The sequence below is a fragment of the Lederbergia wuyishanensis genome (genome assembly GCF_022900255.1).
GTDB classification, from domain to species: domain Bacteria; phylum Bacillota; class Bacilli; order Bacillales; family Bacillaceae_C; genus Lederbergia; species Lederbergia wuyishanensis.
Map to the genome: position 1 here is coordinate 1 of NZ_JALIRM010000006.1, position 115,343 is coordinate 115,343.

Here is a 115,343-nt window from a genome sequence, read left to right on the forward strand (position 1 = left end):
TTTGCTAGTCGATAGGCGCTGCAGCTAGACAAAGAAAAGCGGAAGCGCCTGTCCATCGAGGTCCACTGTCCGTCGAGGTACAAACTTCGGGGCCTCTGACTGAGATAAAGGAAACACGGAAAGGAACGAGCCGATGTTGACTTATCGTAGGGAAGAGGACAAGAAGTTCGCTTATCGATAGGAACTGCAACTAGACATGAAAGGTGATTTGAACATATGAAAATCTTTATTATTATCGGAGCAATCAATGCATTTTTAGCAGTTGGACTAGGAGCTTTTGGTGCTCACGGATTGGAAGGGAAGCTTGAACCGAAATATTTAGAAGTTTGGAAGACAGGGGTTACGTATCAAATGTTCCATGCGTTAGGCTTAATTGCTGTTGGAATTATCGGAAGAAATATTCCTGTTTCCTCACTTTTATCTTGGTCTGGCTGGACTATGCTGATAGGAATTATCCTTTTTTCCGGAAGTTTGTACATATTGAGTACGTCTGGAATCAAGGTTCTAGGTGCTATTACTCCGTTTGGCGGTATTGCATTCCTTATTTCGTGGGTTCTTCTAATTGTTTTTGCTGTAAAGCATCTTTGATATCTGGAAAATTAGGCACCTTGCATTTGTAAAAAATAGGCAAGGTGTTTTTTGTGTATTCAGCTACTAAAAAGTTTAAGACCATCGAGATTTTTATAAACATTTATTCGAAGGAAATTATGTGCTCTATATAGAAGTGTATTTAGAAGGTGGTTAAGTAAAAATACATTATTGAATTATTCAAGATTGCTAGAAAGGAAGGTGGATCGATTATGAAACTAGGGATGTACTCTGTTGAAATGAAGCGTCCCACAACAGGGGAATTATTTAAAGCGATCCGCGATACGGGATTCTCTCAAGTTCAATTTGATTTTTCTTCTGTGTGTGAAGAACATATGCAATTGAGGTTTGAAGCAAATCTATTACACGAGATACAAACACAATCTGAGGGAAATAATGTTGAAATCGTTGCAGTCAATGGAACATTCAACATGATACACCCTTCTAAACAGGAGAGGGAAGATGGACACAAATGGTTTGCCGCTATTGCAGAAGCGAGTCGGGAGTTAGATTGTGAATTCATAACACTATGCACTGGTAGCAGAAATACTAAAAGTATGTGGGCTTGGCATGAGAGTAACCAAGAACCTAAAGCATTGGAAGATCTTTTAGCTTCCATAGACAAAGTATTAGAGCAAGCAGAACGATACAATTTAATTTTAGGTATTGAATGTGAACCCAATAACTGCATCAATACTCCTGAGATGGCGAGAAAACTACTGGACACTTTTAAAACTCCTCGTTTAAAAATTATTATGGATGTTGCGAACCTTTTCCAAAAAGGACAAGCTCGAAAAGAAAACGTAAGACCAATTATCGACAATGCTTTTAATCTATTAGGTAATGATATTTATCTTGCACATGGTAAAGATATTAAAGAAGGCGACAATCTAATTCCCACTTACGCTGGGGACGGAATTGTAGATTTCGAATATTTCTTGGAAAAGTTAGACCATCACGATTATACAGGAGGGATGCTTCTGCATGGGATATATGATGAAGGCTTTTTTTCAGATAGTGTGGCATTTATAAATGATGTAATTGATAAGCATGAAAGAACAAAAGCACCTTGATGTATGGATCAATCAAGGCGCTTTTACTTTGTTAATTATCTTGGCGGGGCAGATGCTAGAGGGCCAGCGCCAAATGGATACTCATACTCTATTGGTTCGTCAAATGTTACATAGTCAACATACACCATAGGGATTAAGTATCTTTTTCCAGTCTGAGGATCACTTAAAATAAGGTGATCTCTACCGGCTGCTTCGATTATTCCATTAAAAATCTTTGCGTTCCATTCACGGTTGTGCTCAAAAGTACTATGAACATGGACAAGCTTACCTTTGTTTAGGCGGAGAATATTCTCGATGTAGGATTCCTCTATAGGAAGCATGCCCGGGACATTGACTCCGCCTTTAGAAGGTATGCCAGTTGGAACCTGCATAGGTTGTTGATAAAATCCAGCTGGAAATTGGGGTTGTGGTGGAAACGGCATTTGTTGTCTTTGAGCTTGAGGATAATATCCGGCCATATTTTGATATGGATATGAATTTGACAAATTACTCCCTCCTTAAAGATTCGGGTGCCTTTTCCTAATTTGTAACCTACAGAATGAATGTATGGGTAGGGAGGATGATAAAAGCACCAATTTTATTCGCTCTTTCATAACTATGCAAATAGGAGAGCTTGTATGCAGTACATCATTCTGGAAATTTGCGGAAGTAAAGAGAAGGTTCTTAAAGAGCCATGCCATGATGATGTGTTGTTGTTTGTGCAAAGTGTCGGTCTCTTGTAGAGTAATGGTTCAGTAGAGAATCGGAAATCCACTTTAACTATACTAATATAAAAAAAACAGCCTTCACTCCGATATTTTGAGGAAAGAAGACTGTTTATGTATTATTGAATATATAAAAATTTCTCAAGATCGTTATCTTCAAGGATGTTACCTACGAAGAACGATCCAAATTCACCATAGCGTGCACTTACTTCATCAAATCTCATTTCATATACAATCTTTTTGAATTGAAGAGCTTCATCAGAGAATAATGTAACTCCCCATTCAAAGTCATCAAAACCGACAGATCCACAAATTAGCTGTTTAATGACTCCAGCATATTTTCGACCAATCATTCCATGACTATACATCAATTCTTTTCTTTCTTCCATGGATAGCATATACCAGTTATCATTGCCTTGGCGACGCTTGTCCATTGGGTAAAAACAAACATGTTTCGTTTTCGGTAAGATTGGATATAAACGTCCGCGAACATACGGATTTTGATAAGGATCTTCTTTTGATTCCTTTGCCATATAATTACTCAATTCCACAACTGAAACATAGGAGTATGTAGGAATTGTATATTCAGCAATCGTTAATTTATTGAATTCATTTTCAAGTTCATTTAATTCTTCTAATGTGGGACGCAAAATCATTAGCATGAAATCTGCTTTTTGACCAACAATGGTATAGAGGGCATGGCTGCCTTCTTTTTGATCTTGCACAGCATTAAGCTTATCTAGATATTGAGAAAACTCATGAATTGCCGCTTGGCGCTCATCACTTGAAAGTCGTTTCCATGAAGCCCAATCCATCGTTCTAAAATCTTGCAGTGTATACCAACCATCTAGTGTTTGTGCTGGTTCACTCATTTGGATCAACTCCTATTTCTATTCGTTTGTGATTCATTCTAGCCTTTAGGCTACTAGAATAAACTATATCATAATTTATCCAAGCGTTCTCTTATTAACCACCTATGTAAAAATATTGTCAGAAATTCATACCATTTTATTATCAATAAAATAAAAATGGGTATATGCTTAAGGAGAGGATTATGATAGAAGGTCGTTAAGGTAATACTACTTAAGACAGGAGGAAAAATGTCATGGCTGACTTGAATAATGACTTATTCGAAATTTTAAAAGAGAAGGCAAGAGGATGGGATCGAAAAATTGTTTTTCCAGAAGCTTTGGACCCAAGGGTACTTGCAGCTGCTGGGAGACTAGCGGCGGAGGAAGTGTTAACTCCGGTTTTAATTGGCAATATGGAAATGATTCAAGAAAAAGCAGATGAAATGAATGTTTCCTTGGAGCGAATTGAATTGTACGACCCTGCTAAATATGTTGCAATCGATGAAATGGTAGCAGCCTTCGTAGAAAGGCGAAAAGGAAAGGTAACTGAATCGGAAGCTCAAAATTTGTTGCTTAACGAAAATTATTTTGGAACGATGCTTGTTTATATGAACAAGGCACACGGTTTAGTAAGCGGGGCAGTTCATTCAACCGCTGATACAGTACGACCAGCTTTACAAATCATAAAAATGAAGCCTGGACTTAGTAAAACTTCAGGTGTTTTTATAATGGTTAAAGATGAAGAACAGTATGTCTTTGCGGATTGTGCCATCAATATTGCACCGGAAGCACAAGATCTGGCAGAAATCGCGGTTGAAAGTGCAAAAACAGCTACAATGTTTGATATTGAACCACGTATTGCGATGCTTAGTTTTTCGACTAAAGGGTCAGCAGTCTCTGACGAAACGAAAAAAGTGGAAGCAGCTCTTCAATTGGCTCGTGAAATGAATCCAGAATTAATGATTGATGGAGAGTTTCAATTTGATGCAGCAATTGTACCTTCTGTCGCAAAGAAAAAGGCACCGAATTCTCCAATTCAAGGAGATGCTAATGTGTTCATTTTCCCTAGTCTTGAAGCAGGGAATATTGGGTATAAAATTGCTCAACGCCTTGGAGGATTTGAAGCAATAGGACCAATCTTACAAGGGTTAAATTCACCAGTAAATGATCTTTCCAGGGGATGCAGTGAAGATGATGTGTACAATCTAGCACTTGTCACAGCGGTTCAATCTCTCGAAAGAAATTAATCGTACGGTTTGAAGGAGTTTTACGTACATGTCAGGAAGTAATCTACTTTTGCAGCAAAAAGAATGGAGAATCATCGATCAAACAAGTGTGAATCCACAATTTAACGCGATGCAATCATTTGCCATTGATGATACTCTTTGTATGTCGGTTGGTAGCGGATATTCTCCACCTACAGCGAGAGCGTGGGTTCACACTAATACTCTAGTATTAGGAATACAAGATACGAAGCTTCCGGCATTGCAAGATGGGCTTGATTTTCTGGCTTCGAACAATTATGTAGGGATTGTTCGTAATTCTGGGGGGCTTGCCGTCGTTCTTGATGAGGGAGTCCTCAACCTTACTCTTATTTTTCCGGATACCGAAAAAGGTATTGACATCAATCGTGGCTATGACTCTATGTATGATCTCATTTGCCTTATGTTCAAGGACTTTCCTCAAGTAATTGAAGCCTACGAGATTGTTGGATCATATTGTCCGGGAAGCTATGATTTAAGCATCGATGGAAAAAAATTTGCAGGTATCTCTCAGCGGCGGATCCGAAAAGGAGTTGCCGTTCAAATCTATCTTTGTGTAATAGGAAGTGGACAGGAACGTGCAGAACTAGTACGGGATTTTTATACATATTCAAAATTCAATGAATCGTCCAAGTTCTTTTTTCCAGACGTTCGACCTGAAGTAATGGCATCTTTATCGGAGTTGTTGAAAGTGGATTTATCCATTCAAGATGTGATGCTCCGATTTCTTCAGTCGATGCAAGGATTGGCAGGAAAATTATATTCTAGTTCATTGCAAGGACAGGAACTTGAATGGTTTCAATCCTATTACGAGAGAATGATTGAACGGAATAGCAAAATAAAGCCGTGACTCACTGTTCACGGCTTTACCCTTATTGCTTGTTTTTGGCACTACTTTTAATGGGCATAACGCTTACGTTTATTCAGCTAATTTTTCTAAGTTCCCATTTCTATCCATTTTAAATGTAGTCGCTGGACTTTCTTCATCAAATAATACGAGCTTACGAGCGCGGTTTAATATTTTCATCAATGTTTCGTAGTCTTCTTGCATTGTTTCAGAGTTATCCTCTAGCTTGGAAACTTGCTTTTTCAATGAATCATTATCTTTTCGTAAATCGGAAATTTCCCTCTTTAATCTCTGATTCTCGCTTCTTAAAATATCTAAATGAATCTCAGAACTTTGGAACGTCTGTAGATATGAAATTACTTTTTCCATGCTCATTTCACCAGATTGTACAGTAGAAGGTACTGGCAATAAGTTCCCTGTTAAAGGTGCCAATTCGGAAATAGTATTTTCCTCTCCCATTTCATCACTATACAATTCAAATGAATTTGTTTGTACAACTGAGCTTTCTAACGGGCTCTCATTAAGAAGAGTGATTGGCGGTTGGTAAAGTAGTTTCTTCTTGCCGCTTTGCTCTTTACCAAGCATTCTTTGACGTTGCTTTCGCTGCTTTTTAGCTAAATCTAACGCTTTTTCGTACTGATGGCGCACAACTGCATTCCATCTGAAACCACAAGCTGCAGAAGTTCGATTCAATTTATCACCGACTTCTTCAAATGCGTTTAGCTGTGTGCTTCCCTCGCGAACATGTCTAAGCACTGTTTCAGCCAACAGTAAATCATTTTCCTCCGTCCAAGCATCTTGACGTGTTTTCATCATTTTCAACTCCCATTTATTTTCTTTTTATTCCGGTAATTATAGGATGGACAACAAAACCAATTTATATACCAAATTGGCAATAAATTAATAGAAACTTATGCACTTTATTAAAAAATTCAAAACCGATATAATGTAAACATGATAGATAGGAAGAGGGTTTGTAGATGCAGAATTCCAATGTTAAATTAAGCGAGGAAAAAGTTTTCAAAGACCCTGTTCATCGTTATGCTCATGTTCAAGATAAAATTATTTGGGATTTGATCGGAACGAAAGAATTCCAGCGTCTTCGTAGAATCAAACAGCTTGGAACTACATATTTAACTTTTCACGGTGCAGAGCATAGCCGTTTCAATCATTCGCTAGGTGTTTATGAAATCGTCCGGCGAATTGTGGATGACGTTTTTAAGGGGAGACCTGAATGGAATGAAAATGAAAGACTTCTCTCTCTTTGTGCTGCCCTTTTACACGATCTTGGACACGGTCCTTTTTCACATTCATTTGAAAAAGTATACCATACAGACCACGAGTCTTTTACAAGACAAATCATTCTTGGGAATACTGAAGTAAATGCTGTTCTTAGGCGAGTTGGTCCCGACTTTCCACAAAAGGTGGCTGATGTCGTAGGAAAGACATACGAAGATAAACTCGTTGTCAGCTTAATTTCCAGCCAAATTGATGCGGATCGCATGGATTACTTGCAGCGTGATGCGTATTTTACTGGTGTCAGCTATGGACATTTTGATATGGAGCGAATCATGCGGGTCATGAGGCCACGTGAGGATCAAGTCGTTTTCAAGTCAACGGGGATGCATGCAGTTGAAGATTATATTATGAGTCGCTATCAAATGTATTGGCAAGTATATTTTCATCCTGTAACAAGAAGTGCAGAAGTAATTCTGACAAAGATCCTTCAACGTGCCAAAGCATTATATAAAAACTCGTATACTTTCAAGTATGAACCAACTCATTTTATTTCCCTTTTTGAGGAAAGTGTGACATTAGAAGATTATTTAAAATTGGATGAAGCTGTTATTTTATACTATTTTCAAATGTGGGAGGACGAAGAGGATTTTATTCTGAGTGACTTGTGCAATCGATTTATGAATCGTAATCTACTGAAATATGTGGAATTTGATCCTGCGCGAGAATATAAATTATTGGGTAATTTGGATGAACTGTTTCGGAAAGCAGAGATTGACCCTGACTATTATTTGGCAGTTGATTCGTCTTCGGATCTGCCTTATGATTTTTACCGGCCAGGTGAAGAGGAAGAGCGTCTCCCTATTCACTTATTAATGCCTAACGGTGAATTGCGTGAATTATCTAGGGAGTCGGCCATCGTACAAGCAATTTCTGGAAAAAGACGAACAGACCATAAATTGTATTACCCAGAGGATTTCCTCTTAGACCAATCAAAACATGGAAAAATCAAACAGCAAATATTATCCATCTTGAGGAAACATGGATGAATCATCACTGAAAAATGAAGCAGGAGTTGAATATTTGTCATGCTGAATGACCATCTACGATTAATGAATATATTTGCTGAGTCAGGAGAAATCATTGGACGTAAAAAACTGCAAAAGATGGTTTATATTGCAAAAAAAATGAATTTCCCTTTTCAAGAGAAGTTTGAATTTCATTTTTACGGACCATATTCTGAGGAATTAACATTACGAGTCGAAGAATTATGTAATTTTGGCTTTATCGATGAGGTTAAAGAAGAGAAGAACGGATATGTTCATTATAAATATAGGGTGACAGATTCGGGGCAGGAATTTTTGGAATCTTATCAAATGGATCTTCCAAACTTAAAGGAATGCCTTGTAAAAATGAATGTGAAAAATGCGCGTTTTCTTGAACTCGTATCAACGATTTTATACTTTGATACATTATTAAGGTCTGAAGTGGAAGAAAAAATTCAAGTGTTAAAGAGTGAACAATCGTATACCAAGGAAGAAATTGAAGAAGCGTATACATATATTGAGGAATTAAAAAGAATGGTTTTTGTAGATTAAGTGATTTGGGTGGGCAACGATAAACCGTTGCCCAAGCAGTTTCTATTCGTCACTTAATCTTTTTCCACCAACCGCATAGTGGTTTTTGCTCATTTCCTCAATGAAAACAACAACTTTTTCAGTCGAAGCTCCAGTTGTTTCAACAACGGCAGCCGTTACTTTTTCTACTAATGCTTTTTTCTGTTCTTCCGAACGTCCTTCTAGCATTTTTACAGTTACGAAAGGCATTTTAACAATCCTCCTACTAAATATGTATTCAAGGAAAAGTGTATGCTTTTTTAATAATCGAATCAATAAGAATATATTGCTATAATGTTTCTAAAGAAGATAATCATTAAAGGAGTTGGATATGTGGATCGTTTTTTTAACTTCCCGCCTTTGGAACAAATTCCGCTAATAGCAGCAGTAATAATAATTGCTTTTACAGTGCATGAATTTGCACATGCCTATACTGCATATAAATTTGGAGATCCAACAGCGAAAAATCAAGGAAGATTGACATTAAATCCGATACAACATCTTGACCCGATTGGAACGATATTAATTTTTATCGCGGGCTTCGGTTGGGCACGTCCAGTCCCAGTAAATAGATATCATTTTAAAAATCCGCGTCTTGGTGGCATACTCGTATCATTAATGGGACCAGTCAGTAACTTTTTACTTGCATTAATTGGAACTGGTGTTTTAGTTTTACTAATTGTCTCGGGTATTGCTGCTTCGTTACCGCCGTTAGTTATGCAGTTTTTCAATTTGTTTGTGTATTTTAACGTACTTTTATTTGTGTTTAATTTACTGCCACTTCCCCCATTGGACGGATACAGAATATTAGAAGATTTGCTTCCACCTTCAGTAAGGGCGAAAATGACACAGTATGAACAATATGGTTCGTTAATATTTTTGATTCTGGTTATTACACCACTCGGAAGATATACGATTTATCCGATTATCTATACAGCAGTACCATTTTTTATCAAAAGCCTTCAGAATGTGTTTATGATGTTTTTATGAGTGTGTGTTCAAAAAGGAGGATGTCGGCTAAAAGCGCTGACGTCCTGTTAGCAACGCCGACACTAGCACGTCCTGTGCGTCGGCGGGCTCAGGCTGCGACGTCCTGTCGCATCGCCCGCACTAGTACATCCTGTACGTCGGAATTTCAAGGCGGCGCAGTTTCGAGCAGCGGACTTGCTCGTGTGTGCTGACTTCTGCGTTGCCCACAGGACGTGGGCGACTTTAGCAGAAGATCCTTCTCCTGATACATGAGCAGCGGAGAAACAAGGCAACGAAGAAATTCGAAGTGTCATTTTTACCGGACTTTTTGAACATCCTATATAAGGAAATGCTTAAGTGAGGAGGTATTTTCATGGAACAAGGGAAGAAAAAACTAGAGTTTAATATTATCAAAAATGATCCAACAGATGGACATAAAGGGTTCGGAATAGGCTCACTCAGTTTGGAAAATATTACGCCGGTTATGGTAGATGTAGAAGAAGGCGAAGTGTGGATTGAACTCCAGGCGATGCATGCTAGAAGTAAAACTGAACGTGGGGTTCGATATGTAAAATCCCTTGAAGAGCTTTTAACGGACTATCCGGAGGAAAATACAAAGAAATATTGGATCATTTGGGTTGCTGTCGATCGCAAACCTGAAGGAACATATTACGCAGGGGCCACTGCTTGCGAATTATATATTAACCGTCCTGCACGAAGAGGCTATAAATCTATGCCGGAACATGTAAATCATATGGATAAGGCAATGAAAGGAAAAATCATTGTTCATAATATGGATGAGGAATCAAGAAAAAGACTAGGCATCTTTTTAGAACAGCATGACCCGGAAATGTGGGAAAGATCAAGTGAAGAGTTGAAGAAAGAACTTAGTTGAGTGATAACAATTTTGAACAATCTGTGACATTTACTAAATATAATAGTGCTTACTTGCCGATTGTTAGGAAAGAAAGTAAACTTACATATAGTTTGTACAATAATACAAACTAGGACAATGAAAAGCGGAAGGTGCCTGTTTAGCCCTTACAAGCAAATGTTCTGATGCAAAAAAAAGTCCGATGTTTGACTTTTATTGACTCAGGTTATTTGACCACGAGGGGGCAGGCGCCTGCAGCTGGACAACAATTCAGCTAGGAGATAACCCCCAAGCTGACATTAAAAAAGCCTGAGGCCGCACACCTCAGGCTTTTTTATCGATTTAATTTCCTAGGTGGTGAAATTATGGTTTCAATACTCATAGCGGATGATGAAAAGGAAATTGCTGATTTAGTAGGGTTTCATTTGGAGAAGGAGAGTTATCAAGTCATCAAGGTTCACGATGGATTGGAAGCGCTTCAAGTAATTCAAACTCGAATAATAGATTTGGCGATTTTAGATATTATGATGCCTAAGATGGATGGTTATGAAGTGATTCGCCAAGTTCGAGAGCAATACTCATTACCAGTCATTTTTTTAAGCGCTAAAACATCGGATTTAGATAAAATCACAGGACTTGTCATGGGGGCCGATGATTATATGTCAAAGCCATTTAATCCGATGGAATTGGTGGCTAGAGTCAATGCTCAGTTGCGTCGTTCTAAGCTTTTATATCAAACGGCTGAGAAAGCCCGTGAATTGGAAATTGCTGGATTGGTTATAAATCCAGAAGAACGTACTGTTGAGCTTTATGGCGAGCTAATAGAATTAACACCTAAAGAGTTTGATATTTTATATTTATTAGCAAGTTACCCGAAAAAGGTTTACAGTGTTGAAAACATCTTCCAACATGTGTGGGGAGAAGAGTATTATGAAGGCAGTAATACGGTTATGGTACATATTCGGGGGTTGAGAAAAAAATTAAAAGAAGATCAGCATAAGAATAAATTCATTAAAACCGTTTGGGGAGTAGGGTATACATTCAATGGCTAAGATGATTCGCAGCTTTCGAACACAGATGATTATTCGTTTATGTATCAGCATGGGAATTGCTGGTGGAATAACATTCGGACTTTATAAAATACTTCAACTCTATTATAAAGAATCTAATGTGCAAATGGGTGAACCCTTAGCAAATATAAGGTATACGATAGCTAAAATAGGCGATATTAATGTTTTCCTAATTATTTTTATCCCACTTGCGATTCTCTTTTTCTTCTTACTTACAAAATCCTACGCAACGTATTTTAAAAAAATTTCATCCGGTATACATCAGCTTGCAAATGGTGACTTTAATAACCGCGTGCATATTTCAACAAATGACGAGTTTCGGTTAATTGCAGAAGATATAAATAAAGCTGCACAGGAATTAAAGGAATCCTTACATAGGGAAAGTCTTGCTGTGAGCAGTAAGGAACAACTAATTGTCAACTTGGCCCATGATTTGCGTACTCCACTAACGTCTGTTTTAGGATATTTAGAATTGCTTATGAAGGACCAACATATATCCGAAGATCAAATGAAGCACTTTTTAACGATTGCTCATACGAAATCATTAAGGTTAGAAAAACTTATTGATGAACTTTTTGAGATTTCTCGCCTTAATTATGGGATGCTAAAAATGGGTAAGGATCCTATTAATATTGGAGAACTAATTTTACAATTAAACGAAGAATTTTATCCGAGCTTAGAAAAATCCGGTTTAGTTACTAGGCTTGACATGGATCAAAACCTGCAAATTTTAGGCGACGGGGAAATGCTCGCGAGAGTTTTTGAAAATTTACTGTCAAATGCCATTCGTTATGGTGCGGAAGGGAAATATATTGATATAAAAGGGTATATAGATGAAAATGTGGTAGTAGTTGAAGTTGTAAATTATGGAAGTTATATTCCAGAAGAGGAACTTGCTCATATCTTCGATGTGTTTTACACAGGTGATCGTTCGAGAACTATAAATCATAATAGCACCGGATTAGGTTTATTCATCGCAAAAAATATTATCGAACAACATCATGGAACGATTACGGCCTTTAGTGATCCGATTCAAACGTATTTTAAAGTTCGCATACCTCAAAAATCTTAATAAAAACTTTATCTTTTCTTCCTTTTTTCTTTATTAATGTTTCCTATTATGAAGATGGAGGGAAGATACGATGAAAAAGATAAAATGGTTGTTGTTATTAGGGATACTAGTATTATTATTCGGTTATAAGTTTAATGATCTTAATCCGAAGATTAACATTTCAAATGAAAAAAGTAAGGATGCAGGTTATATCACTATTGAAAAAGATCATATTTATTACGGTAATCTATTATTGGTCAATCATGATAACCCAGTGCAAGAAATAGGTGTAAAACGAGATATTATTAATTTAATTGAACATCAAAATCATATGCAGGGGTATCAATTGCTAGATCCTGATATTAGGATATCAGAACAAGTGGCAGAGCGTTTTTCTACAATGGTCAATGCGGCTAAAAAAGACCACGTCGATCATTTTATGATTAATAGTGGATTTCGTAGTTTGGAAGAGCAAAGTCAATTATACGAAGAGATGGGACCGGCATATGCCTTGCCAGCTGGATTCAGCGAACATAATTTGGGGATTTCTCTTGATATTGGCTCCACGCTAAAAAGAATGGAAGATGCGGAAGAGGGGAAATGGCTAGAGAAAAACTCGTGGAAATATGGATTTATTTTGCGTTATCCAAAAGATAAATCAGCAATTACAGGTATCCAGTATGAACCCTGGCATTTTCGTTATGTAGGTTTGCCACATAGTGCAATAATGTATGAAAAAAATTTGACTCTTGAGCAGTACCAGGACTATTTAAAAAAGAAAACATCAATTTCTGTTCACTATGAAGATAAAAAATATTATATTTCCTATTATGATTTTAAAGGTGAATCTTCCAAAAAAGTAGCGGTTACCAGAAACTATGAAATATCAGGGGATAATCGAAGTGGTATCATTGTAACCGGGACGAATTGAAAATTATGAAATATTAAAATGAAGGCTTTTTCGGATTGTCTTGTAAACGCTTGGCATACAAGACGTGCAGCATAACGAAGACGCTAGCCTTCATCCATGGACGAGAAAGGTAAGCAACAAAGTATGCGAGCGTTTGTGAACGGTCTAAACGGGTCCATTAATTTGGACCCGTTAGCAGGTGCTCTGTACAAGCTTCAGCAGGTTCCGTTCCTTTTTCAAAATAGGTAAGCCTGAAGACAGGACACATATTGGTTGCAAGCTTTCCATTTGATGGATCGATGGGAACTGCTGTCACGCCAGCCGGAGGTCTGAATGTATGAAGCTTATCTGGCTGTCCCTTAATTGACCGTTCCATAAAACGTATCCACATATTTTTTGCATAAAGTTTATCAGTGGTTAAAGTGATTTCTTTTCCTTGGTCATAGCCTGTCCACACGACGGCCGCTAATCCTGGGGTAAAGCCAGCCATCCAGCTATCTGATTTAGTCGAGCCAGATTTTCCTGCATACACTCTACTCATTTGGTTTGCGATTGAAGCTCCGGTAACTGACGCATATCCGTTCAATTTTGAATCGAACATACCTGTCATCATTTGACTCATAATAAAGGCGTGTTCAGGCTTTAAAATTTGCTCTTCTTTTTGCTCAACCTCATATATAACTTTTCCTCGATAATCTACTACTTTCTGAATAAAGATAGGCTCTACCTTTTTTCCACCATTTGCAAGCATGCTATAAGCATTCAGTATTTCCACGACCTTTACCCCGGATGTTCCTAGCGCTAGAGATGGAACAGCAGACATCTTGGAATTGATTCCAAACTTTTTAACAGTATCTACTAGAACTCTTTCTCCGAGAAATAGATGGGTTTTAACGGCGTATACATTGTCGGAAACGGCCAAAGCCTGAGCCATTGTAACCTCTCTATTAGCATAATGGTTATTAAAATTATGCGGGGTATACTCGGAATTTCCCTCCAATTTAAATGTTGTTGGTTCACTTCTGATTAATGTCGAAGGTGTAAAACCACGCTCCAGAGCAGCATAATAAAGGAGCGGTTTTATGGTAGACCCGGGTTGTCTCACTGCTTGTGTTGCTCGGTTAAATGGACTTTCATCATAATCCCTACCTCCGATAAGAGCCGTAACAAATCCAGTCTTTGGATCCATTGCCGCAAAGCCGACTTGAATATCTGAGTCTGTCGAAAATGTTTCATGCATCACTTTTTCTGCAATTTCTTGTTGCCTTGGATCAAGAGTTGTAAAAACTTTTAAACCACCGAGTGCTATAACTCTTTCATCTAAACCTACAGTATTCAATAATTCTTTTTTTACTACATCATAAAAGTATGGAGCAGAATCAGCGCGATGATGTGGATGCACCCCAGTAAAAACTAACTTTTCTTCAGCAGCTTCTTTTGCTATCTGAGTAGTAATAGCCTTCGTTTCCTGCATAGATTTTAAAATAAGCAGCTGCCTGTTTTTCGCTTTTTCATAATTAATCATTGGCGAGTATATGCCTGGTCCTTTCGGAATTCCCATTAACATAGCACCTTCGGCAATTGTTAGGTCCTTGGCATTCTTACCGAAATAAAATTGACTGGCAGCCTCAATACCGTATGCTCCGTGTCCAAAATTAATAGTGTTCAAATAACCTTCCAATATTTCATCTTTAGAATAATTTCCTTCAAGACGAATCGTGTAGAACGCTTCGGAAATTTTTCGTTTCCATGTTTTATCCATCGTCAAAAATAGATTTCGAGCATACTGTTGAGTAATCGTACTGGCACCTTGTACTTTATTCATTGATTTTATGTTGGCCACGACAGCTCCAACGATTCTTTTAAAGTCAAAGCCAGAATGATTATAAAAAGTGCGATCTTCAATCGCAATGGCTGCGTTAATGGCCGATGGAGAAATATCATCGAGCGTGACCCAATAACGTTTTTCACCACTATTGCTTTCACCTATAACAGACCCATCGTTCGCATAATATAAAGTTGATTGAGGAATCGCAAGCGGAGGTGGACCTAGTATTTTAATATAAATAAAAAATGAAAAAATAAGAGCTCCCAATGCTCCAATCGCTAAAATACTAGTAAATATCAGCAATCGAATCGTTCTCCACTTTCTTCTATGGGATCTCGTTTCTGTCTCCATACTTTCCATCACCTCAATCTAGTAATCTTTTATCATCAGTATGAAAGAAAAAGCCTTGTTTTATTCATCACTTTCACAGAAATTTTCATCTTTACATCATTCTTTGTTTTTTCTACAATTTTTTGTGTTTGTAAATGTACGATAGTGGAAAACTAGAAAGAAAAGCGGAAGACGCCTGAAAAGCTGAAGGAAGGCTAAGAACGCAACGTCCTGTTGCAACGCCTTACTGACCCGCGTCCTGCGGGGCTCCGACTAGCAAATGTTCTGAGTCAAAAAAGTCTTTAGTTTGATTTTTTTTTTGACTGAGGTTATTTGACCTCGAAGGGCTGGGGTCTGCAGCTGGACAAAAAAAAGCGTAAGCGCCTTGCCCATCGACGTATGGATTCCGTATTCCCTGACGAGATAAAGGAAACACGATGAGTCCGATAGGACGAAACGATGTTGACTTATCGTAGGAGGGGAAGTAGTAATCCACTAGTCGATAGGCGATGTAGCTGGACAAAGAAAAGCGTAAGCGCCTGTAGCTAAACAAAAAATAATGTGCTCCTGCACACGGAAGGATGGCTGAATAATGGGAGGTTTATGGTTTACTGAAAAGCAGACTGATCATTACGGCATCACAATGAAGGTAAAGCGTACTTTACATACTGAACAGACAGATTTTCAATTACTAGAAATGGTGGAAACAGAAGAATGGGGTAATATGCTTCTTCTAGATGGAATGGTAATGACATCGGAAAAAGATGAATTTGTTTATCATGAAATGGTAGCCCACGTACCGTTATTTACACACCCAAATCCTGAGAGAGTCTTAGTGGTAGGGGGCGGTGATGGTGGGGTCATTCGCGAAATTATGAAGCACCCTAGCGTGAAAAAAGCTGTACTTGTTGATATAGATGGGAAAGTGATAGAATACTCTAAGAAATATTTACCTTCTATTGCATATGAATTGGATAATGAGCGTGTCGAAGTAAAAGTTGGCGATGGGTTTATGGAAATAGCTGAAAGCGAAAATGAGTATGATGTCATCTTGGTCGATTCAACAGAGCCAGTAGGTCCTGCTGTAAATTTGTTTACAAAAGGATTTTACGCTGGCATTTCGAAGGCTTTAAAAGAAGATGGGATATTTGTCGCCCAAACCGATAATCCTTGGTTTAAAGCAGACCTTATTCGCGAAGTGCAGCGCGATGTGAAAGAAATTTTCCCAATCACTAAGCTCTACATCGCAAACATCCCAACATATCCTAGTGGAATGTGGACCTTCACATTAGGCTCCAAGCGCTACAATCCGCTTGAAATAGAGGAGAATCGTTTCCATCCAATTGAAACAAAATACTACACAAAAGACCTGCATAAAGCAGCCTTCGTCCTCCCAAAATTCGTCTCTGATCTTATTGGGGACGGGTCCAAAGGGGACAGGTCCAAAGGGGACTGACCCAAAAGGGACAGGTTAGATGAGGAGAATGATTGATGCGTTTTGATGAAGCTTATTCGGGTAATGTGTTCATTGGCAGTAACCCGAATTTTGAAGAAAGCCAAGCTGTGATTTATGGAATGCCTATGGATTGGACTGTAAGTTATCGTCCTGGGTCCCGTTTTGGTCCGGGGCAAATTCGCAAAGTATCCATTGGACTTGAGGAATACAGTCCGTATCTTGACAGAGAAATGTCTGAAGTTAAATATTTTGATGCTGGTGACATTCCACTTCCATTTGGTAATGCACAAAAAAGTCTAGATATGATAGAAGAATATATTGATACGCTTTTGGAAGCGGGGAAATTCCCGATTGGAATGGGTGGGGAGCATCTTGTTTCTTGGCCAGTCATAAAAGCAATGTATAAAAAATATCCAGATTTAGCCGTTATTCATATGGATGCTCATACGGATTTACGCACGGAATATGAAGGAGAGCCACTTTCTCATTCAACCCCAATTCGAAAAGCAGCAGATTTGATTGGTCCGAAAAACATGTACTCATTTGGAATCCGGTCCGGAATGAAAGAAGAATTCGAATGGGCAAAAGAAAACGGAATGCATATCGCCAAATTTGAAGTGCTTGAACCGTTGAAGAAAGTGTTACCATCCCTTTCTGGCCGTCCATTGTATGTGACGATTGATATTGATGTTCTTGATCCGGCGCATGCGCCCGGGACGGGAACAGTAGATGCGGGTGGAATTACGTCAAAAGAACTGTTGGCCTCGATTCATGAAATTGCTCATTCAGGCGTTCAAGTCGTCGGTTGCGATCTCGTTGAAGTAGCTCCTATATACGACCACTCAGAGCAAACAGCTAATACGGCAAGTAAACTAATTAGAGAAATGATGCTTGGATGGTGTAAATAACACACTAATGAAAAAGACTACCTTACAACAAATTTTAAACTGATTGTAAGGTAGTCTTTACTATTTCATCAATATGCACAACTTTGTTCCGACCTGTATTTTTAGCATGATATAAAGCAATATCAGACTGATTATAAAGCTTTTGCATTTCATTTCCATTATCGGGAAAAGTGCTTAATCCGACGGAAATCGTAATATTGAGTTCTGCTCCATTGGATGTTTGAAACAGTACGCTCTCCACCGCTTTACGTATCATTTCAGCTACTTCGATTCCAATATCCTTTTCAGTAGCTTGAAGTATTACTGAAAATTCTTCTCCACCATTTCTTGAAACAATTCCCTCATATTTATGTGTTACTCTTCTCAATCTTGAAGCAAGCTCACGAAGCACCTCATCGCCAATCGGATGCCCATATGTATCATTTACTTTTTTAAAATGATCTATGTCTAATAGAAGAAGAGAGAAAGGTGTATTCGCATTTAGGGTAATTGACTCTGTTACTTTTTGAAACATTCTATTATTATTGAGCCCTGTTAAAAAGTCAGTTTCCGATAATTTTTCAGCTAAACCTACCTTTGTAAAATGGATACTTAACTCTCTTAAAATAAATAGAACAGTAAAAAATGAAAGAAATGAAAAAATAATAAAATATACAATTTGCGTGGCAGCAGTCCAAGAAAATTCCATCAGATAAGCGAGTACGAAGACTGTTTGGATTGTAAAATAATAAAAATAAAATTGTGCATTTCGAAATGTCATCCGTTTTTTCATAGAGAAAAGAGAAATAACTAATCCGCCAATGACTGTCCCTACACCAGCAATGACTGAAGAGGATGTTACTCCTGTTAAAAATATTCGTGCAACTCCAATAATCAATCCGCTGATTAGAGGTGCGATTGGTCCACCAAATATTCCCGAAATAACAATAACAGCAGAACGTCCATCTACAATCACTTTATCGGCAATTGTAACCCCTGTCCCCATTAAAACTAGACCTGTAATACCACTTATAAGTCCGATTAAAAATGGGTGAATGGAAGGAAAAGGAAAGTGGAAACGAACACGATTTTGAAAAGGCCAGTAAGAGAGCACACTAAACGTAAACAATATACAAAAATTTATTGCCATTTCTAAAAACATAAAAATCTCCTATTATCACATTTTGTCGATTATATTATAGCCATTTGTTTATCCTTAATAAAGGTAATAATGTATTTTTTTCGGAGATAGCTGCAAGTGAAATAGACTTCCGCATAAAAGTTTCCTATAATATAAAGGTTAACTATATGTAAAGGTGGTTTTTTGACCGTGGATACACAAACCCCAGTCAAAATCCAACTCACAACAAATGTGAGGATTGATGATGAGATTGAGACTTATGAATTGACCGTTTTCGGTACTCGTTACGAGAAGGGAAATACAATTTATTTAACATATGATGAAGTACAAGAAGAAGGAACAATCAATACTGTTGTAAAAATTTTAAAAGATGAAGCAGTTATTTTAAGAAATGGTTTAATAAAAATGCGATTAGCTTTCAGTTTATCAGAACTAAAGCAAGGCACTCATGAAAGTACATTGGGCACCATATTTTTAACGACAGATACTAAAATACTGAGTCATGAAGAAGGAAAATTAAGTCTAGCTTATGACTTATCAATGCAAGGAACACTTGCTGGATATTATGAAATGGACCTTGAATATAAGGAGGACAAGTTATGAATATTGTTGAGCAAATTCAAGAAAACTTGAAAAAAGAAATTAAGACAGCCGTTTTAAAAGCCGAGCTTGCAAAGGAAGAACAAATTCCGGAAGTTATCCTCGAAACACCGAAGGACAAAGCACATGGAGACTATTCTACAAATATGGCGATGCAACTAGCTCGTATTGCGAAAAAGGCTCCTCGTGCAATTGCAGAGCAAATTGAAGTTAATATTGATCGCTCGAAGGCTTCGATTGAAAAAATTGAAATCGCGGGACCAGGTTTTATTAATTTTTATATGGACAATAGCTATTTAACGGATATTATTCGTACGATTCTCGAGCAGGGTGAGGAGTATGGCCGTTCAAATGCTGGAAAAGGTGAAAAAGTTCAAGTGGAGTTCGTTTCTGCGAATCCTACTGGAGACCTTCATCTTGGACATGCCCGTGGTGCAGCAGTTGGGGATTCACTTTGCAATATTTTAGATAAAGCAGGATACGATGTATCACGTGAATATTACATTAATGATGCCGGGAACCAGATCCATAACTTGGCCTTATCTGTTGAAGCTCGCTATTTTCAAGCACTAGGACTTGAAAAAGAAATGCCGGAAGATGGGTATCATGGTCAAGATATTATTGGCATTGGGGAAAAACTTGCCGAAGAATTTGGGGATAAATACGTCAATGTGGATGAAAAAACACGCTTTGATTTTTTCCGTAAATATGGATTGGCATACGAAATGGAAAAATTAAAGAAGGATTTGGAAAATTTCAGAGTCCATTTTGATGTCTGGTATTCGGAAACTTCTTTATATGAAAATAACAAAATCCAGCCGGCTTTAGATCAACTTCGTGAAAGAGGTCATATTTACGAGTTGGACGGAGCTACTTGGTTTAGATCAACAGAGTTTGGCGATGACAAAGACCGTGTGCTCATTAAAAATGATGGAACGTACACATACTTAACGCCGGATATCGCGTACCATTTGGATAAACTTGATCGCGGTTTTGATAAGCTCATCAACATATGGGGAGCAGATCATCATGGTTATATTCCCCGTATGAAAGCGGCAATTGAGGCTTTGGGCTACGAACGCAATCGTCTTGAAGTTGAAATCATCCAGCTCGTTCATCTTTATAAAGATGGAGAGAAGATGAAGATGAGTAAGCGAACCGGTAAAGCAGTCACGATGCGCGAATTGATTGAAGAGGTTGGACTGGATGCCGTGCGCTATTTCTTCGCAATGAGAAGTTCTGATACCCATATGGATTTTGACTTGGATTTAGCTGTTTCCGAATCGAATGAGAACCCGGTGTATTACGCACAATACGCCCATGCACGAATTTGGAGTATCCTACGTTCGGCAGAAGATAAAGGATTTTCGATTGATAGTAATGCAAATCTTTCTGTATTGATGAGTGAAAAATCCATGGACTTATTGAAAAAACTTGGTGAGTTCCCACAAATCATCGCAGATGCAGCTGAAAAACGAATTCCGCATCGAATTACTCATTATATTTTTGAATTGGCTTCACTCTTCCATAGCTTTTACAATGCAGAAAAAGTGTTGAATGAAGAAAATCCAGAAGAAACAAAAGCTCGTTTGGCTTTAATAAAATCTGTGCAAATCACATTAAAAAATGCTCTAGCATTAGTTGGTGTTTCTGCACCGGAAAAAATGTAAGATACTGTTAAAAAATAATTTTCCTTGCAGTCTAAGGAAGTTTAGAAAATCGTTGTTTATTATTAGGGATGTAATTGAAAAACAAAATCATTTCCACTTTAAAGGTGTCTCTTTTAAGGAGACACGACCTTTTTATAAAGTAAAAAACGGTTTATTTGAACAAAGGCTTTTGCTGTTTAAGACTCTACTACATTGAGGATAGAAGCCGGTAATCGTCCCGGGAATTTTTGATTGTAATAGGGTAAGCGGAAGCCTTGCTCTTTTTTCTTATTATTCTTTACAGCAAACCTTCAATCGCCCTTCCAAGCCATTCCTTTATACGTACACCTATACTAACGTTGTTTAACTTTTCCAAAGACATTGGGTGCGAATGACTAATATCCTCAGCTAAGGCTTTTTCAACATCTGCAATAAAAGTTTTATCGTAAATATAGCAATTAATTTCATGGTTCAATAAGATACTTCTCTGGTCAAAGTTGGCAGTACCAATATCACAAATTTCTCCATCTACAATCGTCACTTTAGCGTGGAAAAAACCTTTTCCAAACTGGTAGACTTGTCCACCAGCTGCAAGGACTCTTCGTAAATAACGAAAGGAAGCTTCCTTTACGATTGCGTGATCTGCCGTATCAGGTACCAAAACAGTAAGAGAAACACCTCTATTTAATGCGGCTTCAATAGATTTGATAATCGCTTCGGTAGGTATAAAATAGGGAGTCCCAATTATAATGGATGTCTTCGCACCATCAATAAGTTTGAGAAGATGATATTCTGCACCGACTCCTTCTGAAGGATAAAATCGATGCAGCATTTGCAAATCTTCTTTATCAATAGTGTTATCCTCAAACTCGGGTTTATTCTTTTTCGTAGCTCTTACCCAATCAGCCATAAATTCATTTTGCAAATCAGAAATTCCTTCACCTTTTAGTCGAATATGATAATCACGCCAAGGGGACAATTTCGGTTCCAAATCAATATACTCCTTGCCAATATTGTACCCGCCTAAATAGCCAATATAATTATCGATAATCGTGATTTTTCGGTGGTTTCTCTGCTGAAGGGTAAAAATTAGAAATGGTAAACGCGGTACATGACAAAAAGCTACATCGATCCCATTACTTCGTGCGTTTTTAATCCAATTTTTCCGAACGTGCCGACTGCCTAACCAATCCAAAAGCAAGCGAACTTTTACACCTTGCCTTGCCTTATCCATTAAGACATCCCAAAAAACCTGACTAAAACGATCATTTTTTACAATATAAAATAAAATATGAATGCTAGACTTAGCTTCTCTTAAATCTTTAAAATAGGTTTCAAATAAATCCGGTCCGTTTGTGATTAACTCAAGATGACCTTTTCTCATCGAGTATGAACGTTTTTTCCATCGCTTTTTATGCAGATAGAGACCGAGGTGAAAATCGGCGTAGCACCAAACTATGAGCAGGGCTATAAAGAGTAAGATGCCTATGAACCAACCCATTTTCCAACCTCCAGATTTAATGAAATATTGATTCTCATACTTCATTATTATGACCATAACCAAATAAAAAAGATGTAGGTTTAGAAAAAAAGATGTATAATCAATGAGGAATCTTATAAATACATAGCTTGGATATCGGTGCTTCCTTTTATAGGGAAGCTGAAAAGGGAAGTTGGTTAAAATCCAACGCGGTCCCGCCACTGTATTTGGGAGTTTGCTGCATAAACCACTGTGCTTTTAGCATGGGAAGGGGCAGTAAGCGATGATCATAAGCCAGGAGACCTGCCGATACCATTGCACCAATAAACCTACGAGGATAGGGAGGTGGAGAAAAGGCAGTTTTTTATTGCAAACGCACATCTCCATGTTTTGGGGATGTTTTTTATTTTTGTGTTATTAATTGGCATAGCTTGGACTTTGGTCTTGCGTAGAAGAGCTATGCGTTTAAAATTTTTTAAACAGCTTTAGTAAAAACTTTCAGGGGGAACATATTAAATGAAAAAGTTATTTGGTTTACTTGCTGCAATCTTGCTTGTTTTTGGAGTTTTAGCAGCATGCGGAAAAGATGGAAACACACAAAATGAAGATAATAACAAACAACCTGTTTCAGAACAGGGAGATGAAAATACAAGTAAAGCGGAAGAAGCCTTCCCAGTTACAATAAAAGACGCAAGTGATACAGATGTTGTTATTGAGAAAAAACCTGAAAAAATAGTTTCACTTATTCCAAGTAATACGGAAATCGTCTATGCTTTAGGCGAAGGGGATGCAGTGGTAGGAGTATCAGAACTGGATAATTATCCAGAAGAGGCAGCTACAAAAGAGAAAGTAGCAGGCATGGAATTAAATGTAGAAAAGATACTTTCGTTAAATCCGGATCTTGTTCTTGCACATGGATCAGTCGCCACTTTGTGGGAAGCGGGTCTTAAACAGCTTAAAGACAGTGGAGTTACAGTGCTTGTCGTAAATGATGCTCAAAGCTTTGATGCTGTATATAAATCGATTGAAATGATTGGTGAAGCAACAGGGAAAACAGCTGAATCAGAACAACTGATTCAAGATATGAAAGCAAAATTGGATGACATTCAGAAACAAGCAGCTTCCATTTCAGAAGAAGATCAAAAGACAGTATTTGTTGAAGTTTCTCCTGCACCTGAGATTTACACAACAGGAAAAAATACGTTTATGAACGAAATGCTTGAAGTCATCAATGCCAAAAATACAGTCAGTGACAAGGAAGGCTGGATTCCTATTAATGAAGAAGCGGTAGTCAAAATGAATCCAGATGCGATTATTACAACAGTTGGCTATGTTGAAAATGCTGCTGAGCAGATTAAGGAACGTGCAGCTTGGAAAGATATTACGGCAGTAAAAGAAAATCAAGTTTATTTAGTAAATGAGGACCTTGTAAGTCGTTCAGGTCCGCGGATTGTTGAAGGAGTAGAGGAGCTTGCAAAAGCCATTTACCCGGACGTTTTCGGGAAATAAAAAATTAGTCTCATACGTGGGTGCATGCGCATTTTTACTAATGGCGATTTTTCTAGGAATCGCAATTGGTGCTGTGCATGTGCCGTTTAAAGACATTGTATCTATTTTTTTTCAAATACATCAAAATAGTGAGGCGGATCGCATGGCAAATATCGTCATGAACATTCGCCTTCCTCGTGTTGTATTGGCTGGTCTGGTGGGAGCTTCTCTGGCTGTTGCAGGAGCGGCTTTCCAAGGATTGCTACGAAATCCACTCGCTGACCCTTATACATTAGGTGTCTCATCTGGAGCTTCTGTTGGTGCTGTCGTAGTTATATTTTTTCAAATTTCCCTGCCATTTATAGGGTTATTTACATTACCTCTTATAAGCATAGTGGCTTCCTTCATCACTATTTTCCTCGTTTTATTTTTTGCAAGAGCGATAGAGCCTTCTATGAAAGTAGAGACGATTATTTTAACGGGAATCATATTTAGTTCATTTCTTGGTGCTGCATTGTCTTTAATGATTGCACTTTCTGGAGAAGAATTAAGACAAATTATTGGCTGGCTCTTAGGCAGCGTATCAATGCGCGGCTGGAGTTATGTACGAATCATCCTTCCTTTCTTTATCATTGGTGGGTTAATCCTCATGATGAACGTAAGGGAATTAAATGCTATGTCATTTGGTGAAGAGCGTGCAAAGCATCTTGGTGTCAATGTGGAAAAACGTAAGCTTGCAATATTATTAGCAGGATCTTTGCTTACTGGTGCGGCAGTTGCTGTGTCGGGAACGATTGGTTTTGTCGGACTCGTTATTCCCCATTTTGTCAGACTGCTTTCCGGTCCAGATCATAAGCATTTGCTGCCATTATCGATGTTAGTTGGTGCAGGATTTCTTATACTTGCTGATTTAGTTGCGAGGACGATAATTCAACCAGCGGAACTCCCCATTGGTGTTATCACTGCCTTAATTGGAGCACCCGCTTTTGCAGCCATTTTAGTGAAAAGACGAATGGAAAGAAGGGGATAGAACATGCTTCAAGTAAAAGGTTTATATGGAGGCTATCCCGGTTTTAGAGTTTTGGAAAATGTGACTTTTTCAGCTGCGCCTGGCGAATTGTTTGGTATTTTAGGGCCGAATGGAAGCGGGAAAACGACATTATTGAAAATGATCAGTGGATTGTTAACACCTAATAAAGGTGAAATTTTAATAAATGGGAAACCACTACAAAACTACTCAACTAAAGAATTGGCGAAAATTACAGCAGTATTACCTCAAGTAGCATCGGAAGTTTTTGCCTACACGGTACGGGAAACCGTTTCGTTAGGACGCTATGCCCATCAACGAGGCTTGTTCGGGCGTACTGATTCTCAAGATGATCTAATAATTGATGAAGCAATGGCTTTAACGGGAGTGAAGATTTTTCAAGACAAATTGTTAAATGAGCTTTCGGGTGGAGAACGTCAACGAGTTTTTCTTGCACAAGCCCTTGCTCAGGAGCCAAAAGTCCTGTTACTCGATGAGCCGACAAATCATTTAGATTTATCGTTTCAAAAAGATTTATTAGATTTATTAAAAAAATGGACTCTGGAACATGAATTGACAGTCGTTTCAATTTTTCATGATTTAAATTTAGCTAGCCTTTATTGTGATCGATTGCTGCTCCTAAAAGATGGCCAAATTAGTGCAATAGGAAAAACAGATGATGTTTTAGAAGAAGAGCGGATTAGGGAAGTGTATAAAACAACTCTCGAAGTTCAACCACATCCGAAAGTTCCGAAACCGCAAATGATTTTGCTTCCTGAAGAAGAAGAGGTTAGCACAATAAAAATAGACGAGTCATTTTTGGAAATTACTGATGATTTTGCCGAGTTAATTTCTCCATTCCCGTTAAAAGTGATGGCTGCATCTGCTAATGGCGCAGGAATAGGTTGGCACTCCAGATTTATTATGTACTTTTCCGACGAGTTTAATGAAAAGGAAAGCGCGGTAGCAATGCCTGCAACGAATCCCGAACTAGTTCACTTCCAGACCTACGAGCAAACTTTTATTCTAGCATCCGTTGGACGAACGCAAGATGTTGTAAATTTATGCATCTTTGTTAACGGAAATCTTTCTGACGAAGCATACCTTCAAGGAATAATAGCCGCCAGTGAAGCGCGGGCACTTGCTACTGGAAAAAGTGGATCGGGCGGAATCGTCATCGCCTCTACTCAGCAAGGGAATCCTGTTGAAGGAGAAATGCTAGGTAATTTTATTCGGGAAGGTGTTAGGGAGATAGTGGGAAAGTTAAAAAGCAACAATGATTTGGTGTAAAGTCCGATGTTTATGGAAAAATCGCTTTACTTCTCCAATTGAAGTGTTCAAAGTGCCAGTGCACCTGGAAAAACTGCCGTATCTGTCCAATTGGAGCGTTCAAAGTGCCGGTGCACCTGGAAAAACTGCCGTATCTGTCCAATTGGAGCGTTCAAAGTGCCAGTGCACCTGGAAAAACTGCCGTATCTGTCCAATTGGAGCGTTCAAAGTGCCCGTACACCTAGAAAAACTGCCGTATCTGTCCAATTGGAGCGTTCAAAGTGCCGGTGCACCTGGAAAAACTGCCGTAACTGTCCGATTGGAGCGTTCAAAGTGCCGATAGCCATGGAAAATTCGCGGTAACTATCCGATTGAAGCGTTTAAAGCGCTTGTAGCCTATAAAAACAGTTGTAGCTATCCATGAAAGCTACTGTACCGTACAACTATTTCCAAAAAAGTATCGCAGCCACTGTAATTCCATACTACTACTGCGATTTTGTAGGTAGAAATAGATCATGATTTTTAGCTATTAATTATTTCCTTTTTCTTCTGATGGAAATGTGTAATACGAATACCTTCCATGATATTTCCGAGTTAAGTTTTTTACTAGTATTCTTCTAATGGTCTTCATGGAAACATCCACTTTACACCATTCGTGTATTATCTTTGTTGTAATTTTTATATCAGGGAATAGCATACTAAATTCCTTAACGTTTCGAAGTATGGCATATTCAAGCGCTTCCGCGCGTCCACAGTTCTTGCAAATTAATTCCTTAATATTGAAAGGAACCATAAAGGAGTAGCATAACTTACAAGTTACTCCTTTTTTGAGTTGTTCATATTCATAATCCGGCACTTGGCTAAAAGGGTTAACCTTGATATGGTCTGACGTGATTTGTTCCGCAAGCTTATAGTGATTATCGCCAAGCTGTGATGTTGTCGACTCCAACATTTTTAAAAATCGATTTAATTGGGTAGGGAGAACTATTGGTTGGTTACGAGGAGCTTCGTAAAGGGTAAACTCGGGGTTAATAAAAATTAGGATTTCTTTAACCAAAAAGTTGTTAATTCCTAAATCCTGTAGATAACGCCTAAATAAAGATGAACATCTAGATAATTGAGTCAAAGGATTTTGAATTTCCTTACCAGTCGCAATAGAATACCATCTATCCTCTTTGATATAAAAATCGCCTTCGTAATTTTTTACATCGAATAGATAAATGGTATTTTGAGATATGAGCTGGGTGTCTATTTGGAATAAAGAGTTGTTTTTGTTGAGGAGGACATCATTTATTATGAGGAAATCACCGGTTAAATCCTTTAATAAAGAATTAAATTCTTTTTCACCTTCGTAGCCTTTTAGTAGCTGTAAAAATTGCGATTTGTTTTTAGAGTTAAGTTTCATACGACTATTTAAAAGTTTATAAACTATTAATTCCCTCGATTCCCGTAGAGTCTTAATAAACAATTTACCACATCCTTCTTTTATTTTTTGACATAGATTAACTTAAAACTATGATAGGAAAAAATACCTTTATATGCAAGGTCTTTAAAAGTAATCCACTTAAATTGCTTTTGTAGAATAATGTTGAATATTGGAGAATTTTGTTTTATACTCCAAATATAATGGTTAATATTTCCTAGATAAAGGCAAACTCTCCGAAAGGGCAGGACGCAAAGCAAAGGGTCTAAGGTTTATAGAGACAACTATGATCGCCTGGCTACCAAAAAAGTTAACTATTTCACATAGGAAATAGTTATATTTGGCTATTCTTTATTAGAATGGCTTTTTTTAACGCATAAAAAGCATAAGAGCTTCATTTAGCTTTAAGTACTTATTGGTATATCGCAAATCTGTTTATAACTTCCTCAACTTTACATAGCGATGAAAGCCTACAAGTTTTCTCAAAAGAACATCATTTTTTCTTTGCAAAAGAAATCTAGGGTGAAAAGTATTTTTAATAGATAGAGAGAGAAAAGGGGTTGTGACTTAGATGTCAGCAATGCGCGAATGCTCAAGATATGAGTTATTACTTTCACAATTTGAATTGGATGAGGAACAGAATATTACTAACGTTAAATCGTTTGAAAGAATTTTCAACTTCTTGTATGAGCATACAAATATTTATTATCTTGGATTTATAAAAGAAGAAATCTTAATTCAGTACTTGGAATATCATCGCACAAATCAGTTTAAAGACATACCTTTTTTGCAGGCTGTTAAGGATGTCAAACAGTTTCAAAAATATTTAAGAAATCATAAACAAATAAACCATCATGTTAGCATTGATTTATCACTGAAAAATTATGAGCGATGGATTAACTTATAATTAGCAAACTTTATTCCTTAAGACTTTGAAACCACATTATAAAATTTACATCGAGAAGGTGCCACGTTGAAATTATTAAGTTCCATAAAGTCAAAATTAATTACAATATCGTTTTTAATATTAACGATTCCACTAATTATTACGGGTACGTTGGCTTATTATAAAAGCGCTTCAAGCTTAGATGATCTTGGTTCAACAAATTTAAAAAACAGCGTTGAGATGACTATATCTATGGTTGAAGCATTGAATAAAGAAGTAGAAAAGGGAAATATATCCCTAGAAGAGGCACAAGAGGAAGTAAAAGTTGCTATTTTGGGAGAAAAGAATACTGATGGAACAAGAGCGATAAACCCGAATCTTGATTTAGGTGAAAATGGCTATATGTTCGTGTTAGATCCTGAAGGGAACCAGGTTGCCCATCCAAAGTTAGAAGGTCAGAACAGTTGGGATTCTGTAGATTCAAGTGGTGTAAAATCTACTCAGGAAATAATTAAAAAAGGCAGCAATGGAGGTGGCTTCACTTATTTTGATTGGCCACTTCCAAATAATCAAAATAAAATTGCATCCAAAGTAACTTATTCAAAAATCGAGCCTAATTGGGGTTGGATAATCGTAGCGGGTACATACATGTATGATTTCAACAAACCGGCACAACAAATTCTTAATGTTGTTTTGCTTGTGATAGGAGTCACAATTCTAGTAGGATTACTGATCATTTGGGTCTTCTCATCTCGCATTTCCAAGCCTATTAATATGGTATCTGAACATATGGAACATCTTTCGAATGGATATTTAAGTCAAGCACATATTCAAATAAAATCAAAAGATGAGGTTGGCCGTCTTGCAAACGCAATGAATCATCTGCAAAGTCGTCTACAGGATATGATTCAAAATGTTGCAAATGCGTCTGAAACGATTACAAGTCAAAGTGAAGAATTCACCCAATCTGCTAATGAAGTAAGGGAAGGCGGAGAGCAAATTGCTTCCACAATGCAAGAGTTGTCATCTGGTGCGGAATCCCAAGCTCATAGCGCTACGGAACTTACAGAAATGATGGAGAATTTTAATATTAAAATTGTTGAAGCGAATAAGCATGGAGAAGATATAGTAAAAACTTCCTATGAAGTATTGGCGATGACAGAAGAGGGCAGAGTCCTAATGGATCAATCTGTTAAGCAAATGGAAAATATCCATCAAAAAGTAACGACTGCGGTTGAAAATGTACAAGGATTAAATACACAGACGAAAGAAATATCCAAGCTCGTTCATGTTATTCAAGAAATTGCCGCACAGACAAATCTTTTATCTTTAAACGCGGCTATTGAAGCAGCGAGAGCAGGCGAACAAGGGAAAGGCTTTGCTGTAGTCGCTTCAGAAGTACGTAAGCTAGCGGAGCAAGTATCGGATTCAGTTAGTGAGATTACAAATATTGTAGAGAGAATTATTCAGGGATCTAATGATGCCGTTAGTTCCTTACAATCTAGCTATGAAGAAGTGGAAAATGGAACAAATCAAATCAAAGTAACGGGGCAAACCTTTGGAAACATCAATGAGTCTGTTACGGATATGGTAAACAAGGCGCAAGATATTTCTATAAATCTAAGAGAGCTAACGGAAAACAGCAGTGAAATGAATAAATCGATAGAAGAAGTGGCTGCTGTAGCAGAAGAGTCGGCGGCAGGGGTAGAACAGGCAGCCGCATCAGCTCAGCAATCAAGTAGTTCAATGGATGAAATCGCAAGAGGAGCAGAAGATCTTGCAGCTTTAGCGGAACAACTCAATCGCCATGTTAGTCAATTTAAATTGTAATTTTTAAAAGAGTTCTAACTGGAGAGCTAAATCTTAGTCTAATATATATAAATACTTATGATTTCTTTAAATTCATGAAAGTTCTGGGGAAATACCCGGAACTTTTTTCATATACTTAATAAGAGTATTTTCAGTCTTGACTGAATGCTCATTCATTATATAATGGAGGTAATAAAAGTTCGGATAACGCCGGAAGGGAGTGCCGATAATGAAAGAATTATTTTGGATAAATTGGTTTGCTTTCCTAGTTGTAACCGCTTACGCAATTTCCTTGTTCGTATACGTGGTCAGAACGCGAATTACGTATATTAAACTCGGAAAAAAAACTGAGTTTGATAATAATGTAAAGAAGCGTTTGAATAACATTTGGATTAACGTATTTGGGCAAAAGAAATTGCTGAAAGATAAAAAAAGCGGTTTAATTCATGTTATGTTTTTTTACGGATTTATCCTTGTACAGTTTGGTGCGATTGATTTCATTTGGAAAGGTCTTGCGCCAAGTTCTCACCTTCCTCTCGGTCCTCTTTACCCTGGTTTCAAATCTTTCCAAGAAATTGTCACTCTCATCATTTTAGTTGCGGTTATATGGGCATTTTACAGACGTTATATTGAAAAATTAGCCAGATTAAAGCGTGGATTTTACCCTAGTCTTGTTTTAATTTTTATCGGTGGTCTTATGCTTTCTGTTTTACTTGGAAATAGCATGTCTATAATATGGCATGAACACTCCCTAACATGGACAGAGCCCGTTGCTTCAAGTATAGCTGCTCTTTTCAGTTGGATGAGCCCAGTAGCTGCAGCTGTAGTATTTTATTTTTCTTGGTGGGTTCATTTACTTCTTTTACTCGCATTCCTTGTATATGTGCCACAATCAAAGCATGCGCATTTAATAGCAGGGCCAGCTAATGTTTATCTTGAGCCACTTGATGGTGGGAAGAAGCTCGCGCCGATTGATTTTGAAGATGAAACACAGGAGAGTTTCGGTGTCGGGAAAATTAGTGAATTCACTAATCTGCAGCTTGTCGATTTATATGCTTGTGTAGAATGCGGACGCTGTACGAATATGTGTCCTGCTTCAGGAACTGGAAAAATGCTCTCCCCAATGGACATTATGACGAAACTTCGTGATCACCTAACGAACTATGGGGCAGCTGTCACGCAAAAACAGCCATGGGTTCCAGCCTTTGCATTTGCAGGCACAGTCGGGAACCAACTTGCAAAAGCGGCTAGGGGGCAGGGAGCAGAAGAGGCAGCGGCTGCTCTAAACTATGAACCTAGTATGATTGGTGAAATCATTACGGAAGAAGAATTATGGGCTTGTACAACTTGCCGCAATTGTGAAGACCAATGCCCTGTTATGAATAAGCATGTAAGTCATATTATCGACATGCGCCGTTATCTTGTGTTGACAGAAGGAAAAATGAATCCAGATGCACAACGAGCGATGCAAAACATTGAGCGTCAAGGAAATCCTTGGGGGTTAAACCGCAAGGAAAAAGAAAACTGGCGTGATTCTCGTGAAGATATATTTGTTCCAACGATTAAAGAAATGAAAAAAGCGGGAGAAGACTTTGAATATTTATTCTGGGTTGGATCGATGGGTGCTTTCGATAATCGTAGTCAAAAAATTGCCCTCTCCTTTGCAAAACTGTTAAATGAAGCTGGCGTAACATTTGCCATACTTGGAAATAAGGAAAAAAACTCAGGTGATACGCCGCGCCGTCTTGGAAATGAATTTTTATTCCAAGAACTTGCAACGGCTAACATTGCCGAGTTCGAAAAAAATGACGTGAAGAAAATCGTAACGATCGATCCGCACGCATATAATATTTTTAAAAATGAATACCCTGATTTCGGCTTCAAAGCTGAAGTCTATCATCATACCGAGCTCCTTGACCAATTAGTAAAAGAAGGACGTCTGCAACCACGTTATGCAGTTAATGAAAAAATAACATTCCATGATTCTTGCTATCTAGGACGATATAACGAAGTGTATGATCCACCGAGAGAAATCCTAAAATCCATTCCTGGTGTGACGCTAGTTGAAATTAAGCGTCATCGAGAAAATGCGATGTGCTGTGGGGCTGGGGGAGGACTAATGTGGATGGAGGAGGATGCAGGTCAGAGGGTGAATGTAGCTAGAACTGAACAGGCCCTTGAGGTAAATCCTTCTATCATAAGTTCGGGTTGTCCTTATTGTTTGACGATGCTTTCAGATGGTACGAAAGCGAAGGAAGTAGAAGACACTGTAAAAACATATGATGTGGCAGAACTATTGGAAAAAGCGGTTTTTGGTGAAGAAGCAGAACTAGTTTCATAGAGTTCCAATTATATAAAAGGTCAGCGCTTCAATATGAGTTGAAGCGCTACTCTTAAATCTGGAATTGAGCGAGCGTTCAGTCGAAGTTGTTGTAAGCGTTTACTAATTTCTTTTGGAAAGGAGAAAGGTTTATGGCGAAAACAGTCATTCTTGCTGGTGCACGTACCCCTTTTGGGAAATTTGGAGGAGCTCTTAGTTCATTGTCAGCTTCAAAACTAGGCAGTATAGCAATAAGAGAAGCGTTGGAGCGAGCGGAAGTAAAGCCGGATGAAATACAGGAAGTCATATTAGGAACTGTTTTACAAGGTGGGCAAGGACAATTACCTTCAAGACAGGCAGCACGCGAAGCGGGAATCCCTTGGAATGTTAAAACAGAAACAATAAATAAAGTATGTGCCTCAGGAATGAGAGCCGTAACACTTGCTGATCAAATCATTCGATTAGGAGACGAAGAAGTGATTGTGGCTGGTGGAATGGAATCCATGTCAAATGCTCCCTATATGTTGCCTCACGCAAGATGGGGATACAAAATGGGCGATGCTACATTAATCGACCTACTCACTCACGATGGTCTTACATGTTCGTTTACAGGTGTTCATATGGGGACTTATGGAAATCAGACAGCGAGAGATTTCGAGATTACGAGGGAAGATCAAGATGAATGGGCATTTAGAAGCCAGGAAAGAGCGGTAAAAGCAATGGAGTCAGGGAAATTAGCGGAGGAGATTGTTGAAGTACAAATTCCACAAAGAAAAGGGGACGCTTTAGTCATAAAGGATGACGAGGCACCACGTAAGGATACGACACTTGAAAAACTGGCAAAGCTAAGACCCGTTTTTGACCAAGACGGAACGATTACTGCGGGAAACGCACCTGGGGTTAATGATGGTGCTGCGGCTCTCGTGTTAATGAGTGAAGAACGTGCCAATAAGGAAGGAAAGCAACCACTTGCCTACATTATCGGGACTGCTGAAGTAGCAGTGGAAGCGAAGGATTTTCCACAAACTCCTGGGCTTGTCATTAATGAACTTTTAAAAAAATGCGGGAAAACGATAGAGGAAATTGATCTTTTTGAAATCAATGAAGCTTTTGCTGCGGTAGCAATGGCTAGTAATAAAATTGCTGGTCTCCCTGCCGAAAAGGTGAATGTGAATGGTGGTGCCATCGCGCTTGGCCACCCAATCGGAGCTAGTGGTGCGAGAATTATATTAACTTTAGCTTATGAACTAAGGCGACGCGGAGGCGGACTCGGTATAGCGTCCATTTGTTCCGGCGGTGGGCAAGGTGATGCAGTCTTAATCGAAGTGCCAAAGGTGGTGGAAGCTTAAGTGGTAATTAAAACAGTGATGGTCGTGGGTGCGGGCCAAATGGGGTCAGGAATTGCTCAAGTATGTGCAACAGCAGGATACAAAGTCTTCTTGAATGACTTGAAAGATGAACTAGTGGCAAAAGGATGCAATATTATTGAGAAAAATTTGAACCGCCAGGTAGAAAAAGGAAGAATGACAGAAATAGAGAAAGCGAATGCGATAGAAAATCTAATCCGTTCCACTGATTTAAACGATGCAGAAAACGTAGATATCGTCATTGAAGCAGCTACGGAAAACATGGACGTGAAAAAGGCGATATTTGCGAAATTGGATGGTATTGCGCCAGAACATACAATTCTCGCTTCCAATACATCTTCACTTCCGATTACGGAAATTGCTGCAGCAACATCAAGACCTGAAAAAGTAATAGGCATGCATTTTATGAACCCCGTTCCAGTTATGAAACTCGTTGAAATTATTCGCGGGCTGGCAACGGGTGATGAAGTATACGAAACAATTGAAAGGATGGCTAAAGTTCTAGGAAAAGTTCCGGTTGAAGTAAATGATTTTCCAGGATTCGTCTCGAATCGTGTACTCATGCCTATGATCAATGAAGCCATCTACACTCTATATGAAGGTGTTGCAACGAAGGAAGCAATTGATGAAGTGCTGAAGCTCGGGATGAACCATCCGATGGGACCGCTAACCCTAGCTGATTTCATTGGATTAGATACATGTCTTTACATTATGGAGACATTGCATGAAGGCTTTGGCGATGATAAATATCGTCCTTGTCCACTTTTAAGAAAATACGTGAAGGCAGGTTGGCTCGGTAAAAAAACGGGACGTGGTTTTTACACATACGACTAATTCCTTGAATCCAGGAGGTCTGCTATGAGATTTCAATTTACTGAAGAACAGTTGATGATGAGGAATATGGTTCGTGATTTTGCTGAGAAGGAAATTGCTCCTTATGTTGAAAAAATGGAAGCTGGAGAATTTCCACGTGAGGTTTTAAAAAAGATGGGACCTCTCGGGTTAATGGGCATTACTGTTCCAGAAAAATATGGAGGTTCAGAAATGGATTTTACCTCCTATATTATTGCCATTCATGAAATATCAAAAGTAAGCGCGACATTGGGCGTTATATTATCCGTCCATACTTCTGTCGGTACAAATCCGATTGTTTACTTTGGAACGGAGGAACAAAAACGAAAATATGTTTCAAAACTTGCAAGCGGGGCATATCTAGGAGCTTTTTCGCTTACAGAACCAAATGCAGGATCTGATGCTGCCAATATAAAAACTAGAGCGACACGAGTTGATGACCATTACAGACTAAATGGAACAAAGGCCTTCGTTTCGAATGGCGGTGAAGCCGACCTGTATATTGTGTTTGCCGTTACAGATCCGAGTGCGGGAAGTAGAGGAGTAACCTCATTTATAGTAGAAAAAGATACACCAGGTTTAATCATAGGAAAAGACGAGAATAAAATGGGACTCCACGGATCAAGAACGGTTCAATTAACATTTGAAGATGCTTCAGTGCCAGTCGATAACAGACTTGGTGAAGAAGGCGAAGGATTTAAAATTGCACTTTCCAATTTAAATATCGGCAGGATTGGTATAGCTGCACAGGCACTCGGAATTGCTGAAGCGGCTTTTGAAGCAGCTGTGAAATATTCTGGCGAACGAAAACAATTCGGAAAGCCAATTGCAGAGCAACAGGGTATTGCCTTTAAACTTTCTGATATGGCTACAGCTGTTGAAAGTTCGCGTCTTCTAGTGTACCAAGCTGCCGATTTGTGGGGAAAAGGAATCCAGTGCGCCAAAGAAGCTTCAATGGCAAAAATGTTCGCATCGAAAACAGCGGTTGAAGTGGCAACAGAAGCACTTCAAGTGTTTGGCGGCTACGGCTATACGAAGGACTACCCAGTCGAACGTTACTTCCGAGACGCTAAAATCACTGAAATATATGAAGGCACAAGCGAAATCCAACGCATCGTCATAGCAAAACATCTACTTAAATAATGAACCTGTCCCCTTTGGAGCTGTCCCTTTGGGGACAGTCCCCAAAGGGACAGGTTAGGAGGAACAAAAGATGAATTTTCGACTAAGTGAAGAGCATGAAATGATTAGGAAGATGGTCCGAGATTTTGCTGAGAATGAAGTGGCACCAACTGCGGCGGAGAGAGATGAAGAAGAACGGTTTGATATGGATATATTTGTGAAAATGGCTGAACTCGGATTAACTGGGATTCCGTGGCCGGAGGAATATGGTGGGATTGGAAGCGACTATTTAGCGTACTGTATCGCGGTTGAGGAACTTTCTCGAGTATGTGCATCAACCGGTGTCACTCTTTCAGCCCATACATCACTCGCTTGCTGGCCCTTATTTAAGTTTGGAACGGAAGAACAGAAGCAAAAGTACTTACGCTCAATGGCTGAAGGATCAAAAATAGGTGCTTATGGCCTTACAGAACCTGGATCTGGCTCAGATGCAGGTGGAATGAGAACTACGGCCCGTCTTGACGGAGCCCATTATATTTTGAACGGGTCAAAAATTTTCATTACAAATGGTGGCATCGCAGACTTTTATATTGTTTTTGCCTTAACGAATCCGAATGACAAACGTAGTACGACCGCCTTTATAATAGAAAAAGATTTTGAAGGCTTCACCGTTGGAAAAAAAGAGAAAAAACTAGGGATACGTTCTTCACCAACTACTGAAATCATTTTTGAAGACTGTAAAGTTCCTGCTGAAAATGTCCTCGGTGAAATTGGGCAAGGTTTTAAAATTGCCATGATGACACTTGACGGTGGTCGTAACGGGATTGCTGCACAAGCAGTTGGGATTGCCCAAGGAGCGTTAGATGCCGCCATAGCCTATGCAAAGGAAAGAAAACAATTCGGAAAGCCAATCGTCGAAAACCAAGGAATTTCTTTCAAACTTGCGGATATGGCGACTTCTATTGAAGCATCGCGCCTTCTCACTTATCAAGCGGCATGGTTAGAATCAATGGGACTGCCATATGGAAAAGAATCCGCAATGTCTAAATTGATGGCAGGCGATACAGCAATGAAAGTGACGACTGAAGCCGTACAGATTTTTGGTGGCTACGGCTATACAAAGGATTACCCTGTAGAGCGTTATATGAGGGATGCGAAAATAACTCAAATATACGAAGGTACTCAGGAAATTCAACGTCTCGTTATTTCCCGAATGTTAACGAAATAAATAGTCATAAAAATATTAGCCGCTAACACTTACGCATTTTTAATAGAAGGAAGGTGAAGAAGGAAGTGGAGCAGAAAAGGGAGGTTCAAGCTTCCGTAAAAGATGAAAGCCTCATTAAGAAACGTCGCGCCCAGATGATTCACGGAGCAGTATCACTTTTTAAAGAAAAGGGTTTCCATCGAACAACGACAAGAGAAATTGCCAAAGCATCCGGTTTTAGTATTGGGACGTTGTATGAATATATCAGAACGAAAGAAGATGTCCTCTATCTTGTTTGCGATAGTATTTATGATGAAGTGAGCGAACGTTTAAGCAGCATCGACCTCGGTCAAGGAACTCTCGAAAGCCTTAAGCTTGGGATAAGACATTATTTTAAATTAATCGACGATATGCAAGATGAAGTACTTGTCATGTACCAAGAGGCAAAAGCACTTTCTCAAGAAGCAATTCCATACGTCTTAAAAAAGGAATTGGAAATGGTCTCGATGTTCGAAAGATTGATTAACCGCTGTGTGGAGAATGGAGAATTGAATATAGGAAAAGAGCATCAACATTTACTCGCACATAACATCTTTGTTCAAGGCCAAATGTGGGGTTTCCGTCGTTGGGCTTTTAAAAAATTATATTCTATTGAGGACTATATAACACTCCAAATTGAATTGCTTTTTTCAGGAATTCAAGGCTACGAAACGAAATAGGAGGGGTTAACGTGACTGCTGAACTTTACAAACCAAAGAATCATGTCCGATTCATAACTGCATCCAGCTTATTTGATGGACATGATGCCTCCATAAATATAATGAGGAGAATATTACAGGCAAGTGGTGCTGAAGTCATTCATCTTGGTCATAATCGATCTGTTGAAGAAGTGGTCAATGCAGCTATTCAAGAGGATGTCCAAGGTATTGCTATATCTTCTTATCAAGGTGGTCATGTCGAGTATTTTAAATATATGTACGATTTACTCGTTGAAAAAGGTGCCTCGCATATCCGGATTTATGGTGGAGGCGGCGGTGTCATCATTCCACGTGAAATAAAAGAACTTCATGAATATGGAATCGCAAGGATTTTTTCTCCCGAAGATGGACGGATCCACGGTCTACAAGGCATGATCAATATTATGCTTAAAGAATGTGATTTAGAGGCTCCTATTCAGTCCCTCGAAAATGAAGTTAAACATCTGCTTGATGGAAATATGCAGTCAGCCGCCAAATTAATTACTTTAGCTGAAAATAATAGAGAGTCTTTTGCTAGCATTTTTGAAAAAGTAAAAGACAATGCGGGAAATGCTCCTGTACTTGGGATAACGGGGACAGGGGGAGCGGGTAAAAGCTCACTTACAGACGAATTAATCCGCAGATTTATCAATGAATTTCCCGATAAAAGAGTAGCCATTCTATCAATAGATCCGACAAAACAAAAAACAGGTGGAGCACTTTTAGGCGACAGGATTAGAATGAATGCTATCTTCTCGCCAAATGTATATATGAGAAGCTTAGCGACGCGAGGTTCGAAAAGTGAAGTATCCAATGCGATCCAAGATGCAATTCACATCGTGAAAGCCGCTGGTGTGGATCTCGTAGTTGTTGAAACGAGTGGCATTGGCCAGGGTGATGCGGAAATAAGCCAAATTAGTGATATTTCGATGTACGTAATGACGAGCGAATTTGGAGCCCCTTCTCAGCTTGAAAAAATTGACATGATTGACTATGCAGACCTCATTGTCATTAATAAATTTGAGCGAAAAGGATCAGAGGATGCTAGAAATCAAGTAAGGAAGCAATACCAGCGCAGCCATCTGCTATTCGAACATGATCTCGAATCGATGCCTGTGTATGGTACAATCGCCAGCCAATTTAATGATCCAGGAACAAACGCAGTGTTTGCTGCACTAGTTGGAAAAATAAATGAAAAAACCGGTACAAAATGGAACTTTTCTGAAAAACAAATAGAAGTTAGTGAAAAAAGAGACATTATCATTCCTGTTAATCGCCAGCATTACTTACGTGAAATTGTCGATACTGTGCGCAATTATCACAAACAAATAGAAGTGCAAGTGAAACTAGCACGTAAGCTTTTTCAACTTGATGGGGCGATTGCAACTGCAAAAGAAAGTGATGTGACACCAAACGTCATAGAAGAACTAGAGAAATTAAAGGAAACAACAAAAGTTCAACTTTCCCCAGCTTCAATTAACATTCTTGGACAATGGGATGCTTTAAAAGAAAAATACGCAGCTGACCAGTTCACGACAAAAATACGCAATCGTGAAATTACTACTGAATTAAAAGTTCGAACCTTATCTGGTCTATCTATTCCAAAAGTAGCTCTTCCGAAATACAAAGATTACGGGGAAATTTTAAAATGGGTGTATAAAGAAAATGTTCCAGGCTCCTTTCCCTACACAGCTGGTGTTTTTCCATTTAAACGGCAAGGTGAAGATCCTAAACGACAATTTGCGGGAGAAGGTACTCCTGAACGGACGAATCGTCGTTTTCACTATTTATCAAAGGATGATGATGCAAAACGATTGAGTACAGCTTTCGATTCAGTTACTTTGTACGGTGAAGATCCGGATTACAGGCCTGATATTTATGGAAAAGTGGGGGAGAGCGGAGTGAGTATTTGCACTCTCGATGATATGAAGAAACTGTATGATGGATTCGACCTTTGCTCTCCTACGACATCCGTATCAATGACGATTAATGGACCAGCACCGATTATTTTAGCGATGTTTTTAAATACAGCTATTGCGCAACAAACGGAAATCAAAACAAATGATTTAGGCAGGGAACTAACAAGCGTAGAATATGCCGAAGTTAAGGCTCAAACTTTAGAAACAGTAAGAGGAACGGTTCAGGCTGATATTTTAAAGGAAGAGCAAGGACAGAATACGTGCATTTTCTCTACTGAATTTGCTCTGCGAATGATGGGTGACATCCAGCAGTATTTTATTGATCACCAAATCCGGAATTACTACTCCGTTTCGATTTCTGGTTATCATATTGCAGAGGCAGGGGCAAATCCTATTTCGCAGCTGGCTTTTACTCTCGCGAACGGATTCACATATGTAGAATATTATTTAAGTCGTGGAATGGATATTAATGATTTTGCTCCAAATCTTTCGTTCTTTTTCTCGAACGGTCTGGATTCTGAGTATACAGTTATTGGCAGAGTGGCTAGAAGAATATGGGCAATAGTCATGCGTGATAAATATGGAGCGGATGAGCGTAGTCAAAAATTGAAATATCATATTCAAACATCAGGGCGCTCTCTTCATGCTCAGGAAATAGATTTTAATGATATCCGTACGACGTTGCAAGCATTAATGGCTCTCCAAGATAATTGTAATTCCCTTCACACAAACGCGTATGATGAAGCAATTACGACCCCAACTGAAGAATCGGTTCGCCGTGCTATGGCAATACAAATGATCATAACGAAAGAACATGGTTTATCGAAAAATGAAAACCCACTACAAGGTTCGTTTATCATTGAAGAACTGACGGATTTGGTTGAAGAGGCCGTATTACAAGAATTTGAGCGGCTTAATGATCGTGGCGGGGTGTTAGGTGCAATGGAAACTCAATATCAGCGCGGTAAAATTCAAGAGGAATCCATGTATTATGAAATGTTAAAGCATTCGGGGAGACTCCCAATTATTGGGGTCAATACGTACTTAAATCCGAATCCACCTTCAGAGGAAGAAATGAACAACATCCAACTCGCCCGTGCTTCAAGGGAAGAAAAAGAAACGCAAATTAAAAACTTACAATCCTTCCAACAGAAAAATAAAGACAAAGTAGAACAAGCCCTTACTAATTTAAAAGAAACAGCCATTAATGGAGGAAATATATTTGCCGAACTGATGGAAACAACGAAAGTGGCGAGTCTCGGACAAATCACATATGCTCTTTACAAAGTAGGTGGAAAGTACCGCCGAAACATGTAAACATAAAAAAACAGCTTTATTAGAATAAAACATTTAATATTTGGCGAAAACAGTGGCATAAATGAAAACAATTTGTTTATAATGGTGAGTATGGATTTTTAGTTTATGAACTTATTATTTTTAATCTAGACTTTTAGAGTCTAGCAACAACATTTAACAAGCAACATAATGGTGCTTGGTTTTAGTAAACAGAGTGAAGGGATGTGCGGTTTTTGAGTTTATTGCAATTGTCCAAAGAAGAATTGAAAGAAATGTCTTTTATTGAAATTGCTGAACATATCTTTGAAGAGAAAAGAGAAGCAATTTTTTTCAAAGATCTCGTTGAAGAAATTGCAAATTATCTTGAACTGTCAGAAGAAGAGAAAACTCAGCGAATGCTACAATTTTATACAGATTTGAATGTAGATGGACGCTTTTTAACGTTAGGAGAAAATCGTTGGGGGCTACGTGAGTGGTATCCTATCGATCAGATTGATGAAGAAGTTATTACGCCTGTAAAACCGAAGAAGAAGAAAAAGGCTAAATTAGACTTGGATGATGAAGATTTAGATCTTGAAGATGAAGATCTTGACTATGACCTTGATGAAGAAGAAGAGTTTGACGATATCGACGAACTTGATGAAGAAGAAGATGAAAGTCTTGAAGCTCTTCGCGAGGAAGAAGACGAATTTGAAGAAGATGAATTAATAGAAGATGATTATGAAATAGAAGATGATGAAGAAGAACTTGAGATAGAAGATGAGGTTGAAGACCTCGAATTAGATGATGAAGAAGAGGATGTAGAGGAAGAGGAAGAAGAAGAATAATCCTCTTGACTTACTATCCATGAGTATGTAGAATTTTATTTGGGCTCCTTGAAAAAGGACTGAAGAAAATTATTTCACGCTCCCTTACGTTTGTGTGGGGGCGTTTTTTATTTTTGTTAGGAATCTACAAATTGAGGAATCATATGTGATGTCAAAATAACCCGTATATAATTATTCGGGGGTGCGAATATGGTTTTTTGTTAATTTTATTTTGATTGTGGTTCTCAGTATTGCTTCTTCGTTTTCTTTTATCAATAAAACAACATTTATGGGAAGTATAAAAATTTCACAAGAGATAAAAGAGAATTTTTTTACGGAACTAAAAAAACGATGCCATAACATTGAGGTACAAGTATAAAATGTTGAGATGCCTTTTTACAAAGGGCATTTTTTATGGACTTCTTAACACAATCAAAAATAAGCCATGATTATACAACTATGTTTATGTGATCAAAAGGGGGATAAATAGTCGTGTATCTTTGCTTTACCAATGCTGGCTTGTTAATAGGCTGAGATGAATCCCGAGTATTGCCATCATTGGCTGGGTCATTGTTTTTTACATCTCATTACAACTGTCTTTCAAGAACTTTTGAAAAAGTATATTAAAAATGCAATCAAAGTGATCTGACTATCTGAGGTGAAAATGTGGCTTAGATAGCCAATATAGCTGTAATGTTAGCAAAGAGGAAAATGAGTTTCCGATAAAGATACCAAAGATGGAACTATAGTCTATCATACAAAAGATGGGGAATTTGTTATTCACATTCGAAAGCGAGCGGAAGAAAGATGAAAAAAGTTGGATTTGATTCAGAGAAATACTTGGAAGAACAATCTTCCTATATCCTTGAACGGGTACAACACTATGATAAGCTTTACTTGGAGTTCGGCGGCAAATTGATCGGCGACAAACATGCCAAGCGTGTTTTGCCGGGATTTGACGAAGATGCAAAGATGAAGTTGCTGGCTACACTGAAAGAGAAAGCGGAGATCATTATCTGCGTGTATGCAAGTGACATAGAGCGGAAAAAGATACGCGAAGATTACGGGATCACTTATGACCAAGATGTCTTGCGATTGATCGATGAATATCGCGGATACGGCATATCTGTTAACAGTGTCTTGATTACACGTTACCAAGAGCAGCCGAATGCCAAAGTGTTCATGGCGAAGCTGGAACGGAGCGGTATCAACGTTTACACTCATCGCGCTATTGAAGGTTACCCGACAAATGTGGAAGCGATCATCGGCGAGGAAGGATTTGCAAAGAACCCTTATATTAAAACGACTAAGCCGATCATAGTTGTAACTGGGCCTGGACCGGCAAGCGGAAAGCTTGCGACTTGTTTAAACCAAATGTACCACGAACATGAATTAGGAAACAATATAGGCTATGCCAAGTTTGAAACGTTTCCCGTTTGGAACTTGCCATTGAAGCATCCTGTGAATATTGCTTATGAAGCCGCTACTGTGGATTTGAAAGACGTGAATATGATCGACAACTACCACTATGAAGCTTACGGAGAAGTGGCGGTCAATTACAATCGCGATATCGAAACGTTCCCGGTCATCAAACGGATTATTGAAAAAATCACGGGTAAAGAATCCGTTTATCAATCGCCAACCGATATGGGTGTCAATCGCCTTAAGTCGGGTATCATAGATGATCAAGTCGTACGGGAAGCAGCAAAGCAAGAAATCATCCGGCGTAGTTTCGCTGTAGAAAACGAATATAAAAAAGGATCAGCGGATGAAGATACTCTTCGGCGTATGCAAGTGATTTTAGAAGAAAGCGACTTAAAAAAAGAAGATCGGGTACCAGTGTTGGCAGCACGCAACTATGCAATAACAGTGCAGGATAGGATTGGCAGCACGAATCTGCAGGCAGTGATTGCGATCGAACTGCCAAATGGCGAGATCATTACTGGACGAACTACAAAACTAATGGATGCTTCGGCAGCGGCAATTCTGAATGGATTGAAGTTACTCGCTAATATAGCAGATGAAATTGATCTTTTGACACCGATGATCTTGCAAACCATCCAGCGTTTAAAAACGGATGATCTAAACAGTAGAGTACCGACATTAAGTGCAAACGAATTGTTGATTGCATTGGCAATCAGTGCAGTCACCAATCCTACTGCTCAGCTCGCTTATCAGCAACTGCCGAATTTAAAAGCCGCACAAGCTCATTCTACGGTCATTTTGAACAGAGAAAACGAACAGACCCTGAAAAAACTTGGCATCGATATCACCAATGACCCGGTATACCCAACAGACAATCTGTATTATAATTAATTAATAATTGCAACCTTGTTTTTAAAGAAAAAAGGAGAACGGATCTCTATTATTTATAGTATCTGTTCTCCTTTTCAATATTGCATTACCCTCATTCATACTCTTCTAGAATATCTTCTATTGAAAACTTCAATGAAAAATAAATATAAAGTGCTGCCATTAAGGAAGGGAAGCCGACACGATTTCCATCTTCAGTTGGAAGCAGTGGTTTGACTAAGGATGTTTGAATAAAAACATCTGCTAAATCGGCTAGGCTTTTACCTTCTGACTTATTTTCACCGGCTATGGCAACAAAAGAGATGTTTTTTTCAACTAGTTTTTCACCTAATGAGATTGCGTCTTCATCATTAGCAAAACGAGTGATCAATAAAACTCTATCAGCATGGGTTAAAGAGTCAGTTGATTCCAAGCGTGTTGCACCTTTTAAAGGTTCTACACCTTCAATCGCTTCTGACAAAACTCCTTCCATTTCCTTAAAACCTTTTATAAAAATAGCACCTTCTCCTGCAAGAGCCTGTGCCAAAACCCGAGCGCCATCTTCTATATTATATTCTTCTTTTTCAAAAATTCGTTTGAACAAGCCCGCCAATTGGGTCGTAAACATTTTTTGCATGTAATTCACTCCTCTTTGCTATTATACTTTTACGTTTAAAAGTTTTTCAACTTATGTCAAATTAGGTCTTTTAATAATAGGAGGATAATAAGGTATAAGTGGAGAATATATAAGTGTCTATTTTTGATAATCTCACAAAAACAATTATCTAAATCCATCTAAATGCCCTATTAATTTTTGAAAATGTTCGTTATAATGAAATCAAAGAGGGGGATATAATGAAGGAGAAAATTTTGATTGTCGATGACCAATTTGGAATTCGTATTTTATTGAATGAAATTTTACAAAAAGAAGGCTATCAAGTTTTCCAAGCAGCAAATGGTTTACAAGCTCTTGCTATTACAAAAAAACATGCCCTTGATCTTGTTTTACTAGATATGAAAATACCAGGGATGGATGGATTAGAAATATTGCAGCAGATGAAAAAAATAAAACCGGATATTCGAGTCATTATTATGACTGCATATGGGGAATTAGAAAAGATGGAAGCTGCAAAGAAATTAGGGGCATTAGCCCATTTTACAAAGCCATTCGACATTGTTGAACTTCGCCAAACGATTAGATCATACATACCATTAAAAATGGATACATAGCTTAAAAATTTTTATAATTCGATTTCCTCTGACAAAAAAATCATTTTCATAGTTGGTAATCATTTGTTGAATTTGATATGATGAAAATGAAAAATGTCCCTGTCCTTAATTGGGGACAGGATGAAACATGCACATTTGTGCCAGTTTATGTCAGAGGAGGAAAAACAATGCCTTTAGTTTCCATGACCGAAATGCTTAATAAAGCAAAGGAAGGAAAATACGCGGTAGGTCAATTTAACTTAAATAACCTTGAGTTTACACAAGCAATCCTACAAGCGGCAGAAGAAGAAAAATCTCCTGTTATACTAGGTGTATCAGAAGGTGCTGCACGCTATATGGGTGGTTTCAAGTTTGTAGTTAAAATGGTCGAAACTCTAATGGAGGAATATGGTACAACCGTTCCAGTAGCCATCCATTTAGATCATGGTTCAAGCTTTGAAGCTTGTGCAAAAGCAATTTATGCTGGCTTTACATCAGTAATGATTGATGGATCTCATTATCCACTTGAAGAGAACATTGAACTAACAAAGAAAGTAGTCGAGCTTGCACATATGTTCGGCGTTTCTGTAGAAGCTGAACTTGGTAGAATTGGTGGCCAGGAAGATGATTTGTCAGTTGATGATGCTGACGCAGCTTACGCTATTCCTGAAGAATGTGATCGACTCGTTCGTGAAACAAAAGTAGATTGCTTTGCTCCTGCTTTAGGTTCAGTTCACGGTCCATATAAAGGTGAACCTAATCTAGGCTTTGATCGTATGGAAGAAGTCATGAACTTAACTGGAGTACCACTTGTTCTTCATGGAGGAACAGGCATTCCAACAAAAGACATCCAACGTGCGATTTCACTTGGAACAGCTAAAATTAATGTAAACACTGAAAATCAAATTGCGTCTGCAGCACGTGTACGCGAAGTATTGGCAGCAGATGAAAATATGTACGACCCACGCAAATATTTGGGACCAGCACGCGATGCCATTAAAGAAACAGTTAAAGGCAAAATGCGTGAATTTGGTTCATCTGAAAAAGCATAATTTAGAAAAGCGCAAGCGCCTTGTCTAGTGACGTACTGGCCCACAGGATGTGGGTCCGTCGACGTCGCCACAGGACGTGGCTGTTTTAGTCGACGTTCCTCTTTCGGCCATCGACTGAGATAAAGGAAACACGATGAGTCCGATAGGACGAATTGATGTTGACTTATCGTAGGGAGATGGGCAAGAAGTTTGCTAGTCGATAGGTACTGGGGCTGGACTACAAAAGTCTAAGTTCAAATATTATGACGTGTAAAAGACAATTCTCTTTTTGCAATCATGACGAAACCGTCCATGTTTTATGGACGGTTTCATTACAATTATAAAGTTTCATTCATTATCATATCCCCTACATAAATTCCCGCACATATTGCCAAAATCCATATTAATTCGATATTATTGCTAATAATTTACTTTATTTCTACATGTTTATGTTGTTTTCGTATATAATAATGTAAAATATCGGTTTTTATTAATATCAGACTTGGAATATTTACCCAAAAGAGTTGGAAAGGAAGACTAAAATGGAAAAGCTTAAAATAGCAGGTGGATATCCGTTAAAAGGGACAATTAAAGTGAGTGGAGCAAAAAATAGCGCCGTTGCACTAATTCCTGCTACGATATTAGCTGATTCACCTGTGACGATAGAAGGCCTTCCGGATATTTCAGATGTTCATACATTACAAGGACTCCTAGAGGAAATAGGAGGAAATGTCACTTTGCTAGATGGCGAAATGACTGTTGATCCGAGTAAAATGATCTCCATGCCACTTCCAAACGGCAAAGTTAAGAAACTAAGAGCTTCGTATTATTTAATGGGGGCGATGCTTGGACGTTTTAAAAAAGCTGTGATTGGTCTTCCAGGTGGATGTCATTTAGGCCCACGTCCCATAGATCAGCACATAAAAGGGTTCGAAGCTTTAGGAGCAACCGTGACTAATGAACAAGGTGCCATCTATCTTCGGGCAGAAGAGCTTCGAGGATCAAGAATTTATTTAGATGTTGTAAGTGTGGGTGCCACTATTAATATAATGCTTGCAGCGGTTAGGGCAAAAGGCCGTACAATCATTGAAAATGCTGCGAAAGAGCCTGAAATTATAGATGTTGCGACACTTTTAACGAATATGGGAGCAAAAATTAAAGGTGCTGGAACGGATGTAATCCGTATCGATGGAGTTGACCATTTGAATGGCTGCCGTCATACTATCATTCCAGATCGAATAGAAGCAGGTACGTTTATGATCCTTGGAGCAACTGTCGGAGAAGGAATTTTAATCGATAATGTCATTCCGCATCACCTTGAATCATTAACCGCTAAACTACGTGAAATGGGAGTGCCGGTAGAAACTGGGGACGACCAAATTTTTATCGGGAAAACAGATGAATATAAACCAATAGATATAAAAACACTTGTCTACCCTGGATTTCCAACTGACTTGCAACAGCCTTTTACTGTGCTATTGACGAAGGCAGAAGGTTCATCCATTGTAACAGATACAATCTATTCAGCACGTTTTAAACATATTGATGAATTACGAAGAATGAATGCAAACATAAAAGTGGAAGGCAGCTCAGCTATTGTGAATGGTCCATCGAATTTACAAGGTGCCAAAGTAAAAGCTTCCGATTTACGAGCAGGAGCAGCTCTTGTCATTGCAGGATTGCTCGCGGAAGGGATAACAGAAGTAGCTGGTCTTGAGCATATTGATCGAGGATACAGTGATTTAGTAGAGAAGTTAAATGGACTTGGAGCAACCATCTGGCGTGAAAAAATGACTGAGGAAGAAATGGAACAACTAAAAAGTTCATAATGTTTAATGGAGAGTCTAAAATTGTTAGACTCTCCTTTGCAAGTACTACCATTTCCATGTAAAATAGGCATATGGAAGAGGCAGCATTATCCCTCAACCTCTTCATACTCTTCGAGGTTTAACTGTAAGTTAATTTTTCCTCCTAATTAATGCTTTTTCAACGAGAGTTTTTTCTACCTAAGGCAATTATAAATTCCTTTTTCCGGAGAATAACGATCTGAATTTTATTTATTATTTTAACTTTTTTTGTTCTAGTCCAGACATTTAAATTGGACTAAGATGGCTGCAGGGTTTTATTTAAATTTTAAAAAGAGTGGTGTCGAAATGGCTGAATTAACAATTTCATTATTGGAAGATATGAAACTAAAAGAATTATATGAACTTGCTCGTGAATATAAGGTTTCATATTACAGCAAATTAACGAAGAAGGAATTGATATTTGCAATTCTTAAAGTTCGTGCAGAACGTGAAGGTTTTTTCTTTATGGAGGGCGTTCTGGAGATTATTCAATCGGAGGGGTTTGGTTTTTTAAGACCGATTAACTATTCGGCAAGTTCAGAGGATATCTATATTTCCGCTTCGCAGATCCGACGTTTTGATTTGCGAAACGGGGATAAAGTATCAGGAAAAGTAAGACCGCCAAAAGAAAACGAACGTTATTTCGGTTTGTTGCATGTAGAAGCGGTTAATGGTGATGATCCAGAAAGTGCAAAGGAACGTGTACATTTCCCGGCCTTAACACCTCTCTATCCCGATCGCCAAATTAAACTTGAAACAACTCCAACGAATCTATCAACTAGAATTATGGATTTAATATCTCCGGTTGGTTTTGGACAACGTGGTTTAATTGTTGCACCTCCAAAAGCAGGGAAAACAATGCTTTTAAAATCAATTGCCAATGCAATTACGACAAATAATCCTGAAGCAGAATTGATTGTTTTATTAATTGATGAGCGTCCTGAAGAAGTAACGGACATTGAACGCTCCGTCAATGCAGAAGTTGTCAGCTCTACGTTTGACGAAGTGCCAGAAAATCATATAAAAGTAGCCGAGCTTGTTTTAGAACGGGCGATGCGTTTAGTAGAGCATAAGCGTGACGTCGTTATATTGATGGATAGTATTACGAGACTAGCACGCGCCTATAACCTAGTAATTCCTCCTAGCGGAAGAACATTATCAGGTGGTATCGACCCTGCAGCATTTCACCGTCCGAAGCGATTTTTCGGAGCTGCAAGAAATATAGAAGAAGGCGGCAGTTTAACGATTTTAGCTACAGCCCTTGTCGACACAGGTTCTCGTATGGATGATGTGATTTATGAGGAGTTTAAAGGAACCGGAAACCTCGAGCTTCACCTCGACCGTTCTCTTGCAGAAAGAAGAATTTTCCCAGCAATCGACATCAGGCGTTCTGGAACAAGAAAAGAAGAATTGCTTATTCCAAAAGAGCAGCTTGATAAACTTTGGAAGCTTCGTAAAGTTATGTCAGACTCTCCCGACTTCGCAGAGAAATTTTTACGAAAGCTACGTCAGGCTAAGACGAATGAAGAATTCTTCAACATGTTGGCGGCTGCGGAAGCGAAAGGAAATACGAACGGAAAAACAATTCTTTAATGCGTATTTTTTCATATTGAAATATTGCAATTTGAATATGCACTTGTTATAATGAAAAATGTGTTTTTGATATAAATATGCAAAAAGCATCACGATAGATAACTCTGTTTCAGCAAATGATTCAGGGCATAAGGAGATGAAAGTAATGAAAGCAGGAATTCATCCAGAATATAAAAAAGTAATGGTTAAATGTGCTTGTGGAAATGAATTTGAGAGCGGATCTGTAAAAGATAAGGTAAGCGTGGAAATTTGTTCAGAATGCCACCCATTCTACACAGGACGTCAAAAATTCGCATCTGCAGACGGACGCGTTGACCGCTTCAATAAAAAATACGGTCTTAAGTAAGAAAACATTCGAAAAAACGGGCAAGAATTGCTTGCCTGTTTTTTTATTGCCTGAAATAGGGGAAAACTATAAGAAAAGCGTAATTTTGTGTAATGACATGTGTGCCGCATTTATTGCTAGATACAACTGTCAATTGTCTAGTGAAATTGCGTTTGAATATAATTCTAATTACATTAGTATTAAACTGGATTAAGAATACATATTCCTGTTTAAGTGGTTTTACTCTCGTATAAGGAGTACATACTTCTCGATGATATAATTTTGGGTATAGTAGTCAATATAACAGTGTAACTGTTTTTACCTTCGCAAGTGCATCATCTTCCATTTAAATAGCATTTACTCTCATATAAAATGTTTAATCACTTACTAATTTTCTCATAAGCATATTAATATAATATAACTGGAAGGAGCAGTCATCCCATGGATATAATTAAGCATACAGGATGGATAGAAGTTATTTGCGGGAGCATGTTCTCTGGAAAGTCGGAGGAATTGATTCGACGTGTAAGAAGAACGCAATTCGCAAAGCAAAGCATTATGGTTTTCAAGCCTCAACTGGATGACCGCTATAGTATACATGAGGTGGTTTCACATAATGGAACGGCTGTGAACGCACTACCAGTGCAAAATTCGGCGGACATATTGAAGGCTGTTCATGCTGATATTGATGTTGTCGCAATTGATGAAGCTCAATTTTTTGATGATGGGATTATCTTAGTTGCACAGCAGCTTGCAGATAGTGGGCATCGGGTGATCATTGCAGGCTTGGATCAAGATTTTCGTGGTGAACCGTTTGGTCCTATGCCACATTTAATGGCAGTTGCTGAACAAGTGACAAAACTGCACGCGGTTTGTGCGGTATGTGGCTCGCCTGCTAGCAGAACCCAGCGTCTCATAAATGGAGAACCAGCGTGCTACGACGACCCAATTATCTTAGTTGGTGCTTCCGAAGCATACGAAGCAAGATGTAGGCATCATCACGAAGTGCCTGCTGGAACAAATGCCACTTTACGCCAACCAATTGAAAATGGAAAATAAAGTACATAAAGTTAGTCCTTGATTCTCTTCAAGGACTATTTTTATTTTTATCTTAAAACTTTTCTGAAATTACTCTGTCTAATATATAGAAAGGGGGATTTTGGTGATTGATGAAAAGCTTATCAAAAAGGCGATAAAAGGGAATGACGAAGCCTTTTTAATTATCATGGATGAATACAAAGTGGATTTATATAGAACAGCTCTCGCTTTTTTGAAAAACGAAGGAGAGGCATTAGAAGCTATTCAGGAAGTAACATTTCGCGCTTATAAAAATATTAGGAACTTGCGTAATGCTAGTTTTATCAAAACATGGCTTTTTCGCATAATGATCAATTATTGCAATGATCAACTAAAAAATAAAAAACGGCATGTAGTTAATGATGAAATAATCCAGACCTTAGCAGTATCAGAACAATTCCATGAACTTGAAATGAAGGATGCCATGTTAAAACTTGATGAGCGGTCAAGGGAATTATTAACGCTAAAATACTTCAACGATATGAAAATAAAAGAAATTGCTGAAGTGATGCAATGCCCGGAAGGCACGATCAAAACCTGGTTGCATAAAGCATTGAAGCAGCTGCGAGACATATTAGAAGAGAAAGGAGCGGGTTCGAGTGTTTGAAAAAGAAGAGAAAAAACTGGTCGATTTCAAAAACAAATATGATGATGCCGCAATTCCAGTAGAAGCATTAGATGCAGCTATTATGGCGGGATTCAAAAAAGCAAAACAAAAGAAAAAGACAAATGTTAAAAAGTGGATGATCACTTGTGCAGCGGCTGTTATTTTTCTTAGCGGATTTTTTGCTTCTATTCGAATCTCACCAGCCTTTGCTTCATATATCGCAGCTATTCCTGGTATGGACAGAATTGTTGAAATGATTGTTCATGATAAAGGAATGCTAGCAGCGGTAGAGAATGAATATTATCAGGAAATCGGAATTTCGGAAGAGAAAAATGGAGTAAAGCTAACAATTGATGGGGCGATTGCGGATGAAAATGGGATTGTTTTGTTTTATTCTTTGAAGTCCGAAAAAAAGTATGAATCGATGTGGATTGATAAAGTGGATTTAAAAAGATTGGATGGAAAAGAATTAAAACAATCGTCTTGGTCTTTCGGAGCGCCACATACATCTGAAAAGAACTCTACTTATCAAGGAATGATTGAATATTTCTTTAAAGAGCCTTATGAAGCAAGGGAATTCCAGATTGATATAGCGGTAGGAGCAAGTGGGTATTCCGAGAATTTTAAAATACCTTTTACGTTGAAAAACATTAAGTCTGTAAAGCATCTAGCAATAAACAAAGAAGCGATGGTTGAAGGGCAAAAAATAAACTTCGTCGATGCGAAAATTTCTCCATTAAGGGTGGGCATCCGTGTAAAAATAGATCCTAATAATACAAAGAAATTATTGAATTTTGATGATTTACGGCTTTTGGATGAAAAGGGTGAAACATGGGGGAAAATCCAAAATGGGATTTCAGGCTCGCGTATTTCTGAAAATGAAGAAATTGTCTACTTGCAAAGCAATTATTTTAACCAACCTAAGGAACTTTATTTAGCATTTAACAAAATTCAAGCAATAGATAAAGATGAAGCATATTTAGTGGTTGATATTGAAAAAGAAAAAATCATCAAACAGCCAAAAGGAAGCCAGTTCAATCCTCTAGTAACAGTTTCTGGAGATGACATAATTTTTAAGATGCATACAAAAGAGGAATTTACTTATTTTATGTTTGGTACTCCAAAAGATCGTGATGGGAAAGAATTAATTTCGGAATCTGGCTTTTCGAATTTTGCTGATAACGAAGATTACCAAGTATATGAACATGCAATTAATATCAAAAATTTACATTCCGCTAAAGGCCCAATCTCTCTTGAACTTTCATCCTATCCATCATGGATTACAGGTTCTGAAAAAATAAAAATTAAATAAAAACCTTTTTTCACAAGAAATATTTGCTTTGAATTAAGTGAACGTTATACTATAATAGTGCACTTATGCAAACAGTATGAGGTGAAAAAGATGTTTGATAAATTACAATCTGTAGAGGAGCGCTACGAAAGATTGAATGAGCTTTTGAGCGACCCAGATGTAGTAAGCGATTCTACAAAGTTAAGGGATTATTCGAAGGAACAATCGGCGATAGCTGAGACCGTTGAAGTTTATCGTGAATATAAAGCTGCTCAAAATCAATATAAAGAAGCTAAAGAGATGCTTGAAGAAAAGCTTGACGCTGATATGCGCGAAATGGTAAAAGAAGAAATTGGTGAGCTTGAGGATCAGCTTAAGGAACTTGAGGCCCGACTCAAAATTTTACTTGTACCGAAAGATCCAAATGATGATAAAAACGTCATTATGGAAATTCGCGGTGCTGCCGGTGGAGATGAAGCGGCTCTATTTGCGGGTGATTTATATCGTATGTACAGCCGATATGCAGAAGCGCAAAACTGGAAAATTGATGTTATTGAAGCCCATTCTACTGGACTTGGCGGATACAAGGAAATTATTTTCATGATTAATGGAAATGGTGCTTTTTCCAAGTTGAAATATGAAAATGGTGCCCATCGCGTACAGCGTGTCCCTGAGACAGAGTCTGGCGGTAGGATTCATACATCGACGTCCACGGTTGCGGTACTTCCAGAAGCGGAAGAAGTCGAAGTGGATATTCATGACAAAGATATCCGTGTAGATACTTTTGCATCCAGCGGTCCAGGAGGGCAAAGTGTAAATACGACGATGTCAGCAGTTCGTTTAACGCATATCCCAACTGGTGTTGTTGTATCCTGTCAGGACGAAAAATCGCAGATTAAAAATAAAGAAAAAGCTATGAAAGTATTACGGGCTCGTGTATACGATATGTTTCAACAGGAAGCACAGGCAGAATACGATGCAAATCGTAAATCTGCTGTTGGAACGGGTGATCGTTCGGAACGTATTCGCACATACAATTTCCCGCAAAACCGTGTAACTGATCATCGTATCGGGTTAACAATTCAAAAGCTTGATCAAATTTTAGAAGGTAAGCTCGACGAAGTGATTGATGCTCTAATCATTGAAGATCAATCCAAAAAACTTGAGAGCGTGGAAGAATAATGATGCACAAAAAAGTGTATGAAGCCCTCAATTGGGCTTCTTCTTTTTTAAACGAACATGGCCGCGATGAAAATGCAGGCGAGCTGTTATTAATGTGGATATTGGGTTGGAGCAGGGCTCGTCTATTATCGGAATTACGAACGGAAATACCTGAGTGTGACTATCGTCGCTTTTTTGAAGCTGTAAAAGAGCATGTTGCAGGAAGACCAATTCAACACATCATCGGGTATGAAGAGTTTTACGGGAGAAAATTTAGTGTTAGTGAGCAGGTACTAATTCCTAGACCTGAAACTGAAGAATTAATTGTTGCTGTTCTTGAAAGGGTTGATTCTTATTTCGACTCAACTGCTAAGTTAAAGTGCGCCGATATTGGAACAGGCAGTGGCGCGATTGCTGTAACGATAAAACTGGAACGACCACAACTTGAAGTTTCAGCATCAGATATTTCTGAAGCTGCATTAAAAACAGCTCAAAAAAATGCGGTTGTCCTTGGAGCCGAAATAAATTTTCGTCATGGTGATTTACTAGATCCTTTTTTAAACGAAAAATGGGATATCATTCTTTCAAACCCACCTTATATTCCAAATGACGATAAAAATATATTATCTGAAATCGTTCGCGAACATGAGCCACATAGTGCGTTATTTGGTGGGAGTGATGGTTTGGATTTTTACCGAAGATTCGCGACTGACTTGCCGAAAATCACTAATGAAAAAGCAATTATTGCATTTGAAATTGGAGCTGGTCAAGGAGAGGCAGTTGCAACTATGATGAATAAAGCTTTTCCACATGGCAAAACTGAAATCATATATGATATAAATGGAAAAGATCGAATTGTCCTTACCCAAACTTTAATAATGAATGTTTAGAATTCTAGTATCTTGTCCATAATGCCTTCTAGAAGGGGGCAGATGGATATGCGTGATTATATGAAACATAGATTCTATCAAAAAAATATAGCTTGGTTATATTTAATTATACTTGTTTTCGCTACAGTAACGAGTTTGATTATTCCTCAACAGGAAATGGCTAAGGCCTCGGATCCTCTAGTTATTCCGGGAGAGGCGATTCGTCTTAGAATATTGGCAAACAGTGATGGAGAAACAGACCAGGAAGTAAAAAGAGCGATTCGTGATGCGGTCAATGCGGAAATCACGAATTGGGTACAAGATCTAACATCTATTGATACTGCCAGAACTACAATCACATCGAGACTTGATCATGTAGAAGAAATAGCAAAAAAAGAATTAGCAGCACGTAACCTAGATTATTCGGTAAAAGTGGAATTTGGCAATGTTCAATTCCCTACCAAATTATATGGTCAATATCTTTATCCAGCAGGCACTTATGAAGCTATTTTAGTCACACTTGGCAAGGGAAAGGGTGCCAATTGGTGGTGTGTCCTTTTCCCACCTCTTTGCTTTCTGGATTTTTCTAATAGTTTAGCTGTAAGTCCTGGGTTTGAAGAAGAAGCAAATGTGGATGAGGAAATTAATGATAATGAAGATGCCCAAGAGAATACAGATATCAACATAATTAAGGATATACAAATGGATAAAGATATACAAAAGAAAGAAGATAATCAAGAGAATGAAGATACCCACATAAATGGGGATAACTCTACGGGTAGTGTGGATAAAACTGTGGATAACAAGGCTGAGCATAATGATAAACAAGCACCAACGTTTGTAAAAGAAGATGAAAATAAAGTGAAAGTTAAATTTTTTCTAGTAGAATTGTTTAATAAATTATTTTAATCTCTCTTAAGAGTTCCTATAAAAACAAGTTATACACATAATTAACATGAGTTATCCACTAGATAACCCAGTTTATCCACATTATGTGTGTAACTTGTTCATTATTTTACTGATACTCATATAAAAAGTTCAATAATATCAACAAACAGGAATGAGGATAAAAAATGAAAACTGAAAGATGGTCTGTGGATAAGAATGTGGACAGTAAAATAAGTTATCCACAGATTAATGAAGCGGCTTCCATGTTGATAAACAATGAAGTTGTGGCTTTCCCGACAGAAACAGTCTATGGGCTTGGAGCAAACGCCAAATCTGATGACGCAGTAGCTAAAATCTTTGCTGCGAAGGGAAGACCAGCGGATAACCCATTAATAGTCCACATATCATCCACAAATGAGCTTCAAGCCCTCGTTGCTGAGATTCCTGAAAAGTCTATGAAACTGATGAATGCGTTTTGGCCAGGTCCATTAACGTTAATTTTTCAAAAGAAACAAGGAGCTGTTTCGGAGTATGTTACGGCCGGGCTTGATACAGTCGCTATACGCATGCCAGATCATCCTGTTGCACTTGCGCTTATTTCTGCATCTGGGCTTCCGATAGCTGCTCCAAGTGCAAATCAATCAGGAAAACCAAGTCCAACTACAGCTGACCATGTAGCAAAAGATTTGGGAGGAAAAATAGCGGGTATCGTTGATGGTGGCGCAACAGGTGTAGGTGTTGAGTCAACAGTCATTGATTGTACTGGAACTACTCCTGTTATTTTGAGACCTGGCGGTGTTTCAAAGGAAGAAATTGAATCTATCATAAATCACGTTGAAATAGACTCTAGTTTAAAAAACAAGGAAGAAAAACCGAAATCTCCTGGAATGAAGTATAAACATTATGCACCTGTAGCACCATTGTTTCTAGTAGACGGTGAACCAAGTTGGATACAAACATTGATAAATGAAAAACGAAATCAAGGTTTAAAGGTTGGGGTGTTGGCATCGACTGAGAATGCTACTTCTTACGATGCTGATATCATTCGTCAATGCGGAAGCAGGAACAACTTAACTGAAGTTGCTCACTCACTATATGATTCTTTACGTTCTTTTGATGAAGCCCAACTTGATATCATTTTTTCAGAGGTATACCCAGAAACAGGAGTCGGTGCAGCAATCATGAATCGGCTAGAAAAAGCGGCAGGTCATAATTGGATTCATCAAAAAAAATAAGTCTAATCCCTTTTTTAGTTGCATATGTTCCCTATAGGGCACGTCCAATGTGGAAAGGGGAAGATAGATATTGCTCCCAGAAATCATTACATTATTAATTATGGCTATTGCAGTCGGGATGGACGCTTTTTCTGTCTCCCTCGGCATGGGAATATATAAGCTTCGATTAAAACAAATTTTTATTATTGGAATAACTGTCGGAATTTTTCATGTAATTATGCCGTTAATTGGTGTTTTGGCAGGTCATTTATTATCAGAGACATTTGGGAAAATAACCGGATATGTCGGTGGAATTCTTCTTATCATTCTAGGATTGCAAATGATTGTATTTAGTCTTAAGAACAGTCAGCAGTCCCTTATTTTGCCCGTAGGCTGGGGAATCCTTATTTTTGCACTCCTATTAAGTGTAGATAGTTTTTCGGCGGGACTTAGTTTAGGGATGTTTGGAGTTAGGGCAGCTATTGCCGCTTTATGCTTTGGTATTGTTGCAGTTTTTTTAACATGGAGTGGATTATTAATTGGTCGGAAAGTTCAAAATCTACTCGGCGTTTATGGTGAGTTACTAGGTGGAATCATCCTTATCGCTTTTGGTCTGAAACTTCTTTATCAATTTATGTAATGGACAAACTCCTAAGTGAAAACATTTTTGTTCTTTTAAAATCTTCAAGAAAGGCGGCTTTTCTTATATAGAGGGCTGTCTTTTTTTGTTGGATTATGCCATAATTTTCTTTATATTCTAGTCGTCCTTTAGACCTAAATGTTGATTGTGAGCTCAAGAGTCACTTAAGCGTTTGATTATTCTAGGATTTTATTAAAACCCTTAACCGCAGAAGTTTAGCTCTCCTACACCTATCAACATAATAGCAATATTAATAAGTAATTGATTATGAAAGCGAACGATTATTTTTATCAACGCAAAAGGTGGTAGTAACGTGAACGTTCTATTTGTTTGTACAGGAAATACTTGTAGAAGCCCGATGGCAGAAGCGATATTTAATGTGGTCTGGAACGGTAAGGGAGAAGCGAAGTCCGTTGGTATGTTTGCTGCGGAAGGAGAAAATGCTGCAACAAATGCGATTGATGTGTTAAAAGAACATGGGATTGAAATTAATCACCGATCTAAGCAAATGACGAAAGAAGATTTAGATTGGGCTTATCTTGTTCTCACAATGACTACATCACATAAAAATATGTTACTTAACATTTATCCCGGAGCTGCCGATAAAATATATACATTGAAAGAATATGTAAATGGTCTTGGGAATGATTCTGATGTTCTCGATCCGTACGGAGGGGATATTAATGTCTACCGCTCAACATTTACAGAATTGAAGGAATTAATTAATCGAATTTATGAAAAATAGGAGAATGGTGTCGTGAAAAAACGCAAATACAAATTTGGCCTGCAGAAAAAGTTAGTAGTTTTTATTACTTCAGTGTCTATTATCACCTATTCAACAAGTGCTTTTTTTCTTTATTTTATTTATCCGTTTGTAGATGAATATATGAGTGAAATGACATTTACACTTGGTACTTTATTACTCGGAATCATTTGGTCAGGAATATTGACCTATTTTGCTGCATTTTTTATTACAAGACCACTTCAAAGACTCGAACAGGCAGCTGTTAAAGTTGGAGAAGGGGATATAAGTACTGATGTGAAAATTTATGGAAAAGACGATGAAATCAATTCACTCGGTAAAGCATTTAATGGGATGCTTCATAACTTTAGAGAGATGGTTTATCAAATTGAAGAGACTTTTGATAAAACAAATGAAAATGTAATTGCTATTTCACAAAAATCAGTGAAGGCAGCTGAAGAAGCAGAAAGTGCAGCTCATACGATATCAGAAATATCCGCTGGAGCCGAAAGTTCAGCGGCGGCCATTCAAGCAACAGCAGAATCTGTGGAAGATATAACACAAATTGCCCATAAAGTTCAAACGATGGCGCGCGAATCAGAAAATATTTCGAAAACAATGCTGGAAGAATTGCAAATAAGCCAACAAGTCGTTCAATCTCTTGTTAATGGAATTGAGAATTTAGCGATTGGCAATAATAAATCATTGGAAGCTGTTCATAGGCTTGAAGATAATGCAACTAAGGTTGAGCAAATTATTCAACTTGTCGGTGATATTGCAAATCAAACGAACTTACTAGCTTTGAATGCATCAATCGAAGCTGCACGTGCAGGGGAACATGGAAAAGGTTTTGCTGTTGTTGCTGAAGAAGTAAGGAAGCTTGCTGATGAAAGTGCAAAAGCTGTTCAAGGAATATCAGAGCTAATTCAAAACATCCAAACAGAAGTTTCAAGTGTCGTAAAGCAAATTACTGCGCAAGTTACCTCTGTAAATGAAGAAGTGAAAAAGGGAACGCAGACCAATTCAGCAATTACGGCAATGACAAAAGCGATACATGAATCTGCATCCAGTGTTACAAATATATCCGATCTTGTAGATAAACAAATGGAAAGCGTCAGCGTTACATCTGCGCAAGCTCAAGAAGTGGCGGCAATTGCTGAAGAGACATCTGCCGGTGCGGAAGAAGTAGCAAAACAATCGAAAAAACAAGCAGAAGACATGGAAGAAATAGACCAACTTGCAGACCAACTTCGCGATCAAGCTAGCAAATTAAAAGACACTATCTCCCGTTTTACATTATAATGGGGACAGGTCTAAAAGGGACAGGTTCAATGGGGACTGTCCCCGATTGTTTAATAGGGAGGTTTAATTGATGAAGGTAGCATTAGCTTCGGATCATGGGGGCATTCATATCCGTGAAGAGATTAGGAATTTGTTAGAAGAGTTAAACATAGAGTATGAAGATTTTGGCTGTGATTGCGCGGATTCCGTGGATTATCCGGATTATGCAGTCCCTGTTGCAGAAAAAGTGGCAAATGGTGAATTTGATCGTGGAATTTTGATCTGTGGAACAGGGATTGGAATGAGTATTTCAGCGAATAAAGTAAAAGGAATACGCTGTGCACTCGTCCACGATGTTTTTAGTGCACGAATGACACGCCTTCATAATAATAGCAATGTATTGGCAATGGGTGAGCGTGTTATCGGTGCAGGGCTTGCTCGTGAAATTACCCAAACATGGCTACAAACCGATTTTGAGGGTGGACGTCATCAAACACGAATCGGTAAAATTGCTGAATACGAGGAAAATATATAAAATGTAATAGAAAAGTGCTAGTCGCTTACCTATCAGTGAAAAGCAAATTCAAAGAATATGTTTTTTGAGCAAATCGCGACTGGACTAGATATATAAACACTAGAAAGCATGCCTTTAACTTTATATGCTGTCTAATCATGTTAAAAAATCCGGAACGTGTGAAACGCGCTCCGGATTTTCTCAAATTATTGAAGGGGATGAAAGCTTTGTCTTTGGAACAGTGGCGTAAGGAATTAAAAACCATTATTCATGAAAGCAGCGATTCATTACAGCTTCAAGCCGGCAAAATATTGGTGATCGGTTGTTCGACATCAGAAGTGGCAGGGAAACATATTGGGACGTCCGGAACGATGGAAGTGGCAGAAGTAATTTTTACTGAGTTGAAAAACTATGCCGATGAGCGAGACTTCTATCTCGCATTTCAATGTTGTGAACATTTGAATCGTGCAATAGTCGTAGAAAAACGAATAGCCCTTGAAAAAGGACTAGAGGAAGTTTCGGTTATTCCTGCTCCAAATGCTGGTGGTTCAATGGCTTCATATGCTTACCGACAATTTGAGGAACCAGTTGTAGTAGAATTCATTAAAGCGGATGCCGGAATTGACATTGGAGATACTTTTATCGGCATGCATTTAAAACATGTGGCAGTCCCGATTCGAATTAATCAGAGGAAATTGGGGGACGCACACGTTACGCTTGCTACGACTCGCCCTAAATTAATTGGAGGGGCCAGATCTATTTATGAAGTTGGAAAACTGAACATTCAATGCTAATATGTAGTTTAATGTTCAGATTTTGCTAATAGAAATTGAAAAATCGTTTGGCATGAACATTTTTCCATGGTAAAATGGAAAAGAATTTTAAAACGGTATATTTTTTTACGAATGATAAGGGGGAGCGAAATGAGCACAATTGCTAAACAAGATCCACAAGTATATGAAGCCATTCAAAATGAATTAAAACGCCAACGCACAAAAATTGAATTGATTGCGTCTGAGAACTTTGTAAGCCAAGCAGTAATGGAAGCTCAAGGTTCAGTTTTAACGAATAAATATGCTGAAGGTTATCCAGGTCGTCGTTATTATGGTGGCTGCGAATATGTCGATGTTGCTGAGGATCTTGCGCGTAATCGAGCGAAAGAAATTTTCGGAGCAGAGCATGCCAACGTACAGCCTCATTCCGGAGCTCAAGCTAATATGGCAGTTTACTTCACAGTTCTCGAGCAAGGCGATACTGTACTTGGAATGAATTTATCTCATGGTGGTCACTTAACACATGGAAGCCCTGTAAACTTTAGTGGAGTTCAATACAATTTCGTAGAATATGGGGTAGATGAAAAAGATCATCGCATTAATTACGAGGATGTACGTCAAAAAGCGCTTGAACATAAACCAAAGCTGATCGTAGCTGGTGCTAGTGCATATCCGCGAGTAATTGACTTTAAAAAGTTCCGCGAAATCGCTGATGAAGTTGGAGCTTATTTAATGGTTGATATGGCTCATATCGCTGGCCTTGTAGCAGTAGGTCTTCATCCAAATCCAGTTCCATATGCTCATTTTGTTACGACAACTACTCATAAAACATTGCGCGGTCCTCGTGGAGGAATGGTGCTATGTACAGAGGAATTTGCAAAGAAAATCGATAAAGCCGTTTTCCCTGGTCTCCAAGGTGGTCCACTGATGCACGTAATCGCTGCAAAAGCAGTTTCATTCGGTGAAGCTCTAACGGAAGATTACAAAACATATATCCAAAACGTTATCGATAATGCAAAACGTCTTGGTGAGTCTTTGAAAAAAGAAGGACTTAATCTTGTTTCAGGTGGAACAGATAATCATTTATTGCTTCTTGACCTACGTTCTATTAGACTAACGGGAAAAGTGGCAGAAAAAGTTTTAGATGATGTAGGTATTACTGTTAATAAAAATACAATTCCGTACGATCCTGAAGGTCCATTCACTACAAGTGGAATTCGCATCGGTACACCGGCAGTAACTTCAAGAGGGTTTGGCTTAGAAGAAATGGATGAAATTGCGTCCTTAATCGCATTCGTATTAAATAACCACGATAACGAAGCTAAGCTTGATGAAGCGCGTAATCGTGTTGAAGCGTTGACTGCAAAATTCCCTTTATATGAATAAAAAAAGATAACAGCTGCTTCATTTTGAGGCAGCTTTTTTTTTATTGATAATATTTATTTTAAAAAGTTAACTTTTGCTCCAGTGGCTGGCTTTAAGTGGGATGCACTCGACGCCTTGGAGCTTTTAGCAACTGTCACTGCTTATTCGCCAGTGACTTTCTTTATGCTTAGTCTCACTTGCTCCGAATTCAACAAAAGTTTTGCGACCTTACGTATCAAGTAACACTGAACTTTTTCAAAGTCAAGAATTTTAATTGTGAAAATACTAGAATGATGATCTAACATATTTGCAAAATAAAGATGCAATTAAGGAAAAGAGGCAAGAATTTGTCATTTCCTCATTTCTCTTGCTCAAGCAAATTCAATTCTGTAAAATAATGAAGGACATGTAAAAGAAAGATAAACAAAAATCCGATGATTTCAGACATGGAATCTCACAAAAAAGGAGCAAAATGATGGCCAAAGTATATGTATTCGATCATCCCCTCATTCAACACAAAATTACATATATCCGCGACAAAAATACAGGTACAAAGGAATTCCGTGAACTTGTAGATGAGGTCGCAACATTAATGATGTTTGAAATAACTAGAGACATGCAACTTCAAGAAGTAGAAGTCGAAACTCCAGTTGCTAGAGCGAAATCAAAAATTTTAGCTGGGAAAAAGCTTGGTATCGTTCCGATTCTACGTGCCGGCATTGGAATGGTAGATGGGATTTTAAATCTTCTTCCAGCAGCAAAAGTGGGACACATCGGATTATACCGTGATCCTGAAACACTAAAGCCGGTTGAGTATTATGTAAAACTCCCTAGCGATGTTGAAGAACGCGATTTTATTTTAGTTGATCCAATGCTTGCAACTGGTGGTTCTGCGGCAGCAGCGATTGATTCACTAAAAAAACGTGGTGCTAAAAATATTAAATTCATGTGCCTTATTGCTGCACCTGAAGGAGTAGAAGTGTTGCAAAAAGCCCACCCAGATGTTGATATATATATTGCAGGACTTGACGAAAAATTAAATGATCATGGCTACATTGTTCCAGGACTTGGGGATGCAGGTGACCGTTTGTTCGGAACTAAATAAGAGGCGTGAAATGAGAGTAAAGCATACGCAGTCTTATGTGAAAGAGACGGTACTTAAACTTCCGTCTTTTTCATTCCTGATACATATGAAATTTCCTCATTATAAAAATTGCATTGCTTAGTCGATTGTTGTGTGTGAATTAACGGAAATTTTAACTAAGCAATATATTAAATTAGTTGTCAAATTGAGTCGCAATTGGAAGAAATTTTTAAAGTGATTATTTTGTGAACAGTCTTGACATGGATTATGCGAAATTAATTGAAAACTCGTTGACTAATGTTTAGTGCTATTGTATGCTAACAAAGGGTATGGGTAAAACCGTTATTCCCGCGTATTATCACGATTCCAAGCATGAGTGCACACATGCTTATGGATTAAGTTATTATTAGTTTAGATCATCGAACTTCCACGATGCTAAGCCTCGAAATTTGGCGGATCCTCAAAGTTCGACATTTCTTTTCAGGAGATTAAAAAGACATGCCGGAACTCCAACAATTATTTAATAGACACTGCAAATACATAATTTACCTGATTGCAATCTATGTATTGGGGTGGGGATTTACAAACTATAAAACAATTTTTATGGGATTGATCCTCGGTACATCAGTTAGTCTTTTTAATCATTGGAACTTAGTAAGGAAAACAAATTTATTTGGTGAAGTTGTTTCATCAGGTAAAAAAATGCGTTCCTTTGGTACGATGATTAGAATGTGTAGTGCCATTCTAGCAGTTTTTATTGCTGGGAAGTATCCAAATCTATTTGACCTAATTAGTGTCATTATAGGAATAATGACAGCACATGCAGTCATTATTATAGATTTCGTTTTACAACAGATTTTCAAATCCCACATAAAACGAGAAGAGAGGTGAGTATAATTGGGTCATGAAGCACCATTAGTGGAGATATTTGGTCTATGGTTTAACCTCGCTAACGTTTTAATGATTACCATTGCTTCAGTAATAGTTTTCCTGATTGCATTTATCAGCACAAGGAAATTAGCATTAAAACCAACTGGTATGCAAAACTTCCTTGAATGGGTATTCGATTTTGTCAAAGGTATCATTAAAAGTAATATGGATTGGAGATCAGGAGGCCATTTTCATATTTTAGGTGTTACGCTAATCATGTATATTTTTGTTTCCAACATGTTGGGTCTACCTTTTTCAATCCAAATCAATCATGAGTTATGGTGGAAATCACCAACAGCCGATCCAGTCATTACGCTAACTTTAGCGACTATGGTAGTGGGATTATCTCATTATTATGGTATTAAACAAAATGGCATTGGCGGATATCTCAAAGGGTTTGTAAAGCCAATGTGGTTTTTACTCCCACTTAAAATCATCGAAGAATTTGCAAATACATTAACATTGGGTCTTCGTCTATTCGGTAATATTTATGCTGGTGAAATCCTTCTTGGATTACTTGCCGGTTCAATGGCAGCACCAAATGGATTCTGGGGCTGGATAGCAGCAGCACTTCCAACTCTTGCTTGGATGGGATTCTCAGTCTTTATCGGAGCAATACAGGCATTTATTTTCACTATGTTAACGATGGTCTATCTGGCACATAAAGTCAGCACAGATCATTAATATATAACTGTTCATTTTATGGACAAACCATTTTAAGGTAAAAATACTTTTTTATACAATAAGGAGGAAATTAATAATGGGTATGTTAGCAGCAGCAATCGCAATTGGTTTAGCCGCTCTTGGAGCAGGTATCGGTAACGGTTTAATCGTTTCTCGTACAGTAGAAGGTATGGCTCGTCAACCAGAAGCAAGAGGTATGCTTCAAACTACAATGTTCATCGGGGTTGCATTAGTTGAGGCGATTCCTATCATCGCGGTTGTTATCGCGTTTATGGTTCAAGGAAGAATGTAATTTAAGTAAACAATACGGATAAAATGGCGAAGATTACTATCCAGAACCTTCGCCTTTTATTTAGGATAAGCGGTACTATTTCAGGTTGTTTTTGAAAGGAGTGGAGCGAGCGTGTCTACATTCGTGCTAGGTGCTGAAATCGCAGGCGTTCATTTTAACGGCGGCGATATCTTATTCCAACTAGTCATTATGATTATACTTATAGCGTTGCTGAAAAAGTTTGCTTGGGGTCCGTTAATGGGCGTCATGAAGCAACGTGAAGATTATATTACAAGTGAAATTGAAGCGGCTGAAAAAAGTCGTACTGAAGCGAGTAACTTGTTAGAAGAACAAAAAGAGTTATTAAAAGAAGCTCGTTTGGAAGCTCAAAACATGATTGAGAATTCCAAAAAACATGGCGAAAATCAACGTCAAGAAATTATTAATATCGCTCGAGAAGAAGCAGAACGTCTTAAAGAATTGGCTCGCATTGAAATCGAACAACAAAAAGAGCAAGCTGTTACTGCTTTACGGGAACAAGTTGCAACTTTATCTGTTCTAATTGCGTCTAAAGTTATTGAGAAAGAACTTAAAGAAGAAGATCAACAAAAATTGATCAATGATTATATTCAAAGGGCAGGAGAATAGCGATGAGTCAAAATGTTGTCGCAGAACGCTATGCTTTAGCTCTGTTCCAATTAGCCAAAGAACATAATCTTGTTCAACAAATAGAAGAGGAACTGCGTGTTGTGAGAAAGTCTGTCAGTGAAAACTCGAGCTTTATCACATTGCTCACCTCTCCAAATTTATCTCTTCATGAGAAAAAGAATGTATTGCAAACTGTTTTTGCGAATGTTTCCCCATTCGTGTCTCATACACTACAGCTGCTTATTGATCGTCATCGTCAAAGTGACATTTTAGATGTAACTGAGGCTTTTATCGAATTAGCCAATAAAGAAAACGGCGTGGCAGAAGCAACTGTGTACTCAACACGACCACTAACTGCAATAGAAGTAGAAAGTATTTCAGCTTCATTTGCACCTAAAGTTGGTAGGCGTTCATTAAACATCGAGAATGTCGTGGACACAAATCTTCTCGGTGGTTTAAAAATCCGAATTGAAAATCGCATTTACGACGGCAGTCTTCGTGGAAAACTTGACCGTCTTGAGCGTACATTAATTAGTTAACTTTAGGAAATAAAAAGTTAACATCCATCAGATTTTATATTCTGCTGAAAAATGAGGGGTGAATTTCATGAGCATCAAAGCTGAAGAAATCAGTGCGCTGATAAAAAAGCAAATTGAAAATTATCAGTCTGATATGGAAGTAAATGATGTTGGTACAGTTATCCAAGTTGGGGACGGAATCGCCCGCGCTTACGGACTGGACAATGTCATGTCAGGAGAACTTGTTGAATTCTCCAACGGTGTTATGGGTATGGCACAAAACCTAGAAGAAAGCAACGTAGGTATAATTATTCTTGGCCCATACACAGATATTCGTGAAGGTGACCAAGTTCGCCGTACAGGACGTATTATGGAAGTTCCTGTTGGGGAAGAACTTATCGGTCGTGTTGTAAATCCACTTGGGCAACCAATTGATGGACTTGGTCCAATCAATACAACTAAAACTCGTCCAATTGAAAGTCCTGCACCAGGAGTTATGGATCGTAAATCGGTACATGAACCATTACAGACAGGAATTAAAGCGATTGACGCACTTGTTCCAATCGGTCGTGGTCAACGTGAGTTAATCATCGGTGACCGTCAAACTGGTAAAACAACAGTTGCAATCGATACAATCTTGAACCAAGCAGACCAAAACATGATTTGTGTATACGTAGCGATTGGTCAAAAAGAATCAACAGTTCGCGGAGCAGTTGAAACGCTTCGTAGACATGGCGCTCTTGACTACACAATCGTTGTAAGTGCATCTGCATCACAACCTGCACCATTATTATTCCTTGCAGCATATACAGGAGTAACAATGGGTGAAGAATTTATGTACAACGGTAAACATGTCCTCGTTGTATATGATGATTTAACGAAACAAGCTTCGGCATACCGTGAGCTTTCCTTGCTACTTCGCCGCCCTCCAGGCCGTGAAGCATATCCAGGGGATGTATTCTACTTGCACTCCCGTCTGTTAGAGCGTGCTGCAAAGCTAAGTGACGCTAAAGGTGGCGGTTCCTTAACAGCACTTCCATTCGTTGAAACACAAGCAGGAGATATCTCTGCTTACATTCCAACGAACGTTATCTCTATCACAGATGGACAAATCTTCTTACAGTCTGATTTGTTCTTCTCAGGTGTACGCCCAGCAATTAATGCAGGTTTATCTGTATCCCGTGTTGGTGGATCTGCACAAATTAAAGCAATGAGAAAAGTTGCCGGTACATTGCGTCTTGACCTTGCATCATTCCGTGAACTTGAATCATTTGCTCAATTTGGTTCAGATCTTGATAAAGCAACACAAGCGAAACTTGCACGTGGTGCTCGTACAGTTGAAGTATTAAAACAAGACTTGAATAAGCCAATTAAAGTAGAAAAACAAGTTATGATTTTATATGCATTAACACAAGGCTTACTTGACGATATTGAAGTACACGATATCCTTCGCTTTGAAGAAGAACTTTCTTCTTGGCTTGACCACAATCGTGCTGAATTACTTGAGAAAATCCGTACTACAGGTGCACTACCTGCAGATGAAGAAATGACGGAAGCAATCAATACGTTTAAAAGAACTTTTGCAAAAAGTGAATAAATAGCTGTGAATAAATAGCAGAACGGTGCGAACCGTTTCTGCTCTACTTTGAAAAAAGGGTGGTGAGAATCAGTGGCATCCTTAAGGGAAATCCAATCTCGCATCAACTCGACGAAGAAAACAAGACAAATTACAAAAGCCATGCAAATGGTGTCGGCTGCGAAATTAAACCGTGCAGAAATGAATGCAAGAGCATTCGTTCCTTACATGGATAAAATTCAGGAAGTTGCAGCAAGTATTGCTATGGGGAGCAGGGATGCAACTCATCCAATGCTTGCCACTCGACCAGTTAAGCGTACAGGGTATATTGTCATCACAGCGGACCGTGGATTAAAAGGGGCTTATAATAGTAACGTTTTACGTGCAGTCCATAACAAAATTCAGGAACGTCATACATCTAGTGATGATTATGCAATTATTGCAATTGGACGTATGGGTCGCGACTTTTTCCTAAAAAGAAATATGAATGTGGTATTGGAAATCAACGGACTTCCAGATCAGCCTTCATTCGTGGATATTATGGAAATCACGAGCAAAGCAGTTGGAATGTTCTCAGATGAGACGTACGATGAACTATACATGTACTATAACCATTATATTAGTGCCATCAGTCAGGAAGTGACGGAGAAGAAAGTATTGCCGCTTACTGACATCGCGCCATCAACTAAGCTTATGTCTTATGAGTATGAACCATCAGCAGAATCAGTATTAGAAGTGTTGCTGCCGCAATATGCGGAAAGTTTGATTTATGGTGCACTTCTAGATGCCAAAGCGGCAGAGCACGCTGCAGGTATGACTGCGATGAAGAGTGCAACTGATAATGCAGGTGAGCTTATTGACAGCTTGACATTGCAATTTAACCGTGCACGTCAGGCAGCCATCACTCAAGAAATTACCGAAATTGTCGGTGGAGTAGCAGCTCTAGAATAATTTTTTCATATAATTGAGTGTTCAAAAAGAAGGATAAAAACTTTTTGAACACCCTCTATAACCCAGGTAGGAGGGGAAATGATGAACAAAGGACAGGTTCTACAAGTAATGGGACCGGTTGTTGACGTTAAATTCGCTAATGGCCAGCTCCCTGAAATCTATAACGCACTTAAAGTTACTTATGTAGCTCAAAACGAATCAGAAGTTAATATCGACTTGACATTGGAAGTTGCTCTTCACCTAGGTGATGATACTGTCCGTACAATCGCAATGGCTTCGACTGACGGAGTCCAACGTGGAATGGATGTACTTGACACTGCAGCACCAATTTCCGTTCCTGTCGGAGATGTTACATTAGGACGTGTGTTTAACGTATTAGGTGAAAATATTGACCTTGATGAAAAGCTTCCTAATGACGTGCGACGTGATTCTATTCACCGTGAAGCACCTAAATTTGAACAGCTTTCCACAGAGGTTGAGATTTTAGAAACAGGTATTAAAGTTGTTGACTTGCTTGCTCCTTATATCAAAGGTGGTAAGATTGGTCTCTTCGGTGGTGCCGGTGTTGGTAAAACGGTATTAATTCAGGAATTGATCAATAACATCGCTCAAGAACACGGTGGTATTTCCGTATTCGCTGGTGTTGGAGAGCGTACACGTGAAGGAAACGACCTTTACTACGAAATGAAAGATTCCGGAGTTATCAATAAAACAGCGATGGTATTCGGACAAATGAACGAACCACCAGGTGCACGTATGCGTGTTGCTTTGACTGGTCTAACAATGGCTGAGTACTTCCGTGATGAACAAGGACAGGACGTTCTTTTCTTCATCGACAACATTTTCCGCTTTACACAAGCAGGTTCTGAGGTTTCTGCCCTTCTTGGACGTATGCCTTCAGCGGTTGGTTACCAACCAACACTTGCTACGGAAATGGGTCAGCTTCAAGAACGTATTACATCAACAAACGTTGGTTCTGTTACATCTATCCAAGCGATTTACGTTCCTGCGGATGACTATACGGACCCTGCGCCAGCGACAACGTTCGCTCACCTTGACGCAACGACAAACCTTGAGCGTAAGCTTTCAGAAATGGGTATTTACCCTGCGGTGGACCCACTTGCTTCTACATCAAGAGCACTTTCTCCAGAAATCGTAGGAGAAGAGCATTATGAAATTGCACGTTCCGTACAGCAAACATTGCAACGTTATCGTGAATTGCAAGATATCATTGCGATCCTTGGTATGGATGAGCTTTCCGATGAAGATAAATTGGTCGTATCACGTGCTCGACGTGTCCAATTCTTCCTATCGCAAAACTTCCACGTTGCTGAACAATTTACTGGTCAACCAGGATCTTATGTTCCAGTTGCTGAGACTGTTAAAGGATTCAAAGAAATTCTTGAAGGAAAATACGATCATCTTCCAGAAGATGCTTTCCGTCTTGTAGGTCCTATTGAAGATGTTGTTAAAAAAGCTCAAGACATGGGCGTAGAAGTATAATTAGAGACCAGGAGGGTATGAAATGAAGACATTGCAAGTAAGTATTGTCACTCCCGACGGTCCCGTCTATGACTCCGAGGTTGAAATGGTAAGTACAAAAGCTGAATCGGGAGAACTCGGTATCCTTCCAGGGCATATCCCATTGGTTGCACCACTGCAAATTGGGGCTGTCCGTTTAAATAACGGAACAGAAACAGAATATGTTGCAGTTAGTGGAGGATTTTTAGAAGTACGTCCTGAAAAAGTAACCATACTTGCCCAAACCGCTGAAAGAGCTGAAAATATTGATATTGCTCGTGCGGAGGAAGCAAAAAAACGTGCTGAAAGTCGTCTTCAAGGAAATCAAGATGATACTGATTTCAGACGCGCTGAACTGGCACTAAAAAGAGCCATGAACCGTATAGATGTTTATAAACATCACTAAGATTTAAAATAACTGAACACCTTCTGATTATATAGTCAGAAGGTGTTCATATGTGTGATATAGCCATGGGAGAGAGGTGATTAAAGTTGCTAGAAAATCTAGGTCAGCAGGCCTTAATCAATATAATCTCCCATTTATTTTTTATTGGAATTACCTTTTACGCACTCCAAGCTTTAAACTTTGAAAAGCTACTTAGAAAAAATCGGGTATTCCAAGCACGTCTGCTTTATATTTTATTAACCATTATGATTGGTTCGGCCGTAAGTAACTTTTTTTTAGACTATTTATACTGGTCGCGACAACTTCAAATGCTATTTTAATACATAATATAAAGCATTTTATAAAAAGGAATTCCCTCATAGTAAAATTGTAACTTCAAATAGAATCCCAAATGTAGAAGTTTTAATTTAAATAAGACAAATGTAACGAGTATTTAATATAGAATGGGACCTTTTTCCTGTTTCCATTATGTCGACTTTTGTATATGATTTGTAGTGGAACCTTCGAAAATTGTCGATTAAATAAGTCTAGAAACGTCCGTTATTGGCGATATTCTTCAAGTATTACTTTCCCCATAGTGGTAACAATGTAACTAAGGGGGGAAGGAGAATGAAAAACAGTAAATTTTCCATTTTATATCAAATTGCGATAGTAGTTGGTTTCATATTAATATTTATTGGGAATAACACCATAGCAGCGCCACAATCGACTGATCTTGATGAATTGGTGCAAATAATAGGAAAACATCACGGTAACATCATTGAATGGTCTCTATATGCAAGAGAAAGGGTCTATCTTCTTTCCGAGGAAGATTGGTTGGAAAAAAAGGAGAAATTAGCTGATCAGTTTCCAAACATGAAGTGGCAGTTGTCCAACACGAATGGTACATACTCCATTGATGGTTTTGTTGATTATGGAAAGTTTAGCGAAACGATACAAATTTTATCCACCGACAATAATAGACAAACAACTTCGTATCTTGTATACGAAGCAAAAGGCAAAGACTGGTCTCCATTCTCTGCGGAGATAACCAGGAAAACAGTTTTAAAGCTTTTTGAAGGAAATCCTAAATTATTCTCTTGTATAAAAGGCGAATTCAGTGAGGAACTAAATGAATTTGTTGATCTTTCTTTGGATGGATTATTACACTCACTACATGCAAATGAAGTTGAATCCGTTAAAGAACAGGAATTTTACTCCATATCAGCATATTCCTCTCTTTTTGCCCAAACCTTATTTTTTACAAACAAACAAATGAATATGCAAATTGGTCTTAGGAAAAATGAAATGGGTCAAGGAACGACCATTGTGGTCGGCACACCCATCTTAACGATTGAATATTAATATAAAGAATATGGACGCGGAGGGGAATACTCTTGGAAAAAATCATCGTCCGCGGCGGAAAAAGGCTAAGCGGCACTGTAAAAGTTGAAGGAGCAAAAAATGCCGTATTGCCTGTGATCGCTGCATCATTATTAGCGAGTGAAGGAAAAAGCATAATACGAGATGTTCCGATTCTCTCCGATGTATATACAATAGGTGAAGTGCTACGCCATTTGAATGCCGGCGTTGAATTTGTAGATAAAACCATTATTGTGGATGCATCAGAGGATCTTAACGTAGAGGCACCTTTTGAGTACGTAAGAAAGATGAGGGCTTCTGTACTCGTAATGGGTTCTTTACTAGCTAGACAGGGCAGAGCACGTGTTGCTTTACCAGGTGGCTGCGCCATTGGTTCTCGTCCCATCGATCTTCATTTAAAAGGTTTTGAAGCAATGGGAGCAAAAGTAAAAGTAGAGAATGGCTTCGTTGAGGCATCAGCCGATAAATTGAGAGGAGCTAAAATTTATTTAGACTTCCCAAGTGTCGGTGCAACCCAAAATATTATGATGGCGGCGGTCCTCGCTGAAGGATCGACAGTTATTGAAAACTGTGCAAAAGAGCCCGAAATTGTAGACCTAGCCAATTACTTAAATAGTATGGGTGCTTATGTAAGAGGAGCCGGAACAGGTACTATTCGTATTGAGGGAGTAGAGAAAATGTATGGTGCCGACCATACGATTATTCCAGATAGAATTGAAGCAGGTACATTCATGGTAGCAGCCGCTATTACAGGAGGCAACGTACTTATTCAGGGAGCTGTTCCTGAACACCTATCCTCTGTAATTGCAAAGCTTGAAGAAATGGACGTTACTATTATCGAAGAAGAAACTGGAATCCGTGTAATCGGTCCAGACAAATTAAAGGCAGTTGACATTAAGACAATGCCTCACCCTGGCTTTCCAACAGACATGCAATCACAAATGATGGCACTTCTTGTATGTGCTGAAGGAACAAGCATCATCACAGAAACTGTTTTTGAAAATCGCTATATGCATGCAGAGGAATTTCGCAGAATGAACTCTGATATTAAAATTGAAGGCCGCTCTGTCATCATTAACGGACCGAGCCAGCTTCAAGGTGCTGAAGTAGCTGCTACTGACCTTCGTGCTGCAGCTGCCCTCATTATTGCTGGACTCAAAGCAGACGGCTACACCCGCGTAACTGAATTAAAACACCTTGACCGCGGATATTTAGACTTCCACCTCAAACTCCGTTCCCTAGGAGCAGACATCGAACGTGTGAAAGATCTAACCGTGGAAACAGAAATTGTAGAAACAAATTCATAATTATATCGATAAAAAATCCGCCTCGTGTTAGTCATAGTGTTGGCGGATTTTTTGTGTGTTTAAAATTGTCCTGATATTCGAAACATGCTTTCAGTTTTAACGGAAAGTTGGCAAACTTAATGTCATTGCATATTCTTGAGTATGAATTCAACAAAACAAGTCTTTTATGATAACACTCTTTCTTTTTTGTTGGTCCAATTGGAAAAGGAAGACAGCTTTTTTCACCAGGTTTATCACTTTTAATGTTCCAAACCTATTTTTGGCAGTTTGAATGCTCCAAAAACAAGGGAACTTACATTTTACCTTAGTGAGTAATTTAATAAATTCTTTAATAATATTGATATAGTTGACAATCCGTGACCACTATTCGAAAATATGTCCAATGAAGGTTAACATGACCAAGCCAATTGATTTGCAACTTATCATTTAACACAAAACTTCAAATACATCCTTTAGATACTTAGGCAAGGTTCTCTAAAGAAATGTCATAAAAGCTTGTCCAATTCCATATATTTGAACTAAGGTGATGAGGTTCATCGCCTTTAATTTTGTATTGGGGGAATAGGCATGAAACCATTAAAACCAGCATTCATCTTTGCATCTATTTTGCTAGCATTATCATTCACCATTCCAGCTATCCTCGTTCTGCCTTTTACAAATGGAAAGACGATGGGAGAACTGAAGGAACAGAAGGAGGAACAGCCAAAACAAGCCAAAAATGAATCCATTACGGAAGTGGCTGTATTTCGAACAAGTTTAAATAAAATAGAAACACTCCCTCTGGAAGACTACGTAATTGGGGTTGTTGCATCAGAAATGCCGGCAGACTTTGAAAAGGAAGCTCTTAAGGCGCAAGCACTTGCCGCACGAACATATATTGTAACCCATTTAATGAGTACTCCTGATAAGGCTTCTATACCTGAAGGTGCGGATATTAAAGATACAGTAGACCATCAAGTTTATAAAAATAAATCAGAATTGAAAAAACAATGGGGAAAAGATTTTGATTGGAAATATAAAAAAGTAGAAGAAGCTGTCAAAGAAACGGCAGGAGAAGTTCTAACTTTTAATGATAAACCGATTACCGCATCTTTCTTCTCGACGAGCAACGGTTTTACAGAAAATGCAGAGGAATATTGGAAAAATAAAATACCTTATTTAAAAAGTGTTAAAAGTCCTTGGGATGTCAAATCACCGAAGTTTAATAGTCAAAAAGTGTTTACCATTTCTGAATTCGAGCAAAAATTAGGAGTGAGCATAGGAAACGGAAAAGATATTGGTACGGTTACAAGTAGGACCGAGGGGAAAAAAGTGGCGACCGTCAAAATAAATGGGAAAAGTTTTACCGGAAGGGAAATTAGAGAGAAATTAGATCTCAGGTCCACAGATTTCAATTGGATTAGAAAAGGTGACTCAATAATTGTAACGACTAAAGGGTTTGGTCACGGAGTAGGCATGAGTCAATACGGTGCTAATGGTATGGCGAAAGAAGGGAAGAAGTATGATGAAATTGTAACATACTATTATCAAGGTATTTCCATATCAAAGTTCAATAATGATGAAATAAAAATAGCTTCAAAATAGCTTAAAAATGCTGGGTCCGTGTATGGAGGATTCAGCATTTTTACTTTTTCCTCAAAAAACACAGTAAAAATGTATAATATTTTATATTTGTCGAAAAAATAAGTGGATAAATTAAATTTTCGAAGTATATTATTCTCGCTTTCTGTTCAGAATGGTGACAGAGGTGATGAAAATGAGAGAGGAAGAAAAGAATCGATCTTCTCAATGGAAAACATTTTTCAAAAAGCGGTGGGTATTTCCAGCAGTTTATCTAGTATGTGCAGCCTTGCTTATTTCTACGATCGTTTGGTATCAGACAAGCACTAATAATGCTGTCAAAGACCCTAAGGTCACGGATAACGGCAAAGACATTACTGGTAAAACAGATGAACCAGTTATCGAGGTAAACCAACCTTTTGAAAATGTCGGCATGCCAGTTAAGAATGACGATGAAGTAAGAATACTTACAGGCTTTTTCGATGCTAATGCTTCAAAAGAACAACAAGAAAATGCACTTATTGTAGATGGTAATAAATATCGTCCAAGTATGGGTCTCGATATTGCCAGCAATGATGGTAAAGAGTTTGAAGTTGTAGCAGCGCTAAGCGGAAAAGTTGCTTCTGTTCGACAAGATGCATTGCTAGGAAATGTAATTGAAGTGGAACATGATAAAGGAGTTGTCACTATTTATCAGTCTGTTAAAGATATAAAAGTTCAAGCAGGCGATCAAGTGAAACAAGGTGATTTACTCGCCACTTCTAGTACAAGCCAAATTAATATGGCTGCAAAGAATCATGTACACTTTGAAATTAGAAAAGATAATGTAGCTTTAAACCCACAGACTTATTTTGGTCAATCACTTACCGCTTTAACTGAAGTGGATGATTCCGACTCTTCAGGTCACATAAAATCAGAAGAGGGAAAAGACACTGAGGATGCTGAAAAAACAGAAGATACACAATCTATAACTGAATCAGAGCTAGAGTAAGCAAGTGCACTAAGACGGGCCGTAGTATGGTCCGTCTAATTTTATTTATAAAACAAAGCTTTTAGTTTTGTAAAAAAAGATAACAAAATGAAATATAGAAGGAAATAAGTTAGAGATTTAGCAGATTTCCTCTATAATAGTACCAAAAAATTACAGAGTTATAATGAAAAAGCAGGAAGGAAAGTGCAATTTCTTGAAACAATGTAAAGAAACTAGTGTAAAAAATAGGAAAATTGTCTTCTAGTGTTCTTGACGGAATAACAAGATAATAAGAGGAAAATGATTAAGGAGGACGGTATGCAACAAATTAAAAAGCTTGCTTTATTATCTATCGTTTTTCTTCTATTCTTGGGAACTGTAAAGAATGCTTACGCAAATGGAGACTACGAAGTAGGGGCGAGCTCTCTAAATGTCAGGGAGGAGCCAACAAAACATTCCAAGGTTATCGGTACACTTCCTAGAGGCACTGCAGTAGATGTATTGGAAATTCAATATGACTGGGCAAAAATAAAATATAATGGTAAAACTGGTTGGATCGCTTCATATTTTTTATATAAAACTACAAACTCTACCAATAAGATTGAATCACTCGTTTCCGTTGTTGCGAATGGGGTGCATTTGAGAAGTGGCCCTGGAACAAATCATCCAATTATCGGTTATACGAAATCAGGAGACACTTTTTCATTGATTGAGACGAAAGGTGATTGGAAACGAATTCGTTTAAAAAATGGAAAATCTGCATGGATTGCGGGCTGGCTTGTTTCTTCCCAGCAGGAATCTATAAAAATTTCAAATAGTGCCGGTGATCTTCGAGGAAAAACAATTATAATCGATGCCGGTCATGGAGGATATGACCCGGGAGCTATTGGTATCGGCGGTTTGTTGGAAAAAGATATTAATTATCAAACATCTCAAATGGTAAAAAAGAAACTAGTACAAGCTGGAGCAAATGTAATTATGACAAGAGTGGATGATCGGTATGTCGGTTTACAAGAACGCGTCAATATTAGCCAAGGTTTTCCTGCAAGCGTCTTTATAAGTATCCATCATAATGCTCATAAAAATTTGGGAGCAAAAGGAATCAATACATTTTATTATCAACCTACTGATAAAAATTTGGCTTTTGCAATTCAAGAACAGTTAAATAAACAAACACCATTAAATAATAATGGTGTCCAAATAGGAGATTACTATGTATTGAGGAATAATCATCCCCAATCTATTTTGTTAGAATTAGGTTTTTTAACTAATGCGAACGATTTAGGTACTATTCAAAGCTATCAATTTCAGGAACAAGTAGCCAACTCGATTGTCCAAGGGCTGCAAAACTATTTTCACTAACCTGTTTATCACAAAACAGGTTTTTTCTTATTTCTATTAACTATTCAATAACAAACCCCCCTCACTCTTCACTTACTTCCTTAGGAAAATTTCCGACATTACCCGGGAAATATTTTAGCGTATTTCGGCAGATGTTTCTTAGTTGTATGTGGTGTTCTGGACCGTTGTTTATTTGAAACATTCTTATTTTGGTTTCTTTATTTGGGACATAATGCAATATTGTCTTATTTTACGAATATATTCGTCATTAACACAATAAGTATATACAAACTGTACAAAAAAAAGAGAGTGTTTGAGGTGAGCAATCGTTGTATAAAATCCACATTTAGTTATAGATTTGTTTATATCCAGAAAAGAGAGATGGATTTCAAATAAAAATTTCACTAAACAGTCGCAAGCTTCGAAGGGCTGCAAATATTAACTAGCCAGCGTGAGCAGATGAAGTATTTTTTTGTAAATGACGAGTCTCATTTCACACTCCTCACATCCATTTCGAGGAGGGCGAGAGGTGTGCACGATTACATCAAAGAGAGAACGATCAAGATTGGAAGGTATATCGTGGAGACAAGAAAAACAGTTCGCGTAATTGCGAAGGAGTTTGGAGTATCCAAAAGTACTGTCCATAAAGATTTAACAGAGCGTTTACCAGAAATCAATCCGGACTTAGCAAATGAAGTGAAATTGATTTTGGATTATCATAAATCTATCCGACATTTACGCGGTGGGGAAGCAACAAAACAAAAATACAAAAAAGAAGAACTAAAAAGTGGATCATAAAAAATGAGGGAGCGCTATGCTTCCTTTTATTTTTTACAATTTCATGTCGAAAAAACAATTATTTTTTAAACTTAGTGCCTATTTACAATTTGATTATGGTAAAATAAACAATTAGGGAAATAAAATGAAAATGCCTATTTTTGCTGTTTTTTCAATGTGAATTTCACCAAACTGAAAAAGAGCATACATAAAAAAAAGATAGATAAAAATGTCGAAAGAAGGGATTATTGTATGTTTGCAAAGGATATTGGGATCGACTTGGGGACTGCGAATGTCTTAATTCATGTTAAAGGACAAGGAATTGTTTTAAACGAGCCTTCCGTCGTAGCAATTGACCGCAATACAAACAAGGTACTTGCAGTTGGAGAAGAAGCGAGAAGAATGGTCGGAAGAACACCTGGAAACATAATGGCAATTCGTCCATTAAAAGATGGGGTCATAGCAGATTTTGATGTAACAGAAGCAATGCTTAAGCATTTTATTAATAAACTAAATGTTAAAGGCTTTTTATCTAAACCCCGTATTTTAATCTGCTGCCCAACAAACATTACAAGCGTTGAGCAAAAAGCAATCCGAGAAGCAGCGGAAAAAAGCGGTGGAAAGAAAATTTACTTAGAGGAAGAGCCAAAAGTTGCTGCTATTGGTGCGGGAATGGATATTTTCCAACCGAGTGGAAACATGGTCGTTGATATTGGCGGTGGCACAACTGATGTCGCTGTTTTATCGATGGGGGATATCGTTACTTCCGCTTCCATTAAAATGGCCGGCGATAATTTTGACAATGAAATTTTGAACTATGTTAAAAAAGAGTACAAGCTCCTTATCGGGGAAAGAACATCCGAAAGCATTAAAATTAACATCGGAACTGTATTCCCAGGAGGACGTTACGAGGAAATGGAAATTCGCGGACGTGACATGGTGACTGGTCTTCCAAGAACAATTACTGTGAATTCTAAAGAGATTGAAGAAGCGTTGCGTGAATCCGTAGATGTCATTGTTCAAGCAGCAAAAAATGTTCTTGAAAAAACTCCGCCTGAATTATCAGCGGATATCATAGATCGTGGTGTTATTTTAACAGGTGGTGGAGCCCTTCTTCACGGTATTGACCAACTTCTTGCAGAAGAATTAAAAGTACCGGTTCTTATCGCGGAAAATCCAATGGATGCTGTCGCAACTGGAACAGGTATTATGCTAGAAAATATAGACAGAATCCTACGTCGTAGTTTTGTTTGATCTTGCTAGTGAGTAATAATTAATCTTGGCGATTTTTTAATGTGCCACATAATGATTTTTTCTGCAAGTAGGAAGCTGAGAGTTTCAATGTGACGCTTCATGAGAGTTTTGGTATGTCGAGGTAACGATGGGCGGTTCAATGTTACCTAGGGTAGGGACTTTTGCAGATAAGGGTTACGATGGGCGGTTCAATGTTACCTAGAGTAGGTATTTTTGCAGATAAGGTCACGTTGAACCGTTCAATGTTACCTAGAGTAGGTACTTTTGCAGATAAGGGTCACGATGGGGCGATCAATGTTACCTGGAGTAGGTGCTTTTGCAGATAAAGGTCACATTGAGCCGTTCAATGTTACCTAGAGTAGGTACTTTTGCAGATAAGGGTCACGATGAGGCGATCAATGTTACCAAGAGTAGGTACTTTTTCAGATAAGGGTCATGATGAGAAGTCTAATGTGCCCGGTGATAAGCAATTATATCTTCAAAGGTAAGGATGAACCGCTCAATGCCCCTGAATAAGGCCTTTGCTCATTAAGGTCACTATGAGCAGTTCAACGTGACCATGCCCTAACATTTTTCATTATTTAAGATTACGATGAATTTTTTTATATTAACCTTCAACAGCATCATATATATTTTGGTGCATGTTGCGCCTTTTCATTTATAAAACAATTGTCTCCGCAGAATATTTCACTGAGGTGATTTGATGTTACGTGGATTTTATACAGTCGCATCGGGAATGTTTGCACAGCAGAGGAAAACAGATTTGCTGACGAATAATATGGCCAATATTAATACACCAGGCTTTAAGGAAGACACAGCTGCCATCCGTGCGTTTCCTGAAATGTTGTTACAAAGAATTGATTCTAGTAATTCAAGATCCAAAACTGTTGGACCAATTAATACTGGCGTCTATATGCAAGAAACTCTACCACGATTTATTCAAGGGGATCTTCGCCAAACAGATTTAGGAACGGACTTGGCTCTTACTGATTTAGAGGATACATCGGTCTTTTTTACAGTAGAAGTAAATGGCCAAACAAAATATACAAGAAATGGTCGTTTTACATTAGATGCTGAAGGCTTGCTTACTACAGCTGAAGGCTTTCCAGTATTGGATGTGAACGGCAATCGAATTCGGTTAAATAGCGATCAATTTAAGGTTACAAGCAATGGGACAATTGAAGAAGATGGTGTACAAGTTGCTCGTCTTGGGATTGGAGCTGCTGAGAATCCAGAAACTCTCATTAAAGAAGGAAACGGTCTTTACCGAACTGAAAATAATGGGACACTTCCCAATGCTGATGGCATCTTTTCTGTTTCACAAGGTTTTATAGAAGCCTCTAATGTTGATCCTACACGGGCGATGGCTGAAATGCTTACAGCCTACCGAGCTTTTGAGGCCAATCAAAAAATCATACAAGCTTACGACAAAAGTTTAGATAAAGCGGTAAATGAGATCGGAAAAGTGTAGGTTTCTTCAGTATCAGGAAACTTGCGTTACTAGACAAAATGTAATTTTTCAGCCTTTAAAAGGAGACTGAGTGATGAACAGATCGATGACAACAGCAACCAACACGATAAGCCAACTTCAAAAACAATTTGATATCATAAGCAATAATATCGCAAACTCTCAAACAAATGGTTTTAAAAGAAGAGATGTTTCTTTTGCGGATATGATTTTTCAAGAGATTAATAATCAACCTTCTAGGGGAAATGAAATTGGAAGGCTATCACCTTATGGAATTCGTCAAGGAGTAGGTGCCAAACTTTCAAAATCAGCTTTTGTGTTGAGTCAAGGTCCGATTCAAAACACAGGAAGATCTTTAGATTTTGCTTTTACATTCGAAAATCAGTTTTTAAAGGTGCGTGTTCAAGAAGAAAATGGAACGCATATTCGTTTTACTCGCAACGGCGCTTTATATGTTAATCCCACCGTTAATAATCAATTGATGCTCGTTACTCAGGATGGGCATGCTGTTCTTGATGAAAATAATAATCCTATTATATTTTCTGATAAACTGAACGATTTTACGATAACAAAATCAGGGGAATTCCGAGCAAATGGTGCTAAGGTAGCTGATCTGGGAGTCATCGCTTTGAATAAGCCGCAGTACATGGAACAAAAGGGAGATTCACTAATCGGGATGCCTGAAACCACTACAGTTAATCCTGCCATGGTTTATTCCGACTTAACAGGTTTAACAAGAAATTCAATTTCAATGCAGCATCAAGCTCTAGAAGCCTCTAATGTGGACTTAAGCAAAGAGCTTACTGATATGATGAATGTACAGAGAGCCTTACAATTCCAGTCTCGAGCTATTACGGTATCTGACCAAATGATGGGGCTAGTAAATGGAATTCGCTAAAAATAAAACAGTTTTTGAAAAAATATGATATGATAAAGTAACATTATTTTTGATGACGCCGTTGGGAGCAAAGGAGTTTATCATATGGCTAAAGATATCAGCCAAGCAGAAGTACAATCAAGAGAAGACATAAAACAGAAAAAACGAGCAGAAAAAGCCGAGAGAAAAGCTGCGAAAAAGAACGAGATACCAAGATTAATCCGAGTTCGGTTAATTCCAATATGGCTACGTCTTATCCTGGTGATTGCTATGGTTGTAGGCAGTTTGATAGGGGGCTTAATGGTTGGCTACGGAGTCATAGGCGATGGTAATCCAAAAGATGTTTTGAAAAAAGAAACATGGACTCATATCGTAGATCTTGTTGTGGAAAAAAAGTAAGGAATGGCAATACGGGTTCATCAGTAGAGCTGGTGGCCCTTTTTATACATATATTTTGTTGCTTTACTAAAGGTACAAATTCAATACACCAGTTGATCCAAAGCAGAATCAACAATTAAATTAATCTATTACATAAAAGGAGGATTCATTTGCCATGCTTGATGTCCAGCAAATAAAAGAAATTATCCCTCATCGCTACCCTTTTTTACTAGTAGATAAAATTGTGGAAATGGAAGAAGGGAAGAAAGTGGTCGGCATTAAAAATGTCTCAGCGAATGAAGAATTTTTCAACGGACATTTCCCTGATTATCCTGTGATGCCAGGAGTTTTAATTGTCGAGGCTTTAGCCCAAGTTGGTGCTGTTGTCATGCTTAAAAAGGAAGAAAATCGTGGAAAGATTGGCTTCCTTGCAGGACTTGATAACTGCCGCTTCAAACGCCAAGTACGCCCTGGTGACCAACTCCGTCTAGAAGTAGAAATCACCCGTGTAAAAGGCCCGATTGGAAGAGGAAAAGGAATCGCCACAGTTGATGGAGAAGTGGCCTGTGAGGCAGAAATTACATTTGCTTTAAAATAAATCTTTGCTTCGAACTTAGCAAGTTTTAAAAACATAAAAATCCCGTTCCGATTTTGTTTGGAACGGGATTTTTTTGCTTAAACGTAGGAACTTTAGATAGCGAGAAATATGCTTTTTGAGCACATTAGTTAGGTCTTGTGGGACGCTTTTCCTGTCTAAGAATAACGGCGTATTCAGGAGATGGTCTTGCTATCCGTTTCCCCGTTCCGGTTTTCCGCTATTTCAAAACACACGGCCTTGCTCCTCCGTTCCTGTCTCGAACTTCACAATATTACATTTACTTATCCCTTAACTTTTTCTTAACTAATTCATACGTTTCAAAACTAAAGTCTTTATAATGTGTGTCTGGTAAAGGATCAATGTTCTTAACCGCAAGTTCAGCAAGTACTAGAGCTTTATCCAAATTTCCTAACTCCATATAGCAGCGGGCTTTATATGAATCTGCAACATAAAATATAGATAAATCAAATGGATGATGTAAATAGAATGGAACACTGATTTTATCAAGTAAATGGAGAACATTCTCATATTGTTTAAGACCGAATAATGCTTTTGCTTTTTCAAGAAAGAAAAATTGTTCATAAAACTCTGTCAAATTTGAATCCTTTAAATGAGAATCTATTTCCTTTATTGCATCTTCATATTTATGATTCATAACAAGATATTCAATATTTAATAAATCACAAAATATGAGCGAATTTTTATCATCCGCAAACTCTCCGTATTGCTTTAATTTTTTTAAGTAAAAGACTCTTTTTTCATCATTATTAAACATTAAAGCGTGCCCTGCAGCCACTCTGTACAAATCATCAATCCGATAAAAAATCCGATGCTCTTTAGAATAGTCCATAGCACTTTCCATGATTTTAGTAGCTGATTTAAAGTCTCCGACTGCAAAATGCAATATAGCTTCATGGAAGTCTAAATCAACATGAGTCATCGGATCGATATAAGCATATTTTGATTCAATTTCCGCACGTTCGTGAAGAAGGATTTCTAAAGAATTACTATAATTATGCTCAGTAAATCTTACCATCGATCGAAATAGTGCTATTTCTGCACGTCTAGGACATAAGTTCATCTGATCGTATAACTGTGCTGCTTTATCTGAAGTTTCCCGCCATCCATCCTTACCTTCATGATAAAGACAACGACTCATAATTTCTAACAGCCGAGCGGACTCATAGCCTTGATTTAGCTTATCAAGTAGAGGTTCTATAATAGAAATAATCTTCTTATATTCATTTGTTTTTTGATCAAATTCAACATTAAATAAAGTTTCTACTTCCTCTAATACTTCACCAAAATGATACGGAGGGATAGCTCCAAGTAAAACTGTTACGTCAACTTCGAGTTGTTCAGCTATATGTGTCAAACTTTCGATCGATGGTCTTGCCTTATTATTTTCAATCAGGCTCAGCATTCCTTTTGTAATAACATTTCCAGCTAAACCTTCTAACGTCATTTTTTTCTGCTTTCGCAATTCCCTAATTCGTTCACCTAACGTATCGATTTTACAACACCTCTTACAACGATTTAGTTTAATTATATTAAACTTTTTCTTGCAATGGAAGTAAAAGCATGCTATATTTTGTTTAATCACATTAAACTTCTTTGAACGGAGTGTTTTTATGGAAGAGGCGTTAAAGCTTAAAAGAGCGACGTATCACTTATGGACATTTACAACAAGCAAGCTTATTTCAACATTTGGATCTAATGTCTATGCCTTTGCGATTAGCTTTTATATTTTACAAACGACAGGATCAGCGACGAGTTTTGCAACAAATTTAATATGTAATATCTTACCTAAGACTCTCGTGGGACCATTTGTTGGATATCTAGCTGATAATTATTCGAGGAAAACCATTGTCATCCTTTCACAAATCGCAACAACTCTGGCCATTTGTGGACTTTTAATTGTCACCTATACAATAGGGCTTTCACTCATAGCTATTTATGTAACAACATGTGTTTTATCATTGACTTCTATAACTTCTGGAATAACATTTAGTTCATCGATAACAGGACTAGTTGATGAGGAAAGAATTCAAAAAGCAATGTCCTTAAACCAAATGTCGATATCATTCGCTGCAATCGGAAGTCCAGCAGTAGGAGGTTTATTATATGGTGCTGTTTCGTTGCCTGTATTTTTAATTATTTTTATAATCGCTTCCATTGTTGCTGTTATTCTTGAATCGACAATGAACTTCAAATTGTTTGCGAAGCGGAAGGAAAAGAAAGAAGGCGAAGCAAAAGAACCAATGTGGCAAAGTATGAAAGCTGGTTTTGCGTATTTGAAAACTCAGCCTGTCATCATGGCAATCATTTGGATTGCTTTAATGGTCAATTTTTGTTTCGGAGCTTTTGAAGTAGGTTACTCATACGTTTTGATTGAAAAACTAAAAATGGCCGCCCCGCATTTCGGAGTAACAGAAGGAGCATTTGCTTTAGGAATGCTGTTGATGTCAATCTATTTTTCAGTTAGGAAAGAAGTAAAATATCCAATTCTCGTTTCTAAAAGAGGAATTCTTGCGATGGGATTTTTCATGGGAGCAACAGGATTTCCGCTCATCGTATCCATGTCATATAGTTTTAACTTTATCTATTACATTTTTCTTATGTTCGGATTTGGTTCAATGATCATTCTCGTGAATACTCCAATTCAAGTAATGATGCAAAAACAGATTGATGATGATTACAAAGGGAGAATTTTTTCCATCCTTGAGACAATGGCGATGGCTCTTATGCCACTTGGAATGGTTTTATATGGATTTCTTTACGATCTTTTTCCGGCTCAATGGATATTACTTGCCTCAACAATTCTCTTAGTAGGAGTTGTAATCGCACTTGCTAGACCTTCAATCATTCGAATGGCACACCCAGAACTATATGATAATAAAGGTGTAAAAGTAAAGACTGTATCACAATAATGTTTTAATAAAAAAAATCAGGATATATAAATGGTACTAGGATAATTTCCCCTAGTACCATCTTTCTTTTTACAGAAAAAAATATTTATGCAGGTTTTTGGAGAATTTGGGAAAGCTAATGTCAGACCATGCGCAGGGTCAGTTTACTAGCAATGTAAAAATCTGAAAGGAGCTTACCAAAATGAAATCAAGAATCGCAAAACTTATTGGAGGATTGGCAATTACGTCCATTCTACTTGTAGGATGTGGAACGAATAATCAAGAGCCGCCGCCTCCGAATACGAATAATGACATGAATAACGGAGTCAATGACAACGGTGTGAACGACAACGGAGTCAACGACAATGGGGTTAATAATGGCGTCAACGACAATAATGATATGAATAACGACAATGGTCTTGATACTAATCCTAACGACAACAACAATGACATGAATAACACGGATAACAAATAAGCAGGGACAATACCCTGCTTTTCTTTTTTTTTAAAATTAAATTTTTGTACATTAGCGTGTGGCAGGTAGAAAGGTCATTCGCTTTTCATCGTTGGAATTAACTAGGCCTTTTTTTCATTCGTGTTCTAAATTCCTCTAAGAGTTGATCTCCGCTGAATCCCTCTTTTATTAGGTCATCTAATAACATTTCAGGGTATTCATTACGCCTTTTACTCAAACGACCTTCAAACAAAACGCTGATATTGTCTCCAAGCTCTTGAATCGTATGGACTTTAACCGTAAATGGTGCAGGATCATTAGCTGCATGGGTAATGACGACCCTAATTTCAAATAACTCTTGATTTTCATGCCTTTTTTGAAACTGCTCCTTATATCTCTTTTCAATAAAAGCTTCTATAATCCAAACTCCATCCTCGTTTTCCTTATTGATGATTAACCCATCCATGAGGGGTATATTAATCGCTTTTTTGTCTGCGTAAATTTGTAGAGCAACAATTTTAAAAGTTTTCAATCCAGCTCGCCCCCATACCGTTCCTTTACCAAAAGTATACCATCTTTTAAAAATAAAATAAAAAATGTCAAAAAGGTGCAAAAATTCAAATTTGCTATTAAAACCATATTAGAAATGTCTTTTTCTATATGAATTATGACAAATTGACTCAAAAAAAGCAGGATAAAAGAACACCACACACATTTTACACTAAAAATAAAGTGCTATAAGATGGGAATACCCTGCAAAAAAAGGAGTTGAGAAAGTTGATAAACCAAGTGACATTAGTAGGCAGACTGACGAAGGATCCTGTTATCCGATATACGGTAGAAGGAACCCCAGTATTAAACGTTACGCTAGCTCTAAACCGTCAGTTTCGTAATGCAAATGGGGACTTTGATGCTGATTTCGTACTGTGTACATTGTGGAACAAAGCAGCAGAAAATACGGCAAAATATTGTTCAAAAGGCTCCGTAATTGGCATCATGGGAAGAATTCAGACAAGGAATTACGACGGACAAGATGGAAAAAAAGTATACGTCACAGAAGTTATTGCCGATTCTGTCAAATTTATGGGAGGGCGTCCAGCTGATGAACGGACGGATAAAAAAGTAATTGAAAAAGAGTTGTTGCCGTTCTAAGCACAGCGGACTTTAAAGGAGGTGAATTTTTGAAGACGAATAAACAGGGAGATTCTATTGAAATACTGATTGGAGACCTCATTTTTAAACTCGGAAAAGCCAACCAACAAATTCATCAGTTATCTCAAAGAGTTGCTCAACTTGAACTCCTTCTCCAAAATCAGCAAAATAATATATTTCCTAATTCCCACCATTCAAGCTTCGTAAAAAAGATAATGGCACAATAGACACCCCCCTCTGTGCCTTTCATTGAACCATCCTCGTTTTACCTTCCTCTTAAATTAGACGGGGCTGCCCGTAAAAACGGAACAGCCCCATTTTTTTATAGGGATTTGATGATTTTTTCAGCTTCCACAATATCGAATTGTAGAGGCATGTCACAATCAAAATACCCTACTGCTTCATGTAGTAATTCAGGAAGTCTATTTCCCGCCTCAAGAAGGAAATCCCAGCGTAAGGTTTCCGGGAGCCACGAAGTTGGAAAGAGGGAAGGGTCGTTAAGAAGGCCATCCACTTCCTTTTCACAAATTCCTCTAAGAAGAAAATCCGTCCTCATTTCGGCTCTTTCTTGATAAAATAAATCATTTTTCTTTTTTAGTAATGTAAGAAAATCAAAAAGTGGTGTTTGTTCATTCATTTGAATCACACCTTTCGTTATTACGCTAGCGTCCAGCTCACAACAAGGAAACTTCTGTTTTTTGAATTAAGCCAGTGCCAATAAACTATGCAACTCTTCGTTGGAAAGCTCAGTCACCCATTGATCGCTTCGAATAATTTCTTCGTTTAACGCTTGCTTCTTCTCGAGCATTAAATCAATTCGCTCCTCTAACGTCCCGGTAGTAATAAATTTATGCACGTGAACGAAACGGTTTTGCCCGATTCGATATGCGCGGTCTGTTGCCTGATTTTCGACAGCCGGATTCCACCAACGATCATAATGAATGACATGATTAGCAGCTGTTAAATTAAGTCCAGTTCCACCTGCTTTTAACGAAAGAAGGAAGAATGGGAAATCACCTTCTTGAAAACGAGTGACATAATGGTCTCGCTGTGCTTTTGGCATGCTTCCATTTAAAAACGGTACCGTAATGCCAAATCGTTTTTCCAAAATGGAGCGTATCATTTCTCCCATTCCGATATACTGTGTGAAAATAATGCATGCTTCCTTTGTTTCCATGATAGAATCAGCAAGTTCAACTAAAGTCCCCAGTTTATTGGATCGCTCAACAATATTTTCAGGCACTGCTTCTTTTAGATAGAGAGCGGGATGGTTACAAAGCTGCTTTAACCTGCTTAACATTTGTAAAATGAGACCTTTTCGCTCAAATGCTGATAACGACTCTATTTTACCAAACGTATCTTGTATGAGATCTTCATAAAGAGCAGCCTGTTCAGCAGTTAACGAACAATACTCCTTTTGTTCGAGTTTATCCGGTAAATTCAATTCTACTTCAGGATCTTTTTTCGTTCTTCTAAGTAAAAATGGTCGGATCAACTTTTGCAGTTCACGAATTTTCGCTTCAGAATTATCCCTTTCTATCGGTAAAATATATTTCTTTTGAAATTGACCGAATGTCCCTAAATAGCCATGATTAATAAAATCAAAAATGGACCATAATTCGGAAAGACGGTTTTCCATTGGCGTACCCGTTAAAGCAATATGATGGGTCCCTTTAAACTTTCGAATCGCTCTCGACTGCTTCGTTTCGGCATTTTTAATATTTTGTGCTTCATCGAGTGCAATCGTGCTCCATTTGATTGATAAAAGTTCCTCTGAATCAAGATGGGAAAGTCCATAGCTCGTAAGTACTATATCAGCATTTTTCGTCATTTCGATAAACGTATCTTCCTTTGCTCTGTTTGGACCATAATGCAAGACTACATTTAAACTCGGAGCAAAACGTTCTAATTCGCGCTGCCAATTTCCCAGAACGGAAGTCGGACAGATAATTAATGCAGGTGTGTCGTTTTCTCCACTTTCTTTTACATGAAGCAAGTAACTGATCAGTTGTATCGTTTTGCCGAGCCCCATATCATCTGCAAGGCAGGCCCCGAATCCATATTGCCTTAGGAAGACTAGCCAGTTTAATCCTAGTTGCTGGTATGGTCGTAGCTCGCCTGAAAGTGAGCCGGGAACGTTGATTATAGGAATTTCTGATACTGTATTTAATTGCCTGAGCATCTTTTTTAATGATTGATTTAGTTCAATCTTGATTTGGGCAAAGGCACGCGGATCAAATTCATCAAGGTTTGTAGGTGCATTATCATCGTCTTCGCTTAAGGTGAAAATATCTTGGACACGTAATCCTTCTTTCTTTGCCTGAGCCATTAACGCTTGGATGTGGGCAATCATTTTAGGATCAAGCTTCACCCATTGCCCCCTTATTTTAACGAGTCTTCTTTGCTCCTGAACAAGGGATTGAAATTCATCTTCGGACAAGTCAGCCCCATTCATTGAAAGACGCCAATCGAAATTTAGCATTGAGTCAAGTCCGACGAAGGAAGGGCGATAATTTGTTCCGGTTTGTTTAATTCTTGCTCTTACCGTCATATTGGCAGCGCGCATTGCCTCCCACCAAGAAGGGAGTAAAATTTCTACGCCAAGTGCGAGTAATTTTTCACTCGCATCAGTAAGGAAATTCCAAGCTAGTGGTTCATCCAGTTCGAGTGTCAGCCCGTTTTCACCTTTGAGCCAAGGAAATAATTTTACCCAGCGATCCTCTTCAGCATAAACAAAATCGAGAAATGGAAACCACTTTTTCGGGAATCGTTTATGTTCAGACAAGGGGATGATTCGATCCGGATTTTTCACATCTCGAAGTACTGTTTCCAAAATCCATGGATCTTGGTCTTCTTCAGGCTCAGACAAACGAATGCCTAGTGTAAAAGGCATGTCATTTTCAGTGATACCAACCCACTCTTGCCATCGTTCTTCATCAAAATAAGCATCTAATTCCTCAGCAGATAACGGACTATTTTTAAGAAGCACAATTTTTTTTGTTAAAGAACTGTCTTCATATCCTTGCTCTAAGTAAATGGATAATGCTTGATGAAAAAAGTTGGTGACGAACTGATCCATCGATTGACCATGAAAAGGTTGCTCCCAAAAGTCATTGGTAAACTCATCCCAAATCATATTTGGAACTTTCCATGTAAAACTGGAATCCTCATCATCAGTGAATTGAGGAAGCCATTTACCAGAATGAATGGCTTCAAGAATGACTGAAGAAACAGCTAACAACGCGTCTCCCTGTTCATCCCAATGCCAAGAAATAAGAGAACTAAATCGCTCATTTCCAAGAAGTGTTGATAGTTCGTAACTATTCAACTCCACTCCAGTAAGATGATCTCGTTCCTTCGCCTCAATGAAAGAACCGAAGAAGCTTTCCTCATGCCAAAGAAAGAGTTGCTGTTTCCAAACAGCTGGATCAATCGGATCAAATTCATTATCTGAAGCGTAAATGAAAAATGAACCTGTATCCAATGGAATGACATGAAGTTGGATTGTTTCAAGATTCATCATGGTTTATATCCTTTCTTTAACGAGCTTTCCTTTTATGCATTCTTCCTGAAAAGCACGCAACCGTTTCGTGTTGTGTAGCAAGGTCGATAAATACAGTTCCCATTGCTTTAGTTTCTTTTCTTTTTGATAAAGCTTTTGAAGTCTTTTCAAATAGCGGACCGCACGTTTATAAGAATCACGACTGCGATTATTGATGAGGTCAGTAATCGTTTCGTGATATAGGGGTTTGAGTGCAGCCGGGTCATTCTTTGCAATCGTATCAATCGTACGCTTATCGATATAATCAAGACTATTTTTTGTATAAACTTGCAGCTCAGCCCATTTTTTATAATCCTTTTTTTCAAGTAAGTATTCATTATATTGAAAGCGGCTATAGGGCAGTAATTTCAAATACACCTTTTCTAAAAGGGAGGAATCGAGATGCAAAGCGGTATTGCTGTCTAAAATTTGAAACAACGCCCTAGTAAATTGTGCTTGTTCGTAGCTACGGGTTAAGGAGGAAATAAATGTTGTCATTTGATCTATGAAAACGGGCAAATATAGATTGAGTCTTCCTTTTGCACGATCGGTTTGCAAGATCTTCATCCAACGTAAAGCGTAGGGAGCGATGTTAGAACCAAGATTTTTCATCTGTTCAATCGCCTTATCATCCTCTTCCAAAAGAATCGCAATATGAATAAAGGCAATAACGATTCGTTCGTCATGTTCTTTCTCCATATGCGTTTTAAGGCGTTCCCATTCCTCGAGCAAATCCCGTCTTCTATTAAATAACGCGGACCAGAGCTTCATGTATATATCAGTAAATTCAGTTGGAAAAACGGTCTCATCTTCTATAAAAGTATGGCTTTGTTCACGCAAATAATGAAAATATTCATCAAATGCGAAAGGTGAAGCAGTAGTTGTCAGCTTGGACAACGCCTCATCTGCCTCCTCAAGCATTTGTTCTGTAAACGAGCGCAAATGTGCTCTTTTTTTCGGTTCGGAGGAAAGGGAGTTAATCACTTTTAGTGACTCGCATGCCGCAAATAGCTGGAACAATGGTTTCCATTCCCTTTCAACTGGAGCAAAACCAAGAAGACGTTTGTAACAAACTCTTGCCCATTCTTCAAACTCATAAAAATTCTTAGTGGAGACATGATGATATGCATTTCGAATACGCTCAGTCCATTGCTCCGGACCTTTTTCTAATTGCTGTGGCATCTTTTTTAACAAATCAGAACCGCGTTGTAAAGTTGAGAGAACATCCGCTACTTGATAATGATTTTTCCATTCTTGAAGCCATACAAACACACTTTGCGCTCTACTTAAAACCGTGAAAAATAACGCCATTTGATGACGGCAAATTCCTTGTTCTGGGCATGTGCAAGTACTGTTGGATGGATGATCGAAAAACAACTCAACATTCACTGGTGTGACATCCTGAACTTTTGCCTCAACTTTTTCGTTAGAAAATTTTACGCCATAGACTAGCTGTTGACGAAAAAGAATCATCCCTTTTTGGATGAGTTTTTCATGCACTTCACTCCTCGGGTCAAGTAGGCTCTTAAGTTCTAGGCTATAGGATTGTATATTTGAAAGTAATGGTTGGTTATACATATTTACAAACCTCCAAAACCTTATTATACCGCTATTTCTATACGTTTGTCACTATGGGGGGAGATATTCAGAAAAGGAGTGGAATGATCAAAAGGAAAAAACCGTCGGATTGACGGTTTTTGTGTATAAAGTAAAGAAAGTATTAGATTTTTATATGATTGATATTTGAACTTAAGCTTTTGTTGTCTAATTTGAGATAAATAAATCTGAATCGCAAAAATTAAAAGAAAGATTTTGCTGACGCCTAATGCTTTTCTTAATAAAATCTTTTAAAGCCGTTGAATTTACTTTTATTATAAGGAGTGTTTAAATTGGCAATTTCAACGCCTCTGTCGCTTGCATGAATGAACTCGTTGTTGCCAAGATAAATACCCATATGAGAGATACCAGAACGATACGTATTTTCAAAGAATACGAGATCCCCTGGCTCAGGTTTATTCACATAGTAGGAGCGATCATAATATCCGTCGGTACCGTAGCGAGCAATCTTTTTTCCAGCTTGATTAAATACATAGTAGATAAATCCACTGCAATCAAATCCAGAAAGAGTTGTTCCGCCCCAAACATATTTAGTACCGATGACACTTTTAGCAACATTAATAACTGCAGAAGCATCTTCTGTTACCTTCGGAGTTTCAACCTTTTCAACTGGTTTTGCTTCAGTTTGAGCTTTCCCATTTACTTTTAATACTTGTCCAATTCTGATCAAATCGGAAGAAAGACCGTTTAAAGTTTTAAGATCTTTAACTGACATTCCATACTGACCGGCAATTTTACCAAGCGTATCACCTGAAACAACCTTATAGGTATCCGTTGTTTTCGGTGCAGCAGTATTATTTTTGACCGTTTCTGTCTTAGGAGCAGGGTCTGCTGGCGCAATCGACTTAACATTATTAATCTTTAAAACTTGTCCAGGAAAAATCAAGTCACTTTTAAGATTATTCCACTCATATAACTGAGCCACTGAAACTTTGTAACTAGCAGCAATTTTACTAAGTGTGTCCCCGGATTTAATCGTGTACGTAGCAGTTTGAGTTGTTTGTTTTTGTGTAGTTGTAGCTGTTTGCTTTTGTGTCGTTTGCTCAGCTTTTGGTTGAGCAGGCGTTTTAACTTGATCTTTTTTAATGTTTTCTGGAGTAACTTGTAGAATTTGTTTAGGGTAAATTAAATCGCTTTTCAATCGATTTAACTCTTTTATTTGATTGACAGTTGTATTATAGCTCGAGGCAATTTTCCAAAGAGAGTCTCCACTTTTTACTTCATATGTCGCCGCTGAGGCATTTCCAGTGAACGAGGCAGCCAAAAACACAGCAGTTGCTGTCGATATTACTTTTTTATGCATGAACCTTAGTCCCCCTACATCGCTTTTCTTTAGGTAATTTTAGCATATTAAGGAACTTAATTTGTCAAATATTACAAAATGTAACATGTTTTTAATGTTTATGGCATAATTTTACAGTTGATAATTCTAACAATATAGTTAAAAGGAATTATATTCATGTCAAATGGTGTACTTAAATTACAATTATATGACAATGTTGAATCATAATGTTACGCAAATGTAAAATAATCTAATAATTTCCTGTGGTATTATTATCCTAACAAAGATACCAAAAATATCTAATAGATAGAGATACTTACAAAAAATAGATTATTTTATCGGGGGAAACTAGTAAAATGTCAACATTAAAGAAGTCGTTGTTGTCGTTACTTGCCGTAGTCATGTTTGCTGTAATCGCGTTTCAACCAGAGGCAGCTAGTGCAGCTGTAAAAAAACCAACAGCAAGCTCAATCGTTAATCAAGGGAAGAAATACCTAGGAGTCAGATATGTATATGGCGGTGCAACCCCAAAAGGATTTGACTGCTCAGGATTTACATCTTATACATTTAAGCAACAAGGAATGGCATTACCGCGAACTGCTGCTGATCAGTACAAAAAAGGAAAATCAGTAAGCAAAAAGGACCTTAAAGCAGGAGACTTAGTATTTTTCAAAACTTCAAGCAAGCCAGTTTCTCATGTTGGGATATACATTGGAAGCGGGAAGTTTATCCACTCTGCAGGTAAAGGTGTTGCAATCACCAATATTAATGATCCATACTATTGGAAGTCTCGCTACGTAGGAGCAAAAAGAGTCTTATAATGATAATCTGCTAGGTACAATGCCTAGCGGATTTTTTGTTTTTATAGGAGTTTTGTTTGTTATGTTTAATTATGTTGGAGTAGGATTGTGTACGGTAGTGTTTGTGAAGACATGTCGGAACATTCAACGTGCCCTTCGCAGTGGAAAAACGGAGTGCAAGGTCACGATAGATTAATCTTTTAAAAGCTTGAGAGATTACCTGATTAAATGAATGGCTTAGAGTGCTCTTGCATTAAAAATTTCAGTGTTACGGTCCGATTGAAACGTTAAAAGGGACGGACTCCATGTTAAAAACTATGCTAGTTGTGCGAATGCCTGCCAAGATACAACCCAGTTTAAAAAATTATCACTGTCCAATTTAAGCATTTAAAAACTATGTGCAACAAAAATATGCCCCAGCTGTCCAATTAAAACTCCAAAGCATCTCCAAAGTTAATCCAGCTGACCAGTCAATTAAAACTACGCTACAACCAATCCAATAAGTTAACTTAAAATCCATATTCACCCTCGTACCAATTGTCATTACCAGTTGGGAGATTTATAATGGAGATAGCTGATGAAAGCGAATGTCTTATATGAGAGGTGAATATTTTGGAAACGCAAGTCATTATTAATGCCACAATATATCCCGGAGGAACAGAAAGCCCTATACAAAATGGGTTCATTCGGTTTGCCGAGAAAATAATCCAAATAGGTCAGATGGATTTATACGAAAAACAAGCAGGGGAAATTGTCACGGATGCTGCTGGGAAAATCGTAATTCCTGGAATGATTGACATCCATATTCACGGAGGCTATGGTGTGGATACGATGGATGCCGATCCTGAGAAGATGCTATTTTTGAGTGAAAAATTGCTATCTGAAGGAGTTACCTCATTTTTTGCAACGACGATTACGCAAGCTCATGAGAATATTTCAAATGCATTGAAAGCGGTAAAAGTTGCAATGGATCAAGGTTCTTCATCCATTGAAGGTGTTCATTTGGAGGGACCATTTATTAATGTAAAGCGTGCTGGTGCGCAGCCACCTGAATACATAGTCGATCCAGATATCGAATTATTCTTAAAATGGCATGGGGAATCTGGCGAGCAAATCAAGCTTGTAACGTATGCTCCTGAGTTACCTGGCGGAAAAGAATTTGAACAAGTGATGGTTGGCAGGGGAATTGTGCCATCTGTTGGACATTCTGATGCAGTGAGAGAAGAGCTTTTAAATAGTGCAGCGACTCATACAACACATTTATATAATGGGATGCGCGGACTTCACCATCGAGAAGCTGGTGTTGCAGGTCATGCTCTGCTAAAAGAGGATATTCAAGTTGAAATCATTGCTGATGGAATTCATATTACTCCTGACATGATTGACTTGGCATATCGAATAAAAGGGGCAGAAAAAATATCTTTGATTTCCGATGCGATGATGGCAAAAGGAATGGTTCCAGGGGAATACGACCTCGGGGGGCAAAAAGTCATTGTTCATGACGGAGAAGCTCGCCTCGAAAATGGCTCACTCGCAGGAAGTGTTTTGCGAATGGACGATGCATTCCGAAATATCATGAAATTTACTGGATGTTCGATATCAGAAGCTGTACAAATGACATCTAGCAATCAAGCGCGTGAGTTCGGACTCAAACAAAAAGGATTGCTAGCTCCTGAAAAGGACGCAGATATTGTTATCATGGACCAGGATTTTGAAGTAGAGAAAACATACCGACTGGGTGTCGGCTACGAAATAGGGGGATAAAAATGGAGATTATTGTTGTAAAAAATGATCAAGAAGGCTCAAAAAAAGCATTTGAAATTATAAAGGCTGGACTTGAAAATGGAAATATCAAAACGCTTGGCCTTGCAACAGGGGGAACACCATTAAAATTATACGCAGAAATGCGTGAAGCAAAATTGGATGTATCGAATGTTTCAACAGTAAACTTAGATGAGTACGTTGGCTTACCGGCAGATAGTCCACAAAGTTATCACTACTATATGGAGCAAGAACTTTTCAGTACTTTAAATTTCAAAGAGACATTTTTACCAAATGGCATGGCAGAAGATTTAGATGCTGAATGTGAACGCTACGAACAAATTCTTGCTGATCATCCAGTTGATCTTCAAGTGCTAGGAATCGGAACGAATGCCCATATCGGTTTCAACGAGCCAGGAACATCATTCACTACTAAAACACATGTAGTTGAACTTACTCAAGAAACGAAAGATGCGAATAAACGTTATTTTGAAAATGAGGAAGACGTACCAACTCATGCTGTATCAATGGGGATTGCCTCTATTATGGCTGTAAAAGAAGTTGTATTACTCGCATTCGGCGAATCAAAAGCTGACGCCATCCAACAAATGGTAGAAGGGCCAGTTACCGAAGACTGCCCAGCTTCAGTACTTCAAAATCACCCAAAAGTTACTGTTATAGTAGATGAGGCAGCTGCTTCCAAACTGAAATAATTGGGGACGGGTCCAAAAGGGACAGGTTCAATGGGGGAAATTGAAATAATTGGTTAGGACAGTATTACAAACAGGAGTGTAAAATCATTATGATTTTACACTCCTTTTCTTTATTAAGGGGAGGAATACTGTTGAATTTGGAAATTGTTAGAGCGACCACTGCCAATGCTGACACAATTACACATTTTTACCCAAGTCGGAGAAGAAAAGGTCATAATTAATGAAAAATTTTTCGAATAAGAAGAGAGTATTTTGCTCATTGCTTTTGCGGATAATGTAACTTGTGGTCTTGTGTACGGCTATATATTATCGCCAATTAAAAGGAATACACCAAAAATGTTTTTATATTCCATTGATGTACTGCCAGAATATCAAAATAAAGGAATAGGCTAAGCGCTCATTGAAAGTTTAAAAGAATTTGCTAGGCAAAAAAACTGCTTTGAAATGTTTGGATTAACGAATGTGTCCAACACAATAGCAAAAAACTATATGAGCGACAGATGGAATCCGAGTAAATCAAGATGATCTTATGTACATTTATCCCTTTCATCATGAAAAAATAGGAAGAGCGCTAGATAAGCGCTCTTCGGTGTTAGGCAAGAGAATGGACCCCTATGGGGGAGGTAAGTTCCTGCGTTGTTTCGGTCATGACATTAGCTACTTTTTAAGGCCGTTACTTACGTTTCACTAGCTAGTGTTGGGGTTCGAAAGTTAGAGAACCACCTTAGTAAACAAATGCTGTTCCGACAATGATTAATAGAATGAAAAGCACAACGATTAAGGCAAAATTGAATCCGTAGCCGCCGCCGTAGCCATAACCATAACCGCCAAAACCACAACATCTACCGAACATAACACCACCACCTTTCGAATGGTTAATAACATATTATGTAGGTTGTGAAGAAACGAACTAGGGATTAGCGGACAATATGTGAAATGGTTGTTTTCATTAGATGGAGTGGTTCAATTTAAAATAGCAATGACCATATTTCCAACCCAAACAGCCACTAAGATCCAAATGAAGATAAAGAGAATACCTATAAACCAATTCTTTCTTTTACTAACCTTTTTCAATTCGCCCGCTATTTGTCGCTTTTCCTTAATGACTTGAGGAGGGATTAGTTTGAGCGCAAGTGAAATACCCAGCGGAACTAAAATTAAGTCATCTAGATAACCTAAAACAGGGATAAAGTCGGGAATTAAATCAATTGGACTAAAGGCATATGCTACAACACAAATGGCAAAGGCTTTAGCATACCATGGTGTCCTGTCGTCCTTGTACGACAAATAAATTACGAATAACTCTTGTTTCATTTTCTTGGCAAAATTTTTTAACTGACCTATACGTTTTTTCATAGAAATGAATCCACCATTCTAAATAATTAAACTCTCTAAAATCATATATCGTCCAATTAAAGCAAATCAACCTTGGGTTTAAATCCTCCTGTTAACAGGTATAGAAAAAGTGATTAACAAAAGGAGGGTTTCGAATGCCGTTTGATTCAAGCTACAATTGGGCCTCTATTTACATAGCGAAACTACCTAATCTGCTATGGGCTCTTATCGTATTGCTAATCGGTTGGATTATTGCAAAGGCCATAGGAAAAGCGGTCGAAAAAGTATTGAAAAAAACAAACTGGGATGAGAAGCTTTTCACAGATCGTCATCCTGACGGAACGGCTAAACCAGTAAGGCGTGTCAACTCGAATGAACTTATTGGAAAAATCGTTTATTACATCTTGCTTGTGCTCGTCTTCATCTTATTTTTCCACATGTTGAACCTTGGTGCGGTCACTTCCCCATTCCTTGGAATGTTCGGAACGATGCTTGCATTCATCCCTGCGATTTTAAAAGCGGGACTCATTCTCCTTCTAGCCTATGTAATTGCTACACTTTTAAAAATGCTCATTATTAAAGGCGGAGAAAAAGCCAAAGTAGCTTCTATGATGCAAAGAATAAACGTGGCTGATTCAGAGGCAGATAGTCATAAATTTCTTTATACTGCTGGAAAAATTGTATTTTATTTAGTTATGCTTCTGTTCATTCCGGGTGTGCTTGCGGCACTAAATATTCATGGTGTTTCAGGTCCTTTCGGAGGAATGCTTGAAAATATTCTTGGTTTCATTCCGAAACTGATGGCTGCAGCACTCATTCTTCTAGTTGGATGGCTAGTAGCAAAAATCATTCGTGACCTTGTTACAGGATTACTAAAAACGGTCGGGACTGAAAAGCTGGCTGCGCGACTCGGTCTTCAAAAATTACTAGGAAATACATCACTTTCTTCTATTATTGGGACAATCGTCTTCGTGCTTATCATGATTCCAATTGTCATTTCAGCGTTGGATCAACTCGATATTCGTGCCATCACTGACCCGGCAATCGCTATGCTGAATGATATTATGACGATGATTCCGAACATAGTTGTTGCAATCCTTCTAATTGGTGCAAGCATATGGTTAGGAAAATGGGTGCGCCATATAGTAGCGGAACTTTTACAAAGAGTTGGATTTGATTCATTGACTCGCAACCTAGCGATAGGGAACTGGAAGCCTGGTGCGAGCGGGATGCTAATGTCCGAACTAGTTGGATATATTGCCCAAATTCTCATCGTCTTTCTCATCACGATTGAAGCTTTGAACTTGATAAAACTAGATTTCCTAGTCTTGATGCTAACTGCCATAACTGCTTATATACCACAAGTATTAGCCTCGGTTATCATATTGGCGTTAGGGCTTATCATCGCAAATATTGTTGAAAAAGTATTATCCAATGTTTTAACAGGTCCGAGCTTTAAACTAATTACGGCCGTCGCAAAATATGCGATTATTGCGCTCGCTGTTTTCATGGCACTCGATCAACTAGGAGTGGCCGCATCAATCGTCAACTCAGCGTTCATTCTAATTTTAGGCGGGCTGGCTTTAGCCTTTGGCTTATCTTTCGGACTCGGAGGAAAAGAATTTGCCAAAAACTATTTAGCTAAGCTGGATAAAACGATTGAACAGACGGAAGTCGATACAACGAAAAAGCCACGAACAATGAATCCTGGCCAACAGAATGAAATAATGGATCCAACTAAAAATCAAGATTTTAGAGATGACAGAGGTCCAGAAGATTCCTGGCCGCCGAAGCAATAAAAAAAGCCGACACTCCTCCTAAGATGAGATGGGTGTCGGCTTTTTTTTCTATAGCTAAAGTCTGCTAAGTGTCGCGTAAGATATTTCTATTATTGTCGGTTGTCAATGACCAAATAGGCAGTAAAGGTCTCCAAATTTCCTATAAGATGTTTTTATTGTCGTGACAAGAAACACTTACCGTAAAGGGGGAGGCTAGATAGTTAGTTATCGTATTTGGTGCTCTATTTTAATATTACAGAATTTAAAGCTTGCCTGCACACTTACCAAGGAATCTACCTTTGTAACACTCCAACCAATACGTATTTCAATTTTTTTCGGAAGCTTGCTTTTTCCCATTCATTTAAAATAAATTTCCCACCTTTATATGGGGTGATAAATGGGCCGGGTACGTCTATTTCATTCGGATGGGTTGCATATAACTCGCCGAGCTCAGCACCGGTTTTAATTTCCTCCCGCTGTTCGACTTGTAAGCCTAGTTCCACGACTCTCTTTTCAACGAGTCCTTCGCGGTTTAAAATCCATAAATATGAACGTTCATCTTTATTCAAAATGTGATTCGAACGAACGACGGGAACATTCAGTGCTTCGTCCACTACTATATCTGCATGAACGTGGTAGCCAGCGTACAATGTCGAATCTCCTTTATTCAATACCGTATCTTTTTCATCTATATCCTCATCCACGTCGTTAAGAACAGCATCTTCTTCATCAATATCTTCATCCTCGTTCATCAAAACGGCATCATTATCTTCTGATACGGTATTTTCATCATATAGGTCAGCATCATTTTCACCCAGAACGACATCTTCTTCACCCAAAACAACAGTAAAAGGATAAAGGCTTGTCCTTTCAACAGCAGCACGTTCAGCGGGGAGCTCGCTCACCATACCGACTTGCCCTGCAAGGCTATCTTCCAATAAGTCAGAATGAATATCAACACGCATGCCTTCTTCGACTTCTCTGACTTCTTTTTCACTCAAAGTCCCCTCGACAAAGAGATCATCTGATACAATCGTTATGACAGGGTTATTTAGTTCATATGAAATGTCTTCCACGATTCCTTCGTAGGGACTTAACATTGTTAGGCCGCTGCGCCCACTTTCCACTACACTTCTCTGTTCCTCATACATATCAATTTCAAAATCGACTTTTTCCAATTCTAATTTTTTTTCGGCGATGGATTGATCAATTTCACGAAGTTCTCTCGCTTGCCTTGCGGTTTCTATGCTGGAAACTGCATCGATGACAGCTTCTATTTCAGAATCTCCAGCAAAAACGGATCTCGTATTCACTCTGTTTCCAGGTAGCGAAGTTTTTTTTCTCTCTAAATCTCTCACAAACACTTCGATGCTCTTTTTTTCCTTTTCTAAACGCTTTATTTCTGCATCAAGCAATGCAATCTGTCCATCCAGATCCTCCGTGCCATATTCAAATAAAGGAGTACCGTTTTCTACCTTGTCCCCTTTATCCACTAAAAATTCCTTAAATGTAACATTCGAATCAATAAAAATTGGTTGTCTTTCTGATGGGGCAACGACACCTTCAGTACGCACCACATCTACCAAATCGCCAGCCGTTAGCTCCTTCCAACTCGAAATATAATTCAATCTATCGGCTTTGGTACTATTTTTCCCTAGTAAAAAGAGATTGATAGAAAAGACTAGCACTACAATTGCAAACACAAGAAACCGACGCCAACGCTCTTTCAACGAACATCACCACGCTTTATAAAATGGTTTTGAAATTGATATAAGCAAAAACTGCGGTCAAGGACCAAAAAAACAGATTAATTATAATGACTAACAACACGCTCTTTACACTCGACAACGAGATTAATGTTCGTACGCCTTTATATTGCACGACGGCTGCCCAAATTTTTAAAAAGGAAATCGCTCCACATAAATAAATGACAAAATCTGATTTCGTTATGTATTGTGCAATCACACCGAAAGAAAGCGGAGAAGAATACCAAGGTAAATTAAAAAAAACGGCTAGAATGATATATGTAATTTGTTCTACTAATAAAATAGGTAAACTAATGACTTGGATAACAACAAATTTTTTATAAAACGTATCGGAAAATGTCCAATAAAAAAGAGCGGGTAAATAAATAATAACAAATGCGTAAAGTAAACCAAGTAACAATCGGCCAATGACAAAATAACTTTTTACGGCTTCGTACTGAACATTAGAAGATCTTGCTAGTTCAGGGGAAATTACGTGCGAACCAATTCCAAACAAGCCAGAGATAAAGAAAACAACCGCACTTGATAAAAAAAGCCAAAACAGACGGATGTTCAACCCGTATATCGATTCAGCCTTTTGTAATTGAAATAAAGTTCTATTATAAAAAAATAATCCTTTGGAAATATTTGTTTGATAGATCAATAGGAAATCACCTGCTTTATTAGCTCTCTCATATAATATTAACCCATTTTTCTACATAAAAGCCATGAAAAGTCTCCTAACTTTTACAATAAAGCAACTTTCTGCCTAAATAAGCAGTACATGCATACGTTTTCCTCCGTTTTGCATATATGGGTATTTTTTACTATAATGGTGATATTACTTGTATGGGGGGAGCTTTATGAGATATTTAATAGAATTAGAGAGAATAATGTCGGTTGGCGAAAGGGTTGTAAATCAATATGAGTTAGTATTCAAAGGGGAATTAACAGATAAAAATAATAGTACCTATCCAATTTTCCGCGGTTTAAAACCACTTGAAAGAACCCCGATTAGAAAGAGAGCAACCAGAAGATCGAAGGCATCAAATATTATCATTTCATTCCCATTAAGTGCGAAAACATATATAAAGATGAATGTTTATAGCGATTTTAGAACGTGGCAGATTTCTGTCCTAGTCGATCTAAACAATTGGAAATTCACTATTGAACCTTTCTACAACAATTCTATACCCTTAACATATGAAGTTAGCACCTTGATTCTTTCATCTATTGGTATTCAAAAAGGGAAAAAGATATTAAGTCTTAATGCATTATCTAATGTCAAATAAGAATCAACAAATATTCCCTCAAGCACTTCCAACAATGACTATTCACCTACGACTTTTAGGACTGTTCTCCTATTTCACATCACATTACTATTAAAATATCAGAATATTTCGCTACCAGAAGTATTTTGATAGAACTAATATGTAGAATGGGGGAAAATTATGTTCAAGAGAAGTGCAATTCTTCTGTTCATCTTTCTTCTAACCTTCGGAAATCTATCATTTGCGAATGAGGCGACCCTACCGAAGAATGCGCAGAAGAAGCTACTGCCTAAAACGGAAGTAGTAAAAGAAACAGTAGATCTGAATGAGGAACAAAGAGTCATCGTTGAGTTAAAAGAAGAAGCCCCAATCGAAATAGCAACAAAAAAGGGCGTCAAATTTGATAAACTCGACAAAGTACAAAAAAAGCAGCTCGAAAAGGATGCAAAGGCACAACAAAAAGCTGTTAAAGAAAAGATAAAAGAAAAGAAAGTACAAGCAAAATATTTAAAAGAATTTACAACTGTAGTTAATGGATTTAGTGCTGAAATTAAGCATAAAGACATAGCACTTATTAAATCTCTTCCAGAAGTAAAATCGGTCCACATTGTAAACGAATACGAGCGACCAATCGCAACACCTGAAATGAAGTATAGTAAAGAATTAGTAGAAGCGCAAAAAGCATGGCGCGACTATGGATTCAAAGGGGAAGGAATGGTTGTTGGGATTATCGATACAGGAATCGATCCTAGCCATCATGACATGGTACTATCCGACTCTAGTACAGCAAAACTAACAGAACAAAAAGTAAATGAAGTAGTTACTGAAAATGGTTTACCAGGTAAATTTTACACAGAAAAAGTTCCTTATGGATATAACTATATGGATGATAATAATGAAATTCGTGAAATTCATGCCGAAGCATCCATGCATGGAATGCACGTTGCTGGAACAGTGGGCGCGAATGGAGACGAAGACAATGGTGGAATCCTAGGGATTGCTCCAGAAACACAGCTCCTTGCATTAAAAGTTTTCGGAAATGACCCGGAAATGCAGTCAACATTCGGAGATATATATATTAAAGCGATAGATGATGCCATTAAGCTTGGCGTTGATGTATTGAATATGAGTTTAGGTTCAACTGCAGGGTTCGTGGACCCAGAATCTCCTGAACAACAAGCGGTAAAACGTGCGGTTGAAAATGGAGTGCTGATGTCCATTTCTGCAGGAAACTCTGCACTGTTTGCAGATGGATATTTCTATCCATTAGCTTCAAATCCAGACTACGGTGTAAGCGGATCGCCAGGAGTATCATACGATTCCTTGCAAGTTGCATCATTTGAAAACTCATTTATGCAAGTAGATGAACTTCAATACACAATCGATAGTGCTGAAGGTTCAGCGGCATTCTTATCAGCAAGCAAAACCCATCCGAATGATTTTGTACAAAAGACATTCGAAGTGGTGGAAGCAGGAATAGGAGCACCTGAAGATTTTAAAGGGAAAGATGTAAAAGGTAAGTTTGCAATCGTACAACGTGGTGTGCTTGCTTTTACAGATAAAGCTCTAAATGCTCAAGCTGCAGGTGCTGAAGGAGTTATCATTTACAATAACGCTGATGGCATTGTCAACATGGCGACAGATGATGCAATCAACATTCCACAACTATTCATGTTAAAGAGCGACGGAGATAAATTAGCAGCTGCCTTAAAAAGTGGACAAGCTGTAACAGTAACATTTAATGGGAAAACAACGAAAATTGATAATCCATCTGCTGGACAAATGAGTGATTTCTCATCATGGGGACTTACACCAGATCTTGATTTTAAACCAGAAATTACTGCACCAGGTGGACAAATCCTATCAACATTAAATGATAATAAATATGGTTTAATGAGCGGTACATCAATGGCTGCCCCGCATGTCTCAGGTGGAGGTGCCCTTATACTTCAACGTGTTGAAGAAGAATTCGGACTTCAAAATTCTGACCGAATTTTAAGAGCTAAAAATTTACTAATGAACACTGCCAAACCAGTTGAATTTGACGAAGGGCAAAAAGTTTCTCCACGCCGTCAAGGTGCAGGATTGATGCAGCTTCATGCAGCACTTTCTACACCAGTAATGGTGACTGAAGCAAAAACAAAAGAAGCAAAAGTTGCGTTAAAACAAGTAACAGAAAATAAAGTGACATTCGAATTAGTAGCAGAGAACTTCTCAGATCAAGATGCTACGTATGATGTGAAGGCGAACGTTCAAACGGATGCATTCGCTAAAGTTGGTTCAGACGTAGTAGTTGCACCTAATTTAATCGGAGCACTTAATCTTGATCAATATGCTGACGTAACTGTAAATGGGGAAGAAGTTAGCTCAGTGACAGTTCCAGCGAAAGGAACAGCAAATATTTCCGTAACAGTTGATGTAAGTGCAATTGATGCTACTCTTGCATCCAGCTTCACAAATGGATACTGGTTAGAAGGATTCGTCACATTAACAGATCCAACTGACACGAACCCAGAATTATCTGTTCCATATGTAGGATTTAAAGGGGAATGGGATAAAGCTCCGATTTTTGACAAGCCATTGTGGGATGGTGACACCTATTATGGTTATACAGGAGTTGTGACTTCCCAAGGAAAAGATAACTATGGATTCCTTGGAGAGGATCTAAACACAGGAGATATTGATCCGAAGAAAATCTCCTTCTCTCCAAACGGAGATGGAACTCAAGACGATGCGCTTATTATCTTGTCCTTCCTTCGAAATGCAAAAGAAGTGAAGTTCAATGTGCTAGATGCTAATGAAAAGGTTGTTAGAACGATTACAACTGAATCATTCGTGAAAAAGAATTATTACGATGGTGGTAAAGCGCCGATGTATTCCTTATCCGCATCTCGTATATGGGACGGAAAAATCAATGGAAAACAAGCACCTGAAGGCAACTATTACTTACAAGCTTCGGCAGTCATTGACTTCCCAGGAGCGAAATGGCAATCAATCAATATACCGGTACTTCTTGATGTGACTGCACCAGAAGTGAATGCAAGCCTCAATGCTGAAACACAAAAAGTAACAGTAGAAGCTAATGATAATGGAAGCGGCCTTGCATATTGGGATATTCTAGTTGATGGTAAATCCATCCTTGATAAACCATACACAGCAGGCGAAACGGAGCATCAGCTCACAAAACGCTTAAGTCCTGAACAAACATTAACTGTCGTAGCAGTTGACTATGCTGGGAACAAAACGGAAGCAGCAGTAAGTGAAGGAAAAGACGTAACTGTTCCAGATCTTCATCTATTAACTCCTGAATTCCTTGGCGTCGCTTCAAAAAGTGACATCGTGTTCTCAGGCTATGTAAAAGACAAATCAGGCGTTAAAGAAGTGACGGTTGATGGTCAAAAAGCAAAGCTCACATATAACGCTGAAAAAGATCAATACGATTTCTCTATCACATTAAAATACAAAAAAGATGGCTACTACCAAGCCAAAATTAGAGCAGTGGATAACGCCGGAAACGATACAGAAATCGCTCGCTACTTCTTCGTTGATACAACAAAGGCAAAGCTAAAAGTAAAGGCGAAAAACAACGTTGAAGAAGATACAATCACCGTATCAGCCGACATTACTGACAATTTCGACGCAATCCGTCTCTACGTTAATGGCAGCGAAGTTTTCAAAAACGAACTTTCCGAGCCATACAGCATGAAGGAGTTCAAAAGAACAATTGACGGCATTGAGCTACAGCTTGAAGAAGGTAATAACGCTTTCGAATTCAAAGTGGTTGACCTTGCCGGCAATGAAACGGTAGAAAAGGTAACGATTAAGAAGAAGAGTAAGAAGAAGTAAAGATTTGTAAAAAGATGTAACGAATGCTTGGCTATATACGTCTAATTAATTAGCCACATAAAACCGGCCTCCGTGTGCGAGTGCCGGTTTTTTAAAGCGGTGTTCCTTAAGGGGCAATTCCAAGAGCAGTTATTTAAAAGCAAAAACCGTTTCAGAACATTTAATTGTCGAAGGGAGCGCGTTACATATTCCCTATCTTTAATAAAAAATGTTATTCATCCATTTGTATGCTAAAATTCTATCCATGTACATTAATGGCTTGAAAGAGGTTGCAACATATGGGTACTAAAAACTTTGGCAATATTAAAGTCGATGTTATGACAAGTGATGAAGTTCTAACAGACATAACCAACAGAATAGAGAATCGCAAAAAGTTTAAATTATTTTTTCTAAACGCACATTGTTTTAATCTTTCACAACAAAACAAGGAATATGCAACAAATTTAAATAATGCAGATTACGTTTTAAATGATGGAATTGGGGTAGAAATTGGGGCAAAGGTATTAGGATTTTCGTTCAAGGAAAATTTAAATGGAACCGATTTAACTCCAAGAATATTAGCCCTTGCTGCAAAAAATGATTATAAAGTTTATTTACTAGGTGCCGGCCCTGGGGTAGCTGAAAAAGCTGCTGGAAATTTTAAAAAACAATATCCCAATATTGATATTGTTGGAATTCAAGATGGATATTTTAAAGATACAGAAAAAGTTATTGAGAATATTAATAATGCAAAACCTGATATATTAATTGTCGCGCTTGGTGTTCCATATCAAGAAAATTGGATATCAGACTATTTTTCAAAAATAGATGCAAAGCTTTTTATGGGAGTAGGGGCCTTTTTAGACTTTTCTTCCGAACGCGTAAAGCGCGCACCGGAAATTTTACTGAAAGCTCGGTTAGAATGGGTATTCAGGCTTATTAATGAACCAACGAGGTTATGGAAAAGGACGATAATTGGAGTTCCTTTATTTTTTTACTATGTGATAAAAAGTAAGTTTTCATCTAAATAACGATAAGTAATTAGAAGCTAAATTGCTGTATGGATGAAAGACTTAATTGTTAAATATTAGTGAAGTAATGATGGGGTATTTTACATAATTTGGTGGAAGTTATGATTTTATTGATGAAACTTGAACCTGTATTGATGAAACGTACTTCCCAATTTTGGGAAATTCAAAGTCTAGTTGATATCTAGCTTTAACTCGTATACTATTAGAGTGGTAAAATATTAATCTTTCCATTACATTATTTTTACATAAAAGTAATCAAAATTGGTGACTAAGTTTTCAAATTTACGAAATATTAACAGTAAGGGAGGTTGACAAAATGGAATATCTATATTTAATTATTTGTTTTGTTGCCTCAATCATTATTACACCTTTTGTAAAAAAGCTGGCATTGAGATACAAAATAACAGATAAGCCAAATCATAGAAAAGTCCATAACAAAGTCATGCCCCGACTCGGCGGGTTAGCTATTTATTTAAGTTTTATTATCGGACTTATCATTTCAAGGCAAGATAGTCCATACTTATTGTCGATTATTATTGGAAGTGCGATTATTGTGATCACCGGTATTCTTGACGATAAATTTACTTTACCTCCAAGGTATAAACTCATTGGTCAATTTTTAGCCGCAATCGTCGCAATTCGAGGTGGATTTGATCTTGAATTCATTAACCTTCCTTTCGGCGGAAAATTAGAATTCGGATACTTTATTATACCGATTACGCTACTTTGGATCATCGGAATTACGAACGCTATTAATTTAATTGATGGTTTGGATGGCCTTGCAGCAGGTGTATCAGCGATTGCACTTATAACATTGAGCATTATGGCCTTTATACAGGGAGATATTTTCGTATTAACGATTGCTCTTATTATATTAGGTAGTACACTCGGATTTTTATTATTCAATTTTTACCCAGCAAAAATATTTATGGGTGATTCTGGGGCACTGTTCCTCGGCTATATGATAGCAGTACTTTCACTATTAGGTTTTAAAAATGTAACATTCTTCTCATTTGTAATACCTATTATTATTCTCGGAGTCCCAATATCGGATACATTCTTTGCAATCATCCGAAGAATCATTAACAAACAGCCGATCTCATCTCCGGACAGGTACCACTTACATCATCGATTATTAAGCACTGGATTCTCACATCAGCAAGCAGTGCTCGTAATATATGCCATTGCCATCATGTTTAGCCTTGCAGCTGTCTTATTTTCAATGGCAACCGTGTGGGGATCCTTAATCATTATAGTAGTCCTATTGTTCGCGATTGAATTATTTGTAGAAGTGATGGGCTTAGTCGGAAAAGATTATAAACCATTATTAAAATTTATGAGACCGAAAGCATCGAGTCGGATTAATGATCGATGATAAAACAAGAGCAGGCAATTAATGCTTTTGTTTTTTTTTACGAAAGTTTTATAAAAAATGAATAGTTCGTCATATATACCTAAATAAATTATTTAGACGACAAACTTGTTCCAATTTAGAATTTGTAAAGAAATAGCCCACAATAAAAGTCTAGCCCAATAATTAAGGACTAGACTTTTAGATCATTCTTTATCTCCTTCTTGTGAGTTGTTGCTAGGATTAGCAACGCTGTTTGTAGCAGGAATGGTAGTAATGTCTAAATGCTGTTTAAGCGTAGTTTTTGTCTCGGCAAGCGCATTCTCATCAAGCTGCCAGTAGTATACGTTTTTACCGCTACTATTTGGAATGTAGCTGTCAAAACCTTCAAGAGTCATCGTATCAATTGTAAGGTGACTTGCAACCCCGTAATCGATAAAAGATTTTATTTCATCAAATGTCATATCTGTTTTCATATTCGCACCAATAGCATCGATAACTTGACCGTATTTAACAACTGAAGTTCCGGAAGCTGCTTTTTTTACAATGGCCTTCATAATTTCTTGTTGTCTTTTTCCGCGTTCAATATCATTATCTCTCTTTCTTGTTCTGGCGAATGCAAGAGCTTCCTCGCCATTTAAGGTTTGCAAGCCTGGTTCTAATGATATTGCATCTGCTTTATCCTTTGAGTTTTGCTCGGAAAATGCAAATGGAACATCGATATCCACTCCACCAAGTGCATCAATAATTTCCATGAATGCTTCGAAGTCTACGCGTACATAATAATCAACTGGTATATCTAATAGCTGTTCGACAGTTTCAATCGTGGCCTTCGGACCACCATATGCGTGTGCGTGGTTGATTTTTGTGGAATAGCCTACTTCATCAATATACACATAAGAATCACGCGGTATAGAAAGGAGTTTGACCGATTTTTCTTTTTCATTCAACGTTGCAAGCAAAAGAGCATCGGATCGAGTATGGTCTCCTTGACTACGTTTTTCACTGTCGTCAATACCAATAAAAAGAATTGAGACATTATCAATTTTTGGATCAACCTTTTTCTCACGTAGAACAGACTTACCAGCGCGGTCATCATGATATGATTCTGCCATCATGTTTTCTGCTTTAATGTATAGATGAATTCCGTAACTTATACCTAAAGAAGCGATAAGAAGAATTGGAAACACCAAAAACCAAAATATCCTTTTTCGGCTTCTTTTCTTTTTATTTAGCTTTATTTGCTGTCTTCCCATTAAGGTAAACTCCTTTATTTATGAATTCATAATGAAGGTTTCGTTAAGAAAATGTAAATATGCTAACCTTTATAATACTATGTTTTGGTGAAGAGGTAAAATACATTTTCAAGGAAAAAATCTTACTTAGCTGTTTATACTAATATCAGAATTCTACAAACACATATCATTTTCCCCAAGTTTTTACAAATTTTTCCCCAGTTTCTAATATTTCTATGCTATAATAATAGAAAATAAAAATAGGGGGAAGGGAGTAGAAACATTGTCTTTTAAAAGATTAATAGCGTCACTAGTCATTTTTTTATTGCTAATACCTATAACATATGAAAAGGTAAGTGCAGAATCTTCTCAAGTAATCTCGGTGAAACTAAGTAACTATATTGGAAATAAAACAGAACTTTATTTTTCATTTACGGGTGCACATTCCGTTTTGGAGGATAAAGATATTATTTTAGAAGAATCAATAGGAAATGAATTAAAGAAATATAAAGTTAATGTTGAGTCAAGTAGACTTGTATTATATGACTATTCAGGAAATAAAATAAAAGATATGGGTACATCTTTTACTATTAATGCTGAAAAATATGACCCGCAAGTTCTACAAACTATATACGGAAATACTGAGAGGAAATATTTAGGAGATATTCAATTTACAGTAGAGAGTGGAAAATATGTTAGACCAATAAACTTAAATATTCCTTTTGAAGACTATTTAAAAGGTGTAGTTCCGCGTGAGATGCCTGCTGGTTGGAATATTGAAGCTTTAAAGGCACAGGCAGTAGCAGCACGTACATATTCTGCAGGAAGTTTTGGTAAAACTGTAGCAGATACACAAGGTTTTCAAGTATATGGTGGATATGATTGGCACCCTAATTCTACAAAAGCGGTAGTTGAAACAAAAGGGAAAATCTTAAAATATAATGGTTCACGAATTAGTGCTGTTTTTTCATCGAGTAATGGAGGGACGACAGAATCTAACTCAAATTTATGGGGGGGATCTCAATTAGCATATCTTCCTGTAAAAAATGATCCATATGATCCCAAAGCTGTATGGTCACTTAATCTAAAAAAGGATTTGATAGATACTAGAAAACTAGATTTAAAAAATCCAAATAATTGGTGGAGCAATACAAACGAAAATAGTACGGGAGTAGCTAACCTGGTAAAAAATGAACTGTATAAACAAAATGACTATAAAAATACAGAGATAAAGGTTATTCGCATTCCAAATTTTAATTTTATGAATAAAAATAGTAGTGGTAGAAGCCAAAATGCAACAATAACTGCTGAATTTTTTGTTAAGGACAAGTCTACTAAATCTTATCGGATGCAGAATGGGTCAATCCAAACATTTAAAGCCACTGTTTCATCTACTGCTAATTCCATGAGAACAGCTCTTGGAACAATGAGTATGAAAAGTACTCTCGTAACAAGTGTTTCTTCAACAAAACATACTAGACTTGGCGGTAACGATCGGTTCGATGTTGCAATAAATGTATCAAAAAATGGATGGTCATCGGCAAATACAGTAGTTTTAGCAAATTGGGATGCATATGGTGATGCTCTAGCTGCTGCACCATTAGCATTTAAATACAATGCTCCTATACTTTTAACAAAATCCAGTGAATTAAATAGTAGGTCAAAACAGGAAATCCAAAGATTAAAAGCAAAATCAGTCATAATTGTAGGTGGAACGATAAGTGTTCCAGAGAAAATTGCAAATGAACTAAGAAAAATGGGAATAACCGTTACTAGAATAGACGGAAAAAACCGTGTAGAAGTTGCAAATAATATTGCAAAGCATATAGGGATAAATGGAAAAGTAGTAATTGCGGATGGCTTTAATCATCCAGACGCTTTATCTATTGCACCATATGCCGCTAGAAATGGTCACCCAATACTTCTTACAAACAAAAGTCACAATTTAGAATCATCTACTGAAAACTTAATAAAAAATGCAAGTATTAGTCAAACAATTATATCAGGTGGTCCTTTAAGTGTTTCTGATAAGGTCTTTAAAACTGTTCCCAAACCAATCAGGTTCGGTGGTAATAGCCGTTTTGAAGTTTCAGCCAATATTGCAAACGCCTATTTCTCTTCAAGTTCAACAGCGTTCATTACTAGAGGATCCATTTTTGCCGATGCTTTAACTGGTTCTGTTTTAGCTGCAAAAAGAAATGCACCCATTCTACTTACAGAACCTAATGCATTGCCAACAGCTGTAAAGAACTATGCCTATAAGCCTAACCTTAGTGGTTATGTAATATTAGGTGGACCAATTTCTGTTAGTGATAACATTGCAATGAATCTACCAAATCTTTCATATAATATATCCGGAAAAGGATTTGGGCATGGAGTAGGTATGAGTCAACATGGAGCTAATGAAATGGCAAGGCAAGGAAAAAAATATAACGATATTTTAAACTTCTATTACCCTGGAGCAAAGTTGGAAGATATATAATTGCTTGACTATGAAATAACCGGAGTGTCACCCGCGTTTTAGTCTTATTCAGTGTACTCTATTAATTAAAATCCAATCTAAAGTCAGCTTTAGGAGGCTGAATGATGAAAAAAAGAACAGCAGCTTTAGTTTTAACAATATTAATGTCTATCCTCCTTTTTTCAATAGATGCTTCCGCGGCAAGTACATCGAGATTAGGAGGGAATGATCGTTTTGATGTTGCAATAAACGTGTCAAAAAGAGGATGGTCAACTGCCTCTACAGTTGTTTTGGCTAATTGGGATGCCTATGGTGATGCACTTGCAGCTTCACCCTTGGCATATAAATATAACGCACCAATATTATTAACTAAAGCTAGTGAGTTAAATAGTAGATCAAAACAGGAAATCCAGAGATTAAAAGCAAAGTCAGTTATTATTATAGGTGGAACGATTAGTGTTCCTGAAAAAATTGCTAATGAGTTAAGAAATATGGGGATTTCTGTTACAAGAATAGAGGGTAAAAACCGGGTGGAGGTTGCAAATAATATTGCAAATCATTTGGGGAATAAAGGGAAAGTTGTAATTGCAGATGGATTTAACTTTCCAGATGCACTTTCCATAGCTCCTTATGCTGCTAGAAACGGTTACCCAATATTACTTACAAATAAAGAAAAAACATTGGAACCATCTACCCAAAATCTTATTGGCAAATGGGATATTAACCAAACTATTATTTCGGGCGGGCCATTAAGCGTATCAGATAGTGTTTTCAAATCTGTTCCAAACCCAATTAGATTTGGAGGAAATAGCCGTTTTGAAGTATCGGCTAATATTGCGAAGGCTTATTTTTCTTCTAGTTCAAATGCCTTTGTTACAAGAGGTTCAATTTTTGCAGATGCTCTAACTGGATCTGTGCTAGCTGCAAAAAATAATGCACCAATTTTACTTACTGAGCCGAATGCACTTCCTGCATCCATTAAAGATTATATAACCGGTAGTAGGGTTGGTATTTTCACTTTATTGGGTGGATCGATTTCCATTACGGAAAAAATCAATAATGAATTAAGTCACCCATTAGTAGGTCAAACCATTGTAATTGATGCAGGTCATGGTGGAGGTGATTCAGGTGCTACTGGAAATAAGATGCAAGAGAAAGAAATTGTTCTCGATATAGCAAAAAGGGTTAATTCCAAGCTTAAATCATCTATGGCTAATGTGATAATGACAAGGCAAGACGACACTTATTATACACTTGCAGAACGTGTGGAAATAGCACAAAAGGCAAAAGCAGACTTGTTTGTAAGTGTTCACGTTAACTCATATACAGATAGTAAGGCCAATGGGACCGAAACATGGTATGATAAAACACACGCATCTGAAGAAAGTAAACAATTAGCAGCAGTAATTCAACAGGAATTAATTAAAGCGCTGGGAACAACTGATAGAGGAATTAAGGAACAGAGTCAAGGCTTTTACGTAATTCGAAATACGACAATGCCTAGTGTCCTTGTAGAAATAGCTTTTATTTCAAACTCCTCCGATGCTAGTAAGTTAGCAAGTGATACTTATCGCCAAAGAGCGGCGGATGCTATTTATAATGGAATTGTAAAGTTTTATAATTAATTGTAAACTATCAGAATTAATAGAAACCATTATTTGAAACCGTAAAATCAGGGAACCCGTAGGGGTGACCTGATTTTTTTCTAATCATAGGTTTTGCCTTACTTATTTGACTTGAAAGCAAAATAAAGTGTATATTGTATAATGGGTTTTACCATCAGGCCGTGACAAATTATGTCAAGATCATGCAAGTACTCTCAAGTGATCTATGCAAAATAAAATGTTTAATAGAAATGGGGTTGTTGTTGGTGATCTATGCAGAAATTCTTGCTGGTGGAAAAGGAACACGAATGGGAAATATTAACATGCC

The 115,343-nt window shown here is 38.0% G+C and carries 106 protein-coding genes and 2 riboswitches (1 of these 108 running past the window's edge); of the genes, 85 read left to right on the forward strand and 21 right to left on the reverse strand.

The features are described from left to right. Window positions 1–216 precede the first annotated feature (216 nt). On the forward strand, window positions 217–588 hold the full coding sequence (locus MT489_RS10315; protein ID WP_244681471.1) for a DUF423 domain-containing protein: 372 nt from the start codon (window positions 217–219) through the stop codon (window positions 586–588). A 212-nt stretch (window positions 589–800) separates the two neighbouring features. Continuing rightward, window positions 801–1,661: a sugar phosphate isomerase/epimerase family protein gene (locus tag MT489_RS10320; RefSeq protein ID WP_244681472.1), complete on the forward strand. Its 861-nt coding sequence runs from the start codon at window positions 801–803 to the stop codon at window positions 1,659–1,661. Window positions 1,662–1,696: 35 nt separating this feature from the next. Here MT489_RS10320 and gerQ read toward each other — a convergent pair whose 3' ends face one another. Further along, the gene (gene gerQ, locus MT489_RS10325; protein ID WP_370876382.1) at window positions 1,697–2,119 is read right to left on the reverse strand and encodes a spore coat protein GerQ; all 423 of its coding nucleotides are present in this window, start codon (window positions 2,117–2,119) and stop codon (window positions 1,697–1,699) included. A gap of 365 nt (window positions 2,120–2,484) precedes the next feature. Then, complete coding sequence (gene hemQ, locus MT489_RS10330; protein ID WP_244681473.1) at window positions 2,485–3,237, reverse strand: hydrogen peroxide-dependent heme synthase; 753 nt, start codon at window positions 3,235–3,237, stop codon at window positions 2,485–2,487. Between the two features lie 233 nt (window positions 3,238–3,470). Here hemQ and pta point away from each other — a divergent pair, with 233 nt between their 5' ends. Together pta and lipL are read left to right on the forward strand one after the other, a co-directional pair. Continuing rightward, complete coding sequence (gene pta, locus MT489_RS10335) at window positions 3,471–4,463, forward strand: phosphate acetyltransferase (protein ID WP_244681474.1); 993 nt, start codon at window positions 3,471–3,473, stop codon at window positions 4,461–4,463. Window positions 4,464–4,491: 28 nt separating this feature from the next. Further along, a complete protein-coding gene (gene lipL, locus MT489_RS10340; protein WP_244681475.1) occupies window positions 4,492–5,328 on the forward strand; it encodes an octanoyl-[GcvH]:protein N-octanoyltransferase in 837 nt (278 codons plus the stop codon). 69 nt (window positions 5,329–5,397) lie between these two features. On the opposite strand, the gene MT489_RS10345 is transcribed toward lipL, so the two are convergent. After that, window positions 5,398–6,138 carry an RsfA family transcriptional regulator gene (locus MT489_RS10345; protein ID WP_280518579.1) on the reverse strand — a complete coding sequence of 247 codons (741 nt, stop codon included), beginning with the start codon at window positions 6,136–6,138 and terminating at the stop codon, window positions 5,398–5,400. 167 nt (window positions 6,139–6,305) lie between these two features. On the opposite strand from MT489_RS10345, the gene MT489_RS10350 reads away from it, so the two are divergent. Both MT489_RS10350 and MT489_RS10355 read left to right on the forward strand, forming a co-directional pair. After that, window positions 6,306–7,610 (forward strand): HD domain-containing protein, encoded by a 1,305-nt coding sequence (locus MT489_RS10350; RefSeq protein ID WP_244681477.1) that lies wholly within the window; start codon window positions 6,306–6,308, stop codon window positions 7,608–7,610. Window positions 7,611–7,649: 39 nt separating this feature from the next. Continuing rightward, on the forward strand, window positions 7,650–8,159 hold the full coding sequence (locus tag MT489_RS10355) for a YwgA family protein (protein ID WP_244681478.1): 510 nt from the start codon (window positions 7,650–7,652) through the stop codon (window positions 8,157–8,159). Window positions 8,160–8,201: 42 nt separating this feature from the next. Here MT489_RS10355 and MT489_RS10360 read toward each other — a convergent pair whose 3' ends face one another. Further along, window positions 8,202–8,411 carry a 2-hydroxymuconate tautomerase gene (locus MT489_RS10360; RefSeq protein ID WP_244681617.1) on the reverse strand — a complete coding sequence of 70 codons (210 nt, stop codon included), beginning with the start codon at window positions 8,409–8,411 and terminating at the stop codon, window positions 8,202–8,204. A gap of 99 nt (window positions 8,412–8,510) precedes the next feature. Between MT489_RS10360 and MT489_RS10365 the strand changes: the two genes are divergently transcribed. The 5 genes from MT489_RS10365 (at window position 8,511) to MT489_RS10385 (ending at window position 13,072) form a co-directional block, all read left to right on the forward strand. After that, window positions 8,511–9,167, forward strand: a complete 657-nt coding sequence (locus MT489_RS10365) for a site-2 protease family protein (RefSeq protein WP_244681479.1) — start codon at window positions 8,511–8,513, stop codon at window positions 9,165–9,167. Window positions 9,168–9,519: 352 nt separating this feature from the next. Then, the gene (locus MT489_RS10370; protein ID WP_244681480.1) at window positions 9,520–10,041 is read left to right on the forward strand and encodes a YwhD family protein; all 522 of its coding nucleotides are present in this window, start codon (window positions 9,520–9,522) and stop codon (window positions 10,039–10,041) included. A 344-nt stretch (window positions 10,042–10,385) separates the two neighbouring features. Then, on the forward strand, window positions 10,386–11,072 hold the full coding sequence (locus MT489_RS10375) for a response regulator transcription factor (RefSeq protein ID WP_244681481.1): 687 nt from the start codon (window positions 10,386–10,388) through the stop codon (window positions 11,070–11,072). Beyond that, complete coding sequence (locus tag MT489_RS10380; protein WP_244681482.1) at window positions 11,065–12,162, forward strand: sensor histidine kinase; 1,098 nt, start codon at window positions 11,065–11,067, stop codon at window positions 12,160–12,162. The genes MT489_RS10375 and MT489_RS10380 overlap by 8 nt, the downstream gene beginning before the upstream one ends. A 70-nt stretch (window positions 12,163–12,232) precedes the next feature. Further along, window positions 12,233–13,072, forward strand: coding sequence for a M15 family metallopeptidase (locus MT489_RS10385; protein WP_244681483.1), 840 nt, complete (start codon window positions 12,233–12,235; stop codon window positions 13,070–13,072). 157 nt (window positions 13,073–13,229) lie between these two features. Here MT489_RS10385 and MT489_RS10390 read toward each other — a convergent pair whose 3' ends face one another. Next, the gene (locus MT489_RS10390; protein ID WP_244681484.1) at window positions 13,230–15,239 is read right to left on the reverse strand and encodes a transglycosylase domain-containing protein; all 2,010 of its coding nucleotides are present in this window, start codon (window positions 15,237–15,239) and stop codon (window positions 13,230–13,232) included. Between the two features lie 562 nt (window positions 15,240–15,801). Here MT489_RS10390 and speE point away from each other — a divergent pair. Next, window positions 15,802–16,665 carry a spermidine synthase gene (gene speE, locus MT489_RS10395; RefSeq protein ID WP_244681485.1) on the forward strand — a complete coding sequence of 288 codons (864 nt, stop codon included), beginning with the start codon at window positions 15,802–15,804 and terminating at the stop codon, window positions 16,663–16,665. A 35-nt stretch (window positions 16,666–16,700) separates the two neighbouring features. After that, window positions 16,701–17,573 carry an agmatinase gene (speB, locus tag MT489_RS10400; RefSeq protein WP_244681486.1) on the forward strand — a complete coding sequence of 291 codons (873 nt, stop codon included), beginning with the start codon at window positions 16,701–16,703 and terminating at the stop codon, window positions 17,571–17,573. Window positions 17,574–17,607: 34 nt separating this feature from the next. On the opposite strand, the gene MT489_RS10405 is transcribed toward speB, so the two are convergent. Then, the gene (locus MT489_RS10405) at window positions 17,608–18,714 is read right to left on the reverse strand and encodes a diguanylate cyclase (RefSeq protein WP_244681487.1); all 1,107 of its coding nucleotides are present in this window, start codon (window positions 18,712–18,714) and stop codon (window positions 17,608–17,610) included. A 168-nt stretch (window positions 18,715–18,882) separates the two neighbouring features. Here MT489_RS10405 and MT489_RS10410 point away from each other — a divergent pair, with 168 nt between their 5' ends. Both MT489_RS10410 and argS read left to right on the forward strand, forming a co-directional pair. Next, window positions 18,883–19,296, forward strand: coding sequence for a YwiB family protein (locus tag MT489_RS10410; RefSeq protein ID WP_244681488.1), 414 nt, complete (start codon window positions 18,883–18,885; stop codon window positions 19,294–19,296). Continuing rightward, window positions 19,293–20,963: an arginine--tRNA ligase gene (gene argS / locus MT489_RS10415; RefSeq protein ID WP_244681489.1), complete on the forward strand. Its 1,671-nt coding sequence runs from the start codon at window positions 19,293–19,295 to the stop codon at window positions 20,961–20,963. Before MT489_RS10410 ends, argS begins: the two co-directional genes overlap by 4 nt. A gap of 277 nt (window positions 20,964–21,240) precedes the next feature. Here the strand turns inward: argS and cls are convergent, their stop codons facing one another. Next, window positions 21,241–22,443, reverse strand: coding sequence for a cardiolipin synthase (gene cls / locus MT489_RS10420; protein WP_244681490.1), 1,203 nt, complete (start codon window positions 22,441–22,443; stop codon window positions 21,241–21,243). Window positions 22,444–22,562: 119 nt separating this feature from the next. Further along, window positions 22,563–22,747, forward strand: a riboswitch (cobalamin riboswitch). 191 nt (window positions 22,748–22,938) lie between these two features. On the opposite strand from cls, the gene MT489_RS10425 reads away from it, so the two are divergent. Genes MT489_RS10425 through MT489_RS10435 form a run of 3 tightly spaced genes read left to right on the forward strand, consistent with a single transcriptional unit; the run spans window position 22,939 to window position 26,227 of the window. Further along, window positions 22,939–23,931, forward strand: a complete 993-nt coding sequence (locus MT489_RS10425; RefSeq protein ID WP_244681491.1) for an ABC transporter substrate-binding protein — start codon at window positions 22,939–22,941, stop codon at window positions 23,929–23,931. Beyond that, window positions 23,894–24,940: a FecCD family ABC transporter permease gene (locus MT489_RS10430; RefSeq protein ID WP_244681492.1), complete on the forward strand. Its 1,047-nt coding sequence runs from the start codon at window positions 23,894–23,896 to the stop codon at window positions 24,938–24,940. Before MT489_RS10425 ends, MT489_RS10430 begins: the two co-directional genes overlap by 38 nt. 3 nt (window positions 24,941–24,943) lie before the next feature. Beyond that, window positions 24,944–26,227 carry an ABC transporter ATP-binding protein gene (locus tag MT489_RS10435; RefSeq protein ID WP_244681493.1) on the forward strand — a complete coding sequence of 428 codons (1,284 nt, stop codon included), beginning with the start codon at window positions 24,944–24,946 and terminating at the stop codon, window positions 26,225–26,227. A 508-nt stretch (window positions 26,228–26,735) separates the two neighbouring features. On the opposite strand, the gene MT489_RS10440 is transcribed toward MT489_RS10435, so the two are convergent. After that, window positions 26,736–27,674: a nuclease-related domain-containing protein gene (locus MT489_RS10440; RefSeq protein WP_244681494.1), complete on the reverse strand. Its 939-nt coding sequence runs from the start codon at window positions 27,672–27,674 to the stop codon at window positions 26,736–26,738. A 171-nt stretch (window positions 27,675–27,845) separates the two neighbouring features. Continuing rightward, window positions 27,846–27,935, forward strand: a riboswitch (cyclic di-GMP riboswitch). 265 nt (window positions 27,936–28,200) lie between these two features. Here MT489_RS10440 and MT489_RS10445 point away from each other — a divergent pair. The 11 genes from MT489_RS10445 to MT489_RS10495 all read left to right on the forward strand — a co-directional run bounded on the left by MT489_RS10445 (window position 28,201) and on the right by MT489_RS10495 (window position 44,266). After that, window positions 28,201–28,536, forward strand: coding sequence for a hypothetical protein (locus tag MT489_RS10445; protein WP_244681495.1), 336 nt, complete (start codon window positions 28,201–28,203; stop codon window positions 28,534–28,536). Window positions 28,537–28,602: 66 nt separating this feature from the next. Continuing rightward, window positions 28,603–30,345, forward strand: a complete 1,743-nt coding sequence (locus MT489_RS10450; protein WP_244681496.1) for a methyl-accepting chemotaxis protein — start codon at window positions 28,603–28,605, stop codon at window positions 30,343–30,345. A 208-nt stretch (window positions 30,346–30,553) separates the two neighbouring features. After that, entirely contained in the window at window positions 30,554–32,665 is a 2,112-nt protein-coding gene (locus MT489_RS10455; protein WP_244681497.1) for a (Fe-S)-binding protein, read from the forward strand. Between the two features lie 131 nt (window positions 32,666–32,796). Further along, entirely contained in the window at window positions 32,797–33,993 is a 1,197-nt protein-coding gene (locus tag MT489_RS10460) for an acetyl-CoA C-acetyltransferase (protein ID WP_244681498.1), read from the forward strand. Beyond that, window positions 33,994–34,845: a 3-hydroxybutyryl-CoA dehydrogenase gene (locus tag MT489_RS10465; protein ID WP_244681499.1), complete on the forward strand. Its 852-nt coding sequence runs from the start codon at window positions 33,994–33,996 to the stop codon at window positions 34,843–34,845. A gap of 24 nt (window positions 34,846–34,869) precedes the next feature. Beyond that, window positions 34,870–36,006 carry an acyl-CoA dehydrogenase gene (locus MT489_RS10470; protein ID WP_244681500.1) on the forward strand — a complete coding sequence of 379 codons (1,137 nt, stop codon included), beginning with the start codon at window positions 34,870–34,872 and terminating at the stop codon, window positions 36,004–36,006. A 70-nt stretch (window positions 36,007–36,076) separates the two neighbouring features. Continuing rightward, window positions 36,077–37,213: an acyl-CoA dehydrogenase gene (locus tag MT489_RS10475; RefSeq protein ID WP_244681501.1), complete on the forward strand. Its 1,137-nt coding sequence runs from the start codon at window positions 36,077–36,079 to the stop codon at window positions 37,211–37,213. Window positions 37,214–37,278: 65 nt separating this feature from the next. Beyond that, window positions 37,279–37,911: a TetR/AcrR family transcriptional regulator gene (locus tag MT489_RS10480; protein ID WP_244681502.1), complete on the forward strand. Its 633-nt coding sequence runs from the start codon at window positions 37,279–37,281 to the stop codon at window positions 37,909–37,911. Between the two features lie 11 nt (window positions 37,912–37,922). Then, window positions 37,923–41,165, forward strand: coding sequence for a fused isobutyryl-CoA mutase/GTPase IcmF (gene icmF, locus MT489_RS10485; RefSeq protein WP_244681503.1), 3,243 nt, complete (start codon window positions 37,923–37,925; stop codon window positions 41,163–41,165). A 203-nt stretch (window positions 41,166–41,368) separates the two neighbouring features. After that, window positions 41,369–41,971, forward strand: a complete 603-nt coding sequence (rpoE, locus tag MT489_RS10490) for a DNA-directed RNA polymerase subunit delta (protein ID WP_382316245.1) — start codon at window positions 41,369–41,371, stop codon at window positions 41,969–41,971. Window positions 41,972–42,757: 786 nt separating this feature from the next. Beyond that, window positions 42,758–44,266, forward strand: coding sequence for a DUF1846 domain-containing protein (locus MT489_RS10495; RefSeq protein WP_244681505.1), 1,509 nt, complete (start codon window positions 42,758–42,760; stop codon window positions 44,264–44,266). A gap of 91 nt (window positions 44,267–44,357) precedes the next feature. Here MT489_RS10495 and MT489_RS10500 read toward each other — a convergent pair whose 3' ends face one another. Continuing rightward, a complete protein-coding gene (locus MT489_RS10500) occupies window positions 44,358–44,879 on the reverse strand; it encodes a DUF2529 domain-containing protein (protein WP_244681506.1) in 522 nt (173 codons plus the stop codon). A 218-nt stretch (window positions 44,880–45,097) separates the two neighbouring features. Here MT489_RS10500 and MT489_RS10505 point away from each other — a divergent pair, with 218 nt between their 5' ends. The 40 genes from MT489_RS10505 to fabZ all read left to right on the forward strand — a co-directional run bounded on the left by MT489_RS10505 (window position 45,098) and on the right by fabZ (window position 83,150). Beyond that, window positions 45,098–45,472 carry a response regulator gene (locus MT489_RS10505; protein ID WP_244681507.1) on the forward strand — a complete coding sequence of 125 codons (375 nt, stop codon included), beginning with the start codon at window positions 45,098–45,100 and terminating at the stop codon, window positions 45,470–45,472. 167 nt (window positions 45,473–45,639) lie between these two features. Then, window positions 45,640–46,503 carry a class II fructose-1,6-bisphosphate aldolase gene (gene fba / locus MT489_RS10510; protein ID WP_244681508.1) on the forward strand — a complete coding sequence of 288 codons (864 nt, stop codon included), beginning with the start codon at window positions 45,640–45,642 and terminating at the stop codon, window positions 46,501–46,503. A gap of 521 nt (window positions 46,504–47,024) precedes the next feature. Next, a complete protein-coding gene (locus MT489_RS10515; protein ID WP_244681509.1) occupies window positions 47,025–48,311 on the forward strand; it encodes a UDP-N-acetylglucosamine 1-carboxyvinyltransferase in 1,287 nt (428 codons plus the stop codon). Window positions 48,312–48,635: 324 nt separating this feature from the next. Next, window positions 48,636–49,922, forward strand: coding sequence for a transcription termination factor Rho (gene rho / locus MT489_RS10520; protein WP_244681510.1), 1,287 nt, complete (start codon window positions 48,636–48,638; stop codon window positions 49,920–49,922). Window positions 49,923–50,067: 145 nt separating this feature from the next. Beyond that, window positions 50,068–50,268, forward strand: a complete 201-nt coding sequence (rpmE, locus tag MT489_RS10525; protein WP_213111261.1) for a 50S ribosomal protein L31 — start codon at window positions 50,068–50,070, stop codon at window positions 50,266–50,268. Window positions 50,269–50,688: 420 nt separating this feature from the next. After that, entirely contained in the window at window positions 50,689–51,306 is a 618-nt protein-coding gene (locus tag MT489_RS10530; protein ID WP_244681511.1) for a thymidine kinase, read from the forward strand. 103 nt (window positions 51,307–51,409) lie between these two features. Continuing rightward, complete coding sequence (locus MT489_RS10535) at window positions 51,410–51,931, forward strand: sigma-70 family RNA polymerase sigma factor (protein WP_244681512.1); 522 nt, start codon at window positions 51,410–51,412, stop codon at window positions 51,929–51,931. Beyond that, window positions 51,924–53,243, forward strand: coding sequence for a DUF4179 domain-containing protein (locus tag MT489_RS10540; protein ID WP_244681513.1), 1,320 nt, complete (start codon window positions 51,924–51,926; stop codon window positions 53,241–53,243). Before MT489_RS10535 ends, MT489_RS10540 begins: the two co-directional genes overlap by 8 nt. A gap of 90 nt (window positions 53,244–53,333) precedes the next feature. Further along, the gene (prfA, locus tag MT489_RS10545; RefSeq protein WP_244681514.1) at window positions 53,334–54,404 is read left to right on the forward strand and encodes a peptide chain release factor 1; all 1,071 of its coding nucleotides are present in this window, start codon (window positions 53,334–53,336) and stop codon (window positions 54,402–54,404) included. Window positions 54,405–54,406: 2 nt separating this feature from the next. Then, window positions 54,407–55,273: a peptide chain release factor N(5)-glutamine methyltransferase gene (gene prmC, locus MT489_RS10550; RefSeq protein WP_244681515.1), complete on the forward strand. Its 867-nt coding sequence runs from the start codon at window positions 54,407–54,409 to the stop codon at window positions 55,271–55,273. A gap of 48 nt (window positions 55,274–55,321) precedes the next feature. After that, the gene (gene spoIIR / locus MT489_RS10555) at window positions 55,322–56,161 is read left to right on the forward strand and encodes a stage II sporulation protein R (protein WP_244681516.1); all 840 of its coding nucleotides are present in this window, start codon (window positions 55,322–55,324) and stop codon (window positions 56,159–56,161) included. Window positions 56,162–56,325: 164 nt separating this feature from the next. Further along, window positions 56,326–57,375: an L-threonylcarbamoyladenylate synthase gene (locus tag MT489_RS10560; protein WP_244681517.1), complete on the forward strand. Its 1,050-nt coding sequence runs from the start codon at window positions 56,326–56,328 to the stop codon at window positions 57,373–57,375. A 100-nt stretch (window positions 57,376–57,475) separates the two neighbouring features. Further along, a complete protein-coding gene (locus MT489_RS10565) occupies window positions 57,476–57,994 on the forward strand; it encodes a manganese efflux pump MntP (RefSeq protein ID WP_244681618.1) in 519 nt (172 codons plus the stop codon). 313 nt (window positions 57,995–58,307) lie between these two features. Continuing rightward, window positions 58,308–58,739, forward strand: coding sequence for a low molecular weight protein arginine phosphatase (locus MT489_RS10570; RefSeq protein ID WP_244681518.1), 432 nt, complete (start codon window positions 58,308–58,310; stop codon window positions 58,737–58,739). A 12-nt stretch (window positions 58,740–58,751) separates the two neighbouring features. Further along, a complete protein-coding gene (locus tag MT489_RS10575) occupies window positions 58,752–60,038 on the forward strand; it encodes a methyl-accepting chemotaxis protein (protein ID WP_244681519.1) in 1,287 nt (428 codons plus the stop codon). Window positions 60,039–60,108: 70 nt separating this feature from the next. Then, complete coding sequence (gene rpiB / locus MT489_RS10580) at window positions 60,109–60,552, forward strand: ribose 5-phosphate isomerase B (protein WP_244681520.1); 444 nt, start codon at window positions 60,109–60,111, stop codon at window positions 60,550–60,552. A 197-nt stretch (window positions 60,553–60,749) separates the two neighbouring features. Beyond that, the gene (locus MT489_RS10585) at window positions 60,750–61,325 is read left to right on the forward strand and encodes a TIGR01440 family protein (protein WP_244681521.1); all 576 of its coding nucleotides are present in this window, start codon (window positions 60,750–60,752) and stop codon (window positions 61,323–61,325) included. A 129-nt stretch (window positions 61,326–61,454) separates the two neighbouring features. Continuing rightward, window positions 61,455–62,690, forward strand: a complete 1,236-nt coding sequence (gene glyA, locus MT489_RS10590; protein ID WP_244681522.1) for a serine hydroxymethyltransferase — start codon at window positions 61,455–61,457, stop codon at window positions 62,688–62,690. 454 nt (window positions 62,691–63,144) lie between these two features. Then, the gene (gene upp, locus MT489_RS10595) at window positions 63,145–63,774 is read left to right on the forward strand and encodes a uracil phosphoribosyltransferase (RefSeq protein WP_244681523.1); all 630 of its coding nucleotides are present in this window, start codon (window positions 63,145–63,147) and stop codon (window positions 63,772–63,774) included. A 477-nt stretch (window positions 63,775–64,251) separates the two neighbouring features. Then, entirely contained in the window at window positions 64,252–64,644 is a 393-nt protein-coding gene (locus MT489_RS10600; RefSeq protein ID WP_244681524.1) for an ATP synthase subunit I, read from the forward strand. A gap of 6 nt (window positions 64,645–64,650) precedes the next feature. Beyond that, on the forward strand, window positions 64,651–65,367 hold the full coding sequence (gene atpB, locus MT489_RS10605) for a F0F1 ATP synthase subunit A (RefSeq protein WP_244681525.1): 717 nt from the start codon (window positions 64,651–64,653) through the stop codon (window positions 65,365–65,367). Between the two features lie 76 nt (window positions 65,368–65,443). Beyond that, entirely contained in the window at window positions 65,444–65,659 is a 216-nt protein-coding gene (gene atpE, locus MT489_RS10610) for a F0F1 ATP synthase subunit C (protein ID WP_213111247.1), read from the forward strand. Between the two features lie 111 nt (window positions 65,660–65,770). After that, a complete protein-coding gene (gene atpF / locus MT489_RS10615) occupies window positions 65,771–66,286 on the forward strand; it encodes a F0F1 ATP synthase subunit B (protein WP_244681526.1) in 516 nt (171 codons plus the stop codon). 2 nt (window positions 66,287–66,288) lie between these two features. After that, the gene (locus tag MT489_RS10620) at window positions 66,289–66,825 is read left to right on the forward strand and encodes a F0F1 ATP synthase subunit delta (protein WP_244681527.1); all 537 of its coding nucleotides are present in this window, start codon (window positions 66,289–66,291) and stop codon (window positions 66,823–66,825) included. Window positions 66,826–66,892: 67 nt separating this feature from the next. Further along, entirely contained in the window at window positions 66,893–68,401 is a 1,509-nt protein-coding gene (atpA, locus tag MT489_RS10625) for a F0F1 ATP synthase subunit alpha (RefSeq protein WP_244681528.1), read from the forward strand. 72 nt (window positions 68,402–68,473) lie between these two features. Further along, window positions 68,474–69,331, forward strand: coding sequence for a F0F1 ATP synthase subunit gamma (locus MT489_RS10630; RefSeq protein ID WP_244681529.1), 858 nt, complete (start codon window positions 68,474–68,476; stop codon window positions 69,329–69,331). 81 nt (window positions 69,332–69,412) lie between these two features. Then, window positions 69,413–70,834 (forward strand): F0F1 ATP synthase subunit beta, encoded by a 1,422-nt coding sequence (atpD, locus tag MT489_RS10635; protein ID WP_244681530.1) that lies wholly within the window; start codon window positions 69,413–69,415, stop codon window positions 70,832–70,834. Window positions 70,835–70,856: 22 nt separating this feature from the next. Continuing rightward, window positions 70,857–71,258 (forward strand): F0F1 ATP synthase subunit epsilon, encoded by a 402-nt coding sequence (locus tag MT489_RS10640; protein WP_244681531.1) that lies wholly within the window; start codon window positions 70,857–70,859, stop codon window positions 71,256–71,258. 86 nt (window positions 71,259–71,344) lie between these two features. Further along, window positions 71,345–71,578: a DUF1146 family protein gene (locus MT489_RS10645; protein ID WP_244681532.1), complete on the forward strand. Its 234-nt coding sequence runs from the start codon at window positions 71,345–71,347 to the stop codon at window positions 71,576–71,578. Between the two features lie 289 nt (window positions 71,579–71,867). Further along, complete coding sequence (locus tag MT489_RS10650) at window positions 71,868–72,602, forward strand: YwmB family TATA-box binding protein (protein ID WP_244681533.1); 735 nt, start codon at window positions 71,868–71,870, stop codon at window positions 72,600–72,602. A gap of 32 nt (window positions 72,603–72,634) precedes the next feature. Then, the gene (murA, locus tag MT489_RS10655; RefSeq protein WP_244681534.1) at window positions 72,635–73,927 is read left to right on the forward strand and encodes a UDP-N-acetylglucosamine 1-carboxyvinyltransferase; all 1,293 of its coding nucleotides are present in this window, start codon (window positions 72,635–72,637) and stop codon (window positions 73,925–73,927) included. Between the two features lie 567 nt (window positions 73,928–74,494). Next, the gene (gene spoIID, locus MT489_RS10660) at window positions 74,495–75,511 is read left to right on the forward strand and encodes a stage II sporulation protein D (RefSeq protein WP_244681535.1); all 1,017 of its coding nucleotides are present in this window, start codon (window positions 74,495–74,497) and stop codon (window positions 75,509–75,511) included. Window positions 75,512–75,677: 166 nt separating this feature from the next. Next, the gene (spoIIQ, locus tag MT489_RS10665) at window positions 75,678–76,478 is read left to right on the forward strand and encodes a stage II sporulation protein SpoIIQ (RefSeq protein ID WP_244681536.1); all 801 of its coding nucleotides are present in this window, start codon (window positions 75,678–75,680) and stop codon (window positions 76,476–76,478) included. Window positions 76,479–76,775: 297 nt separating this feature from the next. Further along, window positions 76,776–77,819: an N-acetylmuramoyl-L-alanine amidase family protein gene (locus tag MT489_RS10670; RefSeq protein ID WP_244681537.1), complete on the forward strand. Its 1,044-nt coding sequence runs from the start codon at window positions 76,776–76,778 to the stop codon at window positions 77,817–77,819. A gap of 510 nt (window positions 77,820–78,329) precedes the next feature. After that, window positions 78,330–78,596, forward strand: coding sequence for a sporulation transcriptional regulator SpoIIID (spoIIID, locus tag MT489_RS10675; protein WP_244681538.1), 267 nt, complete (start codon window positions 78,330–78,332; stop codon window positions 78,594–78,596). 231 nt (window positions 78,597–78,827) lie between these two features. After that, window positions 78,828–79,829 (forward strand): rod shape-determining protein, encoded by a 1,002-nt coding sequence (mreB, locus tag MT489_RS10680; RefSeq protein WP_244681539.1) that lies wholly within the window; start codon window positions 78,828–78,830, stop codon window positions 79,827–79,829. Window positions 79,830–80,532: 703 nt separating this feature from the next. Further along, window positions 80,533–81,300: a flagellar hook-basal body protein gene (locus MT489_RS10685; RefSeq protein WP_244681540.1), complete on the forward strand. Its 768-nt coding sequence runs from the start codon at window positions 80,533–80,535 to the stop codon at window positions 81,298–81,300. A gap of 73 nt (window positions 81,301–81,373) precedes the next feature. Beyond that, entirely contained in the window at window positions 81,374–82,195 is an 822-nt protein-coding gene (locus MT489_RS10690) for a flagellar hook-basal body protein (protein ID WP_244681541.1), read from the forward strand. Window positions 82,196–82,279: 84 nt separating this feature from the next. Further along, window positions 82,280–82,573 carry a DNA-directed RNA polymerase subunit beta gene (locus tag MT489_RS10695; protein WP_244681542.1) on the forward strand — a complete coding sequence of 98 codons (294 nt, stop codon included), beginning with the start codon at window positions 82,280–82,282 and terminating at the stop codon, window positions 82,571–82,573. Window positions 82,574–82,727: 154 nt separating this feature from the next. Beyond that, the gene (fabZ, locus tag MT489_RS10700; RefSeq protein WP_244681543.1) at window positions 82,728–83,150 is read left to right on the forward strand and encodes a 3-hydroxyacyl-ACP dehydratase FabZ; all 423 of its coding nucleotides are present in this window, start codon (window positions 82,728–82,730) and stop codon (window positions 83,148–83,150) included. A 277-nt stretch (window positions 83,151–83,427) separates the two neighbouring features. Here the strand turns inward: fabZ and MT489_RS10705 are convergent, their stop codons facing one another. Then, window positions 83,428–84,699: a helix-turn-helix domain-containing protein gene (locus tag MT489_RS10705; protein WP_342345943.1), complete on the reverse strand. Its 1,272-nt coding sequence runs from the start codon at window positions 84,697–84,699 to the stop codon at window positions 83,428–83,430. A gap of 82 nt (window positions 84,700–84,781) precedes the next feature. On the opposite strand from MT489_RS10705, the gene MT489_RS10710 reads away from it, so the two are divergent. Together MT489_RS10710 and MT489_RS10715 are read left to right on the forward strand one after the other, a co-directional pair. Further along, on the forward strand, window positions 84,782–86,080 hold the full coding sequence (locus MT489_RS10710) for an MFS transporter (RefSeq protein ID WP_244681545.1): 1,299 nt from the start codon (window positions 84,782–84,784) through the stop codon (window positions 86,078–86,080). Between the two features lie 181 nt (window positions 86,081–86,261). Further along, window positions 86,262–86,534 (forward strand): hypothetical protein, encoded by a 273-nt coding sequence (locus MT489_RS10715; RefSeq protein WP_244681546.1) that lies wholly within the window; start codon window positions 86,262–86,264, stop codon window positions 86,532–86,534. Between the two features lie 97 nt (window positions 86,535–86,631). On the opposite strand, the gene MT489_RS10720 is transcribed toward MT489_RS10715, so the two are convergent. Further along, window positions 86,632–87,045, reverse strand: a complete 414-nt coding sequence (locus tag MT489_RS10720) for a YwpF-like family protein (protein ID WP_244681547.1) — start codon at window positions 87,043–87,045, stop codon at window positions 86,632–86,634. A 245-nt stretch (window positions 87,046–87,290) separates the two neighbouring features. Here MT489_RS10720 and MT489_RS10725 point away from each other — a divergent pair, with 245 nt between their 5' ends. Both MT489_RS10725 and MT489_RS10730 read left to right on the forward strand, forming a co-directional pair. After that, window positions 87,291–87,665 carry a single-stranded DNA-binding protein gene (locus tag MT489_RS10725; protein ID WP_244681548.1) on the forward strand — a complete coding sequence of 125 codons (375 nt, stop codon included), beginning with the start codon at window positions 87,291–87,293 and terminating at the stop codon, window positions 87,663–87,665. A 29-nt stretch (window positions 87,666–87,694) separates the two neighbouring features. Continuing rightward, on the forward strand, window positions 87,695–87,892 hold the full coding sequence (locus MT489_RS10730) for a hypothetical protein (protein WP_244681549.1): 198 nt from the start codon (window positions 87,695–87,697) through the stop codon (window positions 87,890–87,892). Window positions 87,893–87,987: 95 nt separating this feature from the next. Here MT489_RS10730 and MT489_RS10735 read toward each other — a convergent pair whose 3' ends face one another. The 4 genes from MT489_RS10735 to MT489_RS10750 form a co-directional block, all read right to left on the reverse strand. Then, on the reverse strand, window positions 87,988–88,302 hold the full coding sequence (locus tag MT489_RS10735; protein WP_244681550.1) for a hypothetical protein: 315 nt from the start codon (window positions 88,300–88,302) through the stop codon (window positions 87,988–87,990). A 66-nt stretch (window positions 88,303–88,368) separates the two neighbouring features. After that, window positions 88,369–91,188 (reverse strand): DEAD/DEAH box helicase, encoded by a 2,820-nt coding sequence (locus MT489_RS10740; protein ID WP_370876379.1) that lies wholly within the window; start codon window positions 91,186–91,188, stop codon window positions 88,369–88,371. Between the two features lie 3 nt (window positions 91,189–91,191). Then, window positions 91,192–92,784 (reverse strand): SWIM zinc finger family protein, encoded by a 1,593-nt coding sequence (locus MT489_RS10745; RefSeq protein ID WP_244681551.1) that lies wholly within the window; start codon window positions 92,782–92,784, stop codon window positions 91,192–91,194. 256 nt (window positions 92,785–93,040) lie between these two features. Further along, the gene (locus MT489_RS10750; RefSeq protein ID WP_244681552.1) at window positions 93,041–94,126 is read right to left on the reverse strand and encodes a C40 family peptidase; all 1,086 of its coding nucleotides are present in this window, start codon (window positions 94,124–94,126) and stop codon (window positions 93,041–93,043) included. A 335-nt stretch (window positions 94,127–94,461) separates the two neighbouring features. Here MT489_RS10750 and MT489_RS10755 point away from each other — a divergent pair, with 335 nt between their 5' ends. Continuing rightward, entirely contained in the window at window positions 94,462–94,926 is a 465-nt protein-coding gene (locus tag MT489_RS10755; RefSeq protein WP_244681553.1) for a C40 family peptidase, read from the forward strand. A gap of 373 nt (window positions 94,927–95,299) precedes the next feature. Here MT489_RS10755 and MT489_RS22140 read toward each other — a convergent pair whose 3' ends face one another. Then, window positions 95,300–95,425: a hypothetical protein gene (locus tag MT489_RS22140; protein ID WP_280518576.1), complete on the reverse strand. Its 126-nt coding sequence runs from the start codon at window positions 95,423–95,425 to the stop codon at window positions 95,300–95,302. Between the two features lie 92 nt (window positions 95,426–95,517). Between MT489_RS22140 and nagA the strand changes: the two genes are divergently transcribed. The 3 genes from nagA to MT489_RS22435 all read left to right on the forward strand — a co-directional run bounded on the left by nagA (window position 95,518) and on the right by MT489_RS22435 (window position 97,772). Continuing rightward, window positions 95,518–96,669, forward strand: coding sequence for an N-acetylglucosamine-6-phosphate deacetylase (gene nagA / locus MT489_RS10760; RefSeq protein ID WP_244681554.1), 1,152 nt, complete (start codon window positions 95,518–95,520; stop codon window positions 96,667–96,669). Between the two features lie 2 nt (window positions 96,670–96,671). After that, window positions 96,672–97,379: a glucosamine-6-phosphate deaminase gene (gene nagB / locus MT489_RS10765; RefSeq protein ID WP_244681555.1), complete on the forward strand. Its 708-nt coding sequence runs from the start codon at window positions 96,672–96,674 to the stop codon at window positions 97,377–97,379. Window positions 97,380–97,631: 252 nt separating this feature from the next. Then, on the forward strand, window positions 97,632–97,772 hold the full coding sequence (locus tag MT489_RS22435; protein WP_370876378.1) for an N-acetyltransferase: 141 nt from the start codon (window positions 97,632–97,634) through the stop codon (window positions 97,770–97,772). Window positions 97,773–98,103: 331 nt separating this feature from the next. Here MT489_RS22435 and MT489_RS10770 read toward each other — a convergent pair whose 3' ends face one another. Next, window positions 98,104–98,232: a YjcZ family sporulation protein gene (locus MT489_RS10770; protein WP_244681556.1), complete on the reverse strand. Its 129-nt coding sequence runs from the start codon at window positions 98,230–98,232 to the stop codon at window positions 98,104–98,106. A gap of 110 nt (window positions 98,233–98,342) precedes the next feature. After that, window positions 98,343–98,735, reverse strand: a complete 393-nt coding sequence (locus MT489_RS10775; RefSeq protein WP_244681557.1) for a YkvA family protein — start codon at window positions 98,733–98,735, stop codon at window positions 98,343–98,345. A 134-nt stretch (window positions 98,736–98,869) separates the two neighbouring features. Here MT489_RS10775 and MT489_RS10780 point away from each other — a divergent pair, with 134 nt between their 5' ends. Continuing rightward, window positions 98,870–100,513: a mechanosensitive ion channel gene (locus MT489_RS10780; RefSeq protein ID WP_244681558.1), complete on the forward strand. Its 1,644-nt coding sequence runs from the start codon at window positions 98,870–98,872 to the stop codon at window positions 100,511–100,513. A gap of 272 nt (window positions 100,514–100,785) precedes the next feature. Here MT489_RS10780 and MT489_RS10785 read toward each other — a convergent pair whose 3' ends face one another. Together MT489_RS10785 and MT489_RS10790 are read right to left on the reverse strand one after the other, a co-directional pair. After that, entirely contained in the window at window positions 100,786–102,222 is a 1,437-nt protein-coding gene (locus MT489_RS10785) for an efflux RND transporter periplasmic adaptor subunit (protein ID WP_244681559.1), read from the reverse strand. A gap of 16 nt (window positions 102,223–102,238) precedes the next feature. Then, on the reverse strand, window positions 102,239–102,901 hold the full coding sequence (locus tag MT489_RS10790; protein ID WP_244681560.1) for a hypothetical protein: 663 nt from the start codon (window positions 102,899–102,901) through the stop codon (window positions 102,239–102,241). Between the two features lie 199 nt (window positions 102,902–103,100). Here MT489_RS10790 and MT489_RS10795 point away from each other — a divergent pair, with 199 nt between their 5' ends. The 4 genes from MT489_RS10795 (at window position 103,101) to MT489_RS10810 (ending at window position 109,739) form a co-directional block, all read left to right on the forward strand. Continuing rightward, window positions 103,101–103,529, forward strand: coding sequence for a hypothetical protein (locus MT489_RS10795; protein WP_244681561.1), 429 nt, complete (start codon window positions 103,101–103,103; stop codon window positions 103,527–103,529). 159 nt (window positions 103,530–103,688) lie between these two features. Further along, window positions 103,689–107,354 carry a S8 family serine peptidase gene (locus MT489_RS10800; RefSeq protein WP_244681562.1) on the forward strand — a complete coding sequence of 1,222 codons (3,666 nt, stop codon included), beginning with the start codon at window positions 103,689–103,691 and terminating at the stop codon, window positions 107,352–107,354. Between the two features lie 278 nt (window positions 107,355–107,632). Next, a complete protein-coding gene (locus MT489_RS10805; protein ID WP_244681563.1) occupies window positions 107,633–108,364 on the forward strand; it encodes a WecB/TagA/CpsF family glycosyltransferase in 732 nt (243 codons plus the stop codon). A gap of 316 nt (window positions 108,365–108,680) precedes the next feature. Beyond that, on the forward strand, window positions 108,681–109,739 hold the full coding sequence (locus tag MT489_RS10810; RefSeq protein WP_244681564.1) for a glycosyltransferase family 4 protein: 1,059 nt from the start codon (window positions 108,681–108,683) through the stop codon (window positions 109,737–109,739). Window positions 109,740–109,921: 182 nt separating this feature from the next. On the opposite strand, the gene MT489_RS10815 is transcribed toward MT489_RS10810, so the two are convergent. Next, on the reverse strand, window positions 109,922–110,971 hold the full coding sequence (locus MT489_RS10815; protein ID WP_244681565.1) for an LCP family protein: 1,050 nt from the start codon (window positions 110,969–110,971) through the stop codon (window positions 109,922–109,924). A gap of 262 nt (window positions 110,972–111,233) precedes the next feature. On the opposite strand from MT489_RS10815, the gene MT489_RS10820 reads away from it, so the two are divergent. From MT489_RS10820 to MT489_RS10830, 3 genes are all read left to right on the forward strand, one after another. After that, complete coding sequence (locus MT489_RS10820; RefSeq protein ID WP_244681566.1) at window positions 111,234–113,432, forward strand: SpoIID/LytB domain-containing protein; 2,199 nt, start codon at window positions 111,234–111,236, stop codon at window positions 113,430–113,432. Window positions 113,433–113,536: 104 nt separating this feature from the next. Then, the gene (locus tag MT489_RS10825; protein WP_244681567.1) at window positions 113,537–115,036 is read left to right on the forward strand and encodes an N-acetylmuramoyl-L-alanine amidase; all 1,500 of its coding nucleotides are present in this window, start codon (window positions 113,537–113,539) and stop codon (window positions 115,034–115,036) included. A 245-nt stretch (window positions 115,037–115,281) separates the two neighbouring features. After that, window positions 115,282–115,343: the 5' portion of an IspD/TarI family cytidylyltransferase gene (locus tag MT489_RS10830; protein WP_244681568.1), read on the forward strand. The gene runs 652 nt beyond the window's last position; 62 of the gene's 714 nt are visible here — the first part of the coding sequence; its start codon is at window positions 115,282–115,284; its stop codon lies beyond the right edge, outside the window.

Excerpts from the sequence above, each read along its gene's own strand:
- gerQ (WP_370876382.1), bottom strand. The coding sequence starts at position 2,119 with ATGGCCGGATATTATCCTCAAGCTCAAAGACAACAAATGCCGTTTCCA.
- MT489_RS10515 (WP_244681509.1), top strand. The coding sequence starts at position 47,025 with ATGGAAAAGCTTAAAATAGCAGGTGGATATCCGTTAAAAGGGACAATT.
- MT489_RS10455 (WP_244681497.1), top strand. The coding sequence starts at position 30,554 with ATGAAAGAATTATTTTGGATAAATTGGTTTGCTTTCCTAGTTGTAACC.
- MT489_RS10740 (WP_370876379.1), bottom strand. The coding sequence starts at position 91,188 with ATGATGAATCTTGAAACAATCCAACTTCATGTCATTCCATTGGATACA.
- MT489_RS10825 (WP_244681567.1), top strand. The coding sequence starts at position 113,537 with ATGAAAAAAAGAACAGCAGCTTTAGTTTTAACAATATTAATGTCTATC.
- MT489_RS10370 (WP_244681480.1), top strand. The coding sequence starts at position 9,520 with ATGGAACAAGGGAAGAAAAAACTAGAGTTTAATATTATCAAAAATGAT.
- MT489_RS10350 (WP_244681477.1), top strand. The coding sequence starts at position 6,306 with ATGCAGAATTCCAATGTTAAATTAAGCGAGGAAAAAGTTTTCAAAGAC.
- rpiB (WP_244681520.1), top strand. The coding sequence starts at position 60,109 with ATGAAGGTAGCATTAGCTTCGGATCATGGGGGCATTCATATCCGTGAA.
- cls (WP_244681490.1), bottom strand. The coding sequence starts at position 22,443 with ATGGGTTGGTTCATAGGCATCTTACTCTTTATAGCCCTGCTCATAGTT.
- MT489_RS10805 (WP_244681563.1), top strand. The coding sequence starts at position 107,633 with ATGGGTACTAAAAACTTTGGCAATATTAAAGTCGATGTTATGACAAGT.
- MT489_RS10425 (WP_244681491.1), top strand. The coding sequence starts at position 22,939 with ATGAAAAAGTTATTTGGTTTACTTGCTGCAATCTTGCTTGTTTTTGGA.
- MT489_RS10500 (WP_244681506.1), bottom strand. The coding sequence starts at position 44,879 with ATGCAAAAAATGTTTACGACCCAATTGGCGGGCTTGTTCAAACGAATT.
- prmC (WP_244681515.1), top strand. The coding sequence starts at position 54,407 with ATGCACAAAAAAGTGTATGAAGCCCTCAATTGGGCTTCTTCTTTTTTA.
- spoIIQ (WP_244681536.1), top strand. The coding sequence starts at position 75,678 with ATGAAAATGAGAGAGGAAGAAAAGAATCGATCTTCTCAATGGAAAACA.
- prfA (WP_244681514.1), top strand. The coding sequence starts at position 53,334 with ATGTTTGATAAATTACAATCTGTAGAGGAGCGCTACGAAAGATTGAAT.
- upp (WP_244681523.1), top strand. The coding sequence starts at position 63,145 with ATGGCCAAAGTATATGTATTCGATCATCCCCTCATTCAACACAAAATT.
- nagB (WP_244681555.1), top strand. The coding sequence starts at position 96,672 with ATGGAGATTATTGTTGTAAAAAATGATCAAGAAGGCTCAAAAAAAGCA.
- lipL (WP_244681475.1), top strand. The coding sequence starts at position 4,492 with ATGTCAGGAAGTAATCTACTTTTGCAGCAAAAAGAATGGAGAATCATC.
- rpmE (WP_213111261.1), top strand. The coding sequence starts at position 50,068 with ATGAAAGCAGGAATTCATCCAGAATATAAAAAAGTAATGGTTAAATGT.
- fabZ (WP_244681543.1), top strand. The coding sequence starts at position 82,728 with ATGCTTGATGTCCAGCAAATAAAAGAAATTATCCCTCATCGCTACCCT.
- hemQ (WP_244681473.1), bottom strand. The coding sequence starts at position 3,237 with ATGAGTGAACCAGCACAAACACTAGATGGTTGGTATACACTGCAAGAT.
- MT489_RS10390 (WP_244681484.1), bottom strand. The coding sequence starts at position 15,239 with ATGGAAAGTATGGAGACAGAAACGAGATCCCATAGAAGAAAGTGGAGA.
- spoIIR (WP_244681516.1), top strand. The coding sequence starts at position 55,322 with ATGCGTGATTATATGAAACATAGATTCTATCAAAAAAATATAGCTTGG.
- MT489_RS10690 (WP_244681541.1), top strand. The coding sequence starts at position 81,374 with ATGAACAGATCGATGACAACAGCAACCAACACGATAAGCCAACTTCAA.
- MT489_RS10405 (WP_244681487.1), bottom strand. The coding sequence starts at position 18,714 with ATGTTTTTAGAAATGGCAATAAATTTTTGTATATTGTTTACGTTTAGT.
- MT489_RS10435 (WP_244681493.1), top strand. The coding sequence starts at position 24,944 with ATGCTTCAAGTAAAAGGTTTATATGGAGGCTATCCCGGTTTTAGAGTT.
- argS (WP_244681489.1), top strand. The coding sequence starts at position 19,293 with ATGAATATTGTTGAGCAAATTCAAGAAAACTTGAAAAAAGAAATTAAG.
- MT489_RS10560 (WP_244681517.1), top strand. The coding sequence starts at position 56,326 with ATGAAAACTGAAAGATGGTCTGTGGATAAGAATGTGGACAGTAAAATA.
- MT489_RS10650 (WP_244681533.1), top strand. The coding sequence starts at position 71,868 with ATGAAAAACAGTAAATTTTCCATTTTATATCAAATTGCGATAGTAGTT.
- MT489_RS10355 (WP_244681478.1), top strand. The coding sequence starts at position 7,650 with ATGCTGAATGACCATCTACGATTAATGAATATATTTGCTGAGTCAGGA.
- MT489_RS10565 (WP_244681618.1), top strand. The coding sequence starts at position 57,476 with ATGGCTATTGCAGTCGGGATGGACGCTTTTTCTGTCTCCCTCGGCATG.
- MT489_RS10505 (WP_244681507.1), top strand. The coding sequence starts at position 45,098 with ATGAAGGAGAAAATTTTGATTGTCGATGACCAATTTGGAATTCGTATT.
- mreB (WP_244681539.1), top strand. The coding sequence starts at position 78,828 with ATGTTTGCAAAGGATATTGGGATCGACTTGGGGACTGCGAATGTCTTA.
- spoIID (WP_244681535.1), top strand. The coding sequence starts at position 74,495 with ATGAAACCATTAAAACCAGCATTCATCTTTGCATCTATTTTGCTAGCA.
- MT489_RS10775 (WP_244681557.1), bottom strand. The coding sequence starts at position 98,735 with ATGAAAAAACGTATAGGTCAGTTAAAAAATTTTGCCAAGAAAATGAAA.
- MT489_RS10770 (WP_244681556.1), bottom strand. The coding sequence starts at position 98,232 with ATGTTCGGTAGATGTTGTGGTTTTGGCGGTTATGGTTATGGCTACGGC.
- MT489_RS10320 (WP_244681472.1), top strand. The coding sequence starts at position 801 with ATGAAACTAGGGATGTACTCTGTTGAAATGAAGCGTCCCACAACAGGG.
- pta (WP_244681474.1), top strand. The coding sequence starts at position 3,471 with ATGGCTGACTTGAATAATGACTTATTCGAAATTTTAAAAGAGAAGGCA.
- MT489_RS10670 (WP_244681537.1), top strand. The coding sequence starts at position 76,776 with ATGCAACAAATTAAAAAGCTTGCTTTATTATCTATCGTTTTTCTTCTA.
- MT489_RS10620 (WP_244681527.1), top strand. The coding sequence starts at position 66,289 with ATGAGTCAAAATGTTGTCGCAGAACGCTATGCTTTAGCTCTGTTCCAA.
- MT489_RS10345 (WP_280518579.1), bottom strand. The coding sequence starts at position 6,138 with ATGAAAACACGTCAAGATGCTTGGACGGAGGAAAATGATTTACTGTTG.
- MT489_RS10780 (WP_244681558.1), top strand. The coding sequence starts at position 98,870 with ATGCCGTTTGATTCAAGCTACAATTGGGCCTCTATTTACATAGCGAAA.
- MT489_RS10750 (WP_244681552.1), bottom strand. The coding sequence starts at position 94,126 with ATGCATAAAAAAGTAATATCGACAGCAACTGCTGTGTTTTTGGCTGCC.
- MT489_RS10710 (WP_244681545.1), top strand. The coding sequence starts at position 84,782 with ATGGAAGAGGCGTTAAAGCTTAAAAGAGCGACGTATCACTTATGGACA.
- glyA (WP_244681522.1), top strand. The coding sequence starts at position 61,455 with ATGAGCACAATTGCTAAACAAGATCCACAAGTATATGAAGCCATTCAA.
- MT489_RS10810 (WP_244681564.1), top strand. The coding sequence starts at position 108,681 with ATGGAATATCTATATTTAATTATTTGTTTTGTTGCCTCAATCATTATT.
- MT489_RS10600 (WP_244681524.1), top strand. The coding sequence starts at position 64,252 with ATGCCGGAACTCCAACAATTATTTAATAGACACTGCAAATACATAATT.
- MT489_RS10745 (WP_244681551.1), bottom strand. The coding sequence starts at position 92,784 with ATGTATAACCAACCATTACTTTCAAATATACAATCCTATAGCCTAGAA.
- MT489_RS10800 (WP_244681562.1), top strand. The coding sequence starts at position 103,689 with ATGTTCAAGAGAAGTGCAATTCTTCTGTTCATCTTTCTTCTAACCTTC.
- MT489_RS10495 (WP_244681505.1), top strand. The coding sequence starts at position 42,758 with ATGAAAAAAGTTGGATTTGATTCAGAGAAATACTTGGAAGAACAATCT.
- MT489_RS10380 (WP_244681482.1), top strand. The coding sequence starts at position 11,065 with ATGGCTAAGATGATTCGCAGCTTTCGAACACAGATGATTATTCGTTTA.
- MT489_RS10795 (WP_244681561.1), top strand. The coding sequence starts at position 103,101 with ATGAGATATTTAATAGAATTAGAGAGAATAATGTCGGTTGGCGAAAGG.
- MT489_RS10735 (WP_244681550.1), bottom strand. The coding sequence starts at position 88,302 with ATGAATGAACAAACACCACTTTTTGATTTTCTTACATTACTAAAAAAG.
- atpD (WP_244681530.1), top strand. The coding sequence starts at position 69,413 with ATGAACAAAGGACAGGTTCTACAAGTAATGGGACCGGTTGTTGACGTT.
- MT489_RS10460 (WP_244681498.1), top strand. The coding sequence starts at position 32,797 with ATGGCGAAAACAGTCATTCTTGCTGGTGCACGTACCCCTTTTGGGAAA.
- MT489_RS22140 (WP_280518576.1), bottom strand. The coding sequence starts at position 95,425 with ATGGATTTTAAGTTAACTTATTGGATTGGTTGTAGCGTAGTTTTAATT.
- MT489_RS10475 (WP_244681501.1), top strand. The coding sequence starts at position 36,077 with ATGAATTTTCGACTAAGTGAAGAGCATGAAATGATTAGGAAGATGGTC.
- MT489_RS10470 (WP_244681500.1), top strand. The coding sequence starts at position 34,870 with ATGAGATTTCAATTTACTGAAGAACAGTTGATGATGAGGAATATGGTT.
- MT489_RS10640 (WP_244681531.1), top strand. The coding sequence starts at position 70,857 with ATGAAGACATTGCAAGTAAGTATTGTCACTCCCGACGGTCCCGTCTAT.
- MT489_RS10815 (WP_244681565.1), bottom strand. The coding sequence starts at position 110,971 with ATGGGAAGACAGCAAATAAAGCTAAATAAAAAGAAAAGAAGCCGAAAA.
- speE (WP_244681485.1), top strand. The coding sequence starts at position 15,802 with ATGGGAGGTTTATGGTTTACTGAAAAGCAGACTGATCATTACGGCATC.
- MT489_RS10530 (WP_244681511.1), top strand. The coding sequence starts at position 50,689 with ATGGATATAATTAAGCATACAGGATGGATAGAAGTTATTTGCGGGAGC.
- rho (WP_244681510.1), top strand. The coding sequence starts at position 48,636 with ATGGCTGAATTAACAATTTCATTATTGGAAGATATGAAACTAAAAGAA.
- MT489_RS10445 (WP_244681495.1), top strand. The coding sequence starts at position 28,201 with ATGTCAGCAATGCGCGAATGCTCAAGATATGAGTTATTACTTTCACAA.
- MT489_RS10695 (WP_244681542.1), top strand. The coding sequence starts at position 82,280 with ATGGCTAAAGATATCAGCCAAGCAGAAGTACAATCAAGAGAAGACATA.
- MT489_RS10585 (WP_244681521.1), top strand. The coding sequence starts at position 60,750 with ATGAAAGCTTTGTCTTTGGAACAGTGGCGTAAGGAATTAAAAACCATT.
- MT489_RS10755 (WP_244681553.1), top strand. The coding sequence starts at position 94,462 with ATGTCAACATTAAAGAAGTCGTTGTTGTCGTTACTTGCCGTAGTCATG.
- MT489_RS10685 (WP_244681540.1), top strand. The coding sequence starts at position 80,533 with ATGTTACGTGGATTTTATACAGTCGCATCGGGAATGTTTGCACAGCAG.
- speB (WP_244681486.1), top strand. The coding sequence starts at position 16,701 with ATGCGTTTTGATGAAGCTTATTCGGGTAATGTGTTCATTGGCAGTAAC.
- MT489_RS10315 (WP_244681471.1), top strand. The coding sequence starts at position 217 with ATGAAAATCTTTATTATTATCGGAGCAATCAATGCATTTTTAGCAGTT.
- MT489_RS10385 (WP_244681483.1), top strand. The coding sequence starts at position 12,233 with ATGAAAAAGATAAAATGGTTGTTGTTATTAGGGATACTAGTATTATTA.
- MT489_RS10715 (WP_244681546.1), top strand. The coding sequence starts at position 86,262 with ATGAAATCAAGAATCGCAAAACTTATTGGAGGATTGGCAATTACGTCC.
- atpE (WP_213111247.1), top strand. The coding sequence starts at position 65,444 with ATGGGTATGTTAGCAGCAGCAATCGCAATTGGTTTAGCCGCTCTTGGA.
- fba (WP_244681508.1), top strand. The coding sequence starts at position 45,640 with ATGCCTTTAGTTTCCATGACCGAAATGCTTAATAAAGCAAAGGAAGGA.
- MT489_RS10375 (WP_244681481.1), top strand. The coding sequence starts at position 10,386 with ATGGTTTCAATACTCATAGCGGATGATGAAAAGGAAATTGCTGATTTA.
- atpA (WP_244681528.1), top strand. The coding sequence starts at position 66,893 with ATGAGCATCAAAGCTGAAGAAATCAGTGCGCTGATAAAAAAGCAAATT.